120 protein-coding genes, 1 tRNA gene and 9 pseudogenes (2 of these 130 running past the window's edge) are annotated in these 115343 nt (G+C 44.6%); 113 read left to right on the top strand and 17 right to left on the bottom strand.

Features of this window, described 5'->3' with window-relative positions:
- The 7 genes from DW996_RS04175 to rpsR all read left to right on the top strand — a co-directional run.
- On the top strand, positions 1 to 200 hold the end of the coding sequence (locus DW996_RS04175; protein WP_118534956.1) for a spore maturation protein. 325 nt of this gene lie to the left of the window's left edge; 200 of the gene's 525 nt are visible here — the last part of the coding sequence; its start codon lies beyond the left edge, outside the window; its stop codon occupies positions 198 to 200.
- A 79-nt stretch (positions 201 to 279) separates the two neighbouring features.
- Positions 280 to 753 (top strand): divergent PAP2 family protein, encoded by a 474-nt coding sequence (locus DW996_RS04180; protein WP_118280598.1) that lies wholly within the window; start codon positions 280 to 282, stop codon positions 751 to 753.
- A 67-nt stretch (positions 754 to 820) separates the two neighbouring features.
- Positions 821 to 894: transfer RNA gene (locus tag DW996_RS04185), tRNA-Met, on the top strand.
- A gap of 60 nt (positions 895 to 954) precedes the next feature.
- Entirely contained in the window at positions 955 to 1161 is a 207-nt protein-coding gene (locus DW996_RS04190) for a DUF951 domain-containing protein (RefSeq protein WP_118280597.1), read from the top strand.
- 103 nt (positions 1162 to 1264) lie between these two features.
- Positions 1265 to 1555: a 30S ribosomal protein S6 gene (rpsF, locus tag DW996_RS04195; protein WP_118280596.1), complete on the top strand. Its 291-nt coding sequence runs from the start codon at positions 1265 to 1267 to the stop codon at positions 1553 to 1555.
- Positions 1556 to 1575: 20 nt separating this feature from the next.
- Positions 1576 to 2010 carry a single-stranded DNA-binding protein gene (locus DW996_RS04200; RefSeq protein WP_118280595.1) on the top strand — a complete coding sequence of 145 codons (435 nt, stop codon included), beginning with the start codon at positions 1576 to 1578 and terminating at the stop codon, positions 2008 to 2010.
- 21 nt (positions 2011 to 2031) lie between these two features.
- A complete protein-coding gene (gene rpsR, locus DW996_RS04205) occupies positions 2032 to 2283 on the top strand; it encodes a 30S ribosomal protein S18 (protein WP_118280594.1) in 252 nt (83 codons plus the stop codon).
- An 89-nt stretch (positions 2284 to 2372) separates the two neighbouring features.
- Here the strand turns inward: rpsR and DW996_RS04210 are convergent, their stop codons facing one another.
- A complete protein-coding gene (locus DW996_RS04210) occupies positions 2373 to 2585 on the bottom strand; it encodes a winged helix-turn-helix transcriptional regulator (protein WP_118534957.1) in 213 nt (70 codons plus the stop codon).
- A gap of 80 nt (positions 2586 to 2665) precedes the next feature.
- Here DW996_RS04210 and DW996_RS04215 point away from each other — a divergent pair.
- From DW996_RS04215 to DW996_RS04225, 3 genes and pseudogenes are all read left to right on the top strand, one after another.
- Positions 2666 to 2899, top strand: a pseudogene (locus DW996_RS04215) (pyridoxamine 5'-phosphate oxidase family protein); the annotation flags it as partial.
- Between the two features lie 59 nt (positions 2900 to 2958).
- On the top strand, positions 2959 to 3705 hold the full coding sequence (locus DW996_RS04220; RefSeq protein ID WP_118534958.1) for a protein-ADP-ribose hydrolase: 747 nt from the start codon (positions 2959 to 2961) through the stop codon (positions 3703 to 3705).
- Positions 3706 to 3747: 42 nt separating this feature from the next.
- Positions 3748 to 4647: an SIR2 family NAD-dependent protein deacylase gene (locus DW996_RS04225; protein ID WP_118534959.1), complete on the top strand. Its 900-nt coding sequence runs from the start codon at positions 3748 to 3750 to the stop codon at positions 4645 to 4647.
- Between the two features lie 8 nt (positions 4648 to 4655).
- Here DW996_RS04225 and DW996_RS04230 read toward each other — a convergent pair.
- The 4 genes and pseudogenes from DW996_RS04230 to DW996_RS04245 all read right to left on the bottom strand — a co-directional run.
- Positions 4656 to 4997, bottom strand: a pseudogene (locus DW996_RS04230) (AAA family ATPase); the annotation flags it as partial.
- Positions 4988 to 5179, bottom strand: coding sequence for a cytidylate kinase-like family protein (locus DW996_RS15015; RefSeq protein WP_118535242.1), 192 nt, complete (start codon positions 5177 to 5179; stop codon positions 4988 to 4990). The gene DW996_RS15015 and the pseudogene DW996_RS04230, both read right to left, overlap by 10 nt.
- On the bottom strand, positions 5163 to 5411 hold the full coding sequence (locus tag DW996_RS04240; RefSeq protein WP_243098664.1) for a hypothetical protein: 249 nt from the start codon (positions 5409 to 5411) through the stop codon (positions 5163 to 5165). Before DW996_RS04240 ends, DW996_RS15015 begins: the two co-directional genes overlap by 17 nt.
- Positions 5408 to 5851, bottom strand: coding sequence for a MarR family winged helix-turn-helix transcriptional regulator (locus tag DW996_RS04245; RefSeq protein ID WP_118280590.1), 444 nt, complete (start codon positions 5849 to 5851; stop codon positions 5408 to 5410). Before DW996_RS04245 ends, DW996_RS04240 begins: the two co-directional genes overlap by 4 nt.
- A 145-nt stretch (positions 5852 to 5996) precedes the next feature.
- Here DW996_RS04245 and DW996_RS04250 point away from each other — a divergent pair, with 145 nt between their 5' ends.
- From DW996_RS04250 to DW996_RS04275, 5 genes and pseudogenes are all read left to right on the top strand, one after another.
- Complete coding sequence (locus tag DW996_RS04250; RefSeq protein WP_118534961.1) at positions 5997 to 6533, top strand: GNAT family N-acetyltransferase; 537 nt, start codon at positions 5997 to 5999, stop codon at positions 6531 to 6533.
- A gap of 265 nt (positions 6534 to 6798) precedes the next feature.
- On the top strand, positions 6799 to 7443 hold the full coding sequence (locus DW996_RS04255) for a DNA-3-methyladenine glycosylase family protein (RefSeq protein WP_118534962.1): 645 nt from the start codon (positions 6799 to 6801) through the stop codon (positions 7441 to 7443).
- 95 nt (positions 7444 to 7538) lie between these two features.
- A complete protein-coding gene (locus DW996_RS04260; protein ID WP_147403522.1) occupies positions 7539 to 8009 on the top strand; it encodes a carotenoid 1,2-hydratase in 471 nt (156 codons plus the stop codon).
- A gap of 24 nt (positions 8010 to 8033) precedes the next feature.
- Positions 8034 to 8189, top strand: a pseudogene (locus tag DW996_RS04265) (ATPase); the annotation flags it as partial.
- A 346-nt stretch (positions 8190 to 8535) separates the two neighbouring features.
- Positions 8536 to 9642, top strand: coding sequence for a Fic family protein (locus tag DW996_RS04275; protein ID WP_118534964.1), 1107 nt, complete (start codon positions 8536 to 8538; stop codon positions 9640 to 9642).
- Between the two features lie 108 nt (positions 9643 to 9750).
- Here DW996_RS04275 and DW996_RS04280 read toward each other — a convergent pair whose 3' ends face one another.
- Positions 9751 to 10908, bottom strand: a complete 1158-nt coding sequence (locus DW996_RS04280; protein WP_118534965.1) for a sensor histidine kinase — start codon at positions 10906 to 10908, stop codon at positions 9751 to 9753.
- A pseudogene (locus tag DW996_RS14765) lies at positions 10905 to 11542 on the bottom strand (response regulator transcription factor). Before DW996_RS14765 ends, DW996_RS04280 begins: the two are co-directional and overlap by 4 nt.
- A 135-nt stretch (positions 11543 to 11677) precedes the next feature.
- Between DW996_RS14765 and DW996_RS14770 the strand changes: the two are divergent.
- From DW996_RS14770 to DW996_RS04300, 3 genes are read left to right on the top strand one after another with little or no spacing between them, the layout of a single operon-like run.
- Positions 11678 to 11821 carry a CD1871A family CXXC motif-containing protein gene (locus tag DW996_RS14770; protein ID WP_009263530.1) on the top strand — a complete coding sequence of 48 codons (144 nt, stop codon included), beginning with the start codon at positions 11678 to 11680 and terminating at the stop codon, positions 11819 to 11821.
- Positions 11814 to 12683, top strand: a complete 870-nt coding sequence (locus DW996_RS04295) for a 4Fe-4S binding protein (protein WP_118534966.1) — start codon at positions 11814 to 11816, stop codon at positions 12681 to 12683. Before DW996_RS14770 ends, DW996_RS04295 begins: the two co-directional genes overlap by 8 nt.
- A 59-nt stretch (positions 12684 to 12742) precedes the next feature.
- A complete protein-coding gene (locus DW996_RS04300; RefSeq protein WP_118534967.1) occupies positions 12743 to 13645 on the top strand; it encodes a TlpA disulfide reductase family protein in 903 nt (300 codons plus the stop codon).
- Positions 13646 to 13701: 56 nt separating this feature from the next.
- On the opposite strand, the pseudogene DW996_RS04305 reads toward DW996_RS04300, so the two are convergent.
- Positions 13702 to 13845 (bottom strand): annotated as a pseudogene (locus tag DW996_RS04305) (DUF6061 family protein); the annotation flags it as partial.
- Positions 13846 to 14134: 289 nt separating this feature from the next.
- On the opposite strand from DW996_RS04305, the gene DW996_RS04315 reads away from it, so the two are divergent.
- On the top strand, positions 14135 to 14683 hold the full coding sequence (locus DW996_RS04315) for a hypothetical protein (protein WP_118534968.1): 549 nt from the start codon (positions 14135 to 14137) through the stop codon (positions 14681 to 14683).
- Positions 14684 to 14758: 75 nt separating this feature from the next.
- Here the strand turns inward: DW996_RS04315 and DW996_RS04320 are convergent, their stop codons facing one another.
- Positions 14759 to 15217, bottom strand: coding sequence for an Lrp/AsnC family transcriptional regulator (locus DW996_RS04320; protein WP_118534969.1), 459 nt, complete (start codon positions 15215 to 15217; stop codon positions 14759 to 14761).
- A gap of 218 nt (positions 15218 to 15435) precedes the next feature.
- Here DW996_RS04320 and DW996_RS14775 point away from each other — a divergent pair.
- From DW996_RS14775 to DW996_RS04340, 4 genes and pseudogenes are all read left to right on the top strand, one after another.
- A pseudogene (locus DW996_RS14775) lies at positions 15436 to 16778 on the top strand (MATE family efflux transporter).
- 370 nt (positions 16779 to 17148) lie between these two features.
- Complete coding sequence (gene mgtE / locus DW996_RS04330) at positions 17149 to 18543, top strand: magnesium transporter (protein ID WP_186854214.1); 1395 nt, start codon at positions 17149 to 17151, stop codon at positions 18541 to 18543.
- A gap of 13 nt (positions 18544 to 18556) precedes the next feature.
- Positions 18557 to 19399, top strand: coding sequence for an NAD(+) diphosphatase (gene nudC / locus DW996_RS04335; RefSeq protein WP_118280578.1), 843 nt, complete (start codon positions 18557 to 18559; stop codon positions 19397 to 19399).
- 1 nt (position 19400) lies between these two features.
- Positions 19401 to 19841, top strand: coding sequence for a GNAT family N-acetyltransferase (locus tag DW996_RS04340; RefSeq protein WP_243098665.1), 441 nt, complete (start codon positions 19401 to 19403; stop codon positions 19839 to 19841).
- Between the two features lie 80 nt (positions 19842 to 19921).
- Here the strand turns inward: DW996_RS04340 and DW996_RS04345 are convergent, their stop codons facing one another.
- Positions 19922 to 20407, bottom strand: coding sequence for a class I SAM-dependent methyltransferase (locus tag DW996_RS04345; protein ID WP_118534970.1), 486 nt, complete (start codon positions 20405 to 20407; stop codon positions 19922 to 19924).
- Positions 20408 to 20677: 270 nt separating this feature from the next.
- Between DW996_RS04345 and DW996_RS04350 the strand changes: the two genes are divergently transcribed.
- From DW996_RS04350 to DW996_RS04365, 4 genes are all read left to right on the top strand, one after another.
- Entirely contained in the window at positions 20678 to 21862 is a 1185-nt protein-coding gene (locus DW996_RS04350) for an MFS transporter (protein ID WP_118280575.1), read from the top strand.
- Between the two features lie 149 nt (positions 21863 to 22011).
- Positions 22012 to 23211: a hypothetical protein gene (locus tag DW996_RS04355; RefSeq protein WP_118534971.1), complete on the top strand. Its 1200-nt coding sequence runs from the start codon at positions 22012 to 22014 to the stop codon at positions 23209 to 23211.
- A 198-nt stretch (positions 23212 to 23409) separates the two neighbouring features.
- Positions 23410 to 25272, top strand: coding sequence for an AAA family ATPase (locus tag DW996_RS04360; RefSeq protein ID WP_118280573.1), 1863 nt, complete (start codon positions 23410 to 23412; stop codon positions 25270 to 25272).
- Positions 25273 to 25352: 80 nt separating this feature from the next.
- Complete coding sequence (locus DW996_RS04365; RefSeq protein ID WP_118280572.1) at positions 25353 to 25964, top strand: hypothetical protein; 612 nt, start codon at positions 25353 to 25355, stop codon at positions 25962 to 25964.
- A gap of 91 nt (positions 25965 to 26055) precedes the next feature.
- Here DW996_RS04365 and DW996_RS04370 read toward each other — a convergent pair whose 3' ends face one another.
- The gene (locus DW996_RS04370) at positions 26056 to 27252 is read right to left on the bottom strand and encodes a helix-turn-helix domain-containing protein (protein ID WP_158575192.1); all 1197 of its coding nucleotides are present in this window, start codon (positions 27250 to 27252) and stop codon (positions 26056 to 26058) included.
- A 153-nt stretch (positions 27253 to 27405) separates the two neighbouring features.
- Between DW996_RS04370 and DW996_RS04375 the strand changes: the two genes are divergently transcribed.
- From DW996_RS04375 to DW996_RS04405, 7 genes are all read left to right on the top strand, one after another.
- Entirely contained in the window at positions 27406 to 29457 is a 2052-nt protein-coding gene (locus tag DW996_RS04375) for a hypothetical protein (RefSeq protein ID WP_118280570.1), read from the top strand.
- Between the two features lie 29 nt (positions 29458 to 29486).
- Complete coding sequence (locus DW996_RS04380; protein WP_118280569.1) at positions 29487 to 30866, top strand: MFS transporter; 1380 nt, start codon at positions 29487 to 29489, stop codon at positions 30864 to 30866.
- A gap of 35 nt (positions 30867 to 30901) precedes the next feature.
- Positions 30902 to 31528: an MATE family efflux transporter gene (locus DW996_RS04385; protein ID WP_118280568.1), complete on the top strand. Its 627-nt coding sequence runs from the start codon at positions 30902 to 30904 to the stop codon at positions 31526 to 31528.
- Entirely contained in the window at positions 31474 to 32247 is a 774-nt protein-coding gene (locus tag DW996_RS04390; protein WP_118280567.1) for an MATE family efflux transporter, read from the top strand. The genes DW996_RS04385 and DW996_RS04390 overlap by 55 nt, the downstream gene beginning before the upstream one ends.
- A 113-nt stretch (positions 32248 to 32360) precedes the next feature.
- A complete protein-coding gene (locus DW996_RS04395; RefSeq protein ID WP_118534973.1) occupies positions 32361 to 34766 on the top strand; it encodes a glycoside hydrolase family 3 N-terminal domain-containing protein in 2406 nt (801 codons plus the stop codon).
- An 8-nt stretch (positions 34767 to 34774) separates the two neighbouring features.
- Positions 34775 to 35635: a hypothetical protein gene (locus DW996_RS04400; RefSeq protein WP_118534974.1), complete on the top strand. Its 861-nt coding sequence runs from the start codon at positions 34775 to 34777 to the stop codon at positions 35633 to 35635.
- A gap of 103 nt (positions 35636 to 35738) precedes the next feature.
- The gene (locus DW996_RS04405; protein ID WP_118534975.1) at positions 35739 to 38585 is read left to right on the top strand and encodes an alpha-L-rhamnosidase; all 2847 of its coding nucleotides are present in this window, start codon (positions 35739 to 35741) and stop codon (positions 38583 to 38585) included.
- Positions 38586 to 38686: 101 nt separating this feature from the next.
- Here the strand turns inward: DW996_RS04405 and DW996_RS04410 are convergent, their stop codons facing one another.
- Positions 38687 to 40528 carry a family 43 glycosylhydrolase gene (locus DW996_RS04410; protein ID WP_118535243.1) on the bottom strand — a complete coding sequence of 614 codons (1842 nt, stop codon included), beginning with the start codon at positions 40526 to 40528 and terminating at the stop codon, positions 38687 to 38689.
- Positions 40529 to 40667: 139 nt separating this feature from the next.
- On the opposite strand from DW996_RS04410, the gene DW996_RS04415 reads away from it, so the two are divergent.
- From DW996_RS04415 to DW996_RS04460, 11 genes and pseudogenes are all read left to right on the top strand, one after another.
- Positions 40668 to 41888, top strand: a complete 1221-nt coding sequence (locus tag DW996_RS04415) for a helix-turn-helix transcriptional regulator (protein WP_118534976.1) — start codon at positions 40668 to 40670, stop codon at positions 41886 to 41888.
- A gap of 60 nt (positions 41889 to 41948) precedes the next feature.
- Positions 41949 to 43004 carry a class II aldolase/adducin family protein gene (locus DW996_RS04420; RefSeq protein WP_118534977.1) on the top strand — a complete coding sequence of 352 codons (1056 nt, stop codon included), beginning with the start codon at positions 41949 to 41951 and terminating at the stop codon, positions 43002 to 43004.
- Between the two features lie 10 nt (positions 43005 to 43014).
- Entirely contained in the window at positions 43015 to 43950 is a 936-nt protein-coding gene (locus DW996_RS04425) for an AraC family transcriptional regulator (protein WP_118280562.1), read from the top strand.
- Between the two features lie 252 nt (positions 43951 to 44202).
- A complete protein-coding gene (locus DW996_RS04430; protein ID WP_118280561.1) occupies positions 44203 to 45555 on the top strand; it encodes an ABC transporter substrate-binding protein in 1353 nt (450 codons plus the stop codon).
- A 177-nt stretch (positions 45556 to 45732) separates the two neighbouring features.
- Entirely contained in the window at positions 45733 to 46554 is an 822-nt protein-coding gene (locus DW996_RS04435) for a carbohydrate ABC transporter permease (protein ID WP_118280702.1), read from the top strand.
- Positions 46547 to 47377: a carbohydrate ABC transporter permease gene (locus tag DW996_RS04440; protein ID WP_178010200.1), complete on the top strand. Its 831-nt coding sequence runs from the start codon at positions 46547 to 46549 to the stop codon at positions 47375 to 47377. Before DW996_RS04435 ends, DW996_RS04440 begins: the two co-directional genes overlap by 8 nt.
- Before the next feature lie 57 nt (positions 47378 to 47434).
- A pseudogene (locus tag DW996_RS14780) lies at positions 47435 to 50453 on the top strand (glycoside hydrolase family 2 TIM barrel-domain containing protein).
- 69 nt (positions 50454 to 50522) lie between these two features.
- On the top strand, positions 50523 to 52409 hold the full coding sequence (locus DW996_RS04450) for a beta-galactosidase (RefSeq protein ID WP_330428780.1): 1887 nt from the start codon (positions 50523 to 50525) through the stop codon (positions 52407 to 52409).
- The gene (locus DW996_RS14045) at positions 52406 to 52534 is read left to right on the top strand and encodes a hypothetical protein (RefSeq protein WP_330428781.1); all 129 of its coding nucleotides are present in this window, start codon (positions 52406 to 52408) and stop codon (positions 52532 to 52534) included. The genes DW996_RS04450 and DW996_RS14045 overlap by 4 nt, the downstream gene beginning before the upstream one ends.
- Positions 52531 to 53043 carry a hypothetical protein gene (locus DW996_RS04455; protein ID WP_118280558.1) on the top strand — a complete coding sequence of 171 codons (513 nt, stop codon included), beginning with the start codon at positions 52531 to 52533 and terminating at the stop codon, positions 53041 to 53043. The genes DW996_RS14045 and DW996_RS04455 overlap by 4 nt, the downstream gene beginning before the upstream one ends.
- Before the next feature lie 37 nt (positions 53044 to 53080).
- Positions 53081 to 54252 (top strand): annotated as a pseudogene (locus DW996_RS04460) (galactokinase).
- Positions 54253 to 54325: 73 nt separating this feature from the next.
- On the opposite strand, the gene DW996_RS04465 reads toward DW996_RS04460, so the two are convergent.
- On the bottom strand, positions 54326 to 55225 hold the full coding sequence (locus tag DW996_RS04465) for a PucR family transcriptional regulator (protein WP_118534978.1): 900 nt from the start codon (positions 55223 to 55225) through the stop codon (positions 54326 to 54328).
- Positions 55226 to 55423: 198 nt separating this feature from the next.
- On the opposite strand from DW996_RS04465, the gene DW996_RS04470 reads away from it, so the two are divergent.
- From DW996_RS04470 to DW996_RS04495, 6 genes are all read left to right on the top strand, one after another.
- Positions 55424 to 55657, top strand: coding sequence for an HPr family phosphocarrier protein (locus DW996_RS04470; protein WP_118280555.1), 234 nt, complete (start codon positions 55424 to 55426; stop codon positions 55655 to 55657).
- A gap of 38 nt (positions 55658 to 55695) precedes the next feature.
- A complete protein-coding gene (locus DW996_RS04475; RefSeq protein ID WP_118280554.1) occupies positions 55696 to 56808 on the top strand; it encodes an ABC transporter ATP-binding protein in 1113 nt (370 codons plus the stop codon).
- 151 nt (positions 56809 to 56959) lie between these two features.
- A complete protein-coding gene (locus DW996_RS04480; RefSeq protein ID WP_118534979.1) occupies positions 56960 to 59017 on the top strand; it encodes a DHH family phosphoesterase in 2058 nt (685 codons plus the stop codon).
- Positions 59014 to 59460, top strand: coding sequence for a 50S ribosomal protein L9 (gene rplI, locus DW996_RS04485; protein ID WP_118280552.1), 447 nt, complete (start codon positions 59014 to 59016; stop codon positions 59458 to 59460). Before DW996_RS04480 ends, rplI begins: the two co-directional genes overlap by 4 nt.
- A 1-nt stretch (position 59461) precedes the next feature.
- Positions 59462 to 60799, top strand: coding sequence for a replicative DNA helicase (gene dnaB / locus DW996_RS04490; RefSeq protein WP_118534980.1), 1338 nt, complete (start codon positions 59462 to 59464; stop codon positions 60797 to 60799).
- 106 nt (positions 60800 to 60905) lie between these two features.
- Entirely contained in the window at positions 60906 to 61580 is a 675-nt protein-coding gene (locus DW996_RS04495; protein ID WP_118534981.1) for a helix-turn-helix domain-containing protein, read from the top strand.
- A 56-nt stretch (positions 61581 to 61636) separates the two neighbouring features.
- Here DW996_RS04495 and DW996_RS04500 read toward each other — a convergent pair whose 3' ends face one another.
- Positions 61637 to 61843, bottom strand: a complete 207-nt coding sequence (locus DW996_RS04500) for a DUF1858 domain-containing protein (protein WP_118280549.1) — start codon at positions 61841 to 61843, stop codon at positions 61637 to 61639.
- Between the two features lie 168 nt (positions 61844 to 62011).
- Between DW996_RS04500 and DW996_RS04505 the strand changes: the two genes are divergently transcribed.
- Complete coding sequence (locus tag DW996_RS04505; protein WP_118280548.1) at positions 62012 to 62182, top strand: DUF362 domain-containing protein; 171 nt, start codon at positions 62012 to 62014, stop codon at positions 62180 to 62182.
- Positions 62183 to 62325: 143 nt separating this feature from the next.
- On the opposite strand, the gene DW996_RS04510 is transcribed toward DW996_RS04505, so the two are convergent.
- Positions 62326 to 63078 carry an adaptor protein MecA gene (locus DW996_RS04510; protein WP_118534982.1) on the bottom strand — a complete coding sequence of 251 codons (753 nt, stop codon included), beginning with the start codon at positions 63076 to 63078 and terminating at the stop codon, positions 62326 to 62328.
- Positions 63079 to 63287: 209 nt separating this feature from the next.
- Here DW996_RS04510 and DW996_RS04515 point away from each other — a divergent pair, with 209 nt between their 5' ends.
- From DW996_RS04515 to DW996_RS14055, 22 genes and pseudogenes are all read left to right on the top strand, one after another.
- Complete coding sequence (locus tag DW996_RS04515) at positions 63288 to 63971, top strand: serine/threonine protein kinase (protein ID WP_118534983.1); 684 nt, start codon at positions 63288 to 63290, stop codon at positions 63969 to 63971.
- On the top strand, positions 63932 to 64591 hold the full coding sequence (locus DW996_RS04520) for a hypothetical protein (protein ID WP_158575194.1): 660 nt from the start codon (positions 63932 to 63934) through the stop codon (positions 64589 to 64591). The genes DW996_RS04515 and DW996_RS04520 overlap by 40 nt, the downstream gene beginning before the upstream one ends.
- The gene (locus DW996_RS04525) at positions 64584 to 65159 is read left to right on the top strand and encodes a hypothetical protein (protein ID WP_118534985.1); all 576 of its coding nucleotides are present in this window, start codon (positions 64584 to 64586) and stop codon (positions 65157 to 65159) included. The genes DW996_RS04520 and DW996_RS04525 overlap by 8 nt, the downstream gene beginning before the upstream one ends.
- A gap of 238 nt (positions 65160 to 65397) precedes the next feature.
- Positions 65398 to 67155: a glycosyl hydrolase family 18 protein gene (locus DW996_RS04530; RefSeq protein ID WP_118280544.1), complete on the top strand. Its 1758-nt coding sequence runs from the start codon at positions 65398 to 65400 to the stop codon at positions 67153 to 67155.
- Between the two features lie 70 nt (positions 67156 to 67225).
- On the top strand, positions 67226 to 67918 hold the full coding sequence (locus DW996_RS04535; protein WP_118534986.1) for an N-acetylmuramoyl-L-alanine amidase: 693 nt from the start codon (positions 67226 to 67228) through the stop codon (positions 67916 to 67918).
- A 44-nt stretch (positions 67919 to 67962) separates the two neighbouring features.
- Positions 67963 to 69012 (top strand): L-threonylcarbamoyladenylate synthase, encoded by a 1050-nt coding sequence (locus tag DW996_RS04540; RefSeq protein WP_118534987.1) that lies wholly within the window; start codon positions 67963 to 67965, stop codon positions 69010 to 69012.
- 27 nt (positions 69013 to 69039) lie between these two features.
- Positions 69040 to 69513: an arsenate reductase/protein-tyrosine-phosphatase family protein gene (locus DW996_RS04545; RefSeq protein ID WP_118534988.1), complete on the top strand. Its 474-nt coding sequence runs from the start codon at positions 69040 to 69042 to the stop codon at positions 69511 to 69513.
- Positions 69510 to 69995, top strand: a complete 486-nt coding sequence (locus DW996_RS04550; protein WP_118280540.1) for a deoxycytidylate deaminase — start codon at positions 69510 to 69512, stop codon at positions 69993 to 69995. The genes DW996_RS04545 and DW996_RS04550 overlap by 4 nt, the downstream gene beginning before the upstream one ends.
- 15 nt (positions 69996 to 70010) lie before the next feature.
- Complete coding sequence (locus DW996_RS04555; protein WP_243069499.1) at positions 70011 to 70310, top strand: AtpZ/AtpI family protein; 300 nt, start codon at positions 70011 to 70013, stop codon at positions 70308 to 70310.
- Positions 70282 to 70719, top strand: coding sequence for a hypothetical protein (locus DW996_RS04560; protein ID WP_118280539.1), 438 nt, complete (start codon positions 70282 to 70284; stop codon positions 70717 to 70719). Before DW996_RS04555 ends, DW996_RS04560 begins: the two co-directional genes overlap by 29 nt.
- A gap of 14 nt (positions 70720 to 70733) precedes the next feature.
- Complete coding sequence (atpB, locus tag DW996_RS04565; protein ID WP_118280538.1) at positions 70734 to 71453, top strand: F0F1 ATP synthase subunit A; 720 nt, start codon at positions 70734 to 70736, stop codon at positions 71451 to 71453.
- A 29-nt stretch (positions 71454 to 71482) separates the two neighbouring features.
- Complete coding sequence (locus DW996_RS04570; RefSeq protein ID WP_118280537.1) at positions 71483 to 71740, top strand: ATP synthase Fo subunit C; 258 nt, start codon at positions 71483 to 71485, stop codon at positions 71738 to 71740.
- Between the two features lie 48 nt (positions 71741 to 71788).
- A complete protein-coding gene (gene atpF / locus DW996_RS04575; RefSeq protein WP_118280536.1) occupies positions 71789 to 72304 on the top strand; it encodes a F0F1 ATP synthase subunit B in 516 nt (171 codons plus the stop codon).
- Between the two features lie 38 nt (positions 72305 to 72342).
- Positions 72343 to 72857: pseudogene (gene atpH, locus DW996_RS04580) on the top strand (ATP synthase F1 subunit delta).
- Complete coding sequence (gene atpA / locus DW996_RS04585) at positions 72854 to 74359, top strand: F0F1 ATP synthase subunit alpha (protein WP_118280534.1); 1506 nt, start codon at positions 72854 to 72856, stop codon at positions 74357 to 74359. Before atpH ends, atpA begins: the two are co-directional and overlap by 4 nt.
- Positions 74360 to 74377: 18 nt before the next feature.
- Positions 74378 to 75235, top strand: a complete 858-nt coding sequence (gene atpG / locus DW996_RS04590) for an ATP synthase F1 subunit gamma (protein ID WP_118534989.1) — start codon at positions 74378 to 74380, stop codon at positions 75233 to 75235.
- A 55-nt stretch (positions 75236 to 75290) separates the two neighbouring features.
- Complete coding sequence (gene atpD, locus DW996_RS04595; protein WP_118280532.1) at positions 75291 to 76682, top strand: F0F1 ATP synthase subunit beta; 1392 nt, start codon at positions 75291 to 75293, stop codon at positions 76680 to 76682.
- An 11-nt stretch (positions 76683 to 76693) separates the two neighbouring features.
- Positions 76694 to 77095 carry an ATP synthase F1 subunit epsilon gene (atpC, locus tag DW996_RS04600; RefSeq protein WP_118534990.1) on the top strand — a complete coding sequence of 134 codons (402 nt, stop codon included), beginning with the start codon at positions 76694 to 76696 and terminating at the stop codon, positions 77093 to 77095.
- A gap of 163 nt (positions 77096 to 77258) precedes the next feature.
- Positions 77259 to 79244 (top strand): DUF6020 family protein, encoded by a 1986-nt coding sequence (locus DW996_RS04605; RefSeq protein WP_118534991.1) that lies wholly within the window; start codon positions 77259 to 77261, stop codon positions 79242 to 79244.
- A 23-nt stretch (positions 79245 to 79267) separates the two neighbouring features.
- Complete coding sequence (locus DW996_RS04610; protein ID WP_147403524.1) at positions 79268 to 79465, top strand: hypothetical protein; 198 nt, start codon at positions 79268 to 79270, stop codon at positions 79463 to 79465.
- Between the two features lie 49 nt (positions 79466 to 79514).
- A complete protein-coding gene (locus DW996_RS14050; RefSeq protein WP_330428784.1) occupies positions 79515 to 79883 on the top strand; it encodes an EamA family transporter in 369 nt (122 codons plus the stop codon).
- Positions 79884 to 80041: 158 nt separating this feature from the next.
- Positions 80042 to 80482, top strand: a complete 441-nt coding sequence (locus DW996_RS14055; RefSeq protein ID WP_334294518.1) for an EamA family transporter — start codon at positions 80042 to 80044, stop codon at positions 80480 to 80482.
- A gap of 38 nt (positions 80483 to 80520) precedes the next feature.
- Here the strand turns inward: DW996_RS14055 and greA are convergent, their stop codons facing one another.
- Positions 80521 to 81024 carry a transcription elongation factor GreA gene (greA, locus tag DW996_RS04620; protein WP_118280527.1) on the bottom strand — a complete coding sequence of 168 codons (504 nt, stop codon included), beginning with the start codon at positions 81022 to 81024 and terminating at the stop codon, positions 80521 to 80523.
- Positions 81025 to 81241: 217 nt separating this feature from the next.
- Here greA and DW996_RS04625 point away from each other — a divergent pair, with 217 nt between their 5' ends.
- The 15 genes from DW996_RS04625 to DW996_RS04695 all read left to right on the top strand — a co-directional run bounded on the left by DW996_RS04625 (position 81242) and on the right by DW996_RS04695 (position 93698).
- Positions 81242 to 81958: a glycosyltransferase gene (locus DW996_RS04625; RefSeq protein ID WP_118280526.1), complete on the top strand. Its 717-nt coding sequence runs from the start codon at positions 81242 to 81244 to the stop codon at positions 81956 to 81958.
- Positions 81959 to 82013: 55 nt separating this feature from the next.
- Positions 82014 to 82433 (top strand): GtrA family protein, encoded by a 420-nt coding sequence (locus tag DW996_RS04630; protein WP_199642622.1) that lies wholly within the window; start codon positions 82014 to 82016, stop codon positions 82431 to 82433.
- 53 nt (positions 82434 to 82486) lie between these two features.
- On the top strand, positions 82487 to 83449 hold the full coding sequence (locus DW996_RS04635) for a GDP-mannose 4,6-dehydratase (RefSeq protein WP_118534992.1): 963 nt from the start codon (positions 82487 to 82489) through the stop codon (positions 83447 to 83449).
- A 19-nt stretch (positions 83450 to 83468) separates the two neighbouring features.
- The gene (locus DW996_RS04640) at positions 83469 to 83855 is read left to right on the top strand and encodes a DUF6311 domain-containing protein (protein WP_118534993.1); all 387 of its coding nucleotides are present in this window, start codon (positions 83469 to 83471) and stop codon (positions 83853 to 83855) included.
- Between the two features lie 23 nt (positions 83856 to 83878).
- Positions 83879 to 85381, top strand: a complete 1503-nt coding sequence (locus DW996_RS04645; RefSeq protein WP_147403525.1) for a hypothetical protein — start codon at positions 83879 to 83881, stop codon at positions 85379 to 85381.
- 39 nt (positions 85382 to 85420) lie between these two features.
- On the top strand, positions 85421 to 86473 hold the full coding sequence (gene gmd, locus DW996_RS04650) for a GDP-mannose 4,6-dehydratase (RefSeq protein WP_118534995.1): 1053 nt from the start codon (positions 85421 to 85423) through the stop codon (positions 86471 to 86473).
- On the top strand, positions 86474 to 87541 hold the full coding sequence (locus tag DW996_RS04655; protein WP_118280521.1) for an acyltransferase family protein: 1068 nt from the start codon (positions 86474 to 86476) through the stop codon (positions 87539 to 87541).
- A gap of 34 nt (positions 87542 to 87575) precedes the next feature.
- On the top strand, positions 87576 to 88028 hold the full coding sequence (locus DW996_RS04660; protein WP_158575196.1) for an acyltransferase family protein: 453 nt from the start codon (positions 87576 to 87578) through the stop codon (positions 88026 to 88028).
- A 68-nt stretch (positions 88029 to 88096) separates the two neighbouring features.
- The gene (locus tag DW996_RS04665; RefSeq protein WP_118534997.1) at positions 88097 to 88675 is read left to right on the top strand and encodes a hypothetical protein; all 579 of its coding nucleotides are present in this window, start codon (positions 88097 to 88099) and stop codon (positions 88673 to 88675) included.
- Positions 88676 to 88743: 68 nt separating this feature from the next.
- Positions 88744 to 89427, top strand: a complete 684-nt coding sequence (locus DW996_RS04670; protein WP_118534998.1) for an acyltransferase family protein — start codon at positions 88744 to 88746, stop codon at positions 89425 to 89427.
- Positions 89428 to 89465: 38 nt separating this feature from the next.
- On the top strand, positions 89466 to 89819 hold the full coding sequence (locus tag DW996_RS04675) for a hypothetical protein (RefSeq protein ID WP_118534999.1): 354 nt from the start codon (positions 89466 to 89468) through the stop codon (positions 89817 to 89819).
- 68 nt (positions 89820 to 89887) lie between these two features.
- Positions 89888 to 90625, top strand: a complete 738-nt coding sequence (locus tag DW996_RS04680) for a hypothetical protein (protein ID WP_118535000.1) — start codon at positions 89888 to 89890, stop codon at positions 90623 to 90625.
- A complete protein-coding gene (locus tag DW996_RS04685) occupies positions 90592 to 91146 on the top strand; it encodes a hypothetical protein (RefSeq protein ID WP_118535001.1) in 555 nt (184 codons plus the stop codon). The genes DW996_RS04680 and DW996_RS04685 overlap by 34 nt, the downstream gene beginning before the upstream one ends.
- 16 nt (positions 91147 to 91162) lie before the next feature.
- A complete protein-coding gene (locus tag DW996_RS04690) occupies positions 91163 to 92410 on the top strand; it encodes a hypothetical protein (protein ID WP_118535002.1) in 1248 nt (415 codons plus the stop codon).
- 61 nt (positions 92411 to 92471) lie between these two features.
- A complete protein-coding gene (locus DW996_RS04695) occupies positions 92472 to 93698 on the top strand; it encodes a hypothetical protein (RefSeq protein WP_118535003.1) in 1227 nt (408 codons plus the stop codon).
- Positions 93699 to 93700: 2 nt separating this feature from the next.
- Here the strand turns inward: DW996_RS04695 and DW996_RS04700 are convergent, their stop codons facing one another.
- On the bottom strand, positions 93701 to 94810 hold the full coding sequence (locus DW996_RS04700; protein WP_158575198.1) for a glycosyltransferase family 2 protein: 1110 nt from the start codon (positions 94808 to 94810) through the stop codon (positions 93701 to 93703).
- A gap of 147 nt (positions 94811 to 94957) precedes the next feature.
- Here DW996_RS04700 and DW996_RS04705 point away from each other — a divergent pair, with 147 nt between their 5' ends.
- The 24 genes from DW996_RS04705 to DW996_RS04825 all read left to right on the top strand — a co-directional run.
- Positions 94958 to 95149, top strand: coding sequence for a hypothetical protein (locus tag DW996_RS04705; RefSeq protein ID WP_118535005.1), 192 nt, complete (start codon positions 94958 to 94960; stop codon positions 95147 to 95149).
- Positions 95146 to 96513, top strand: coding sequence for a lipopolysaccharide biosynthesis protein (locus DW996_RS04710; RefSeq protein WP_118535006.1), 1368 nt, complete (start codon positions 95146 to 95148; stop codon positions 96511 to 96513). Before DW996_RS04705 ends, DW996_RS04710 begins: the two co-directional genes overlap by 4 nt.
- A gap of 133 nt (positions 96514 to 96646) precedes the next feature.
- Positions 96647 to 97633, top strand: a complete 987-nt coding sequence (locus tag DW996_RS04715; RefSeq protein WP_243098666.1) for an acyltransferase family protein — start codon at positions 96647 to 96649, stop codon at positions 97631 to 97633.
- Between the two features lie 27 nt (positions 97634 to 97660).
- The gene (locus tag DW996_RS04720; protein WP_158575202.1) at positions 97661 to 98695 is read left to right on the top strand and encodes an acyltransferase; all 1035 of its coding nucleotides are present in this window, start codon (positions 97661 to 97663) and stop codon (positions 98693 to 98695) included.
- Positions 98696 to 99952: a hypothetical protein gene (locus DW996_RS04725; RefSeq protein WP_118535009.1), complete on the top strand. Its 1257-nt coding sequence runs from the start codon at positions 98696 to 98698 to the stop codon at positions 99950 to 99952.
- Between the two features lie 29 nt (positions 99953 to 99981).
- Positions 99982 to 101214, top strand: a complete 1233-nt coding sequence (locus tag DW996_RS04730; protein ID WP_118280510.1) for a hypothetical protein — start codon at positions 99982 to 99984, stop codon at positions 101212 to 101214.
- 17 nt (positions 101215 to 101231) lie between these two features.
- The gene (locus DW996_RS04735; protein ID WP_118535010.1) at positions 101232 to 102044 is read left to right on the top strand and encodes a hypothetical protein; all 813 of its coding nucleotides are present in this window, start codon (positions 101232 to 101234) and stop codon (positions 102042 to 102044) included.
- Between the two features lie 411 nt (positions 102045 to 102455).
- Positions 102456 to 103541 (top strand): hypothetical protein, encoded by a 1086-nt coding sequence (locus tag DW996_RS04745; protein ID WP_147403526.1) that lies wholly within the window; start codon positions 102456 to 102458, stop codon positions 103539 to 103541.
- A 1-nt stretch (position 103542) separates the two neighbouring features.
- Entirely contained in the window at positions 103543 to 104835 is a 1293-nt protein-coding gene (locus DW996_RS04750) for a hypothetical protein (protein WP_118535013.1), read from the top strand.
- 52 nt (positions 104836 to 104887) lie between these two features.
- Positions 104888 to 105232: a MaoC/PaaZ C-terminal domain-containing protein gene (locus DW996_RS04755; RefSeq protein ID WP_243098667.1), complete on the top strand. Its 345-nt coding sequence runs from the start codon at positions 104888 to 104890 to the stop codon at positions 105230 to 105232.
- Positions 105232 to 105696: an SDR family NAD(P)-dependent oxidoreductase gene (locus DW996_RS13570; protein ID WP_118535014.1), complete on the top strand. Its 465-nt coding sequence runs from the start codon at positions 105232 to 105234 to the stop codon at positions 105694 to 105696. The genes DW996_RS04755 and DW996_RS13570 overlap by 1 nt, the downstream gene beginning before the upstream one ends.
- Positions 105693 to 105968: an SDR family NAD(P)-dependent oxidoreductase gene (locus DW996_RS13575; RefSeq protein ID WP_118535015.1), complete on the top strand. Its 276-nt coding sequence runs from the start codon at positions 105693 to 105695 to the stop codon at positions 105966 to 105968. The genes DW996_RS13570 and DW996_RS13575 overlap by 4 nt, the downstream gene beginning before the upstream one ends.
- A gap of 19 nt (positions 105969 to 105987) precedes the next feature.
- Entirely contained in the window at positions 105988 to 106233 is a 246-nt protein-coding gene (locus DW996_RS04770) for an acyl carrier protein (protein WP_118280504.1), read from the top strand.
- 12 nt (positions 106234 to 106245) lie between these two features.
- Positions 106246 to 107766, top strand: coding sequence for an MBOAT family O-acyltransferase (locus DW996_RS04775; protein ID WP_118535016.1), 1521 nt, complete (start codon positions 106246 to 106248; stop codon positions 107764 to 107766).
- 9 nt (positions 107767 to 107775) lie between these two features.
- Positions 107776 to 108324, top strand: coding sequence for a hypothetical protein (locus DW996_RS04780; protein WP_118535017.1), 549 nt, complete (start codon positions 107776 to 107778; stop codon positions 108322 to 108324).
- Positions 108321 to 108833 (top strand): hypothetical protein, encoded by a 513-nt coding sequence (locus DW996_RS04785; RefSeq protein WP_118535018.1) that lies wholly within the window; start codon positions 108321 to 108323, stop codon positions 108831 to 108833. Before DW996_RS04780 ends, DW996_RS04785 begins: the two co-directional genes overlap by 4 nt.
- Positions 108826 to 109902: an acyltransferase family protein gene (locus DW996_RS04790; protein WP_158573002.1), complete on the top strand. Its 1077-nt coding sequence runs from the start codon at positions 108826 to 108828 to the stop codon at positions 109900 to 109902. The genes DW996_RS04785 and DW996_RS04790 overlap by 8 nt, the downstream gene beginning before the upstream one ends.
- Entirely contained in the window at positions 109899 to 110579 is a 681-nt protein-coding gene (locus tag DW996_RS04795) for an acyltransferase family protein (RefSeq protein WP_118535019.1), read from the top strand. Before DW996_RS04790 ends, DW996_RS04795 begins: the two co-directional genes overlap by 4 nt.
- A complete protein-coding gene (locus DW996_RS04800) occupies positions 110555 to 110953 on the top strand; it encodes a hypothetical protein (RefSeq protein WP_118535020.1) in 399 nt (132 codons plus the stop codon). The genes DW996_RS04795 and DW996_RS04800 overlap by 25 nt, the downstream gene beginning before the upstream one ends.
- Before the next feature lie 2 nt (positions 110954 to 110955).
- Positions 110956 to 112686, top strand: coding sequence for an HAD-IIIC family phosphatase (locus tag DW996_RS04805; RefSeq protein WP_118535021.1), 1731 nt, complete (start codon positions 110956 to 110958; stop codon positions 112684 to 112686).
- Between the two features lie 63 nt (positions 112687 to 112749).
- Positions 112750 to 113793, top strand: coding sequence for an acyltransferase (locus DW996_RS04810; protein ID WP_158575204.1), 1044 nt, complete (start codon positions 112750 to 112752; stop codon positions 113791 to 113793).
- A gap of 15 nt (positions 113794 to 113808) precedes the next feature.
- On the top strand, positions 113809 to 114006 hold the full coding sequence (locus DW996_RS04815; protein WP_118280497.1) for a hypothetical protein: 198 nt from the start codon (positions 113809 to 113811) through the stop codon (positions 114004 to 114006).
- A 47-nt stretch (positions 114007 to 114053) separates the two neighbouring features.
- Positions 114054 to 114311, top strand: coding sequence for a hypothetical protein (locus DW996_RS04820; RefSeq protein ID WP_118535023.1), 258 nt, complete (start codon positions 114054 to 114056; stop codon positions 114309 to 114311).
- A 53-nt stretch (positions 114312 to 114364) separates the two neighbouring features.
- Positions 114365 to 115343, top strand: partial view of a DUF6020 family protein gene (locus tag DW996_RS04825; protein ID WP_118535024.1) — the 5' portion only. It continues 659 nt past the right edge of the window; 979 of the gene's 1638 nt are visible here — the first part of the coding sequence; its start codon is at positions 114365 to 114367; the stop codon falls past the right edge of the window.

Consider the following 115343-nt stretch of genomic DNA (forward strand, 5'->3'; position numbering starts at 1 on the left):
TTTTTAAAGAATATGGACCGGACAGCAGCAATGGGCTGATTGTATCTTTGATGGGATCTTGCACGGAGACCATCTTTTATACCATGTCGGTCTATTTTATGAGTGTCGGCATCCGAAAGACCAGATGGACGCTGGCGGGCGCGCTGGTAGCGACTTTGGCGGGGCTGATCGCCAGTGTGATCCTGGGGCGGATGCTATAGGAACTGTACAAATTTTCAAATTCGTAGTAATATAGGGAAACTTGGTGACATATATTATAGAAGATAAGGAAGAAAACAAATGAACATGCTCATGGATCTCATCACAAACCGTATATTTGTGGCAACGGCGGCTGCCTGGCTGGTGGCGCAAGTCTTAAAGGTTATCATTGACGCGGCAAAAAATGGTTTTTCCGCGGAACGTCTCACGGGAAGCGGCGGTATGCCAAGTTCACATTCAGCCACAGTTACGGGCCTGGTCGTTTCGACTGCTATCGTGGAGGGACTGGGAGGATTTCCTTTTGTTATGGCTTTGTTTTTTGCTATTATCGTGATCTACGATGCAGCAGGCGTGCGCATGGAGACAGGGCGCGAGGCGCAGTTGCTCAACCGTCTTTTGGAGCGGGATAAAGCCGAGGGCAGAGAGCCTTTGTACGAAGGAAACTTAAGAGAAAAGATGGGGCATACCATACCGGAGATCATCGTCGGTATGATCTTAGGCGCGGTCGTGGCAGTCATTGTCTGTAGTATCATGCAGGGGCTGATCGCATACTGATGTCAGATCTTGTCGATGACAAAAATTTGACAATCCGGGATAAGAAGCCTATAATAAATAACGTTGACGCGGGATGGAGCAGTCTGGAAGCTCGCCGGGCTCATAACCCGGAGGTCATAGGTTCAAATCCTATTCCCGCAATTTTTTAGGAGATGTCCGATAGGATGTCTCTTTTTTACATCACAAACCAAAGGAAAGCGTATGGAGAACAAGTGGGATTTTCAGGTAAATGATATTGTAACCATGAAAAAGAAGCACCCTTGTGGGAGCGACCAGTTTCGCATCCTGCGTGTGGGAGCCGATTTTCGTCTGGCATGTCTGGGATGTGGGCATCAGATGATGCTGCCGCGCACAAAAGTGACCAAGGCATGCAAAAATGTTTTGCACGAAAATGTAAAAAAGGCTTGAAAAAGCGGGAAAATCATGGTATCATATCAACTCGTGGTATATTAAAATATCCTTGCTTTGCCGTATATTGCAAGGCCAAAAGACCAAAAGGAGGTAAAATCGCATGAACAAGTATGAATTAGCACTCGTTGTTAATGCTAAGATCGAAGATGATGCGAGAGCAGCAGTCGTTGAGAAGGCACAGGGTTACATTACCCGTTTCGGCGGCGTTGTCAGTGAAGTAGAAGATTGGGGTAAGAAGAAGTTAGCTTACGACATCCAGAAGATGAGCGAAGGTTACTACTACTTCATCCAGTTCGAAGCAGAAGCTGATGCACCTGCTCAGATCGAAGAAAACGTTCGTATTATGGATAATGTTCTTCGTTTCTTATGCGTCAGAAAAGACGAGGCATAGATAGTAGATAAGGAGTAGGAATGAATAGACTGATTATGATGGGTCGCTTGGTAGCAGATCCGGAAGTAAGATATGGGGCAGCCAATGGTTCTGCTGTAGCAAATTTTAGAATTGCTGTAGATAGAAGATTCAAGAGAGATGGAGATCCGGATGCAGATTTCTTCCGTATCACTGCTTTTGGACGTCAGGCAGAGTTTGCTGAGAAATATCTTAGAAAAGGTACCAAGATCTTATTGGAAGGTGAAATCAGAAACAACAATTACACCGGAAAAGATGGGAACATGGTATATTCCGATCAGATCATTGCGAATTCCATTGAGTTTGCAGAGAGCAAGAATGCTCAGTCAAACAATGGATTTGGCGGCGACATGGGAACTCCGGCACCGAATACAAACGCTGGAGACGGTTTTATGAACATTCCGGATGGTATTGAAGAAGAATTGCCATTCAATTAGCATTGATTAGGAGGTAGCGTCATGGCTTACAATAAGACAGCAGATGGTTCAAGAAGAAGACCAATGCACAGAAGAAAGAAAGTCTGTGTATTCTGTGGTAAGGACAACGTGATTGATTACAAGGATACAGCAAAGTTAAAGAGATACATCTCAGAGAGAGGTAAGATCCTTCCTCGTCGTATCACCGGTAACTGTGCAAAGCATCAGAGAGCTTTAACTGTAGCAATCAAGAGAGCTCGTCACGTAGCACTTATGCCATATGTTTGCGAATAAGATTCGTAGATAAGATATAGTATTCCAAAAGGAGCATTTCCGTAGAGATATGGGAATGCTCCTTTTTTGTATATAAGAAAATAGGTGGTTTATTCCCGTAAAAAGGACGCCTTGTAGGCGGTGCCCCATTCTGCCATTGCCGTGATGATGGGGCGCATGGATTCGCCCAGATCCCTTTTTAATTCATTGAAACGCCAAGGGCGTGACATGAGGTTTCGAATGATCAGTATCTTCCATTTACTTCCGATCAGTTGCAATGTGGTTGCAACCGGACAAGCCGGTAATTCTTCTTTGGTCAGCATAAAATCATAAGCAGGAACAGGAAATGTTCAAAAAAAGAAAAATGGAGGAAGATTTCATGGAAAAAGTAGTAGAATTTTTACAGGAAAATCCGCAGATTGAGATCTCCGTATCCAGCCCAACTTATGCATGGATCCGTCTGCATGGAAAAGCAGTTTTTGAGGACAACATGCAGGCAAAAGAAATGTGCATCGCCAATCCTATTGTCAAGAGCCAGTATAAGACCGCGGATAACCCAATTTTTGAAGTATTTTATTTGGAAGATGCGCATGGTGTGATCGCGGACTTTTCAGGAAATCCACCATATGAATTTTAAAACAGTGATGAGATAAACAGGAGGAGCAGCCATATGAACCAGAGTGAGCGACGTATGTATTGATCAAAGAATTGTTAAAAGAACAGCCGGGCTATAGAGATATGGAGATTCCGGCAAATGCTGACGCACAAAGGCGCTTGCTGCGTTCGCTTATGAATGTGCGTATGGCGGCGCCTGTGGATGATGGATTTTTGCAGATTCAGGATGCTTATCTGCAAGAGGAGAACAGGAAAAAGGGTTTTGTGACACTGGCGGATATGGAAGAACTGCAGGAAGATATCTATTTTTGGCGGGGAGATATCACAAGACTTGCGGTGGGAGCAATCGTCAATGCGGCAAATAGTGGCATGACGGGCTGTTATCAACCATGCCATAACTGCATTGATAATTGTATCCACACCTATGCGGGGATGCAGCTACGATCCTTTTGTAGTGAAATGATGGTAGAACAGGGCTACGCTGAACCGACCGGGCAGGCGAAGATCACACCTGCGTATAATCTGCCCTGCCAATACGTGATCCATACAGTTGGACCGATCGTGCAGGGAAAACTGACGCAGAAAGACCAGGATCTCTTGCGCTCCTGCTACCAGTCCTGTCTGGATCTGGCAGAGGAAAAGGGAATTGAAAGTATCGCCTTTTGTTGTATTTCGACCGGTGTTTTTTGTTTTCCGAATGCGCGTGCGGCAGAGATCGCTGTTGAGACTGTGAAAGAGCATAAGGCGCAGACCGGATCGGATATTAAGGTGGTTTTTAACGTCTTTAAAGAGGAAGACGAAGGGATTTACCGTAGATTATTAGGCTAGGTTTTTGGAATAAGGCATGAGATAGCAAGCAGAGAAAGAAGTATGGAACAGATGAAAGAGCAAGCGGACAAGATAGAACTTATCAGACATAAAATTGAGGATGCGGATGCTATTGTGATCGGTGCCGGTGCGGGACTTTCCACGGCGGCAGGCTTTACTTACAGTGGCGATCGCTTTGAAAAGTATTTTTCAGATTTTGGGAGCGCGTATGGCTTCTCCGATATGTATTCCGGTGGCTTTTATGATTACGCCACGCTTGAGGAATATTGGGCGTATTGGAGCCGCTATATTTATATCAACCGTTATCAGGATGTGGAGAATGGCACATATCGGAATTTATATGCGCTGGTAAAGGATAAGGACTACTTCGTGCTGACGACCAATGTGGATCATCAGTTCCAAAAGGCGGGATTTGCAAAGGAAAGACTCTTTTATACCCAGGGCGACTATGGACTTTTTCAGTGCGGCAGACCCTGTCATGCTAAGACATATGATAATGAAAAAACTGTGCGGGATATGGTTCTGGCGCAGGGGTATGCCATTGCGGAGGATGGGGCTTTGTATCTGCCGGAGGGCGTAATGCCTAAGATGAGCGTTCCCGCTGAACTTGTTCCGCGCTGTCCTAAGTGCGGCAGACCTATGAGCATGAACCTGCGCGCAGACAATACCTTTGTGGAAGATGCGGGCTGGAAAGCGGCGTCCGCATCTTATGTGCGCTTTATGGAAGAGCATATGCGAAAAAAGATCGTCTTTTTGGAACTCGGCGTAGGTTATAATACGCCAGGTATCATCAAGTATAATTTCTGGCAATATGCGGCAAACTGGCAGAATGCCTTTTATATCTGTATCAATCAGGGGCAGGCATACCTGCCGGAAGATATCGAGGACAAAGGGCTGGCGGTCAATGCGGATATTATGCAAATACTTGAGGGGCTATTATGATGCTACAATCATAGTCCCATTTTTTTCTGGAAAAGATCGCCGATGATCTGGCAGTTTCTGCCACACCAAAATCGTCGGATTTGATACAAAGATCGTAATTCTTTACATTGCCCCAATCTGTCTTGGTAAAGTGTCTGCAATGGATGGCACTCATGGTTGACCTTTTTCACCTTTGCAGCAGCAGATTGCGGAGAAATATTGTCACGTGCTGAGACTCTGGCAGCCTCGGCATCCAGATCTGCACTGATGAAAACATGGTAGGCTGTCGGCATATCTTTTAATATGTAGTTTGCCAAACGACCTACGATGATGCAGGAACCCTTCTGGGAAAGTTCGTGGATCAGAGCAGATTCTTTTGCAAAAGTTGGTCGACCATTGGCAGGTCAGTCTGCTCTACATATTCCGGTGAGAAACCACTTTTTTCTGCGGCAAGGCGGATCAGTTCGGAATCATAGTAATGAAAACCGAAACGCTCAGCCAGAAGTTTTCCGATCTCACGTCCGCCACTACCAAATTCACGAGAAATGGTGATGACATAATTGGAGGAAGTTTCTTCGCAATAAGAGGATCTGAATCAGAACCGGTACGATATGGAAAAGGATGGTTGCCTTGCCCATCTCAATGCCCCAGACGCAGGTCATGGTGTAAGGGATGGAACTGACGGGTGATACACCCAGATTTGATTTTACGGAAAGCGCAATGCCGATGGTCATTACGAAAAGTCCGATAAAATACATAGGGATTCTAGTTTTTAAATGTTTCATTTATTTGTGCCTTCTTTCTTATAAGTAGTTACCATGTTGTCATATACGCGACTGAGCAAGTCCTGTAATTGTTGCTTTTCTGCCGGGGTAAAGCCCTCTAAAGCCTGGGATTCGATCCGGGCAAATTCCAGATTGAGACGGTCAGCATACTTTTTTCCGCTTTCCGTGAGATAGACATGGAGAGAGCGGCGATTGCTGTCGGCAGTCTTTCGTTTGATATAACCTTTGTTTTCCATGCCATTTAAGATGGCGGTCAAAGACGCCGGCTCAATGTGGCAGAATATGGCGATTTCTTTTTGGATTGCCCCATCATGGCGGAGCAGATAATCGAGAACTTTTGGTTGTCCTGAGGTCAATCCGGTATCTTTGACACTGGAGATCAGGGCTTTTTGTATCATCAGATGATCAGACATCAAAAGATAATGGAATGTTTCCTGCATGATTGCCTCCTTAGTTAGATTTCTAATTGTTAGAAACCTAACCAAATATATACGAAGGAAGGGAGATTGTCAAATGAAATGGAAAAAACATTGGAAATATAGTAATATGGGGAAAAGAAATTTTCCAAAAGTGTAAGGGGTAAAAATGCTGGAGACAGAAAGATTATTATTGCGAAAATGGACAGAGGCAGACGCGGACAGTTTATATACATATGCAAAAGATCCGGAGGTGGGTCCGGTTGCGGGATGGCCGCCACATAAAAACGTGGAGGAAAGTAAAGAGGTGATCCGAAATGTCTTTAACGGACCGGAGTGCTACGCGATCTGTGAAAAGGAAAACAACATTGCGATCGGGGCTGTCGAACTGAAACTGAAGGGACATACAGACATGACAGACCGGGACGATGAATGTGAACTGGGATACTGGCTGGGACAAAAATTCTGGGGCAGGGGTTATATGCCGGAAGCCGCAAGAGAACTTTTGCGCCATGGATTTGAAGATCTTGGAATGAAAAAGATCTGGTGTGGCTATTATGACGGCAACGATAAGTCCAAACGTGTGCAGGAAAAATTGGGCTTTGTTTATCATCATACCTGCGAGGATATGCCGGTGCCTCTTTTACATGAGGTTCGCATTGGGCATACAAATCTAATGACAAAAGAGCATTGGGATGCTTTGTGATTTGGGGTTTAGAAATGAAGAAAGTCGTTATTTTTGGAGCAACAGGAATACAAGGATGTTTCCTGGGATTTCCATATTGATGATACAAAGCATCAAGAGGGATTTTACTATCATTTCACGCAATGTCCGCTCAATAAATACAAAGTCTTAAAGCAGAGAATAAAAGAAATGCAATGAGGGTGACTGGGGAAAGCAGTATGCTGTTTGTAAGTTGGTAGGATGTCGGTGTGGAAAGAAAGTACAACAAAAAGCACGGAGGTGGGATATGTATTTTGCATATGGAGAAAATGAAATTTCATATCTCAAAAGTAAGGATGAAAAACTTGCGGAAGTGATTGAGAAGATTGGTATGATCGAAAGAGAAACGGATACAGACCTGTTTTCTTCGGTCATTCATCATATTATCGGGCAGCAGATATCCACAAAAGCACAGGCAACCATCTGGCAGCGGATGCAGGAAGGTCTGGGAGAAGTAAATGCGGAAACGATTCTGGCGACGGATATTTCCAAATTGCAGTCTTATGGCATGACCTTCCGAAAAGCGGAGTATATCACGGATTTTGCAGAAAAAGTTCATAATGGGACTTGCAATCTGGATGCAGTCTGGCAAATGTCGGATGAGGAGGCTATCCGGGAATTGAGCGGTTTAAAAGGCATTGGTGTCTGGACCGCGGAGATGATCTTGCTCTTTTGTATGCAGCGTCCAGATATTTTTAGTTATGATGATCTTGCGATCCAGCGTGGATTGCGGATGGTCTACCATCATCGTAAGATTGACCGCAAATTATTTGAGAAATATCGTCGGCGTTTTAGTCCCTATTGCAGCGTTGCAAGCCTGTATTTGTGGGCGGTGTCAGGTGGGGCGATTCCAGAGATGAAGGATTATAAACCGAAAACAAGCAAAAAATGAAAGTAATATTTGTAGGATAAGAAGTAAATCAGAGTTTGATGGTAAAATGATAGCACGCTCTGTGCACCAGTTTTCTGTTTGGTGTATTCTATGTCTTGATAACTTACCGACCTGGAACTTCGTATTTTCAATTCGGTACTCCCGACAAATACTATACCTGGCTTTGTGTTGTTCCGAGGGGCAAAGTAAGCGGAACGGTTACTGTTGAGGGCAAAACAAAAAGTATTACCGGAATGGGCTATCATGACCATCAGTGGGGCAGCATTAATTTTCATAAATATTGGAATCATTGGATATGGGCAAGACAAAGCTATGATGACTGCTCGCTTCTTTTGTTTGATTTCTTTACAAACGAGGAATACGGCACAAAAAGATTCCCGATTATTTTCATTCAGGATAATAACGGAAATTTCATTTTTGAAAGTCACAATAATGTTGAGTGTAAAGTTGAAAAACAATATACCGACAAGGCAAGTGGAAAGCAGTATCCGTCAATCCTTGATTACACGTTCAAACAGGATGATACTTTTGTGGATACTCGCTACCTGAAAATGAATATTTTTTAAAAAGTGGGAATAGGAGATGGCGCCATGCAACTTATCGTAAGAAAAAAGTATTTAGAAGAGTTGATCGAATTGTATGGAACACCAGACATAAAAGTTATCACGGGTATCAGACGAAGCGGTAAATCAGTCATGCTGCAAGAGTTTGTTGCCTACTTGCAGTCATTAGAGGAGCCACTAAATGATGATCATTGCAAGAACACATCATGAAACTTATGACTATCAGGGGGTGCAAGTCGTTGATATTTGCAGATGGTTACGAGAGTAGTACGATTGTGGCGGGAGTTAGGGGTATAAATCGGGATTTAATGAGGTAAGTGATATGTGGAACGAATTATATAATGCAGCGGTTAAGGTGCAAAACGGTCGAACAATTTCCCCATTTATAGAGGCAGGTGGTGTCGCAGCAGCTATTCTTATTGTATATGAGATTTACAGATAGTGAAAAATAGTGTAAAAATAGTGAAATAATAATGGAAAAAAGTTTTTCTTTTGAATATAATAATATTGAAAAGGAGGACTTTTTTTCATGATAAAGGTAACTTTAACGAACGAAATATTAAAGTATATTACGGAAATCGAGCAAAACCGATATAAAGTATCTTCGATCAAGCTGTCCCAAACCGTTATGAATAAGCTGCGTAAGAACTCAAAGAAAAAAAGTACTTATGCTTCAAATAAGATAGAAGGCAATCCTTTATCAGAAAAACAGGTGGATGAGGTGATTGAGAATGATGAAAGAAAGCATTATTTGAAACCGGAGCAGGAAGTCCGGAATTACTTTCTCGCATTGAATTTTCTGGAACAAAAGATAACTAGAAAAGAGAAATTCTCTAAAAAACTTATTTTAGATGTACAGAAATTGGTAGAAAAAGGGGCATCCAAGGAAAAAATCGGTCTTAGAGGACCTATGCCGCCGGGAGTGTTATTTGCCGTATATGACTCTAAGACAGGACGGCCGGATTATATTCCCCCGGAATATTGTGATATTCCAGATCTGCTGGACGAATTGGTAACGTATGTAAATACGACAGACGATCATCCACTAATCGTAGCTGCAGTGGTACATTACCAATTGGTAACCATACATCCTTTTGAAGACGGCAATGGCAGAACCGCAAGATTACTTTCCGGTTACATTATGGATTTAAACGGATACGGATTTAACGGAATCGGGTCGTTGGAAGAATATTTTGCCTATGATATCGATGAATATTACGAAGCCATCCAGATGGGACTTCCTGCATTATATTATTCCGGAAGAGATAACCCGCCCCATCCGGAAATCTGGATCAACTATTTTCTGAGGATGGTAAAGTTATACTCTGGAAAGGTTTGTGATCTGCAGATGGCTTCCAATGAGGAAGATGTTGCTGCAAGTTTATCGTTCCTGAAAGGAAAGGAAAAGGAACTTTTGAGACTTTTGATCACGGATTATAAAGGGGAATTTACACCGATTGAAGTCAGCAGGAAACTGTCAGTCACGAACAAAACAATTATTAACAGATTAGTTGTTTTGGTGAAAAATGGTTTTGTAGTTCCCATACTGGTCAACCAGAGGATCCGATCTTATGAATTAAGCAAATTTACCAGAGACAATGAAGAAGAAATCATGAAAGTTATTTTTTGCAACTGAAATAAATCGGAATTTGTGGAGAGATTTCCTGAACTTTCCTCCTGCCATTCATATGTTGTCGTGAACATAGGTGGAAAAATATTAGTTGTAAATGGGGAAAATGGAACGCTACATTGAATGCTGTGCAAAAGTCACCTCGAAAATCGTTCCCCCAGTCTTGCCTGATTTGATACAAATACTGCCATCATGTACTCTAACGATTTCACGGACAAAAGCAAGACCTAGCCCTACGCCACCCAGCTCCCGGCTTCTGGATTTATCCACACGGAAGAATGGTTCGAACACTCTCTCCATAAACTCCTTTGGTATTCCGCTTCCCGTATCTTCTACAGACAGACAAACATGCTTGTTTCTCTGATATGCGGTTACTGTAACCTGTCCGAGCGGATGATTATATTTGATGGCATTCTCAACCAGATTGTATACAAGCCTGTAAATAAGGATATCACTGCCTATCATAGTGGCATCCTCACATTTTCCAATCAGTTTTATATTCTTTTCCACGGCAAGAGGCTCAAGGTCTGCCAAAACCTCTTCAACAATGGCATCCAATATAATTTTATCATCCCTTCCCACCGTCTGAAGTTCACTCATGTCAAGAAGAGTCTTTACCATCCTGTTTAATTTATCATTTTGTTCCGTAACCATTTTTATGGTCTGCAAAGTGTCTGCATCATTTCCCGGGTGAGAGGCAGCATTATATGAATCAAGCTGTACCTGCATTAACGCTAATGGAGTACGCAGCTCATGTGCTGCATTTGCAGTAAACTGTCTCTGTATCTCAAATGCTTCCGACAGACGCTCAAGCATCTTATTATAAGAAATACCCAGCTGGTTCAGTTCCTTAACATTGTTTTCCTCTATTCTTGAATCAGACAGATTCTGAGCCTGTACCTCTTCAATTTTATCTGAAAACTCCCTGATTGGTCTGAGTGCATGCCCGCTTATAAAATAAGTGACGACACCTCCCAAAAGCGCCAGCAAAACCGTGATTATCAGACTGTTTCTTTTATAGTCGGCCTTATTATTGTACACCTGAAACGAAAATTCATCCGCAAACTCATCCCACTTATCGTCCGGTATGTTGATATATATTTCATCTGATTTGTTTCCTTTTTCATCCCCCTGTGACTCTACCACATCCTGCAGAGAATCAATGTAATGCACACCATTTTTATAGACAAACATAGTCAGGCAGCCACATATAATAGCAATACACAATGTAGTAATGCACGTAAGTCTCCACTGTAGCGACATTCTTTTCATCTGTCGGACTCCTCCCGTATTTTATAGCCTTCACCTACCTTGTTCTGAATGGGATCATATCCCAACTTCGCCTTAAGCTTTTTTCTAAGTGAAGACATATGTACCCTGATTGCTCCGCTAAAGCTGTCTGCCGTGGCATCCCACACATGCTCTATCAGCTCCTCCTGACTCACCGGCCTGCCTATATTGATAAGTAAATATTCCAAAATACCATTCTCTTTTCTTGTCAGTGGAACCGGCTCTTCCTTTGCATATGCCTCGCGTTTAATCGTATCAAACTTTATTTCTCCGCATTTAAGACATATATCATTCTGTACAAATTTTCTTCTTGTCAGGCTTCTGATACGTGCCTCAAGCTCCTGCAGATGGAATGGTTTTTCCATGTAATCATTTGCTCCTGCATCCAGTCCCTCTACCTTATCAGCAATCTGACCTCTTGCAGATAATATCAAAACCTTAGTTCATCATTGTATTTTCTAAGCTCCTTAAGAAGCTCCATGCCATCCATCCCCGGCAGATTCAAATCCAAAACTATCAGATCATAATTCTCCGACAGTATACATTCAAGAGCCTCTTTCCCATCATAACAGGTATCCACCTCATAACCGGCAGCATACAGACTCTTTGCAACCATATCACATATTTGTTTCTCATCCTCAACAATTAATAATCTCAAAATGTTCGCCTGCTTCTTAACAATAATTTTACAACCTATATTGTATAATACCAAAGTCAGCTGGTCAACAATACAACAAAAAGGAGCAACATTATGTTGAAATACCAAAAAACATGTCAAATCATTCTGCTTATCCTTGGTGTATCCATGATAAGCTATGGTGCAGTCAGAGGTGAGGCGGCTACAGTGCTTGGTAAAGCAATAAAACTATGTCTGGAGTGTGTCGGAATTGGATAAGGAAAAGAAATTACTATCAAGAAAACTGGCAAAAATACGTGGCTGGATACAGGCCGTAGCAACGCTGCTGACCAATATTCATATTCCAAATTTATTTAAGGGTAAAATATATCAGGGCAATGCAAAAACCGTATGCGTACCCGGATTAAACTGCTACTCCTGCCCTGCCGCGACAGGAGCCTGTCCAATAGGGGCATTTCAGGCAGTTGTCGGATCATCAAAATTTAAGTTTTCATACTACATAACCGGATTTTTTATTTTACTCGGTGTAACTCTCGGCAGATTTATATGTGGTTTTTTGTGCCCATTTGGATGGTTTCAGGATTTACTTCATAAAATCCCCGGGAAGAAATTATCCACAGCCAAACTAAAGCCTCTTAGGTACCTAAAATATGTCATTCTTATTGTTTTCGTTATACTTCTTCCGATGCTTGTAACGAACTCTATAGGAATGGGAGACCCGTTCTTCTGCAAATATATCTGTCCTCAGGGTGTTTTAGAGGGTGCTATACCGTTATCTATTGGAAATGCTGCTATCCGTTCTGCGCTGGGAAAGCTTTTTTCTTTCAAGTGTATGATTTTAATTGCAGTGATTGTACTAAGTATCTTATTTTACAGGCCCTTCTGTAAATGGATTTGTCCGCTTGGAGCAATCTACTCATTATTTAATAAGGTCAGCCTGCTCAAAATCACCGTTGATAGCAGTAAATGTGTCGGATGCGGTCAATGCTCAAAGGCATGTAAGATGGATGTGGATGTGTGTAAGACACCGGATCACCCCGAGTGCATACGCTGCGGTGCCTGCATAAAGGCCTGTCCGAAGGACGCCATCTGCTACCGGTTTATGGGAAAATCATGTTAAAAAAATGACAACAGATAACTATTAAACATTTTACTATTATTTTAAAGGAGAAATTACTCATGAAAAACAAATTATCATTTATTTCTATTTTTACACTCTGCATAGCATTATCACTTACAGCATGTGGCGTAAAGCAAGCTTCCACAACAGATTCTAAGAACACTCAGACTGAAGCCGGCTCAGAAGCATCCGGCAAATCAGATTCCAAGCTTGATGATTTATATCAGCAGGAAAATCAGCTTTTTGCAGATCATGCTGATGTGTGGAACAAGGTATTTGGCATGATGAACAAAAGTGACGCCGACCCAAACGGAAATTATGCTGATTATCTTGCCGGTACCGTAGAATCAAACAAGAATTCATTCACAGACGATGAACTTAAAACACTTAATGAGGATATTGAAACCATACGAAAAATCGAGGAACAGATAGCAGAGCTTGAAAACAAAAATACATCATCAGACGATAACAAGAAGGACAGCTCTAAAGCCACATCTGTATTCAGTGATTTTTCCGGTGAGGATTTTGATGGCAATAAGGTTGATGACAGCCTGTTTTCTGGTAATGCAGTAACAGTCGTCAATTTCTGGTTTACCGGCTGCAAACCATGTGTCGCTGAATTATCCAAGCTTAACGAATTAAATGATGCTATCAAATCAATGGGCGGAGAAGTTGTTGGCATCAACACTGAGACCTTCGATGGCAATAAAAAAGCTATCAAAGAGGCTGCCTCTGTTCTTGAAAGCCAGGGTGTCAAATATCGTAATCTGTCAATTGACTCCTCTAGTGCTGCCGGTAAATATGCCTCAGAAATCATGGCCTTTCCAACAACTATACTTGTTGACAGAAATGGCAATATTGTAGGCGAACCAATGCTCGGCGGAATTGATAACAAGGACAACTATGATGCCCTTATGAAGCAGATTCAGTCTGTAATTGATGCAGACAGCACAAATAAATAGAGGTCTACATATAAAAAGCTCCTGTGCATTGCACAGAGAGCTTTTTTTGAACATTACTATAATGTCAAGGAATCTTCTGCATCTACCCACATCTGTAAATTCCCATCAAGATACAGTCTCGCATATTCTAGTGGTTCATCAATGGCAAGTGTGTTTAATGCACAATCTGATCCGGGTGTGGTTCTCAAATTCTTTTCTGCAAATATTGTTCTCATCGTATCTTATCTCCTTATCGTTCAATCAATTATTTGCTACAAAAATCAGAAGCATTTCAATCAGTTCACCATGTCACTTTTATTTTGTGTTATACTGTTTTATAGATTTTTCTTGGTCTCCGCTGCCGCTTCGGTCGGCACAGAGCAGATGTCCACCGGACATCTTGTGCCCTTGTATTTTCCCTTATCAGAGTTCGTAAACACTGGTGGGACGATATAACACAAGGGAAACAATAAGGGAAAGCTCAATCGGTATTTATGGAGGTAAAATAAAATGATGAAACTTGATAATTTTATTGGTATGATGACGGGACATTTTGATAATAAAGAGCAGTTTAGTATGATGCAGGCAACAGGAAAAATATATCCTTATGCTAAGCATGTAAATACAGTCTGCAATGACAAAATAAATAATATTCCTCAAGATTTCAATGGAAAATTTATTGTTGAAGAAAGTTATTATGAGACAAATGGTAACCGTCATGCATCACCGCACCTTTTCCTTATTACAGAAAATGAAGATGGAATTTTACTTTCCTCCTATGAGATTCCGGAAGGAGAAGACAAAAATACATTTTCATATGATTCTATGAAAAATGTTGATTATAGTGAACTGAAAAAATCTAAAAAGTTTAAGCCGGCACTTTATCATGAAAATGATGGCATCTGGGAGGGAGGTAGCACAAGTCAGTTTTCACCAGTAATGACATTTAAGCTTTGGGAAAAGTTTTCTGATAGTTGTTTGGAAGTATCTGAAATTATGGAAGTTAATGGAAAGCGGACTTTTGGATACGATGATCCCATTATTTACAAACGTGTATAAGTTAAGGCGGAATTTCAGCATTAACGTATGAGTTGATTAAGTATTTGCAGCTAAATAGGTGTCTTGTTCTGACTTCTATAGCCGCAACCCTTTAATATCTTTAATACGTGATAAGATCGTATTGCAGCTGCAGCTGATAACGCCGGGTAGTGTATCAATGACTGTGTGCAGGAAGTGTTCCATTTCATCACTTGATGAAGCAATGGCATGTACATGCAGCTGGTCTCTTCCTGTGACACGGTAAATCTGCGTGACGATATCATTGTTATGTAATATATCTGTCACCTGAGACAGATAATCTGGTTTTGTCTCGATTTCAAAATAGCATGAAACAGCACCGCTGATCTTTTGAGGGTTTATTATAGTTGTATATTCTTCAATTATGCCTTTTTTCTCCAGAGCCTGAATCCGGGCTTTTACTGCTACTCTGGAAATACTGGTTTCTTTACCGATATCAGAGTAAGATATACGTGCATTTTCTATAAGTAACTGGATAATCTTCTGATCCAGTTCATCTAAACCGTCCAGGTACATAAGTGTCCCTCCTGTAAAATAATATCCTCCGAATAGTGATTTTTCTTAAATATCATATCATCTATGTTACTGAAAGTAAACGTTGGCTTGACTTAGCTGCTGTAACTACATATAATTATTTCGCAACGTAATTTAAAACTTGCATTTTGAAAACATAGAATAAATTCTGATGAAGGAAAGAATAAGTGAAATTATAAAGGCTGTGGAGGAATATGATAATGTCAAAAGATGAATATTTGATCACAGATATGCCTCTGAAAGCGTTGACGGTTTTTGCAATGCCAATGATTTTGGGCAGTTTTTTTCAGCAAATATACAATATGGCTGACTCTATCATCGTCGGCCAATTTGTTGGATCCTCTGCACTTGCAGCTGTCGGAGCCTGTGCAGCACTGACCAATGTTTTCATTTGTATAGCACTGGGGGCAGGTGTCGGTGCCGGTGTGCTCGTGAGCCGTTATTTCGGTGCCAGGGAGTATGGAAAAATGAAGACTATCGTGTCAACGTCCTTGTTTAGCTTTTTAATTCTAAGCATAGTCCTTGGTGTTTTTGGTTTTTGCTTTTCCCACTCGATGATGAGGGTATTACAAACCCCTGGCGATATACTGAATGAGGCAGTGTTATATCTGCGGGTCTATTTTGTGGGCTTTCCGTTCCTGTTTATGTATAACATTCTTTCCAACATGTTTACTTCCATTGGTGAATCAAAAATTCCACTGGGACTTCTGGTATTCTCGTCAATCTTAAATATTTTTATGGATCTTTGGATGGTGGCCGGACTTGGTCTCGGTGTGTTTGGTGCAGCCCTTGCAACTCTTATAGCACAGGGGATTTCGGCGGTGTTTTCACTATTCCTTTTCCTTAGCCGGATGCATCGATATAAAAGTTGCTTTGATTGGTTCGACAGGCGGGAACTACATTCCATGCTTCAAATTGCTGTACCTTCGGTTCTTCAGCAGTCTACCGTGTCCATCGGTATGATGATCGTACAGGCTGTCGTAAATCCTTTCGGTACACAGCACTTGCGGGGTATGCGGCGACGATGCGGGTAGAGAATGTTTTTTCATTGATATTTGTATCCATTGGCAATGCGGTTTCCCCATATGTTTCCCAGAATCTTGGTGCAAAGAAAATGGAACGGATCAAAAAAGGATATCACGCTGCACTGGTGTTAGATGTATGTTTTGCAGTTCTTGCTTTTATAGTCATTGAAACATTGCATACGCAGATTTCCTCGCTATTCCTTGGTAAAGATGGAACTGCCCTGGCTTATCAGGTGTCTGAGGGTTATATGAGATGGCTCGGTTACTTCTTCATCTTTATGGGAATCAAAATGGCAACCGATGGGGTTCTTCGTGGTCTTGGAATCATGCGCCCGTTCCTTATTGCAAATATGGTGAACCTGGCAATCCGCTTGTCGGTTGCTTTGATTTGTGCACCTCGTTTTGGTATTGTATTTGTCTGGCTTGCTGTACCAGCAGGTTGGTTTGCAAATTTTTTGATATCCTATGTGGCTCTTCGGAGAGCATGGCCAAATGATAAAGAAGTGCAATCCCGATAGCCTAAAGTAATTTAAAATCGGAACTTGGAGGAGATTCTTATTTATGAAAAAAGGAATAAACAAATCAATCTTATTCATCTAAAGGAAAAATAACTTGAACTGGGTCCGGGATGGTGCTATAATCAGCGCGGAAAAGTTTATGAGTTAAAGGAGGCGAAACATATGGACAGTTGTGATAGTCGAAGTTCAAGTACATATAATGATGGATCTGGACTTACACGCTATTTCAAATGTCTGTAGGTGCGCCATTTTTGAAATACAAGATAAGCCTTGATCCATCGTCAGAACGAAATCACAACTTTAGTTTGTGTAACGTCTGAGTTACGATGGATTTTTTATGCCCTTTTTTAGGGGAAGAAGGAGGCTTATGATGAGAAAAGAAGTATTAAAAGAACCAACTTTTGAAAAAGAGATTGCCGTTATGATCCGGGTATCCAAGTCTATGGATGAAATGCGGGAACAACTCAGGGCTTATCATGATAATGATATAGCGCAGAGTCTGAAATACCTAAACCGCGCAGAGCGCAATCTTTTATACAGCGGGCTGGATGCCAAGTGGCTGGCAGAGATCATGTCCTATGTGGATGATCCGGCACCTTATATCGAGGAGATCGGCATAGACAAACTGGCGGAGATCATCAATGAGATGGAGGCGGATGATGCCGTTGATCTCTGGGAAGACATTGACGAGAGCGTAAAGGTCAAACTCCGTCCTATGCTGGATGATGAGAAGACAATGGATATCCTTCTCATCAATTCCTATGATGAGGATGAGATCGGAAGCCTGATCACGACCAATTATATCCGCATCAAACAAAATCTCAGTATCCGTCAGGCTATGCACGAATTGGTGCAGCAGGCAGGGGAAAATGATAATATCACGACCCTTTATGTGGTAGATGACCGGGGGCGTTTCTGTGGTGCGATCGACCTCAAAGACCTTATCGTTGCGCGGGAAAACGTGGCGCTGGATTCACTGATCAGTTATGCTTATCCCTATCTGCTGGACCATGAAAAGATCTCCGATAGTATCGAAAAGATCAAAGATTATGCGGAGGATTCCCTGCCGGTCTTAAATAAGGATAAGAAGATCATTGGTATCATCACGGCGCAGGATGTAGTCGAGGCTGTGGATGACGAGTTGGGCGAGGACTATGCAAAACTGGCTGGTCTGTCCGCAGAGGAAGACTTAAACGAGAGCACCAAAGAGAGTATTAAAAAACGTCTGCCATGGTTGATCATCCTTTTGTTTCTTGGTATGGGTGTATCCACAGTTGTCGGAGCCTTTGAGGGTGTCGTCGCCGTCCTGCCGGTCGTGATCTGCTTTCAGTCCCTGATCCTTGACATGGCGGGAAATGTCGGCACGCAGTCGCTTGCGGTTACGATTCGTGTCCTGATGGATGAACAGTTGAGCGGCAAAGATAAGATCCGCCTGATCGGCAAGGAAATGAAAGTTGGATTCTGCAATGGGTCTTTGCTGGGGATCATGGCTCTGGTTTGTCTGGGAATTTACATCAGCCTGTTTAAAGGCTATCCGTTTGCGATGGCAATGCTCATTTCCGGCTGTGTTGGTATCGCACTGATCGTAGCGATCGTGATTTCCAGTCTGGTGGGAACGCTGGTGCCGATCCTTTTTCACAAGATCAAAGTGGATCCGGCAGTGGCATCCGGTCCGCTCATCACGACGGTCAATGACCTGGTGGCAGTAGTGACTTACTATGGTTTGGCATGGCTTTTGCTCTTGCAGGTATTTAAAATAGCATAAGATCGGAGAATTTATGATACAGGATATTTACCCACATCAATTAAACAACCATTATGATCCGGGCGTACAGACGAAAAAGGAAGATACGCTGCTTTGCATTGTAAATGGCAGGATCTTAGTGGAGGAGACTTGTTTTGAGGAAAACGAGTTGCGGTTTCCAAGAGTCAAGGATCTGGCAGACGAGTATGTTGCTGACATTCGCTATCTCTTTGCCATAGATGATAGCAGGTATTTTCTGTGCGACCATCTTTTGGAGCAAAAAGACATACCGGAGGGCTATGCCTATGTGGATGAAAAGAGTCTGCGAAAAGAGGGCATAGGACCGGACGAGGCACTTTTTGCAGCAGTGACCGGCAAGCATCTGGCAGACTGGTATCGGGACACGAAATTTTGTGGAAGATGCGGGCATGAGATGCAACATTCCAAAACGGAGAGAGCCATGGTCTGTCCTGCCTGCCACTACACCGCCTATCCGCGCATTATGCCGGCGGTGATCGTTGGGGTGACCAATGGAGACAAATTGCTCATTACCCGCTACCGAACCGGCTTTCGCTACAATGCCCTGATCGCGGGCTTTACGGAGATCGGCGAGACCATGGAGGAAACCGTGCAAAGAGAAGTGATGGAAGAAGCAGGCATCCGGGTCAAAAATATCCGCTACTATAAGTCGCAGCCGTGGGGAACCGCCAATGATATCCTGCTTGGCTTTTACTGTGATGTGGACGGAGACGACAGAATCACCATGGATCCTGAGGAATTAAAGTACGCCGAGTGGGTGCAAAGAGAGGACATTGTCTTGCAGCCGGGCGAGTTCAGCCTGACTAATGAAATGATGAAGAGGTTTAAGGAGAATTAACATGAATGATACACTGGAAATCCGTGAAGCACGGGCGGATGAGATCGCTCTGGTGCAGGAACTGATCCGGGAGATGGCAAAATATGAAAAGCGCCCGGAAGATATGACGGGGACACAGGAATCCTTGTCTTACTGGCTTTTTGAGCGAAAGATCGCGACGATCCTGCTCTTGGAATATGAGAAAAAGGTCATCGGCTATGCCATCTATTATCCGGTCTTTGGATCCTTTGCTGCCTGTGGCGGCATACATTTAGAAGATCTTTATATCAAGGCAGAATACCGTAAGCATGGATTTGGCAGATACTTTTTTGATGCGGTCGCAAAGAGAGCAAAGGCGGAGGCTATAGCAGGATGGAGTGGTCCTGTCTGGATTGGAATACGCCATCGCTCGCTTTTTATGAGAAACTGGGGGCAGCCTATGATAGCGGAAGAAAGTATTTAGAACTGCCTTTGTGATTTTTCCATCTTTTTGAGTTCCGGTAACACGGTACAGAGCATGGTGATAAAGCCCGCGGTTCCTAGTTATGGTTCCGTTTCAAAGTCAATGCGTTTCATTTTGCGTGCGACTAAGTGAGCGCGGAAGCCTTTTTGTTTTTCCATGGTAAGAACCGTAAAACCGGCGTTTTCAGCCATAGCGGTAAATTCGGTAGCCTTGAGGATTTTCACATCGCCATGTCCGCACAGATTTGCCAAAGGCATTTCGATATGGTTCATGAGCCAGACCACAAAATCAGAGGAAGTATAGTCCCGCAAGATCAGGCGACCGTCCCTGCGCAGGACGCGGTAGGCGCTGCTGAAAAAGTTCTGCGGGTTCGGGTAATGATGGAAGCTATTGGAGCAGATGATCGCATCAAAAGTTCCTTCATCAAAAGGCAGATTTTCACTGTCGCCGACCAGAAACTCCGTGTTGGAGAGATTTTTTGCCTGTGCGACATGGATCATCTCAGGCGTAAGATCCAGTCCGACATAGTGTTTGTCCGGGTATTTGTCATGGAGCAGTTCGAGCATGGGACCGGTGCCGCAACCGCAATCGAGGACATCTCCTTATGCATTCTTTTGGTTAGTCATTACTAACTAAAAGTAGCATAGTTTTTCCCAAATGTCAAAAAATGCTTATATTATATAGGGAATATCTGCCGGATGGAGTCCAGTGGGTGTTCCGGGTCGCTGGAAAGGGCAGCGCGCATACATGAACGGACTGACGACAGATTCTGTTGTTAATTTTAAATTGCGGTTCTTATTTTAAAATGATAGGATGTTTGCGAGGAGAAAACAGAAATGAAAGACAAATATCAAAATACAATGTATGCCTGCTTTGTGGGATATATCGTGCAGGCGATCGTAAATAACTTCGTTCCCCTATTATTTTTAACTTTTGAAAGTTCTTATGGAATACCTTTGAGCCAGATTACTATGCTGATCACCTTCAATTTCGGTATCCAACTCTTGGTGGATCTTTTATCGGCAAAGTTTGTCGACAAGATAGGATATCGGGTGTCGATCGTAATGGCTCATATTTTTGCTGCGCTTGGTCTGGCAGGACTGGTGGTATTGCCGGATCTTTTGCCAAATGCCTTTGCCGGGCTTTTGATCGCCGTGGTCATTTATGCGATCGGCGGCGGTCTGATCGAGGTTCTGATCAGCCCGATCATGGAGTCCTGTCCGAGTGAAAATAAGGAAAAGGCAATGAGTCTTTTACATTCCTTTTATTGCTGGGGGCATGTCGGCGTGGTACTGCTATCCACCCTCTTTTTCTGGTTTTTCGGCATTGCAGACTGGAAGATCTTAGCCCTTTTATGGGTCATTATTCCGGTCTGCAATGGCATCCTTTTTTGCAAGGTGCCGATCGCGCCATTGATCGAAGAAGGGGAAATAGGTATGTCCCTGTGGGAACTGTGTAAAAATCGTATCTTCTGGATCTTGATGCTTATGATGATGTGTGCCGGGGCCAGTGAGCAGGCGGTCAGTCAGTGGGCATCCACCTTTGCGGAGCAGGGCTTGGGCGTGAGCAAGGCGATCGGAGATCTGGCAGGTCCGATGTCATTTGCCATCCTGATGGGAAGTGCCAGAGCATTTTACGGCAAGTTTGGTGACCGGATCGATCTGGATAAATTTATGCAGGCGAGCAGTCTGCTTTGCATTGTTTCCTACTTGTGCATTTCGCTCTCACCGTCGCCACTCTTTTCTCTGATCGGCTGTTCCTTGTGTGGACTGTCTGTCGGTATCATGTGGCCGGGGACTTTCAGCAAGGCATCCGCGGCATTGCGAAATGGCGGAACTGCCATGTTTGCCCTACTGGCGTTAGCGGGTGATGTCGGCTGCTCCGGTGGTCCGACACTCGTCGGTTTTGTCACAGGTCTGGCTTCGGATGATCTGAAAAAAGGAATTCTGGCGGGGATCATCTTCCCGATCCTGCTCATTGTGGGGATTGTTTCCTTGAAGAAGGCGAAACGCTATGCTTAAGCATTTAGGATAAAAAGGACATAGACAACATGCCATGGTTGGGATAGAAGCAGACGGAAAGAACTTGCAAGGATCCCGGGTTAATGAAATCGCACCATCCGCCGATATGTATGTTACAGAGAGAGGGAGCGGAAAGGCGGTGCGAAAATATGAGGATAGCAAGCAGCAATGTGGCGATGGCATCCAGCCATCAGGAAACAAAATTTTCCTACAAACAGTCTATGACCATGGAGGCGGCAGCATCCAAAAATCTTGCAGGGGCAATTTTTACAAAATCCGAGGAAATGGACGGGGCAGATTACCGGACCAGTATGCTGGAATATAAAAAGCAGCAGGAGCAGGAAGCCGCGCAAAAGCGCAAAGAAAATGAAGAACGTTCCGCAAAGGAGATGCTGGAGCGGACCAAGAGCACAAATAGGACCAACGGAAGCGGACGCTTGGAAATGTCTGATCAGTACAAGATCAAACTGGAGATGATCAAGCGGATGTTTGAACTTTTGCGTCAGGGCAAGAGCCTTATGGATTCCGGGCTTGCCACTTCGGATTCCAACAATGTATTGGATCTGCGTTCTCCATTTTACCGCAATCAGGATATGGAAAGTTCCTGGAGTTCAAGCGGCAGTGATGGTAGCAGTATGGGATCAGAACTTCCGGTGATCGGGACGACGGGCAGCGGCACCATCTGGCAGAGGGTGACGGCGACTTCCGGTTTCTATACCGAGGCAGAGTCTACGACCTTTGCAACCAGCGGAATCGTGCGTACAGTAGACGGCAGGGACATCAATTTTAATATGGAGGTCTCCATGTCGCGGGCATTTACGGCAAGTATCAACAGTCTGGAAGTGGAGTCTTACATCAAGACAGATCCTCTGATGATCAATCTGGATACGGATATCGGCAGTGTGTCCGATCAGAAATTCTTCTTTGATCTGGATACGGATGGCAAAGAAGAAGAGATTTCTTTTGCGGGCAAGGGCAGCGGATTTCTGGCATTGGACCGCAATGGCGATGGAAAGATCAATGATGGATCCGAATTATTCGGAACCAAGAGCGGAGACGGCTTTAAGGATCTGGCAGCCTATGATGCGGATGGCAATGGCTGGATCGATGAAAATGATGCCATTTTCTCCCAGTTAAAGATCTGGACAAAAGATGAGGACGGCAAGGACAAACTGATCAGTTTAAAGGATGCAGATGTTGGTGCCATATATCTTGGAAATGCGGATACACAGTTTTCTTTAAAGGATGACGACCATAAGTTAAATGGCGAGATCAAAAAGACAGGAATTTACCTCCACGAAAGCAGTGGCGAGGTAGGCACCGTTAATCACGTAGATTTGATTGTATAACGTATTCCAAAATGGAATGAGAGGAGGGCAAAGAGAATTGCTCTCCTTTTTTGGCGATCATGATGTTATATTTCGCAAACCGCAAACTATAATGATTATTCCGCAAACTGTAAATTGATATATTGCGGAAAGTGAGGTATAATTTGCGATATAAGGATATAAACTAGTGTTATATAAGATTGAGACGGAGTGAGCATTATGAAAACCTGCAAGGAAATTGCAAAAGAATGGAAGATGTCGGAGCGTAGCATAGCAAATTTATGTAAACAGGGACGTATTGCTGGTGCTGCAAAAGTCGGTAAAAGTTGGCAGATTCCAGATGATGTGGTTCGACCTGTAGACTTGCGTCGAAGGGAAACAACAGTAGAAAATAATGGCAAATCTTACAGGAAGAAACCTCTTCCTATCGGCATTTCTGATTATGTAAGAGCACAGGCAGAATATTATTATGTCGATAAGACCATGCTGATTAAAGAATTTATTGATCGTAAGCCACTTGTTTCGTTGTTTACCAGACCAAGGAGATTCGGAAAGACCTTGAATATGGATATGCTTCGTGTTTTCTTTGAAATATCAGAGGAGGATACAAGCATTTATTTCAGGGACAAGGAAATCTGGCAGGCAGGAGAAGATTATACCAAGTATCAAGGGAAATATCCGGTGATTTTTCTGACCTTTAAAGATGTTAAATTTGATTCATGGGATGCCACGATGGATAAGATCCGCGGACTTTTACAGGATGAGTTTGGAAGACATAGTCAACTTCTGACAAGTGAAAAACTAGAGGAATATGAACGTGATTATTTTCGGGCAGTTTTACAGGGGACAGCAGGAAGCGTGGAATTGACCGCAGCATTGGAGAATCTTTCCAGAATGTTGCATAAGCATTATGGCATTGCCCCAATCATTATTATTGACGAATATGATATCCCGATCCAAGAGGGCTATGCTAAGGATTTTTATGAAGATATTGTTGGCTTTATGCGCAATTTCTTCTCTGGGGCTTTTAAGGACAACAGGAATCTTTCATACGGATTTTTGACAGGAATTTTACGGATTGCGCAGGAGAGTATCTTTAGCGGACTCAATAATCTGACAGTCAATTCTGTGATGGATACAGAATATGATAGGTTCTTCGGCTTTACGGAAAGTGAGGTTGACAAGATGCTGTCATATTATGATGTGGCGGAGAAAAAGACTGAGTTACAGGAATGGTATGACGGCTATCTGTTTGGTGATACAGAAATCTACAATCCATGGTCGGTCATTAATTATATTGCAAAGGGATGCAGACCACAGGCATATTGGGCAAATACAGGTAAGAATGAGATACTTGCGGATGTTTTGCGGGAAGCAACAGATGATATTACGGAAAGATTGTTTGCACTTTTGCAAGGAGAAACGGTATTGGCATGTATCAATCAAAATGTTGTCTATCGTTCACTAACGGAAGAGCCGGCGAATGTCTATAGCCTGTTGATGGTTGCCGGATATTTAAAGGCGGTCAAAAAGGAATTACAACCGGACGGAGCATTTATGTGTCAGATTTCGATTCCCAATAAGGAAATTGCAGCGGTATATAAAGGAGAGGTTCTTTCACATTTGCTACAAGTGGGACTTATTACACAGTCTACAGCAAATAAAATCGCAGAAAGTCTGTATGTAAATGATATGGCGAAACTGCAAACCGCAATTATGGAATACATGAAAAAAACGATCAGTTTCTATGATGCAGGGGCAGAAGGGTTCTATCATGGCTTATTATTAGGCTTGATGGCTTTATTAGACAATCAATACAAGATACGTTCCAACCGGGAAGCGGGTGAAGGTCGTTATGACATCGGGTTGATTCCAAAAGAGAAAAAGTATCCGGGCATTATCATGGAACTCAAATGGGCAAGAGATCTTTCAGAGAGGGAATTACAAAGTCTTTCGGAAAAGGCATTAGTACAGATTGATTCGAAACATTATGCGGATGAAATGAGAAATGAGGGAACGAAGGAACTGATGAAATTAGGAATTGCTTTTTCTGGGAAGAAAGTTATAGTAACTGCAGGGTAAAACGGACGGTAAACTACATTTTTCATGCTTTCTGCCGATATAAAAGGTAATGACACTATAATCGGCAAAAAGGAGAAGGTATGGAATTAGGAATCAACGACATCAGAAATACGCAAAACATTCAAAATTTAAAGAGCGCAAAGCGGCAGGACGACAGTTTCGCAGATACGATCCAGTTGCCGAACCGCGATATGAGCGGCGGACATGCGCCATATGATTATCTGGCAAAAGATGGAGAAATCAATTACAATGGCGTTATCTTCCGTCTGGATACGAAGCAGAACCAGTTGCATCTGGGAGATACGTCGGATAAGTCTAAGTGTTTAAATATCCAATTATCTGGTGGGGGATATTTGGTTGTTAATAAAGATAATTTAGGGCAGTTGTCTGATGTGATCGGCATGTTTAATGCCAAAGACCAGTTCCTGATCTTAAATGCCCTTATGATGGAAAGAAAGATTAAGGAAACCAAGGGTGAGATCGAAGAAGCAGACTCCATCATGATCGGTGGAAAGGCTTATACGCAAAAAGAGTGGGATCAGACCATCGACCGTTTTGATGAAGCCGAGGAGAATTTGCAAGAGCAAGTAGATCAGGCGGAGGAAGAAGCCGCACAAAAGGCAATGTCCGAAAGTGATATCCATATCGCCTATGAGCGCATGAGAAAACCGAGAAGGGATAAGACAGCATAGAAATCTATATAACAGTAAAAAATTATAATCTTCCATAAAAAAGTGCATCCATATCAGGGTGCACTTTTTGTATCCAGTAAAAATGAGTTTCTTAGATAGCCTCCTGCTTATTCTTCCACTCCAAGGGTGTCATGCCACTGTATTTTTTAAAAGTATTACAAAAATAGGTAACGGATGAAAACTGTAGCATATCCGAAATCTCCGTTGCAGAGTATTCTCCGCGTTCCAAGAGATATTTAGCTTCATTTATCTTGCAAGCGGTCAGATGCTTGGTAATGGTGGTGCCGGTGGCTTTTTTGAATTCGCTGCAGACATAAGAATTACTAAAGCCAAGGGCATCTGCAATTCGCGTGGTGGACAGTTTTTCGTAAATATGTGATTGGATATAGGCGTTGACCTGATTGGCGATCATGGAATTGGTGTGCAGGGTCTTTAATTTACGTACTTCTTCCGTGTAGTGAGTGGAAAACTGGTAAAAGAGATAGTTCAACTCATTGACATTCTTTGCGTGAAGCAGTTGATCAATATAGTAGTCGGATATGGTATTGACAGTTGCAAGATCTGATCCCTCAGCGCGGGCAACGCGGGATAACATGGTGTTGGCACCAAAGATGTAACCCCGGCGGAGTTCCAGGTCAAAGTTATCCGGTTCATTGCCGGAGGAGTCCAACAGGATAGCATTAAAAAAACCAACCAGTTCATCTGTCTTGCCATGTCTTACACAATCTACAATATGGTCTTCTACATAGGCAGATTGTGCTGCATTTTTGTCTTGATCTTCGTCGTTTAAAATTACCGGGAGTTGTGCTGGGACGAGATGTTCCCAAGTAAAAGAAATGCTGGAAATTTCCGGCGCAGTACAATGGTTTAGCAGCAAATACAAAAGAGATACATGGTGCCGCAGTTGTGGCACGTCAATATGTTGGATCAAGTTCAATTGCTGACGGAAGTCCATGGCATCTCTTTTTTCTTGTCCTAAGCGCGCCAAGATGGCTTTTGCCTGTTTTAGGGTGCAATCTGTAAGCAGGAAGGGACCAAAAAGTAGAATTTCACCGGTTTCTTGAATTCGCAGTCCTCCAAAATAAAGATTTTCTCTTGTTGTAGTAATCCAGGTATCCGGGAGTTCCTTTGGCAGACTGGACAAAAGATAGAGAGGAAGATTATATAACTGGATCTGTGCGGCAATATTGGAACTGTAGCGGATCTCCTGCTCATAAAAGATATGGATGGGGATGCCGGTGGCAAGCGTATATTCATCTAATTCCTGTCTGGTCAAATTTTCTAACATATGGGTGCCTTCTTTCCATAGCGCTTTTTCTTGGAATATATCATAAAAAATTATCAACAACAAGAAAAAAATGACATAATCAAAAATTTTCATATGCTATCTTTTTTTTACAAGATAACGTTATTGAAAACCATTTCAAAGGAGTGAAGAAAGATGGAAGATAAATTATATGTACCGGCAGAAGATCCGTATTTCAGAGATCCATACATTGATGTTGAGGAATGGCGCGATACGCCAGTTCGTCATTATTATGTGCATGGTGGATTCCATGGTACGGATATCAATGGCGAAAGTGAGGCGCGATTTGCCTTATATTTCCCGGAAAAAGAGAAATATGAGGGTAGATTTTTCCAGTATTTGTCTCCGGCACCGGAAAGTGAAAATGCGACAGAAAGTCAGACGGGCGAGGATAATAAAATTGCCTTTGCACTCACACATGGAGCATATTTTGTGGTTTCCAATCAGGGCGGATTTATGTTAGGAGGAGACTCCAGCCGCCTTTATAAGGTCAGTGCAAATACGGCAGAGTTTTCGCGAAAAGTTGCAAAACGCATTTATGAGGCAGAGGAGAGACCTTATGGTTATGTCTTTGGCGGCAGTGGCGGGTCTTTCAAGGTTATGGGCTGTATTGAGGGAACGGATGGCGTTTGGGATGGAGCGGTTCCTTATGTGATGGCAAATCCAATGGCAGCACCAAATGTCTTTGCACCGCGTATGCGTGCAGTACGTCTGCTCGGCGAAGAAGGTATGCAAAAAGTCGTTACAGCGCAGGAGCCCGGCGGGAGCGGTGACATCTATGAGGGCTTAAACGAAGACCAGAAGCAGGCGTTAAAAGAGGCGACCAGCATGGGATTTCCACCCAAAGCATGGTTTGATTATCCATATATGGGAGACGGTGCACTCATGGTACTGGTTCCGGCAGTTTATCAGATGTTTCCTACTTACTTTAAGGATTTCTGGGAAAAGGAAGGCTATGAAGGGGCAGACCCTGAGAGTAATGAGGCTAGAGCCCATATGAAACTTGTGACGACAGTGGAGCATTTGGACTATGACTATGCGGAACCGGAATTATCAGAAGAAGAAAAAAATACGGTGGATACCAGTTGGCTTAATACAATCCTTGGTGGAGAAAAATTACCGCATATATATTTGAAGGATGCAATACCGGCAGATACCTATACCTATCATTGTCGTTTTAAAGTCTTAGATGGTGCATGTGCAGGAAAGGAAATCAATATTAGCAGTATAGATGGGAATATGCTGGAACTCCATCCGGAGAACGACGGCAAGCATGAAAATCCTTTCAAAGAGTTGAAGCCGGGAGATCAGGTTATGATTGACAATGGCGATGCTATTGCCATGCAGTGTTTCCACAGACATCAGTTGCCGGACGAGACTTATGATGTGTATGATCAGTTTCGCAATGAGGACGGCAGTCCGAAATACACACAACTGCCTATGCTGGTGGCACCAATGACAGCCATCAGTGGTGCAGGACTGATGCCGACGGGAAATATCCATGGCAAGGTAATCGGCATATGTTCCATGATGGACGAAAGTGCCTGCCCATGGCATGGAGACTGGTATCGCAAGGCGATCGGACGCTGTGGTATTGATGAGCAGGACCATTTCCGCCTCTACTATCATGACAATAGTATCCATGACGATCGTGCGGGTTATCTGGACGATCCGCAAAATCAGGTAGATTATTTAGGAACTCTGCATCAGGCACTCTTGGATGTGGCTGCATGGTGTGAAAAGGGGATCGAGCCGTTTGATACCATGAATTATACCTATGCAGACGGACAGATTACTTTGCCAAAGGGGGCAAAAGAGCGTGGCGGCATGCAGCCGGTTGTATCAGCAGTAGTAGAAAATGCAGCAGGACAAAGCGACTATGACGGCAAGGTGACCAGAGCAAAAGTCGGTGAAAACATATGCTTCAAGGCAGTGATCGAAGTTCCGCCCAAGGCTGGAAAAGTAACACATGCAGCATGGGATTATGAAAAGACAAATGACTGGTCCAATGATGAGGTCATCGAGGCAGTGGATGATACTACATACAAGATTGAAGCAGACCATGTATTCACCAAGCCGGGTATCTATTATCCGGTTATCAAGGTGGCAAGCAACCGTCATGGCGATGCCGGCGACATCTTCACCCAGTGCAAGAACTTAGATCGTGTGAAGGTCATTGTAGAGTAGATTTACCATAAGAGAAGGAAGGGTTAAGAATGGGAACAGAAATGAAAGAAGAGAAAAAGGGAAAAGTTGGAATATTAAAATTCTGGACATGGAACTTTAGAACTATGTCCGCCGGTATTCAGGCAGTGCTGATCGGTTATATCGTATTTTATTGCACGGATGTTTTAGAATTAAATGCAGCCTTAGTTGCAACACTGCTCATGGCATCCAAGATCTTTGACGGTGTGACCGATATTTTGGCAGGTTATCTTGTTGATAAGACACATACCAGGTTGGGCAAGGCAAGACCTTACGAATTTGCTATTATTGGTCTTTGGGTCGCAACATGGGCGGTATTTTCTGTGCCAACATCTTTGTCAACGGTGGCAAAGTGTGTTTGGGTCGTTGTGGCATATACTATGGCACAGTCAGTATTTAATACTTTACTAAATGCAAATAACACAGCCTATATGGTAAGAGCATTTAATAGTCAGCAGACCTATGTCAAATTGAGTTCCATCGGAGGTTTGGTAACGGTCGCTGGTGTTGCAGTCTTTAATGTGGTATTCCCGACTATGATGGCAAATGCAGGTACAGATGCCGGAAAATGGAGCCATATGATTCTTATGCTTGCAGCACCACTTGCTATTATTGGAATCCTCCGCTTCTTCTTTGTACCGGAGAAATATGATGTGGATGCCGGAAGTGCAAGTGTTAATTTCAAAGAAGTTATTACTCTTTTAAAAACGAATAAGTACATCTATTTTGTAGCGCTGGTTACTTTGGTGGCACAGATTATATCTGGTTTTGGTGTATCGGTTTACTATTTTACCTATATTGTAAAGAACTTAAGCCTGATGGGAATTATGTCACTCTTTACGGTTGTTGCCATGCTTACCATGATTGCATATCCGGCTATGTTGAAGAAAATGAGTGTAAAAAACCTGATTCAGTTAGGATGTGTTTTCTATATCGTAGCGGGTCTTGTTTTATTCCTTGCAAAGGATAATATGGCGTTGTTGGCAACCGGTAATATTTTGATGGGAATGGGAACTTTACCGATTTCTATGATGGGACCGCTTCTGATCATTGAGTGTGCAGATTACAATGAATGGTGTGGCAGACCTCGTATGGAAGGAACACTGGGAAGTATAAATGGTTTTGCCAATAAGATCGGTTCTGCTATCGGAACCTTCCTTTGTGGGGTACTTATGGCTGCATCCGGTTACGTCGGAAGTGCTGGAGATACAGCAGTTTTACCGGATTCTGCCCTTATGATGATCCGTTTGCTTTACAGTTTGATTCCTGCGGCTTTCTTTGCCGTGGTTCTTTTCTGCTTGAAGTTCTATACTCTGGATAAAAAGATTGATGGTATGCGAAAAGAAAATGAGGAACGCAGACAAAATGCAGAAGTAATGGAAGAAGCATAAAAACATATAAATACACAGAATGAGGAGGCTATAGAGTGAAATCAAGCAAGACCATACATATGACCGAGGGCAATGAGGTGATGCAGATTCTGCGATTTATGCTTCCCATGCTGGTCGGTGCGGCCTTTCAACAATTATATACTTTTGTCGATTCCATCGTGGTCGGACGCTATGTTGGCCCTGTAGCCCTCGGTTCTGTGGGAGCCGCGGCAGGTATTGTCAATCTCTTTATGGCACTTTGCGTCGGATTGTCCGGCGGTGTCAATATCTGCGCTGCCCAGTCCTTCGGTGCCGGGGACGAAAAGAAATTAAAGCAGGTGGTTGCAAATTCGGTTTATGTGACATTGGCATCCGGGCTTGTTATGGGACTGATTGGCTTGATCCTAGCCCGTCCTATCCTGCTTCTTATGGGAACACCGGCAGAAAATCTGACCTACGCATTGGTTTATATGCGACTGGTCTGTGGGGCTATGGTGATTACAGCCGCCTATAACACGATTTCCCAGATTCTGCGTGCTCTGGGAGATTCGGTCACACCCCTGATCTATATTGTCATATCCAGCCTGATCAATGTAGGGATGGATATTGTGCTGGTCTATATTTTTCTATGGGCGTCGCAGGTGTGGCGATCGCGACTGTTGTGGCACAAGGTGTATCTGTGATTGGTCTTTGGCTGCACGGCAGGAAACATCTTGCCTGTATGCAGTTACAGGGGCAGGATATGCAACCGGACTGGCATCTGATCCAGAAAATTTGTGAATTAGGGATCCCCTTGGCATTGCAAAACGCCATGGCATCCATTTCGGGAGTGGTATGTCAGGGAATTGTCAATTCCTTTGGCAGTCAGGTCATGTCAGCCTATACGATTGTATGTCGTTTGAATGAATTTTTTATGCTGCCATTTGGCTATTACGGCATGGCGATGGCTAATTTTGCCGGGCAGAATACCGGCGCAGGAAAATACGATCGTATTTACCGGGGCTGTCGGCGTAGTTTATACATCACAAGTATATATTCCCTTGTCTGCATGGCTATCATTCTTGCCGGCAGACAGATTTTGGTAGCGATGTTTGTGGGTGATGCGATGATTGCTGGATTGGCAATCCCGGGATTGCTGATCAATGGCGCATGTATGTTGATCCGTCAGATTATCTATATTTTTAAGGCGACGCTCAATGGAGCAGGCGATGCCTTTTTTACCTTGTGGAATGGAGTGGTTGAGGTTGTTGCCAATATCCTCTTTATGTTTGCCTGTACAAGTTGGCTTTCTTTGGGGCATATGGGTATCTGGTATAGCATGATTCCGGCAGCGGTTTTGTCAGCCATGTTGTCGGCGGGGCGTTTTTACAGTGGAAAGTGGAAGCAGAAGCGGATTTTTTAAGTTAGATTCTGCCTATCGGATTTCGGATAAAAAGTATCGGAATGCTGGATAGAGTGATTTAAAGTAAGCAGATAAGATAAAGATATCATGATGAAATGAGTGAGGTTATGTATATGAGTGAAAAATATTTAGATTCATCCCTGACACCGGAAGAAAGGGCAGAGGATCTGCTTGGGCGTTTGTCAGTAGAGGAAAAAGTGTATCAGGTTTCCGGTATTTGGGCACAACAGGTGGATGAACCGGGACAGATTGACTATGGTATCGGACAGGTATCAACACTTGAGATGCGCCAGAAAAAGACCATGCGTGAGTGTGTGGACTGGCAGATAGAAATACAAAAGAAAGTCATGGAAAAAAGTCCACATCATATCCCTGCAACTTTTCATATGGAGGGGCTTTGCGGAGCCTTTATTCAGGATGCCATGAGTTTTCCATCAGGCATTGGCAGAGGTTCCTCTTTTGATGTGGAATTGGAAGAAAAAATCGGGAAAATCGTCAGTCGTCAGGAACAGGCAGTTGGAATCACACAGGTTTTGGCACCGGTTCTGGATGTCACACAGGATCCGAGAATGGGACGCGAGGGCGAGACTTATGGTGAAGACCCGACGCTAAATGGCATTATGGGGGCATCCTATACCAGGGGCATACAGGATCATGTAGACGCGGACAATGGCAGACGTTGTGATGCCTGTGCCAAGCATTTTATGGGATTTCACAAGTCGACTGGCGGTATCCATGGTGCAGATGTATCTGTGAGTGACCGGGAAATGATCGAAAAGTTTGGAAAGCCATTTCAGATTGCCATCAAAGACGGTAATCTGCGTGGTGTCATGCCTTGCTATTGCACTTCGGGTGGCAGTGCATCTTCTTCCAATAAAAAGATGCTGACACAGGTCTTGCGTGAGGAGATGGGTTTTGACGGGGAAGTTCTGGCAGATTACGGTGCAATCGGAAATCAGCATCGTTTTCAGGGACTTTATGAGACCATGGATCAGGCAGGTTATGCATCTATCCGTGCCGGCATGGATGTAGAATTGCCGATGCGAGAGGCATACAATGATGACTTTATCGCCAAGTTCAAGTCTGGGGAATACGATATGCAGTATCTGGATCGGGCGGTAAAACAGGCTTTGACCGCCAAATTCCGTCAGGGGCTTTTTGAACATCCTTTTGCCTACACCGGTCAGGAATTAGAGAAAAAATTTTATGGCAATACAGAAGAAGATAAAAAGATTTCCCTACAGTCTGCCAGAGAGTCTATGGTACTTTTGAAAAATGATGGCACATTGCCGGTCAAGAATCATACAAAGAAGATCGTGCTAGTTGGTCCGCAGGCAAAAAATGCCCGCTTTTTCTTTGGAGGATATACCCATCTTTCCATGGCTGAGGCACCATTTGCGGCATACAATGCCATGGCGGGCGTGGATATTGAAACAGCAATTACAAATGCCGGATATCAGTTGATCCCGGGAACCAATATCCAGAGTGATGATATTGAGGAAATGGACAATCTGCTTCGTTTGCAGAAACCGGATTGTAGGAGTCTGTTAGAAGAAATGCAGGAAATGATGCCGGAGACAGAAGTCGTATGGACCTATGGCTATCCGATAGCCGGGGATGACTGCTCCCATCATGCGGAGGCGTTAAAGGCTATGGAAGGAGCAGATCTGGTCATCTTTATGCTGGGCGGCAAGCATGGCTCCTGCTCGGTATCTTCTATGGGCGAGGGCGTGGATGGAACAAATATCAATCTGCCGATCTGTCAGGATGTTCTGATCCAAAAAGCGGCAGAATTAAAGATTCCTATGGTCGGCGTGCATATGAATGGACGACCGATCTCCAGCGATATTGCAGACAAATACTTAAATGCCATCATTGAGGCTTGGAATCCATCGGAGATGGGGGCACAGGCGATTGCGGAGACTTTGCTTGGTATCAACAATCCAAGTGGAAAGATGCCGGTAACAACAGCAATTCACGCCGGACAGTTGCCGCTACAGTATAATCTGTACAATGGCTCTGCCTGGAGTCAGGGGGATAGTATCGGATTTAAGAATTATGTAGACTGTTCCCACAGACCACGTTATGCGTTTGGCAGAGGGCTATCCTATACGACCTTTGAATATTCCAATCTTTCCTGCAATAAGGAAGAAGTCGCACCGGATGAGACAGTGCAACTATCTTTTACCCTTACCAATACAGGAAATCTTGCAGGAACCGAGATTGTACAGATCTATGGCAAGGATGTCTATGCATCACTGGCAAGACCAATGCAGGAATTGATCGGTTTTGCCCGTGTGACATTGCAGCCACAGGAAACTAAGAAGATTCAGGTGGAGGTTTCTCCGTCCCAGATGGCATTCTTAGACGAGGATATGCAGTGGAAGATAGAAAAGGGCGAGATCAGACTACGGATCGGATCATCTTCTGAGGATATCCGCCTGGAAAGTAGTTTTTCTGTGACAGAAGATGCATTTATAAAGAGCAGAGATAGAGTTTTTGTGGCTCGCGTTGAGTAGGAGGGAATATGTACGATTCTTTTAGACCGGGACAAGTATGGCTGGATACCGAGGGAAAACGCATTCAGGCTCACGGCGGTTCTGTCATTTATGTTGATGGCATTTATTATTGGTACGGAGAAAACAAGGAATTTACGGATGGAACAAATGATGTCTGGACCTATGGTATCCGTTTTTACAGGTCAAATGACTTATATAACTGGGAGGATCTTGGCTTAGTGATTCCTCCGGATACGGAAGATGAGAACTCGCCTTTAAATCCCACGAATTGTATGTTGGATCGACCGCATATTATCTATAACGAAAGAACAGAAAAATACGTTTGTTGGGTAAAGATCATGCACAAAGAGGGACATCAGGATGAAGCCGTATTAACGGCAGACAAGATTACTGGTCCCTATACGCTCGTGAATCAGGGGATTCGTCCACTTGGTATGAGTGCGGGGGATTTTGATCTGGCTGTGGCTGATACCTGGCACGGCCCATATAGAGTGTTGGGGAATCCACATCCTGAGGATGCCTCGCATACATCCTTTCATTCTCAGATTTCCTGTATTTTCAAGGTGGAAGGAACAAAAGATTTATATATTGCGGCGGCAGACCGTTGGTGTCCGGATTGCATGGATTTAGACTACGAATTCTATGCAAAAGTTTACGATAAATTATTTTCCGGGACCGAGGAAGAAAAAAGCCGCATACGTCAGATGCCGGAATTTTCGCGAATAGATGATATGGGAAGAAATACTTCCATTGCTGATTATGTCTGGCTGCCAATTCGATTTGTAGAGGCGTGTGAGGAATACCCACAGGGGATGGTTTTTATCGACTGGAAGGATGAATGGCGTTGGCAGGATTATGTGGGAAAATAAGAGGTTTTATATCACCATATTTTTCCGACTGTATTAAAGATAGTATGGGTAGTGTCTTCTGTGCTATATTAAAAGAAAAGTAGGACAATTGAGGAGGTAAGCCATGGAAATTTATGCATTACAGGTCAATCACCTGAGTAATCCATTGGGGTATGCATTGGGAAAAGGGAAACTGTCCTTTTCGTGGAAAGTAAAAGAGGCCAAAGGAAAGGCACAAAAGTATGCCAGGCTGCGCATTGCGGCAGATGAGGTCATGCAGGAGATTTTGTTTGATTCGGGGGAAGACAGGGAGGCAAATAGTCTGGGTTACAAGATCGATTTTAAGACAGAGCCGCGGACGCGCTACTACTGGACTCTTGAGTTGGCATCTGATGCGGATGAAGTGACTGTTAGTGCGCCGCAATTTTTTGAGACAGCAAAAATGGACGAGGCATGGATCGGAAGATGGATCACTTGTGCCGCTGAACAGGCCAGACATCCTTATTTTGTACAAGACATTGCTGCCAAAGAAGAGGTCGCAAAAGCGAGACTCTATGTGTGTGGTCTGGGACTTTATGAGGCGTATTGGAATGACGAAAAGATTGGCAACGAATATTTAACACCATATCAGAATAACTATAACCGCTGGGTTCAGTATCAGACTTATGATGTGACTGAGCAGGTAAAAGATGGAGGAAAACTGCGTATTCTTTTGGGAAACGGCTGGTATGGCGGACGTTTTGGCTTTAGCGCACATGAGGAAAAAGGTTATTTTGGAAACGCTAAAAAGTTAATAGCGGAAGTGGTAGTTACCTATGCGGATGGTACAGAGGAGATCATTGGAACGGATGAGACCTGGCAGATCGAAAGAAGCCGGATCACATATGCATCTATCTATGATGGTGAACAGGTGGATCAGACACTGGAAGATCTTGCAGTAGAGCCGGTTATCCTTTGTCGTACTTTTGAAGAACTTGCCGCAGCAGGAAAGACGGACGGACAGATGGTAGATGATATCAGTCAGCCGGAGAAAGATGAGCAGATTCCAAGAGGGCATCTGACTGCCCGGTATAGTCTTCCGGTTGTGGTTCATGAGCAGATGCAGCCGCAAGAATTGATTCACACACCAAAGGGCGAAGAGGTCTTTGACATGGGACAGAACTTTGCAGGTATCTTTACCTTGCGTGTTCATGAAGCCCGGGGAACCAAGATTCATATCCAGACAGGTGAGGTTCTGCAGGATGGATGCTTTTATAATGAGAATCTTAGAACCGCAAAGTCGGAATATATTTATATCTGCGGTGGCGGCGAGAAAGTCATACAGCCGCATTTTACTTTTTATGGCTATCGCTATGTCAAGGTCACAGGAGTCAGCAATCTGAAAACAGAGGATTTTACAGGGCTGGCACTCTATAGTGATGTGGCTTATACGGGTGACATCACAACCGGGCACAAACTTGTCAACCAATTGATTTCAAATGTTCGCTGGGGAATGAAAGGAAATTTTGTGGATGTGCCTACGGATTGTCCGCAGAGAGATGAGCGTATGGGTTGGACCGGAGACACACAGGTCTTTTCGCCGACAGCGACATTTTATGGAGATACCTATGCATTTTACCGCAAGTATCTGCATGATATGTATACGGAGCAAATAGATCTGGAGGGCATGGTGCCAGATGTGGTGCCATCGGTCGGTGTGCATACCTGTGCCTGCGTCTGGGGAGATGCAGCATGTATCATTCCATGGAATATGTATAAGTTTTATGGGGATGAGCAGATCCTTGCAGATCAGTATGAAAGCATGAAGGCCTGGGTCGAATATATCCGACGCCTTGACGGTGATGATCACGGATGGCGCCATGTATTCCACTATGGCGACTGGCTGGCACTGGATAATCCGTCAGGCAAGGCAGATGAGGTCATGGGCGGTACGGAAGAAGGCTATATCGCAAATATCTACTATGCTGCGAGTGCTGAAATTGTAGCAAAAGCCGCAGAAGTTCTTGGAAAAGAAGATGATGCAAAAGAATACAATGAACTTGCAAAACGTGAGTTTGCTGAAGTGAAAAAAGAGTACTTCTCACAGACGGGCAGATGCTGTATCAAGACGCAGACAGGTCTTCTGCTGGCATTGAAATATGGGCTTTCCGATAATGTCGCGTTGACGCGTGATATGTTGAAAAAATTATTTACTGCAAACGATAATAAATTACAGACCGGATTTACAGGTATGCCGATCATGTGTCCGACACTATCAGATAATGGCATGAATGATCTGGCTTACACTCTCCTATTAAATGAGGAATATCCGGGCTGGTTACATGAGATCTTACTGGGAGCAACAACCGTATGGGAACGTTGGAACAGTCTGGATGAAGAAGGGCATATCTCAAGTACGGGAATGAATAGTTTGAACCATTATTCCTATGGATCTGTAGTGGAGTGGGTCTACCGCTATGTGTTGGGATTTCGTGTGGATGAAGCAGATCCTGGTGCAAAACATTTGAACATCGCTCCATCCTATAACTGGAATCTGAAGGAAGCGGCAGGAAATTTTGACAGTGCAGCAGGTAATTATAAAGTGGCATGGAAGATTGTTGATCCGACGCAGGTAAGCCTTTCTGTGCAAGTGCCATTTGATGCAAGTGCTGACATTGTACTTGCGGATGCGGTAGAAGACACTTATGCGGATAAGGAAAATCCTTTATTTGCAGATGTATGTGATGGTGTATGCCATGTGGGCTCTGGTACGTATGAGATAACGTATCAGGTAAAGACAGCGCTTAAGAAGTCTTATAGCACCTATTCCACAGTGCGTGAATTGAGATCGAATGCAGCGATTGTTAAAGATTTGGGTGAGAAAATGGGATTGGATCGTATGCCAACGCAGATGATGGATATGAGCCTGCGCGATATAATGGAAAAATATGCGGCGCTGCCGGAATGGGAACAGAAATGCTGGATCAGTTAGATCAGGTGTTGGCACGGTTCTAGAAAGACAGATATTGCTATTGGCGGTTTTAAAGTTTTGTAGGCCTCACTTGCGTGAAGCCTACATTTGCCAGTATGAATTTAACGAACCTTTAAGATGTCGCCTCTTGTGATGCCGCTTTCGTTAAAGGCATCCACGCGCAGGAAGAGTGACTGGTCTTTGATAAGTCCTCCGATTTCTACGGAGTCATCAAAGGTCATATAAGAGTGGTAGAGTTTATCCGGCGCATAGCCCCAGTTGATGACATGTCCTGTGGCATCATCCGATGCAGCCCAATTTACCAGAAGATCAAGAGCCGTCGTAAGTTCAAAAGTAACTTCGGCGGTTTTTTGCGGTTTTGGGCTATCTCCAAGGCCGAAGATGCGGAGACCGCTGATGGCAGGAGTCTGATCGTATGGCAGTTTTGTGACGGTCAGACGGATAAAACGCGCCTCTATGCCATCCTCGGAAACGATCAGATCATGCGGTAGGTCTGTATTTGCATTTCGTTTGTCTGTGATGGTGAAAAAGTGCGTGCCGTCCACAGAGCCTTCCAACAACCAGCGGGTCTTTTGCGGATCGGTATCAATCCAACGCTGCTGCATAAGTGCCTCATTCAAATGGAAGTCGTCCGGCAAAGGATCCGGGGTAAAGGCATCATCTGCAAAGTTGATCTGGATGGCATGGATATCATAAGTCTTTCCAAGATCGATCTGCAGCCAAGGTTTTTCATCCTCTGATGCGGCTTTCCACCAGGTTTGGACATTTTCATCCGTGGCATTTGCCGGAGCATAATCTGTGACGATCTCAACCGTCTTTCCCATTCTTTGTGCCGTAGGATCCAGTTTGATCTTTTTCTCTGAAACAGAAGAAGCAGAGGCTGAAGTCCCATAGGATAAGAGCATCCACTTTGGATCTGCCCAAGGATCCGCTTTCAAGGCATCCATATCCTGTGGCCAGTCACCATATCTCTGGTTACAGAAAAGTTCGCCATCGGCATCGTATCCGGCAGACCATAGACCGATACGGCGTTCAAAGTTATGGTTTTTGCAGATACGCATAGTAGAGGTGTGCCAGATTCGACCTGCCTCGTCTTCCATGGTAGAGCCGTGTCCGGCACCCGGTAAAAATCCGCCCGGCTTGTAGGAGTAAGGATTGTTCTGTGCCAACACATAAGGTCCGAGTGGCGCGTCACTGATATAGACAGCGTCGTTATAAATATTATGACCGGAAGAAGGCGTAGCATATTGTAAATAATACTTTCCAGCATGCTTATTGACCCAGACGCCTTCCATATAAGGCAGTTCCAGCAAGTAGTTCTTTGCGGCTTCCTTCATGCTTTCCGGCATAGGCTGGCTTTCTATCATGGCAAGGATGCCTGCCTGCTCCTCCGGTGTATGGCTTGGCTTGTGGTTTTCTCCGTTTCTCTCAAAGCCTTTGATCTCGGTATCAATCTCACAGAGTGCCTGTTTTTTCCCGATCGGCTGCATGCTGGCAGGATCCAGTTCTACCCCATACAAAGGCTCCGAGGTCGAAGATCCCCAGAAAAAGTAGAATCTGCCGTCATCATCTACAAAGAGATTGGGATCCCAGAAAGGAAAGGCTCCGTCAAATGTCTCATAAGTATCAGAAAAAGGATCGGTGGTGCGATAGTAGATACCCTTGTCGTGGCTGGATGCGCAGAAATAAAGATAATCGCCACAAACGCGGACATCCGGTGCATAGTCGTAGATCGGCAGATGGGTCGTTGTAAATAATTCCCAGTTTACCATATCTTTGCTATGCAAAAAGCCGGCGGTCATGGAAGGGAAGATATAGTAGGTTCCCTTAAAATAGACCATGGATGGATCCGCAGCCTCACGCGAAGCAGTCACGCCATCCTTCTGTGTGTCGTTGAACTGATAGCGGTATCCGAAATTGATAGGATTACAATAAATGTTCATGTGTAAATACCCCACTTTCTTATCATTCTTACCCTTATCATAGATGCAAAATACATAGTCGTACATTCGTATTTTTGCGTTTGCTATCATATTTTGGTAAAATATATCATATTCTGTGAAAGGAAAGAGAGGAGCCGGCATGGCAATGACAACAAAAGATTTTCAGGAACTTCTTTGGGCGGTGGAGCATTTATATTATTGGCAATGTGACGCGAACGGAAATATACTTGAGACCAACGCGCCCCGGAATATCCGGCAAGGGATCCATTCTCTTTTTATACAAAGTGATTTTCCGCAAAAGGTAGAGATTTATAGCAAGGATGCAGATACACCCTATGCCCTTGGTATGTATATGGGCTTGGAATGGTTTGTTGTTATCGAAAAGAAAAATGGTAACTTAGAGCAGATGCACCTGCTCGGACCGGTCTTTTTTTCGCCGGTCGATGAGGAACAACTGGAGGACTTTTTGCGGGAGTATGAAGGGCAGGGGATGGCTTTCCACAGCAGACATCTTTTGATCCGCAGCCTAAAAGAACTTCCGGTCATCTTTCAGAAATATTTCACCCAGTACGCCCTCATGCTGGATTTTGTGATAAATCACCGGCATCTGTCCTATGAAGATGTCAATTTTCATGTCAAAGATCCGGTGGATGAAAATAAGGAGACAAGACCTAGACTTTATCGGGAGAGTCGTATCTTTCTTGCAGAGATGCTGGGACGGCTTGCGATGGGAGATTTGTCTGTCTTGCAGGATAAAAAGATGAAACAAGGTATGAACTATGCCATGCTTCCGACAAATGCGGCGGCGATCACGAAACCCGGTCGCACCTTAAAAGATGCGGCTTTGATTTTTACAGCAAAATGTGCTGATGCTGCTGTCTCAGGTGGTATGAGCCCGGAGATTGCCGATGCCCTGGCAGACTCTTATATGGGACAGATCGAAAAAGACCTATCCGGGGTGGAAGTCATGCGTCTGATGGGAAGGATCTACGAGGACTATCTGCGGCGCATGCATGCGATCAAGGAGGAGGCAGGAAAATATTCGGAAAAGACGCAGGCGTGTATGGATTATATTGATCTGCATATCAAAGAAAAGATCAATGTGACGAACATAGCCCAGACCAGTGGCTATTCTGTCTATTATCTGTCACGTCAATTTTACCGGGAGACAGGGGAACACCTGCCGGCATATATACGGCGGAAAAAGATAGAATATGCCGCAATGTTATTGCGTACGACAGACTTAGAAGTTGCCCAGATCGCGGAGGATCTGTCCTTTTGTTCGGCAAGTCATTTTTCGGACTGCTTTCATAAGACTATGGGATGTTCGCCCAGCGCATACCGGGCGCGCATAGAGTAGCCAGTTTGCGGAAAACCTGTTATACTTTGAAACAGAAAACGTTTTGACAAGGGGGAGCGTATGGCATATAGCAGAGAAGAAGCGGCAGAACTTATCATAAAAGCCGGCTATGCCTTAGTGGAAAAGGGGCTGATTGCCCGTACCTGGGGCAATATCAGTGCCCGGCTTTCGGATACAGAATTTCTGGTCACGCCAAGCGGCATGGGCTATGACCGCCTGACACCGGACAAACTTGTGGTCTGCAAGATCAGTGACTGTTCGTATGAGGGGGAGATTAAGCCGTCCAGTGAAAAGGGTGTCCACGGTGAGGCATACAAATACCGACCGGATGTGAATTTTGTCATCCATACTCACCAGTTATATGCGACTGCGGTCGGTACGACGGGAAAGAGCCTGTCGGCAAGGACTGCGGAGGAAGAAAAGATCCTGGGGGCGGATGTCATCAGTGCAAAATATGCGATCTCATCCACCAAGCATTTGATGCGCAATGTTTCGGATGCCATTCAGAAAAATACCGCAAGCAATGCCTTTTTTATGCGTTATCATGGGGTGCTTTGTCTGGGAAGGGACTATGACCATGCTTTCGCTGTCAGCGAGACCTTGGAAGATATCTGCAAGGACATTATTTGCAGGAAAGACCAGTTGATCGTGGACGAAATACGCATGACAGATCCGGGGACCATCGCACAAAGTCTGGGGATAAGTCTTGACGACTTACAGGCTTTGGTGGATAAGACCGGAAAGAAAAGCCTGCTCTTAGATACTTCAAAAGTGGTAGAGGACATAGCGGGAACCGAGACAAAGATCTATCCTATGATCGATGACATGGCGCAGATCGCAGGCGTGCGTTTCTTATGTCTGGCTCCTGCGGATGGGACATTCCTTACAAAGGCAGAAAGCCAGTTGCAAAAGAAGACCTGTGTCTTTATCCGGGGGATCGGCGCACTCTGTCTGGCATCGGATCCGGAAGAAGCAGAAGCGGTTGCTATGGTCTTGGAGAAAAATTGTCTGGCATATGCCTATGGGCGCAGACAGGGAGAGTACGCGCATCTGGGACTTTTGGATGCAGCCTTACAGCGCAACACCTATGTGAAGAAATATTCCAAATTGAAATAGAGGGACGGACATGGCAAAGAAGAAAAAGCGGATGGAGTACCGCTACTATGAGATCCCGGCAGACACCTATGTACTTCCCCTGCTCGGAAAAGGCTGGGAGCAGGAGTACGGCGTAGGCATTCGGGATATGCTTCATTTTCATAATTATATGGAGATCGGCTATTGCTATCATGGGGACGGGGAACTGATCATTGAGGACAGGACCTATCATTATTCGGGCAAGCAGTTTACTATCATTCCTGCCAATATCCCCCATACGACCAACAGTTCACCGGGGCATATCTGTAAGTGGGAGTATCTTTTTGTGGATATTGACCGCTTTGTAAGGACGGAAATGCATCTGGATGCCTTGTTAGAAGACCGTGTGCTTAGTGTTATTAACCGGCGGGGTACGATGAAAAGCGAGCAAAATCACGGCATCATGGCACGCCTGATCCTAAATATCATCCGGGAATACCGGGATAAGACCATCTATTATGAGGAGAGCGTGCGCGGTTATCTCTATGCCCTCGTGGTCGAAATGATGCGGCTTGCAGAGGAGCGCGACCGTTCCATGCATACGCATCGTGTCAACGAATACATCCGCGATGCCTTAGAATATGTAAATACGCATTACATGGAGCAGGTGCGTGTGGAGGATATTGCCGAGGCGAGTGGACTGAGCGAGAGTCATTTCCGCCGTGTCTTTGAGGATGCCATGCATATGAAGCCGTTGGATTATGTGAATCTGGTGCGCGTAGATAAGGCGTGCGGGCTGATGGCAAGGCAGGACATTTCCATGGAGGAAGTTAGTTTTCGCGTGGGCTACCAGACCCAGTCGACCTTCAACCGCAACTTTAAGCGTTTGACGGGCTATAGTCCAAACCAATGGAAGCATAAAGAAAATTATCAAGAGGGTATTCTGAAAAATTATCAAATCAGTGCATTAAAGGGCTGGGAAGCATGACTTCCCGGCTTTTTCTTATTTTGTGCAATATGTTCAAAATTTGGGAGTAAAGTTCCTGCAAATTGTTCAAAGAGGGAAACGAGAAATGCGGAAATCGTTTCTGAATGGTTGATTTTGCAAAAAAGAGGCGCGTTTTTAATCACAAATAATCAAATGGCTAGGTATAATAGATTTATATTCAAGCAAAGGAAATCTCAAAGACATTCACTCACACGGATTTCCAAATAAGCGATGTTTAAAGGAGGATTTTTAATGAAGAAGAAAGTCGTTTCTTTATTGCTGGTTGGGGTACTGGCAATGTCTACATTCGTAGGATGTGGAAGTAAGGGAAGCAGTGATGCAACGTCAGATGACTCAAGTTCAGATGACAGCAGTGCAGCAGCAATGTACACCTCAGATGATGAGAACACATTGACCGTTGCAGCATGGGATGCAAGTTTCAACATCCCGGCAATCGAGGCAGCAGCAGAGGCATACAAGGAAAAGAATCCGGATGCCAAGATCGAGATCATCGAGCAGTCTCAGTCAAAGGATATTGAGAATGCAGTCACAACAGCAGCAGAGGCTGGAGACTACAGCAACTTACCGGATATCGTATTATTCCAGGATCATTACATTCAACAGTATCAGGCAAACTACCCGGATGCATGGCAGGATGTAGATGACGCAGACATCGATTGGAGCGATTTCGGATCAGAGAAATTATCATTCTCTACCATCGATGGCAAGCACTATGGTGTTCCTGTAGATAACGGTACAGTCGTATTTGCATACAGAGTTGATCTTTTACAGGAATGTGGCTACACATTAGATGATGTTACCGGAATCACATGGGACAAATTCATCGAGATCGGTGAGCAGGTTTACAACAAGACAGGCAAGTATCTTCTTTCAATGGACGGTAGTGGAAATGACCTTCCTTACATGATGCTTCAGGCAGAAGGCGTTTCACAGTTCAAGGATGGCAAGGCTAACTTAGTTGGCAATGAGACATTAGAGAAGATCTTAGACGTGATCGAGAGAATGCAGGAAAAGAACGTATTACTTCTTGAGAACGACTGGGATGGTTACACCAACGATATCCAGAAGGATAAGGTTGCAGGTGTTATGAATGGTAACTGGATCATTCCTACCATTGAGAAGGTTGATGAGAACTCTGGTAAGTGGGAGATCACTTCTATGCCTACACTGAGCGGCGAAGAAGGATATGCTTCTAACGGTGGTTCTTCACTTTACATCACAGCAAACTGCAAGGGTGACAAGGTTGATCTTGCAAAAGACTTCTTAGCATACACCTTTGGTGGTGGTGAAGGCGCAATCGATACATACGACAATGCACTTCGTAACGGTGGTGTTATCACAACATGTATCTCAGCTGGTAAGTCTGATGTTTACCAGGAAGGCGTTGCTTACTTCAACGATCAGCCAATCTACGCTAAGATCGTAGAAATGGGAGCAAACGTTAAGACTGTTGAGCAGAGTGATTACCACTACACACTTCGTGAGAAGTTGTCAGCAGCAATCACAAACATCCACAATGGAACATCTATTAAGGATGCAATTCAGCAGACACAGGATGATATCGACTTTGCAATGGAAGAGTAATTCCATACATTATATTTAAAAAAGCGGGGAATCGGATCTTCCGACTCCCCGTTTTCCATAAAGAAACCTCAATGAAATCGAAAAGGGGGGCTTAACTTGAGCAAGCAGCATAAGAGTTTGAACATACAGGGTAAACAACAAAGAGCAGGCTGGTTCTTCTTGGCGCCTGCAGCGATCATGATCGCAGTCTTTAGTTTTTGGCCGATGGTTCAGGCTTTCATTACATCATTTACAACAGGAACCGGTGTCAACCAAAAGATGGCGGATCCTATATTTTACAACTACACACGTATGTTTGCCGACAGGACATTCCTTCGTTCTGTAGGTAATACATTCCTTTATTTGGCGATCGAAGTGCCGGTCATGTTAGTTCTGGCAATTCTTTTGGCACAGTTACTGAACAACCGAGACCTCAAATGTCGTGGACTTTTCCGTACCATGGTATTCTTACCATGTGCGACATCACTCGTATCTTATGCATTGATCTTCAAATCACTCTTTGCATTAGATGGACTGATCAACACGATCTTTGTCAATCTTGGTATCCTTGAGACCAACTACAACTTCCTTGGAAATACCGGAAGTGCAAGAGCCATCATCATTATCGCACTGATCTGGAGATGGACGGGTTACAACATGGTATTCTATCTGGCAGGACTTCAGAATATCGAATATTCCGTATACGAGGCAGCCAAGATTGACGGTGCCAACGGATGGAAGACTTTCTGGAAGATCACAGTTCCGCTTTTGATGCCGACCATCGTTATGACCGTTATCATGTCAATCAATGGTACCTTACAGTTGTTTGATGAATCTGTAAACTTGACACAGGGTGGACCTGCATATTCAACCATGACCATGTCACATTACATTTACAACAATGCATTTGGTCAGGGTGTTGGTAAGTTTGGATATGCATCAGCAATGTCCTTCTTCATCTTTATTTTGGTTGCTATCCTATCTGCAATCAGTATGAAAGTAGGTGATAATCGTGACTAATAAAAAGAACTCTTCCGCTATCCAGCGTAGATTGATACCAACTTATATTTTTCTGATTATCGTATCCTTTATTTCGGTATTCCCGTTATACTGGATGATCGCAGCAGCAACCAACCGTTCTGTCGATGTTGCAAGAGGTAAGATCACTTTTGGCTCTTATGCCTTAGAGAACTTCCAAAATCTGACATCCCAGACAGATCTGTGGGGAGCACTTGGAAACTCTTTCCTTTATGCGATCGTACAGACAGTCGTAGCACTTTTTATCTGCTCTTTGGCAGGATTTGGTTTTGAATTGTACCACGACAAAGGTAAGGATAAAGTATTTTCTATCCTGCTTCTTGCAATGATGATCCCACAGGTGGCAACCATGATCCCACTCTTTAAGATGATCTCATCTGCAGGACTTTTGAATACGGTATGGGCATTTATCTTACCAAGTATTTCCACACCGTTTTTGATTATGATGTTCCGCCAGAACTCACGTAACTTCCCGATTGATATCATGGAGGCAGCGCGACTGGACGGATTGTCAGAGTTTCAGATCTACTTCCGCATGTATATGCCGGTCATGAAGTCAACCTATGCAGCAGCAGCGGTTATCACCTTCATGAACGCATGGAACGCTTATCTTTGGCCAAAGGTTGTTATGGCTGATACCAGAGCACAGACCATGCCAATGTTGATCGCCAACCTGGCAAGTGGATACACAGTAGATTATGGAATGCTTATGATGGGCGTATTGTTCTGCTCCATCCCAACCATGATCATCTTCTTCGTATTGCAGAAGCAGTTCGCAGAAGGTATCACAGGTTCTGTAAAATAAGTTTGGCAAGTCATACTTGCTATGATGTTTGATTAAAGTTAAGTGAAGGTAATGAATATGGCAGAATTTCGATATAGTATCATAAAAAATCCTGAAATCTTTATGGAAAATCGTTTGCCGGCACATTCTGATCATGCATATTATCGCAGTGAGGAAAGTGCTTGGCAGGATGCTCTGATTTCAGGGAATCATTAAACGGTATCTGGAAATTCTCCTATGCAAAAAACATCTCATCTGCGATCGTAGGCTTTGAGAAAGAGGACTACGATTGCAGGACTTGGGATGATATCCGAGTGCCGGCACATATTCAGATGGAAGGATATGACACACCGCAATATGCCAACACCCAGTATCCATGGGATGGAAGACAGGCAGTTCTGCCGGGAGAGATTCCGGAGGAATTCAATCCGGTAGGGTCATATGTCAAATATTTTGAAGTGCCGAAGAGCATGGAGAATGGTCCGGTATATATTTCTTTCCAAGGTGTAGAAAGTGGTATGGCATTGTGGCTGAACGGCCATTATGTTGGATACAGTGAAGATTCTTTCACACCATCTGAATTTGAACTGACACCGTATCTTACAAAGGGCACCAACAAATTAGCCGTACAGGTCTACAAGTGGACGGCAGGTTCTTGGTGTGAGGATCAGGATTTCTTCCGATTCTCCGGTATTTATAGGGATGTTTATCTCTATACGATACCAAAAGTTCATATTCGCGATATGAAGTTAAAGACTGTCCTTGACAATGAGTACAAGGATGCTGTCTTACAATTAGATTTAGAGGCTACCGCAGATGGCAAGGCAGAGATCTGCCTGTCAGATGATGAGGTAGAAATGGTCATGACGGGGGACCTTACCAGGGGATCCAACCACATGGAAATGCCAGTTAAGAGCCCGTCTCTTTGGAGTGCAGAGGATCCTTATCTGTATGATCTGACCCTCCGTGTCACAGATCCGGCAGGAGCTTTAGAGGAAGTGGTAAAAGAACGGGTAGGCTTCCGCAAGTTTGAAATGAAGAACCGTATGATGCATATCAACGGCAAGCGTATCGCATTTTACGGTGTCAACCGTCATGAATTCAGTGCAGACCGTGGCAGAGCCATCACGGAGGATATCATCTTAAAAGATATCATCACCATGAAGCAGCACAATATCAATGCAGTCCGTACCTGCCACTATCCAAATCAAAGCGCATTGTATCGTCTTTGTGATGAATATGGATTGTATGTGATCGATGAGACCAATCTGGAAACGCATGGAACATGGAATGCACACCAGATGGGACTGGTTGACAGAGATTTTGTTGTACCGGGCGACAGACCGGAATATCAGGAGTTGATCTTAGATCGTGCCAGAAGTATGTTCGAGCGCGACAAAAATCATCCGTCTGTTGTGATCTGGTCTTGTGGTAATGAGTCCTTCGGTGGCAAGGATATCTTAGAAATGAGCAAGTCCTTCCACAAATGGGACGACACCAGACTGGTACATTATGAAGGTGTCTGGTGGGATCCGCGTTATCCGGAGACAACGGATATGGTAAGTTCCATGTACACACCGGCAGCAGAAATTCGGGAGTATTTAAAGAAGCATCGTGACAAGCCGTATATTCTTTGCGAATATACACACGCTATGGGCAATTCCTGTGGTGCGATGCACAAATATACAGATCTTATGGAAGAGGAGCCTCTTTTCCAAGGGGGATTTATCTGGGACTATATCGACCAGTCGCTGACAAAGAAAGACCGCTATGGCAATGAATTTCAGGCATACGGCGGTGACTTTGGCGAGCGCCCGTGTGATTACAATTTCAGTGGCAACGGCATCTGCTATGGCAAGGACAGAGATCCATCGCCAAAGATGCAGGAAGTCAAGTATAACTATCAGCCGATGGCGATCGAGATCCATGACCGGATCGCGACCATCCACAACAAAAATCTCTTTACCAACACGAATGTATATGATGCGATCGTGACGCTGGAAAAGAGGGGCAGTTTGTGGATCAGCAGGTCATGACCATTGATGTAGAGCCATTGGGAAAGAAGAAGATCGAATTGGACGTTTCGGTTCCGACAGACGGCGAATATGTATTGACCTTATCCTTTGTATTGCGCGAGGATACCCCTTGGGCAAAGAGAGGACATGAGGTGGCATACGGACAGGAAGTGCTCGGGCATATGCCGGAGGCAGTACCGTCCGACAGACCATATCAGGTGACAAGAGGCTGGCATAATGTTGGTGTTAAGGGACAGGATTTTGAAGTTCTATTCTCTATCTTACACGGAGGACTTGTTTCCTACCGTTATGGTGGCGTAGAGTTGTTCAAGTCCATTCCAAAGCCAAACTTCTGGCGTGCCCTGACTGATAATGATGTAGCAAATCTCCTGCCATTTCGGGCAGGACAGTGGAAGATTGCAAGTATGTATTCTTCCTTTAAATATGAACACGGACGTGCAGCAACCGACTGCACGATTGATGAGGCAGAGAATCATGTGACCATCACCTATACCTACCATTTGCCGGTCAAACCACAGATGGATTGTCAGGTGGCATACAGTGTCTATGGTGACGGCGAGGTCAAGGTTGCAATGACTATGGATCCATCCGCTGAAGTTGGCGAGTTGCCGGAGTACAGCATGCTCTTTACCATGGATGCAGATTATGACAATCTGACATGGTACGGCTTGGGACCGGAAGAGACCTATGTCGACAAGTGCCATGCAAAATTGGGACTTTATAGCAATAAAGTGGCTGACAATATGGCAAAATATCTGGTTCCGCAGGAATGTGGCAACAAAGTCGGTGTCCGCTATGCAAAGGTGACAGACGAAAAAGGCAGAGGACTTTTATTCCGGGGCGATAAGTTACATTTTTCAGCCCTGCCGTACTCGCCGCATGAGTTGGACAATGCCCTGCATGCGACAGAACTTCCACTGGTACATTACACCTTTATCCGTGTCGGCTTGGAGCAGATGGGTATTGCGGGAGACGATACCTGGGGCGCATTGACGCATCCGGAATATCTGATCGACAACAGCAAAAAATTAATATTGACATTCTCTTTCCGAGGCATATAGAAAAGAGAGTTTTCAGCAAATGCTCTCACGAAGGTGGGGGCATTTGTCTTTTGGGAGAAGGAGGAATTTATGGACTTGGACAAGGTTTTATACGGAGGAGATTACAATCCGGAGCAGTGGTTAGACCGACCGGATATCTTGGAAGAAGATATCGCCATGATGCAGGAGGCGCATATCAATACGGTAACGCTGGGAGTGTTCTCCTGGTCGACCTTAGAGCCGGAAGAAGGAAAATACAACTTTGGCTGGCTGGATACCATCATGGATCGTCTGGATCAGGCTGGCATATCGGTCATTTTGGCAACGCCATCCGGTGCCAGACCACAGTGGATGGCAGAGAAATACCCAGAGGTGCTCCGTGTGAATGAGAGGCGTGAGCGTGCTCATTACGGCTATCGCCACAATCACTGTTATACCTCCCCGATCTATCGTCAGAAAGTGCGTGCCATCAATATGGAACTGGCAAAGCGCTATGGCAAAAGAAAGCAGGTCATTCTCTGGCATATTTCCAATGAGTATGGTGGGGAGTGCCATTGCCCACTCTGTCAGGAGGCTTTTCGTAACTGGGTAAAGGACAAATATAAGACTGTGGAGGCACTCAATCAGGCATGGAGTACAACTTTTTGGAGTCACACTTACCAGTCTTTTGACCAGGTGGAGAGTCCGTCTCCACTGGGCGAGACTATGTTACACGGCTTAAATCTGGACTGGAAGCGCTTTGTCAGCGAACAGACCGGAGATTTTATTGCGGAGGAGATCAAGGCGATCCGTGATGCGGGATCGGATATTCCTACTACCATCAATATGATGCATGATTTTTATGGGCTCAACTATCACCAACTGGCAAAACTGATCGATGTAGTGTCCTGGGACACCTATCCGACCTGGCACAAAGAACTGGAGATCCTGACCGCTACGGACAATGGATTTTGGCATGATTTCATGCGTTCTTTGAAGAATCAGCCATACCTGATGATGGAATCCTGCCCGTCCAGCACCAACTGGCAGTCGGTCAGCAAACTGAAAAGACCGGGCATGCTGGATGCGCAATCCATGCAGGCGATCGCGCATGGATCTGACAGTGTGCTTTATTTCCAGATCCGCCAGAGCCGGGGAGCATCTGAGAAGTTCCATGGTGCTGTGATCGATCACTATGGCGGCAGGGATACCCGCGTCTTTAAAGAAGTGACCAAGGTGGGTGAGAAATTGGGAGCCATCCGCGAACTGGTCGGATCGACCACCCATGCGGATGTAGCCGTGATCTATGATATTGAGAACCGCTGGGCAATGGAAGATGCACAGGGACCTAGAAACAAGGGGCTCCACTATGTAGAAGCCGTGCAAAAGTCCTATTATGCTTTCCGCAAACTTGGCTTAAATGTAGATGTGATCAATATGGATCATGCCTTTAAGGGATACAAGATCTTAGCGGCACCAATGGCATATATGTTCCGCGAGGGCTTTGCTGAAAGAGTCCGTGATTTTGTGGCACAGGGAGGTATCTTCATTACGACTTATCATTCCGGCATTGTGGATGCGACCGACCGCTGCTATCTGGGAGCAACACCGGCAGGACTTACAGATTTGCTTGGACTGCGTCAGACCGAGATCGATGGCTTGTATGATGGAGAGACCAATCAACTGGTGCCGGAGGACCGCAGTATTTTTGCAAACCAGATCTCATACGAGAGCAAGTATCTGTGCCAGTTGATCGATGTGACCAGCGCGCGTGTGCTGATGACCTATGGCACGGATTTTTACCAGGGACAGCCGGCTGTGACTTTCCAGCCTTATGGCATGGGCTATGGCTACTATATTGGGGCGGATGTGGAGCAGTCATGCTACGACGATCTCTACAAGCGTATCGTGGAACTTTCCCGCGTGTGCAAGCCGTTTAACTACATCCCGGAGGGCGTGGAAGTGACAACGCGCAGCAGGAAGGATGCGATTATGTGATCCTGCAGAACTTTTCTGCCATGAATCAACATGTGGAACTTGGCGAGGGCGAGTTGCTTTTGGGTAGTCGGAGTGGTAAAATATCACCTTACGAGACTATTATCTTACGGAGGGATAAAAAGTGATCTACCAGGATGTATATATAGAAAAATCTGTCCATAGAAAGGCACCGGCGGTTACCAAGATCTACAATGTGCTTATGATCATGATCACGATCTTTATGGCACTCAATTTTGTTTTTGTAGATTACAGGGTGTTTGGTATTCCCTTGATCGTTATGATCATCGCCTGCTATTTTGTGACGCAGAATACCAAGATAGATTTTGACTATACCTATACCAATGGTATTTTGGAGATCACCAAGATCAAACGTAAGACCAAGCGACAGGAGTTGATCTCCTGCGAGATGAAGGACCTGGTTGTGGTTGCCCGTTCCAAGACAGAGCCGGTACAGCCATACATCGGACGAAATATGAAGACTTACGATTGTCTTTCCCATGACCCGGCGGTTACTTATTATACGATGATCATCCGGGATCCGGATATGGGAAATGAGATCAAGGTCTTGTTTGAGCCGGGAGAGGATCTGCTGGAAGCAATGCAGCGGATCTCACCGGACAAGGTACATATATAGGCATATGAAATAAAAGCAAATGGAAGGAGAAAAAGGCATGGACGCAAAGGATTTGCGAGCAAAATTTGTAGAGATCTACGGAGACGGTGGAGATATCCGCGAGTATTTTGCACCGGGACGTGTAAATCTGATCGGAGAGCATACAGACTATAATGGAGGTCACGTTTTTCCATGTGCCCTTACCATCGGTACTTATGGTGTAGCAAGAAAGAGAGAGGACGATAAGATCCACTTCTTCTCAGCAAATCTGGAGGATTGCGAGGTTGTGGAAGTATCTTTGTCAGACCTTAGTTACCAGAAAAGTTACAGTTGGGCAAACTATCCGCTGGGCGTTGTCTGGGCATTTGACGGCAAGGGCAAGAAGATGACACAAGGCTTTGATATGGCGATCTGGGGCAATATCCCAAACGGATCCGGACTTTCTTCTTCTGCATCCTTAGAGGTATTGACCGGAACCATCCTGCGTGATCTTTATGGATTTGCTGATCTTTCTATGACAGATCTGGCTTTGATCGGTCAGTATTCTGAGAATAATTTCAATGGTTGTAACTGCGGTATCATGGATCAGTTTGCCGTTGCCATGGGCAAAAAGGATTGTGCGATCTTCCTTGATACGAGCGACCTTTCCTATGAATATGCCAAGATCGCATTGCCGGATGCCAAGATCGTCATTACCAACAGCAAGGTAAAGCATAGTCTGGTGGACGGGCAGTACAATAAGCGCCGTGAGGAATGTGCAGAAGCCTTGGCACAGTTGCAGACGGTCGTTGACATCCAGAGTCTAGGCGAATTGGATAACGAAGGCTTTGAAAAATACAAGGAAGTTATCACTGATGAAGAATGTAAAAAGCGTGCCCGCCATGCGGTTGCAGAGAACCAGCGTACCATTGAGGCAGTTGCTGCTTTAAAAGATAACGACGTAGAAAAGTTCGGCAAACTTATGAATGCATCCCATGTATCTCTGCGCGATGATTACAAGGTATCCTGCGAGGAGATCGATATCTTGGTAGATCTGGCATGGTCTATCGACGGTGTGGTTGGATCCCGTATCACCGGAGGTGGCTTTGGTGGCTGTACCGTCAGCATTGTCAAGAATGATGCAGTAGACGCTTTATGGAAAAAGTTGGTGCCGGATACAAGGAAAAGACCGGTATTGATGCAGAATTTTATGTGGTAGACATCGGCGACGGTGCCAGAAGAACCGTATAAAAAATTACATAGAAACTATAGAAATCCCGGACAGGTTCTTTGCCTTGTCCGGGATTTTTTAACTATGTGTTTACTAATCGCTCTTATGTATGAGATAGGTGGAGATCATGAGCGCCATTTTACAGATGACGGCATCATCAAACTTGCGGATATCCAGCCCGGTCAATTGCTCGATCTTGTCCAGGCGGTAGATCAGGGTATTGCGGTGGAGATAGAGATTTCTGGCGCACTCTGCAATGCTAAGACCCGAGTCCAGAAAGGTATGGATGGTGTGCAGGGTCTCATCATCAATATCCGTCAGGTGGAGCCCGTGGAAATGATCGTGCAGATATTCTTCACAGGTCTCGACCGGCAGTTGATAGACCAGTTTGCCAAGCCCCAGATCCTGCGCCCAGTGGATGTGCTCCGTATCGGAGAAAATATTGCCGATCTCCATAGCGGAGGAGATATTGAGAAAAATACCCGGCAACTGGTCTAAGGATGTGGCGATACGGTCATAGGCAAAATGCAGGGAGATCATGGCTTCTGCCTCCAGAGTGCCCTGCATATCAAAGAGCATCTGGCGCAGTGTCTCCTGGGAGGATTCCTGCGGTAACTGGCGGATGAGCGCTATATGACATTCATCGGTCTGGATCAGAGTATCCGCACCGGAGGAGAAGAACTGGGCAAAGATAGACTGCTCCATGGATGAGATCGGTTGTCTGGTCTCCATGAGGACCGGGAAAAAGTAGCCGTTCTTTTCCAGATGAAAGCGGTGGATCCCCTCAGCGATCTCCTGATCAGATAAAAGCCCCAGCAAAAGTCCGCGCAAAAAGCCCTCCTTGGATGTACTGCTGTGCCCGGCACGGAGCATATTTTTTAAGGTGATGAGCAATTCTTCATCATCGATCTGGCTATCCGTAATGGAAAAACGGATGCCTGTCTGATTTTGTATCTGGTCTAATAATTCCTCGATATTTTCTGCGCTTGTCATGATCTCTCCTCGTTCAAAATCCTCTGTATTTTTATAGATATTTTAACGTTTGTGCAAGCACTTCGTCAACCAAGTTAAAGTGACGAACATCCCTTGTTTATTTTGGTTAGTTTAACGATGACAGGTGGGAGGGGATTTCCTATAATAAGTTCATGAGTTGGCGAATAGTGCTTATACCAATCAGAAAGGAGATTTCGTATGACTTCAGTTACTGTTAATATCAATTCTATTGACAAGGTAAAGCGCTTTGTCAGTGCAATCACATCTTTTGACAATGATTTCGATCTGGTATGCGATCGTTATGTGATTGATGCAAAGTCTATCATGGGTATCTTCAGTTTGGATCTTTCCAAGAACCTGACACTGAATATCCAGAAGGATGACAATCTGGATGCTGTTTTGGCAGCCATCGATGAGTTCATCGTAAAATAATGACAGAAGATTTTTAGTATTGAAGAGAGGTTTTTATTATGGCAAGCATTTCATTAAAGAACATCAACAAAGTATATCCAAATGGATTCCATGCGGTTAAGGATTTCAACCTTGATATCGAGGACAAGGAATTTATCATTTTCGTAGGACCATCTGGATGTGGTAAGTCTACTACCCTTCGTATGGTAGCAGGTCTTGAGGATATTTCCAGCGGTGATCTTTTGATCGACGGCAAGCGTATGAATGACGTAGAGCCAAAGGATCGTGATATTGCAATGGTATTCCAGAACTACGCTTTGTATCCACATATGACCGTATATGACAACATGGCATTCGGCCTGAAACTTCGTAAATTACCAAAGGCTGAGATCGATCAAAAGGTTCGTGAAGCAGCCAAGATCCTGGATCTGGAAGGTCTCTTAGACCGTAAGCCAAAGGCTCTTTCCGGTGGACAGCGTCAGCGTGTTGCCATGGGTCGTGCGATCGTTCGTAATCCTAAGGTATTCCTTATGGATGAGCCACTCTCCAACCTGGATGCAAAACTGCGTGTGCAGATGAGAATTGAGATCTCTAAATTACATGAGAAATTAGGCGCAACCATCATCTACGTTACACATGATCAGACCGAGGCTATGACACTTGGTACCAGAATCGTTGTTATGAAGGATGGTGTTGTTCAACAGATCGATACACCACACAACTTATACAATAAGCCACAGAACTTGTTCGTTGCAGGATTTATCGGATCTCCACAGATGAACTTCATGGATGCTAAGATCGCTGTCAATGGTGAGACTGTTACAGCACAGGTGGGAGATGCTAACATCACAGTTCCGGCTGGAAAGGCAAAGGCTTTGATCGAAGGCGGATATGACGGCAAGACCGTAGTTCTCGGTATCCGTCCGGAGGATATCCATGATTCCCAGATGTTCATTGAAGCATCACCAAACAGCGTGATCGAAGCAAAGATCCGTGTATATGAATTACTTGGTGCAGAAGTTTTCCTGTATTTCGATTATGCAGGCACACAGGTTACAGCCCGTGTAGATCCAAGAACGACGGCAAAGCAGGGCGACCATATCAAGTTTGCGCTTGATATGGAGCATGCACATTTCTTTGATAAGGAAACAGAATTAGTGATTACTAACTAATCTTTTTCTTATATATCTTCCTATCTTATATGATGATACCCTCGGAGCGATCCGGGGGTATTATTATTCTACCCACAAACATAAAAAGTGTGTTATACTATAGGACAAAGCATCATGCCATAGGTGGCTGATACAGATAAGGGAGAATATTATGGAGACAATAAAATATACCGGCAAATTGCAGCGATACTTTCGGGCACCGATCTATATGATCATCTTGTTTGTTGCCGGGGATGTCCTGGTCTACCTGCAAAATATCAAGGCGGGGGCATTGGTTTCGGTCTGCATCATCATTTATGCAGCCATTGCCCTTTGGTACTACCGTACCTGTGCTGCGAGGCTGAATGAGGAGATTATCCATTTTGCGACGCATTATGGGACGGTGCAAAAGGAACTGCTGAACAAGTTTCAGATTCCTTATGCACTTATGGATTACACAGGCAAGGTCTTGTGGGTCAACGAAGAATTCGCGCGCGTGACCGGCAGGGACAAGCATTACAACAAGTCCATTACTTCTATCTTTAAGGAGATCACCCGTGAGGAGATCCAGAAAGCGGTCAATAACAATTTTTACGTGGAACTGGAATTTGGCGACCGCAAGTATGCGGCAGATATGCAGCGCCTGCAATTCCATGAAGACCAAGATGCGGATGCCATGGAGATCATGACAGAGGCAGACAATTTCAATTCTCTGATCGCACTTCTCCTGTTTGACCAGACAGAACTGGATTACTACAAAGAAGAAAACGAAAAGCAGAAATTGGTCGTCGCTTTAGTGCATATTGACAATTATGAGGAAGTCTTTGATTCGATCGAGGAAGTCAAGCGCTCTTTGCTCACGGCGATCATTGATCGAAAGGTCAATAAGTATTTCCAGAATGTAGATGCTATTGTCCGTAAACTTGACCGAGATAAGTTTATGGTACTCTTCCAGCAGCAGTATCTGGCAAAGTTGGAGGAGGACAAATTCTCCATTCTGGAGGATATCAAGTCGACCAAGGCAGGTAATGAACTGGAGATCACACTGAGTATGGGCTTTGGTATCGGTGGCAATTCCTATGTGCAGAATGCAGAGTTTGCCCGTGTAGCGATCGATCTTGCCTTAGGACGTGGCGGATCGCAGGCAGTTATCAAGAATAATGGCGATGTCTCATACTATGGTGTGCGTGGTAAGGAGATCGAGCGAAATACCCGTGTCAAGGCGCGTGTCAAAGCACAGGCTCTGCGTGAGATCATGGAGACCAGAGAGCAGATCATCATTATGGGGCATCCGATCGCTGATGTCGATTCCTTTGGTGCGGCAGTCGGTCTGTATTGCGCGGCGCGTGAAATCCGAAAGAATGCAAGGATCGTCTTAAATACCGTGACAAGTTCCCTGCGCCCACTGGTCGAGTCTTTCTCAGAGGAAGCAGGCTATCCGGCGGATATGTTTATCAATTCCGAGCAGGCAGAGGAAATGGCAGACGCACAGACGCTTGTGATCGTCGTTGATACCAATCGTCCGAGTTATACGGACTGTCCGCGTCTTTTGGAGATCAGCAAGTCCATCGTTGTATTTGACCACCATAGACAGGGAAGTGAACAGGTCGTCAATCCAATCCTTTCCTATATTGAGCCGTATGCATCTTCTGCATGTGAAATGATCGCGGAGGTTTTACAGTATTTTTCCGAAAAAGTACATTTGAAATCAAACGAGGCAGATTGTATCTATGCCGGTATTTTGATCGATACCAACAACTTTATGACAAAGACAGGTGTGCGTACCTTTGAGGCTGCGGCATATCTGCGTCGCTGCGGTGCCGAGGTTACCCGTGTGCGAAAACTTTTGCGTGAGGATATGGCAGCCTATAAGGCGAGAGCCGAGATCATCCGCCATGCCGAGGTTTACCGGGGGCTCTTTGCGATCTCCATCTGTGAATCGCAGGAGTTGGAAAGCCCTACCGTTGTAGGAGCCAAGGCAGCCAACGAACTTTTGAATATCGTAGGCATCAAGGCATCTTTTGTACTGACGGAGTTCCAGCACAAGATCTATGTGAGTTCCCGTTCGATCGATGAGATCGATGTGCAGCAGATCATGGAGCGTCTGGGCGGCGGCGGTCATCTGAATGTCGCAGGTGCACAGATCGAAAATGCCAGCGTGGAAGAAGTCAAACGCAGAATCGAAGATATTCTGGATATTATGATAGATGAAGGAGAGATCAAACTATGAAAGTGATTTTATTACAGGATGTTAAGTCTCTTGGAAAAAAGGGAGAGATCGTCAATGTAAGTGAGGGCTATGCCCGCAATATGCTTTTGCCGAAAAAGTTAGGCGTAGAAGCAAACAATAAAAATTTGAATGATCTGAAATTACAGAACCAGCATGCCGATAAAGTAGCACAGGAAAATCTGGAAGCGGCACAGGCAATGGCAAAGAAGATCGAGGACTGGCTGGTTGAGACCAAGATCAAGACAGGCGAAGGCGGAAGAACTTTTGGCTCCGTTTCTTCCAAGGAGATCTGCGCGGCAGTCAAGAGCCAGTACAATGAGACGATCGACAAGAAAAAGGTGCATTTGGAAGAACCGATCCGTGCGCAGGGCACCTATGAGGTCAAAGTAAAATTGCATCCACAGGTAACAGCAGTGATGCGCGTACACGTATCAGGAGAGTAGCATGGAAGAAGCACTGATCAAAAGAACAATGCCTAATAGTCTGGAGTCCGAACAGTCAGTTGTCGGTTCCATGATTATGGATCGTGATGCGATCCTGACGGCATCTGAAATTTTGACAAAGGATGATTTCTATCATCAGCAGTATGGCGTCTTGTTTGAAGCCATTGTAGAACTTTATAATAGCGGACAGCCGGTGGATCTGGTCACCCTGCAGAATAAGTTGCGGGAAAAGGATGTGCCGCCGGAAGTGGCCAGCCTGGAATATATCAGTGATCTGGTCGCAGCCGTGCCGGTGACGGTCAATGTGGCATCCTATGCCCAGATCGTCAAGGACAAAGCTCTGCTCCGTCAGATCATCAAGGTCAATCAGGAGATTGAAAACGATTGCTATAACGGCAAGGAGAGCGTGACGGAGATCTTGGAAAAGACAGAGCACGATATTTTTGCCTTAGTACAAAATCATGGAAATTCCGAGTATGTCCCGATCCGGCAGGTCGTTATGAATGCCATCCACAAGATCGAGCAGGCATCCAAGCAGAAGGGAACGGTTACCGGTATCCCGACCGGATTTATCGATCTGGATTATCAGACCGCCGGATTGCAGCCGTCCGATCTGATCTTGATCGCGGCGCGTCCTTCTATGGGTAAGACGGCGTTTGTTTTGAACCTGGCACAGTATGTTGCCTTTCACGAGGATCTGTGTACCGCCATATTTTCACTGGAAATGTCAAAGGAACAGTTGGTAAACCGTCTGTTCTCTTTGGAATCCCGCGTGGATGCACAGAAACTGCGTACCGGTAATCTGCAGGAGTCTGAGTGGGAAAAATTGATCGAGGGTGCTGGTATCATCGGTAATTCCCATTTGATCATTGATGACACGCCTGGTATCAGCATTTCGGAACTCCGCAGTAAGTGCCGTAAATACAAGATGGATCAGGATCTGCGTCTGATCATCATTGATTACCTGCAGTTGATGAGCGGTTCCGGTCGTTCGGAATCCAGACAGCAGGAGATTTCTGAGATTTCAAGATCCTTAAAGGCGCTTGCCAGAGAACTGAATGTGCCGGTCATTGCCCTGTCGCAGTTATCCCGTGCGGTGGAACAGCGTCCGGATCACAGACCTATGCTTTCGGATCTGCGTGAATCCGGAGCTATCGAGCAGGATGCCGATGTGGTAATGTTCATTTATCGTGATGATTATTATAATAAGGATACCGAACTCAAAAACATTTCAGAGATCATTGTAGCCAAGCAAAGAAACGGCCCGATCGGTACGATCAATCTGGCATGGTTGCCGGAATACACGAAGTTTGGCAATTTAGATCATACCCAGCAGTAAGATGTCGAAATCTTACGATTAGATTTGCTTGTCCGCCTTTCTGTAAGCGTTTATACTGGAATTATACATAGAAGAGAGCAGTATACATACAGGAAGGACTGGTTTTTTGGAAAAGGCACGTTATATGATCTCGGATGCGGCGCGCATGGTGGCATTGGAACAACATGTGCTGCGCTACTGGGAAGATGAACTGCAGTTGGATATCCCGCGCAATGAGATGGGGCATCGTTACTATACAGATGAGAACATCAAGGAAATTCTTCGTATCAAAGACCTGCGGGAAAAGGGCTATCAACTCAAAGCCATTCGCATGTATCTGAAAAAGGAAAAGCGCAACGAGGAAAAGGAGCAGGAAGCCAGAAAGAACCACGTGGATATTGATGGATTTGTCACCTTGACCTCTTCTAAAGACCTGGGGCTGGGAGAAGATATGGATGCTGAGCCTGTCGCAGATGCGGCATCGGATCCGATACATCCGGTCAGCCGGCGGGAAGACAGTCAGGTGTCTGCAGAAGCGCAGCAACAGGCACGCATCAAGATCGAGCAGTTTCAAAAACTGATGACAGAGATCGTGGCAAATGCCATGCGTGAGAATAATGACGCGCTGACGACCCATGTGGAAGAGCGCATTTTAAAAGAAATGAATTATCTGATGCAGGAGCATTATCAGTTGGAAGAAGATCATTATAGGAAATTGGACGAAGTTATCCGCAGCAGCCTAAAGCGCAAGCGGAACCGTGGTGTTAAGTGGCTGCTTCCGACCAAGAAATCAGAAAAATAGAGAAATAAAAGGGCGGCGCATGAGAGATCATAGCGTCGCCTCTTTGTGCTTACTGATTAGCCCTGTGCTTCTAAGAAGTTGTTGATCTCGTCTACCAACATATCAGGGTCAATACCGTGTACCATAGCAGCCTGCTCGATAGTCTCCATCTGAGATGATGGGCATCCCAAACAGTGCATGCCGATATTTAATAAAATTGGTGCTACATTTTCATCGATCTGTAACAATTCACCAATCATAGTTGACTTATTTACTCTAGCCATGATCCTTATCCTCCTTATTTTTGATGGTGTTATTATAATGCCTTTTTTTGCCTTTTGCAATTCCTAATCTTGTTTTTAAATAAGAACTTGTCTTTTTAAAATAATTGATTTATTATGTGGTTACAGCAGAGAGCTGAATAAACAACAAGGTGATTGGAGGAATTTATAATGGCATACGTAATTTCTGATTCATGTGTAAGTTGTGGAACATGCGAACCTGAATGTCCAGTAGGTGCTATCTCTCAGGGAGACAGCCAGTTCGAAATCGATGGATCTGCTTGTGTTGAATGTGGCACATGCGCAGGTGTTTGTCCTACAGGTGCTATCTCTCAGGAGTAATCCTTAGATAGTTACATAACACAGACAAAGCAAAGCAAAAGGCGTCCGCGTAAGCGGGCGTCTTTTTTGGGTTCTATGAAGCAGTCTACGCAACGTAGATAAAAAGAAAAGGTGGTGAATCAAAGATCCATCACCTTTTGCATTTACAGTTTCGCTAACATACCAAGAGCATCGTCCGGGATGATCAAGGTGTAGTGTTCTTTGAAGTAAGCATCCTGTCCGACAGAAAAATCTGCCTGTGAACCATACTCGGTCAGGATATTGCAGGCCTTGTTGAAATCTTCCGGTGTGTGATCGCTCTTGCTGATGATCAGATAGAAAACATCATCCGAAGGACTCTTGTATAAGGAGTTGCGTCCATGGTAAAAATCACCAAGGACATGTGACAGGCGGATCATATCATCAAGGGATGAGAATACAAACAACTTGGTGATGTCGACCGGTACGGAGATCTGGCTGGCATCCGGCAGACTGGCATCTGCGGACTTGCCGATACGGGCTGCGGCTTCTTTTGCCTTGGAAAAGAGGGACAAAATATCGTCTGCCGCGGTTGGCGGATGTGGCATGGCGTCATCATAAGAATCCATGTCAAAATCATCCGGATCCATATCCTCTGAAAAATGAGAGAACCGGGTATCCAGTTCCTCAGGGTATTCCACCTTGGTCACTATCAATAAAATGGAGTCAGCGGTAAGTGGAACGGCCTCGATCATCAGAGGAATGTCCTCCGCATCAAAGCCGAATTCGTAAGAGGCTTTCTCCATCATCTCGCGAAAAAGAGATTTGGCTTTCTCTGTGCCATAAGCGAGTTCACTTAATTTTAAGTGCCTGCTATCGAGATCTTCTCTGGTAAGGGTGCAGCGAATCTGGTTATCGTTTACTTTTTCAATTTTCATAAGATCACATCCTTTACAGAAAATTAGGTAAACTTATACCTATACACATTATAAACAATGAAAAATACAAAGTAAAGAAAGCAAAGTATTAAAAATGTCTAAAAATGTTAAAAAAGTATAAACAATGTAGAAATGTCTTGCGTTTCAAAAAGGAATTTGCTATAAAATATGCAAGAGATGCTTTTCCGGTTCTAGGGAGGAGCATATGAATGTCATATTTTCTATCTGATCGCTACGAGACGCAGGACGTTTTGTATGAGACGTCGCATACGCGGGTAGTGCTTGTCAGAGCATTAGATACCGGTGATTTACATGTTATCAAGGGTATTAGAAAGGACCCGACTACACCGGAACATTTTTTTCTTGAAGCAAGTCTGCTACAGGATCTGAGTCATCCTGGAATTCCCATTCTACTTGAAACAGAAGAAGATGAATCATATTTCTATATCGTAGAAGAATATATTTATGGAGATTCCTTAGATCAGTATTTGCTTTATCATCAAAACATTTCCCAGGATACATTTTTACAATTTGCCATGCAGTTATGTGAGATCATAAGATATCTGCATACGCATGATCCATATCCTATTTTACATTTGGATCTGAAGCCGGATCATATTATAGTATGTGGCAATCAGTTGAAATTAATCGACTTTGGCAATGCAAAGATTCTTACCAGTTCGGGAAATGATTTCCAAAATTTTGGAACAAAAAATATGCTGCACCGGAGCAAAAGCATGGTGGTGCGGTGGATCAAAGAACCGATATATACGGTCTGGGCAAAATCTTTTCTTATATGCTTTTATTTTTGCCAATGCAAAAACGTTTGCGGTTCCTTGGACTTGTCACCCGGATGCTTCGTTATGACAAAGGCAGGCGCATCACAGACATAAGTCGCGTGCAGGATCATCTGCAAAGGGTGTGGCAGAAAAACAAAAAAGAAAAGAAGAACAAAAAGCATCTCTTAAATCGTATCGCTGTTGTAGGAAGTGAGAGTGGTGTGGGGGCGACACACGTGGCTGTGGCACTGGTCTGTTATTTGAACCGGGCGGGGTTTTACGCGTATTATAGGAATGAAACAGAAGCGCCGACACTCGAACGCATGCTGCAATACAATATGGCTTGTATAGGACAGGATGGAATGATATATCACGAATTTTTCCGGGGCTATCTGGATGATGGACCGGCACTCGCCAAGGGCGAACCTCCCTATGGGATACAGGTCATAGACTGTGGATGCAGGACAGACGTCACGGCAGGTGCGACTATCTATGTCTGTAGTGGCAGAGTCTGGCAGAGACAAGAAAAGGTATTGGCGGAAAACATGATCCTCGTGGGAAATCATTTCTCACGGCAGGAAGCCGGGCAGTATGCAAGGGTGCAAAAGAAACGTATGTATTTGTTTCCATGGCAGAAAAATCCGTTTCATACGACACTGGCGGTACAAAGACTTTTTTCAAAAATGATAGAGAGGGAGTTGTTATGTGAAAAAAAGAAGCAGGCAGATGCCTAAAAAAGTAATGGGGTTCTTTGGCACAAGGGAGGGAGCGGGCTGTACGCATATGGCGCTGAGCGTAGCAAATTATCTGCACTCAGTGGAAAAGTGGGAGGTAATGTACTTGGAATTGGGGGATTTCAGTCATTTATATCCCATGTTTTCGGACCGAGTCGTAGAGAAAAGCGGCGATATCCTCTATGCCTATCAAGGGGTATTCTATCTGATCTGTCCCAAGGAGAAAGAGGCTTTACGCCTATTGGATGCTTTCGACGGGATGATGGTCATTGACTTTGGCAGATTCGCAAAGGAAAATCCACTTTTGGAAAGCAGATGTCAGCGCAGAGTTCTTATGGGCGGCTTACAGCCATGGGAACGCGAGGCTTATGCGACATGTATTGAAAAAAATAAAAAGAAAAGCGACATGGCGCAAATGGAATACTATAGCAGGCATGTAAATAGAAAGTCGCAGGTCTCATTTGCAAAAGAAAACGGCGTGTGGGTCAGACCCATGCCGGACATAGCAGATCCTTTTTCGTTGGAGGAAAAAGATATTTACTATTTGAAACAGTGGTTACAGAAGTGATCACACAAGAAGGAGGAGGTAAAGCACCGAACGAATAAGCAAATGACAAAATGTTGTTATCCTTATATTTGAAAGGAAACAAGAATGCTAATACAGTAAACACGAAAAAAGATGAGGGCGTATCTGATAAAGAGGTGCGCCCTATTTGTTATGTGGCTTTTCTTGGCAGATGACATAGCACGACAAGATGTGCTATAATGAATGCAAATTTGCACACAAATGACCATTGGAGGGTAGAATGGACAAAAGAGATAGAAGAAAAGTGGGCGGCGGCAGCCGGAAACATGAGCGAAAGAACCAACAGATACCGAATCATATTTATCTGCTCGCAATCGCCTTTCTACTTTTGGTCGTCGTGGGGATGATCTTTGTTATCCGCAGATACACGCCGACCAAGGAGCATATGAGTCTGAGCGATTACTTTACTTTGACCGAGGAAAATCAGGCAGCCGTTATCTTAAATGGCGAATATAAAGAAGTCTCGGACAGCGATGATGCGATCTATGCCATTGCGACAGACCAGGGCATTTATCTGGAGATCAGTTTCTTAAAATCCAATCTGGATGACGGCTATGTTTACGATACGACGGAGGGAGTCCTGCGTTATGTGACAGATCAGGATGTGGTCTCTGCTTCCTTAAACAGTGATGCCTACACGGTAGGAAAGTCCAGAGAATCTCTGGGCAAAGACGTTGTTGTTTCACAAAATGGCGCTTACTTTGTGTCAGCGGATTTTGTCAAATTATATACCGATATGTCCTTTGAACTTTTTGACAGTCCAAACCGCGTCGTGATCGAGACGGCAGGCTATGAGAAAAAGGTTGCAAGCCTCAAACGTGATGCAGCACTGCGCCGTTTCGGCGGAGTCAAGAGCAAGATCTTAAAGGATGCGAAAAAGGGCGATCAGTTGACGATCTTGGAAAACTATGGCAAATGGAGCCATGTGCTGACAGAGGATGGTGTTCTGGCTTGTGTCCAGAACAGGCGCTTATCCAAGTCGGAAAAGCAGACGGTAGAGGCGACGCTGCCGGAGCGTACTTACAATCATATCACCGTCAAGGATCCGATCGTTATGGGCTGGCATCAGGTGACATCCCAGTCTGCCAACAGCGGCGTGTCACAGGTGGTGGCGGGCACAGGCCTCAATGTCATTTCACCGACCTGGTTCTCGCTCAGCGACAATCTGGGCAATATCAAGAGTCTTGCCAGCAGCGATTATGTGACTTATTGCCACCAGAACAACATTCAGGTATGGGGCTTAGTCAGCAATCTGGAAAATAAAAATGTCGACACGACAACGGTACTGAATACGACTTCCTACCGGGATAGTCTGGTCAACAACCTGATCACACAGGCGATTTCCTATGATCTGGACGGTATCAATGTCGATATGGAGGCGCTCAGTGTTTCTGCCAAGGATGGCTATATTGAGTTTATCAAGGAATTGTCCATCAAGTGCGAAAAGAATGACATTATCTTATCGGTAGACAACTACGTGCCTTCCGCATCCACTGCTTTTTATAATAGAAGCGTGCAGGCAGACTATGCAGATTATATTGCGGTCATGGCATATGATGAGCATTATGTCGGTGGTGATGAGGCGGGATCCGTCGCATCCATCGGTTTTGTGGAAAAAGGTGTAGCGGATACTCTGGAAGAAGTACCGGCAGATCAGATCATCTTAGGCATGCCTTTCTATGCCAGAGTGTGGGCGCAGTCCGATAGCGGTCTGACCAGTTCGGCATACGGTATGGAAGATATGCAGTCTTTCCTCAATCGCAATCAGGCAACGAGCACCTGGTCAGAGGAAGCAGGTCAGTATTATGCCGAATTTACGGAAGGTGACACGACCTATATGGCATGGATCGAGGATGCGACTTCACTTTCCAAGAAGTTAGACGTCATGAAAGAAAATAAACTGGCAGGTGCATCCTTCTGGAAACTTGGCTTCGAGACAAAGGATACCTGGCAGACAATAAAGACTTACTTTAAATAAAGCCAAACAGACTGTCATTACATATTTCTATTTTTGACACCATATATTATAAAAAACACGTGGTGATCTTATGAAACGAAAAATAGAAATGGTGATGGCAGTCTTTTTTATTGCGATCAGTCTCTTAGCAAGTGTCTGGGGCGTGTCGGTCGTTTCTGCAAAAAAGACGGCAAGCCACCTGAAAGTAGTGATCGACCCGGGGCATGGCGGCAGTGATCCGGGTAAAGTGGCGGTGGACGGATCTCTGGAAAAAGACATCAATCTGGCGATCGCACAGAAACTGGGGGCATATCTGGAAAAGCAGGGCGTGGAGGTCTATTACACAAGGGAGAGTGACTGCGAACTCTGCACCGAGTCCGGGGGCAGCAAAAAGGCAAAAGATTTACAAAAGCGCTGTCAGATCGTAGAAAATGTAGACCCGGATGTGACCATCAGCATCCACCAGAATTCTTATAGCGATGCCGGGATCTCCGGCGCGCAGGTCTTTTATTACAGTACCTCAGAAAAGAGCAGGCTCTTGGCGGAGCAGTTACAGGAGAAACTGATATCCATGGTCGATCCGACCAACCACAGGGCAGCCAAGGCAAACGATTCCTATTATATGCTGCGTAAGACCGTCAGTCCGACCGTGATCGTGGAATGTGGTTTTTTAAGCAATGAGAAGGAGTGTAAGAAACTACAGGAAGAAAAGTATCAGGACAAGATCGTGGAGGCGATCTATCAGGGAATTGTGACATTTGCACAGATGCAGGAGAGCAACTAGCGTTTTTAGTTGTGTAATTTACGAAAAGTGTTATAATGAGGACTATGAAAACGAAAGTATTTGTGGCTAGAGACAATCAGATAGAAGAAGCGGAACTCAAGGAAGCCTCTGCGGTCATTCGTAGCGGCGGCTTAGTCGCCTTTCCTACGGAAACGGTGTATGGATTGGGCGGTGATGCGACAAATCCGGAGGCTTCCCGCAAGATATATGCAGCAAAGGGTCGTCCGTCGGATAACCCTTTGATTGTTCATATAGCAGATTTTTCACAGTTGGAGGATATCGTGGCAGAGGTGCCACAGGAGGCGAGAGACTTAGCGGAGGCTTTTTGGCCGGGACCGCTTACCATGATCCTGCGCAAGAATGAGGTCATTCCTTATGAGACGACAGGAGGTCTGGATACGGTTGCCATCCGTATGCCGTCCCATCCGGTCGCCCGCAGGTTTTTACAAGACAGCGGTTGTATGATCGCAGCGCCGAGCGCCAACACATCCGGTCGCCCGAGTCCGACAACGGCACAGCATGTGTGGGAGGACTTACAGGGCAAGATCGAAGTCCTTTTGGATGGTGGACCGGTCGGTATCGGCATTGAGTCTACTATCGTGGATCTTTCCGAGGACCAGCCCATGATCTTACGACCGGGCTTTATTACCCAGGAGATGTTATCTCAGGTCTTGGGGCAGGTCGGTATGGATCCGGGCATTGCATCGGAAAACAGCAAGAAGCCGCCAAAGGCACCGGGCATGCGTTACCGCCATTATGCACCAAAGGCAGACCTTACCTTGGTCGAGGGACATATGGATCAGGTGATCGCAAAGATCAACGCACTGACCGAGGAGGCCCAGGTCAAGGGACAGTCCGTTGGCGTATTGGCAACAGCGGAAAATCAGGATGCTTATATAGCGGATCATGTGATCGTGATCGGACAGCGGGAGGATGAAGCGGAGATCGCAAGACACCTCTTTGATGTCTTACGTCAGTTTGATACGCTTGGTGTAGATGTTATATATTCAGAGAGTTTTGCGGCTGCCGGAGTGGGACAGGCGATCATGAACCGATTGCTGAAAGCGGCAGGGCATAAACGGATTTTTGTATAAGGGAACTTTTTGGGAGAAGAAGTAACTATGGAAGAAATAAAACGTGTGATCTTTGCCGCGGGCAGTGGAACATCCCGCGCACCCATGGCGGCAGCGATCATGAAGCAGATGACGGAGGGAAAAGATATCGATGTCTTAGCAAGAGGAGATGTCGTTTTATTCCCGGAACCGATGAATCAAAAGACGGAGGCAGTGCTGATCAGCAATGGCATTGCACCGGATAATTTTGCGGCAGAGCAGTTGACAGCGGCAGACATCGTGCCGGGCACACTGATCCTGACCATGGATGAGGCACAGCGCGTCAAGGTGATCGAGGAGATCGAGGGGGCAGATGAGGATAATACCTTTGTCTTATCGACCTATGTGGGAGATGAGATCGAGGTCGTCGATCCTTATGGGGCATCCTTACAGACCTATGGCTTATGCTTTGAAGTGCTGAAAAAGTCCATCGAAAAGTTATTGGCAAAGTTAGAGACAGATGATAAAGGGGGAGCATCATGAGTGACAAAAGACAGGATTATATCAGTTGGGACGAATATTTTATGGGCGTAGCCATGTTATCGGCTATGCGGTCCAAGGATCCGCACACGCAGGTGGGAGCCTGCATTGTCAGCGACGATCATAAGATCCTATCTATGGGGTACAATGGATTTCCTATGGGATGTTCGGATGACGATTTTCCTTGGTGTCGTGAGGGAGAGCCTTACGATAACAAGTATTTTTATACGACACACAGTGAACTGAATGCCATTCTAAACTATCGTGGGGGCAGTTTGGAAGGGGCTACTTTATATGTATCACTGTTTCCTTGTAATGAGTGTGCCAAAGCCATCATACAGTCCGGCATCCGCCGCATTGTCTATGATCAGGACAAATATGAGCACACGCCTGCCGTCATGGCATCCAAGCGTATGCTGCGTGCCGCAGGGGTAGAGTTCTATAAGTATGAACATACAGGACGCGAGATCACGATCTCGTTATAGTTTTTAGGAGAAGATTTGAGAAAAAAAGAAAGCAATGAGGTGGCAAATGCTCTGGTTCTGATCGTCCAGATCGGCGTGACTATGTTAGTACCTATTTTGTTGTGTGCGATCGGTGGCGCATGGCTGGATCATAAGTTGGGAACCAGATGGATTAGTGTATTGGGGTTTGTTCTAGGGGCGATAGCTGGTTTTCAGAATGTCTATCGTCTGGTCAAGAAATATCTAAAAGACACAAAATCCCCGGGTCAATTGCAAAGAGAAAAAGAAGAACAGGAAAAGGCATCATATGATCAAAGCATTAAAGAGACTGAATGAGGCTCTGCCGGGACTGCTCCTTGGCATTGCCATATATGGACTGATCGTAGAATTTGCCGGTGTGTGGTTTGTTTCCGACAAGCTGCGCTATACATCGGGCTTGTGGATCGGCATCGCCTGCGCTATGGGCATGGGAATCCATCTGGCCATGGTGATCGAGGAAGCGGTGCGCATGGGAGATACTGGAACCAAGCGCTTATCCTTTAAGTCTGTTCTGCGCTATCTGGTTGTGGTATTTGTATTTTTTATCATGATGTATTTTCACCTGGGTAATCTGGTGAGTGCATTTATAGGAGTTTTGGGGCTAAAGGTGAGTGCATATGTACAACCTTTTATGCATAAAATGATTTTTAAGGACATTGCGCCGGAAGAATCAACGAATGAACAGGAAGAGGAGGTGAAATTGTGAATGAAGCAATTCTAATGTCGGCTTCTGCTGATAACATTGACTTTATGATACATGGCTTGTTCTCATTTCAGTTATTTGGACAAGAAGTATGGATCACCACATCCCATGTATGTATTGCCATTGTTATGCTTGTGCTTGTGATCTTTTCTATTGTAGCCAATCGAAAAATAGCACATGCTACAGAAGTGCCTGATACCTTTCAGAACGTTCTGGAACTGATGGTAGAAAAATTGTCCGGTATCGTGGAAAACAACATGGGTTCCCACGCACCAAAGTTTACGAATTATATCTGTACGATCTTCGTATTTATATTGTTCAGTAACATATCCGGACTGTTTGGACTCAGACCGCCAACCGCGGACTATGGAACCACATTTGCCCTTGGTATCATTACGTTTGCACTGATTCACATCACAAAATGGAGACACCAGTCCTTCAAGAGGATCTGGGTTGACATGTGTTCTCCATTACCGCCGTGGTTTCCACTATGGCTGCCGATCAACTTGATCAGCGAGATCGCAGTGCCGATTTCCTTATCACTGCGTTTGTTTGCGAATGTATTGTCAGGAACCGTAATGATGGCCCTGGTTTACGGTCTGTTGGCGAAGATTGCATATGTCTGGCCTGCTGTATTACATGTCTATTTTGACCTGTTTTCCGGAGCCATTCAGACATACGTTTTCTGTATGCTTACCATGACATACATCACACAGTCCTATGGGGACGAAGAATAATTTATATTTCATATTAGGAGGAAAGAATTATGAATATCACAGGAGAAGATTTGATTTTAGCATGTTCCGCAATTGGTGCAGGTCTGGCAGTTATCGCCGGTATCGGACCTGGTATTGGACAGGGTATTGCAGCAGGTTACGGTGCAGCAGCCGTGGGTAGAAACCCGGGCGCACAGGGAAAGATCATGTCAACCATGTTACTTGGACAAGCAGTTGCCGAGACAACAGGTCTGTATGGACTTCTTGTTGCCATGCTCTTACTTTTCGTAAAACCATTAGTAGGCTAATGCGTGTAGTTTGGAATTTCCCGGGAAAGGAGGAACTACAGGAAAGTTATGACAAGATTATTTGACTTAGATTTTCAGTTGCTGTTTGACTCTGTTTCACTCGGCATTTCTGTCTTCTTTCTATTCCTGATCATGTCGTATTTTCTGTTCAATCCGGTAAGAAAACTCTTGCAGGATCGACAGGAAAAGATCCGTCAGGATATTGCCAGTGCGGCGCAGGATAAAGAAGACTCCGCCAAAGTCAAAGCAGAGTACGAAAAGCGTTTAAAGGATGTTGATAAAGAGGCTGAGACAATTCTTTCAGAAGCCAGACAAAAGGCGCTAAAGAACGAAGCCAAGATCATAGCGGATGCCAAAGAGGAAGCGGCACGTATTATTGCAAGAGCCGGAGAAGAAGCGGCTCTGGAGAAGAAGCGTGCAGCGGATGAGATGAAGCAGGAGATGATCTCCATCGCTTCTGTCATGGCTGGCAAGGTCGTGGCTGCCAATATAGACACCACGATTCAGAATGAATTGGTGGAAGAAACGCTAAAGGAAATGGGTGATGCTACATGGCAAAGTTAGTTTCAAATGTGTATGGTGAAGCATTGTTTGAACTGGCAATGGAGCAGGACCGTCTGGATGCCTATCTGGAGGAGAGCCAGGGAGTTCTTGATGTCCTTAGGGACAATCAGGAATTTAGTCAGATGATGACTCATCCCAACATCATAAAAGAAGAAAAATTGCAGATGGTAGAGACTGTTTTAAGGGCAGGATTTCCGATGAGATGGTCGGGCTGATGCGGATGATCGTGGAGAAGGATCATTTTGCAAAGATGCCGGAGGTATTGACCTTCTTTATCGACAAGGCATTGGAAGAAAAGAAAATCGGGATCGCCTATGTAACGACACCGATGGAAGTTACCGATGCCCAGAAAAAGCAGATCGAGGACCGTTTGCTAGAGACCACTGCATACCAGTCATTTCGTATGCATTATGCGGTGGATGCCGACCTGATCGGCGGGATGGTAATCCGTATTGGGGATCGCGTTGTGGACAGCAGTGTGCGCACCAAGATCTCAGAACTATCGAGAGAATTATCCAAAATACAGTTGAAAGTAGGTGAAAGCGCTTCATGAATTTAAAACCAGAAGAAATCAGCTCTGTGATCAAGGAGCAAATGAAAAGATATGCAGCGCAGCTTCAAGTGGCAGACGTCGGCACCGTTATACAGGTGGCAGACGGTATTGCACGTATACATGGATTGGAAAATGCCATGCAGGGAGAACTTTTAGAGTTCCCTGGAGAAGTGTATGGTATGGTACTCAACCTCGAGGAAGACAATGTCGGTGCGGTTCTGCTTGGCAATAACCGCAATATCAATGAGGGAGATACCGTAAAGACAACAGGACGTGTAGTAGAAGTGCCGGTTGGAGATGCAATGTTAGGACGTGTCGTCAATGCGCTGGGACAGCCAATCGATGGCAAGGGACCGATCGAGACAGACAAGTTCCGACAGATCGAACGTGTGGCATCCGGCGTTATTTCCAGAAAGTCCGTTGATACCCCATTACAGACAGGTATCAAGGCGATCGATTCCATGATCCCGATCGGACGTGGACAGAGAGAGTTGATCATTGGTGACCGTCAGACAGGTAAGACCGCCATCGCGATCGATACGATCATCAACCAAAAGGGACAGAACGTCAAATGTATTTATGTAGCCATCGGGCAAAAGGCATCTACCGTTGCTACGATCGTAAATACCCTGGAAGAATTCGGTGCTATGTCTTATACCACGGTAGTTGCGTCTACCGCCAGTGAGTTGGCACCGCTACAGTATATTGCTCCGTACGCAGGATGTGCGATCGGAGAAGAATGGATGGAAAACGGAGAGGATGTGCTTGTTGTTTATGATGATTTGAGCAAGCATGCAACGGCATACCGTACCCTTTCTTTGCTGCTCCGTCGTCCACCAGGACGTGAGGCTTATCCGGGAGACGTATTCTATCTGCATTCCAGACTTTTGGAGCGTGCAGCACGTTTGAATGATTCTCTTGGCGGCGGATCACTGACAGCCCTGCCGATCATTGAGACGCAGGCGGGCGATGTATCTGCTTATATTCCGACCAATGTTATCTCGATCACAGATGGTCAGATCTATCTGGAGACCGAAGCCTTCAACGCAGGTTTCAGACCGGCGATCAATGCCGGACTTTCCGTATCCCGTGTTGGTGGTTCCGCACAGATCAAGGCGATGAAAAAGATCGCAGCCCCGATCCGTGTGGAGTTGGCACAGTACAGAGAACTGGCGTCTTTTGCACAGTTTGGTTCGGAACTCGATGCAGACACGACAGAGAAGCTGGCACAGGGTGAGCGTATTCAGGAAATGTTAAAGCAGCCGCAATACAAGCCGATGCCGGTAGAATATCAGATCATGATCATATATGCGGCAACCAAGAAATATCTTTTGGATATTCCGGTCGAGGATGTACTGCCGTTTGAGGCAGCCCTCTTTGCGTATGTGGATACCAAATATCCGGAGATACCGGAATCCATCCGCACCGAAAAAGTGCTGACAGAGGATACCGAAAAGGCGCTTATTCAGGCGATTGAGGAATGTAAGAAAAGCTATAAATAGCAAAGGCGGTGAGATGAAATGGCCTCAATGAGGGACATTAAAAGAAGAAAAACAAGTATTTCAAGTACGCAACAGATCACAAAAGCCATGAAACTTGTATCTACCGTAAAACTCCAAAAAGCCAAGAATAAGGCAGAAGAAACGACACCTTACTTCCGGTATATGTATCAGACAGTGTGTTCCATGCTGGCAAAGGCAGGGAATATCGATCATCCCTATTTGCGGGAGAGCGCGTCGGATCAAAAGGGAATCATTGTGATCACATCCAACCGTGGTCTTGCAGGCGGCTACAATTCCAATATCATCCGTCTGATCACGGGCAGTGACATCCCGCTGGAGAGCGCAAAGATCTACACAGTGGGGCGCAAGGGGCAGGAGGCTCTGGCGCGCAAAGGCTATCACATGGAGTCCGACTATTCGGATGTCATGGAGGCTCCTACTTATGAGGATGCGCAGGCGATCAGTAAGGAAGTCTTAAGTGCCTATGCAAAAGGCGAGATCGGTGAGATCTACTTAGCATATACACATTTCAAGAATACAGTCAGCCATGAGCCGACCCTGCTTCGTTTGTTACCGGTACAGGTAAAGGAAGAAGATCTTGCAGCAAATGACGCGGACCTTCTCATGAATTTTGAACCAAATGAAGAAGAGGCTCTGGATATGATCATTCCAAAGTACATTACCAGTCTGATCTACGGCGCGCTGGTTGAGGCGGTAGCCAGTGAGAACGGTGCGCGTATGCAGGCGATGGACTCAGCGACCAGCAATGCTGAGGATATGATCAACGACTTATCACTGAAATATAACCGTGCAAGACAGGGTTCCATCACACAGGAACTGACAGAGATCATTGCCGGTGCGGAAGCCATTTCCTAATCTTTACCAAGGGAGAAGGCAAAAACAAAGTTTTGATGAATTAGGAGTGACAAATATGGCGAAAGAAAATATAGGAAAGATCACTCAGATCATTGGTGCGGTACTTGATATCAAGTTCTCCGAAGGCGAACTGCCGGAGATCAATGATGCTATCAATATCCCAACAAAAGATGGCGGGAAATTGGTAGTCGAAGTAGCCCAGCATCTGGGAGACGATACTGTGCGTTGTATTGCCATGGGAACGACCGACGGATTGGTACGTGGAATGGAGGCACACGCTACGGGGGCACCGATCAGTGTTCCGGTTGGCGAGCAGACCTTAGGACGTATCTTTAACGTATTGGGCGAGCCTATCGACGAGATTGATGCACCGCAGGACGTGGAATATATGCCGATCCACAGAAAGGCACCTGCTTTTGAGGAGCAGGCAACTTCCACAGAAATGTTGGAGACCGGTATCAAGGTCGTAGATCTGCTCTGTCCTTATCAAAAGGGTGGAAAGATCGGACTCTTTGGTGGTGCCGGTGTAGGAAAGACGGTACTTATCCAGGAGTTGATTCATAATATCGCTACCGAGCACGGTGGATATTCTGTATTTACCGGTGTAGGAGAGCGTACCAGAGAGGGAAATGACCTCTACTATGAAATGAAAGAATCCGGGGTTATCGACAAGACCTGCATGGTCTTTGGACAGATGAATGAGCCACCTGGAGCAAGAATGCGTGTCGGTCTGACCGGTCTTACCATGGCAGAATATTTCCGTGATAAGGGTGGCAAGGATGTATTGCTCTTTATTGACAATATCTTCCGTTTCACCCAGGCTGGTTCTGAGGTGTCCGCCCTTTTGGGACGTATGCCGTCAGCCGTAGGTTACCAGCCGACCCTGCAGACAGAAATGGGCGCTTTACAGGAGCGTATTACATCAACCAAGAGCGGATCCATCACATCTGTGCAGGCAGTATATGTGCCGGCGGATGACTTGACAGACCCGGCTCCGGCAACCACGTTTGCCCATCTGGATGCCACCACGGTATTGGAGAGATCCATTGCCGAACTTGGTATTTATCCGGCAGTAGACCCATTGGCATCTACTTCCCGTATTCTGGATCCTCGTATCGTAGGACAGGAGCATTTTGAGGTAGCGCGTGGCGTGCAGGAGATCTTACAGAAGTACAAGGAATTACAGGATATCATCGCGATCCTTGGTATGGATGAATTGTCAGAAGATGACAAGTTGGTTGTCAGCCGTGCCAGAAAGATCCAGAGATTCCTGTCACAGCCATTCTTCGTAGCGGGACAGTTTACCGGATTGGAAGGAAAATACGTGCCGATTGCAGAAACCATCCGCGGATTTAGAGAGATCCTGGAAGGCAAGCATGATGATGTGCCGGAAGGACATTTCCTGAATGCAGGAACCATTGATGAAGTACGCGCCCGGATGCAGTAAGGGAGGCGACTATGGCAGATAATTTGTTTCAAGTCGAGATCATAACGCCTGACCGCATTTTTTATAGGGGGCAGGCAAGCATGATCGAGTTTACAACGACCGAGGGAGAAATCGGTGTTTTTAAGGATCACATTCCGCTGACGACAGTTCTGGCACCGGGGATCGTGACGATCACGGAGGCAGACGGCGCAAAGAAGGCCGTGGTGCATGCCGGATTTGCGGAGATCTTGGGGGAGAAGGTAACACTTCTTGCCGAGGTGGCTGAATGGCCGGAAGAGATTGATCTGGAACGTGCGAGAAAGGCGGAAGACCGGGCAAGGGAACGTCTGAATCGCAAGGATGCTGATCTGGATGTCGCGCGGGCAGAACTGGCATTAAAGCGGGCGCTGGCGCGCCAGGATATTTTGGCATAAGAATTGACCCACCATGGAGTCGCGATCTCATGCGGCTTTCTATTGGTGGGTTTATTTTTGACAAGAATTACGCTATACTAATACACTGAATGTAGACTTTTGTTGCGCAGAAGAAAAGTCACATAGAAAACCTGGTGGATATATAAGAAAAGATAGGAAGATAATGAAAGAAATTACAATAAAACTGAAAGGGAGAGATTCCTGGATCTCCGTGATCCTGGGAATCTATGGTGCCCTAGGTGCCTTTATTTCTCTTTCGCGGGAAGCAACCATAGACAACAGCCCGGATATTGATCTGGAGAGTCAGATCATGTTATATACGCGGACCATGTACCGGTCTTTTTCGTCCAATCGTCTGCGGACTTTTTTATTTGCACTTGTGATCGGCATACTGGTCTATATGGTCCTGCAATTCAGCCGAACTTATAAAGAACGTCTGGCAGATCTCTTATTCAGTCTTCTGTTTGCGTCAGGGCAGTTGGTTGCCATGATCTTTAAGAAGTGGGGCGGCTGGTACGCCATGATGGATGCCATGGAGGAGAGCGGCGTGGCAGAGATCCAGATGTACCGCATTTTCTTGAAGTGGTCTGCCTACGTTCTGATCTCCTATTTTATCGTGGCTGCCATGATGCATTTCTTCCGAAATTTTGCGGAGCAACAGGAGATCAGAGGACAAGCGGGACGAAAGATCCCACCGGTATTGCAGATTCTTTTGATGGCAGTCTGTATGTTTGTGGCGTGGCTTCCGTATTTTATTTATTTCTACCCGGGAACCAGCAACGAAGATACGGTCATTATGATCATGGAGTATAACGAGATCCCGTCTTATATCCAGACCATGTCAGCGGTGCAGGCGGATGATATCTTCATCACAAATCATCATCCTTATATCCTGACGCTGGTGTTTTCTTGGTTTATTAAATTAGGATTGCATTTTGGAGACATCTGTATTGGCGTGGCAGCCTATGTTATCTTGCAGATGATTGCGCTGTCACTGGTATTTGCCGGATGTCTGTATTATATCCGCACTTGTGGCGTGACGACAAAGCGCATGATCGGAGCCCTGCTGATACTGATTTTCTTACCGATCTTTCCTATGTATGCCATCTGTATGCTAAAGGATACGGTCTATGCCACCTTTTGTCTGATCTTTATTATGATGATGCACTATGTGGCAAGGACAAAGGGACAGGCTTTCCGCAAGGTCTGGTTTGATCTGGCAATGTTTGCCGTAGCCTGTATGATGGTTTTGACCAAGGTATATGCAATGTACATTTTGCTGATCGTTGGCGTGGTATATCTGGTCAAATATCGACGGACTTTTGCCCAGATCATCGCGTCGGTTATCCTGCCGGTTATCTTATATAAGGTGGTATTCTGCGGCATCCTGCTTCCGGCACTGAATGTAGCACCGGGAGGCATCCAGGAGGCGCTGTCCGTGCCGTTTCAGCAGACGGCGCGCTATGTCACGGAATACGGCGACCAGGTGACAGCGGCAGAAAAGAAAGCCATCAATAAGGTGCTCCCTTACAAAAAACTGGCAAAGAAGTACAACCCGGAACTTTCGGATCCGGTCAAGAAATATTACAATCAGGAAGCGACAAAGCAGGATCTTAAGAATTATTTTAAGGTCTGGTGGCAGATGTTCCTAAAGCACCCGGAAGTCTATGTGGAGTCCGTGTTGCATAATACCTATCAGTATTATGACATCAATAAGATTTCCAGCCTGGTGTATTATAAGTTTAATGATTATCTGCAATTGCACGATAAAGAAGGGCAATATACCTATCTTTATGTGGAGAACACAGAAGAGTATCTGGAACAGCGCTACGCGATCAACCAATTGGTTCTTTTTTCGGAAAAAGTGCCAATCGTGAATATCTTTGCCTCGATCGGATTGTGGCCGTGGCTGTTTTTGTTTGCCCTGCTCTACAATCTGAAATGGAAGAAAAAAGAAGTGCAGGCGCTGCTTCTGGTGCCACTGATTACGATCGCAGTCTGTATGGTGTCGCCGGACAATGGAAATACACGTTATGTGATGCCGCTTTTATATACACTGCCGTTTTTGATCCCTTTGGAACTTCTGCCGGCAAAGGCAGATGATAAAAAGGGCATGGAAACAGCGGAAATAGCAGAAGATCAGGCATAGCCTGGGAGGAAAATACAATGGATATGGAGAGACGACTTGAGGTGGAAAGCCTCACGAGAGAATTACAGGTCTTAGAACGGGAAGAACAAGAGTTAAGAGAAAAGATCGACATGATCGCGATCAAGAAGGGCGATCTGCTCAAAAGGATTGCAGATTATTCGGATGAAAAATACGAGCAGGATGCACTGACACGCTTGTATGAGCAGAGAAGGGGCAAGTAATGCAACAAAAGACAGAGAGAAAACTTGTCTGGACTAATACAGCCGTAGTATGTCTGGTCGCCCTTTTGTGTTGCTTTTGTGGGGCAGTGCTTTTCCGGGCATCAAGATCGGTTATGGGATTTTTGACATTTCGGGGGAGCAGACCGGATTACAGATCATTTTTGCCGGAACTAGATTTTTCCTGGCAGGAATCATGGCGGTGGTGATCGGAAGTTTTGCCCATAAACGTCCGCTTTTCCCAAAGAAAACGTCCTGGTTGCCGATCCTGCATCTGAGCCTTTTACAGACGACTCTGCAATATTTTTTCTTTTATATCGGCCTGGGAAAGACCAGTGGCGTCAAGGCATCCATTATCGAGGCTTTGAATGTCTTTGTGGCATTGTTTGTGGCATGCCTTCTTTTTAAACAGGAAAAATAAACAAAATAAAATTAATTGGATCTATCCTTGGATTTGCAGGAGTCTTTCTTGTAGAGATCTGGGGAAGCCGGGGGACGGGAAGCAGTCTGGGTGGTATTGGCATAGGAGAGATCTGTGTCTTTATCTCCACGGTCGCTTATGCTTTTTCTTCGGTCTATCTGCGGAAGTATTCCGAACAGGAAGAACCTTTTGTATTAAGCGGATATCAATTTATCGTGGGCGGGATCACATTGATCCTTCTGGGATTTTTGATGTGCATCTTCCTGCCGGCGAGTCTGGGATCCGGCTATGCGGCTATGACGACAGGACAGGTGCTGGGAGCCGTTGCAAGCCATATGGCGGGCGGGTTTTTCAGTCTCAAAGGATGCGGTATCGTGCTCTATCTGGCAATGGTATCGGCGGTGGCATATTCGCTCTGGGGTGTCCTCTTAAAGTACAACCCGGTATCAAAAGTGGCGGTATTTGGCTTTACCACGCCGATCTTTGGCGTGCTCTTATCCGCGATTTTATTGCGGGAGGCGGACACCTTGCGCATAGGCGTTTTGGTGATCTCTTTGATCCTGGTATCCATAGGAACACTTATGGCGCAGAAAAACTGATTTCTGCGCCATTTTTATCTGTTTATCCATATAAGATTCTAGTATCTGCGGATCTGGTCATCCTCATCCCCGACATTGCGGTCGATCTTTTTGATGACAACATCATAGGAAAAGGACGGATCCACCTGTACGGTCGCGGTCTCGCCAACCTTTTTACCACGGATGGCTTTGCCCAGAGGTGATTCAATGCTTACCATATCACGCAGGGAAGAACTGCGGATGGAGGTGACCAGTTTGTAAGTCTCCTCGCAGTCTTCATCCGGGATGTAGAGGGTCACGATCGTATTGATACCCACCTCGTCCTCGGAAGTATGGTCCTCAATGATGGTCGCATTCTTTAACATGCGCTCCAGATAACGGATGCGGCTTTCGTTCTGGTTCTTGTCCTTTTTTGCGGCATAATATTCAAAATTCTCGCTGAGGTCGCCCTGTGCCCGCGCTTCCTTTACGGCTTCAATGGCTGCCTTTCTGACAACCAGTTTGCGGTGGTCGATCTCTTTTTGTATCTTTTCTACATCTGACGGTGTTAAACGTTCTCCCATAGTTATACTCCTTATTCTGCCTGAATTTAAAATGTAAGACGCGGTCTTTCTTTCAAGTCTGACCGCATATATTAGTATAGCACAGGGCGTCAAAGAGAGAAAGTCAGACGGCATCAGAAAAAGATATAGCAAAAATCGGGCATTGATGGTAAAATATAGCAGTATATGTGTAAAAACTGTCTTTGGACAGTAGGAATCAAGGAAGGAAATCGGCATTATGGGAATTAGCCTTGTGTTGTTGGCATATAAGGAAGAAGATAATTTACGTGTTCTTTTGCCACAGATCATTGAAGAAGTAGAAAAGTGTAATGAGGAATATGAGATCCTTGTTGTAGATACAGCCAAGCCTTTGGATAACACCAAGGGTGTTTGTCAGGAATATGGCGCAAGATACATCAATCAGGAAGAACCGGGATTCGGAGGGGCTTTCCGTACTGCGATCAAGTATGCGAACAAGAGCAAGTTTTTGATCATGGACAGTGATGGCTCCCATCCGCCGAAGAGCATTCCGGCAATCCACAAGATGTTTGTCGAGGAAAAATGCGATGTTGTTATCGGATCACGTTATGTCAAAGGCGGTGTGACCAATGATGCCAAGTCGTCACAGATCATGTCGCATATGCTCAATTTTGCATTCCGCGTCTGTCTGGGACTGCATGCCAATGACCTGTCTACAGACTATCGCATGTATCACACAAAACAGTTGAAAAAGGTCAAACTGACCTGTGAAAACTATGATGTTCTGGAAGAAGTTTTGCTCCGCTTAAAACTCAACAAGCGTGACAAGAAGTTAAAGATCGGGGAAGTGCCGATCAATTTCCAGAAGCGTATGTACGGCGAGTCCAAGCGCCAACTTTTGAAATTTATCATCAGTTATATCAAGACACTTTTCCGTCTTATGGGCGTGCGTATCCAAGATGCACTGCATAAATAAGAGACCGATAGAAAGATGAAATGTGATCGGAGAGATCACAGGAAGGTAGTATTAGATGAAAAAGTTAATTGACCAGATCTTAAAATTTGGTGTGGTAGGAATCATTTCTTTTATTGTGGACTTTGTCATTACCATGGCAGTATCGACCGGACTTCGTCAGGGCGCGGGCATGGGGACATCACAGGCGGCGTTGATCGGTGCCTTTTTCGGTTTTGTCGTATCGGTCATTGTCAATTACATCCTTTCTATGAAGTATGTGTTTGAGCGCAGGGATGATCTGGATCGTAAAAAAGAATTCATCATCTTTGTTGTGCTCAGTGTATTCGGTCTGGGCATCAACGAACTCATCATTCTTTTCTGCATTGATATTGTCTATGCAACTGGGCATGGCTTCATGCACTGGTTGGTGCTACCCTTGCAACAGCGGGCGCTAAGATCGTGGCAACGGCAGTTGTTATGGTCTACAATTTCGTGACCAGAAAGATCTTCTTAGAAAACAAAAAGACGGAAACTGAGGGAGAATAGGATATGAAAAGAATGCTTATCACCGGATTTTCCGGTTTCGTCAGCCGTCATTTTTTAAATTATCTTGTAGAAAATAATCTGTCCTATGAGGTGCTTGGCGTAGATGTCAATCTGCCGAAATTTGCCATGGAGGACTATGCGCCAACACTGGCTATGTCCTTTGAGCAGGTAAATCTCCTTGATAAAGAGGCAGTGGAAGATATGATCGCAACTTTCCGACCGGACTATATCCTGCATCTGGCATCTTTTTCCAGTGTTGCCTATAGTTGGCAGCATCCGGCAGACTGCTTTATGAACAATACCAGCATCTTTTTGAATGTGACAGAGGCATTGCGCAAGCATGACTTGTGTGACTGCCGTCTTTTGTCGGTGGGATCTTCGGAGGAATACGGCGATGTCAAAAAAGAGGAACTGCCGCTGCAGGAGGATATGCCTTTAGTTCCGGTCAATCCTTATGCGGTTGCCAGAGTTTCCCAGGAAATGATGGCAAAGGTATTGGCAGACAGTTTTGGCATGCAGATCATGCTGACCCGGTCTTTTAACCATATGGGACCTTTTCAGGATGAACGCTTTGTGATCCCGAGTTTTGTGCGCAGGATCTTAGATATTGCAGAAAGCGGTGCAAAAAGCGGCGAGATCGAGACCGGAGATACTTCCATTGTGCGTGACTTTGTGGATGTACGCGATGTCGTGCGTGCTTACTACCGTCTGCTTTTGGACGGAAAAGCGGGAGAAGTCTATAACATCTGTGGCGAAAAGGGCGTGTCTCTGGCAGAAGTCGTGGATCAGATCGCAGATATCGTGGGCGTTTCCGTGACAACCCGCGTCAATCCGGACTTTGTGAGACCGGGCGACAATCAGGTTGTGATCGGCTCGGCAGAAAAAATCCGACAGGATATCGGCTGGACAGCGGAGATCCCACTGCGTCAGACGCTTATGGATATGATAGGACACATGTGTGCATAGAGCGGTGCCGGAGAATTAGATGGAAAAATACTACAGGATGAAAATAAGAAAAAGATTACAAAATCCATACCTGATTTTTGTACTAGGTTGTCTGCTGGGCAGCCTAGTTTTTGTATGTATCTATGGTCTGGCTGTGGTAAATGTCACAAATGTGGCATGGCTGACGGACTCCTCACAGGCAGAAGGGCTATGGGATCTGACCCAGCATTATCTGGGCTGGGTCTTCTACCGGAAAAGTCCATGGCACTTTCCACTGGGGCTGGTCGAGGGGATTTACAGCCAGCCGGTGTCTATCGTCTATACAGACTCCATCCCTCTCTTTGCCCTACTTTTTAAAATACTATCGCCCCTGCTCCCGGCAAATTTTCAGTATTTTGGCTTGTTTGAACTCTTGTCCTATGCCTGATGGGGGGCTTTGGGGCGCTGTTTGTGCGGGCATTTTCAAAAAGAAGCCAGATCTGTCTGCTTTCTTCTCTCTTTTTTGTCCTGTCACCGGTCATGTTGAAACGGACTTTTTATCATACGGCGTTGTCTGCCCACTTTTTGATTCTGGCGGCATTTTGTCTCTGGGTCTGGAGAGGTAGCCTTTTGCCGGAGTATGCGTCGACAGAGAGGGAAACAACGGGACAGATCATCAGAAGGCGCTGGCGTTATGCCGGGCGTTGGATCATCCTTTTATGTCTGTCGGCTCTGACCAATGCCTATTTTACGCCTATGATCCTTGGCATCTGGCTCTGTAGTGATCTGCAGGAGTATCTGGCGAAAGCGGGAAAGAAAGACAAGGGGCTGCTTGTAATCTATCTGGTGGAAGTGCTCGTTGCCGGACTGATCCTTTTTGGGATCTGTTATATCATGGGCTATTTTTATGGGGAGGTGTCTGTCTCTACGACAGGGCTGGAAGAATTGTCTTTTAATCTGTTACAGTTTTTTGATCCGAGCAATGATCTTTGCGTCATTGATCACAGGAACTATATTTTCAGTAAACAGAATTATTCCTCACTTTTGCCGGCCCTTCCGACTGTATCCGGTTGGCAGGAAGAAGGCTTTGCTTATCTTGGCTTTGGCATGATCTTTCTCCTTGCCTGCCTTGTGGTCTATGGCAGCATCCGCTGGATCGCAGGTAAATATAGAAAAAGACATGAGGGGGAGAAGGCGCAGATAGGGCAGGCGCAAAAAACCAACCGGCGATCTTGGATCATCAGTATTCTGGTCGGTTTTTTGGTTTTTACCTTTCTTGCCCTGTCACCGCGGGCGAGTCTTGGCAGCAGGATCCTGTATCAGATCTCCTATCCGCAGGTCATCTATCAGGCGCTCAGTGTCTTTCGGTCGACGGGGCGCCTGATCTGGCCGGTCTACTATGGACTGCTGGCATTGGGGATCTATGGCATGGTTTTCCTCTTGGAAAGATCCAGGGGCAGGTTTTCTCTGGGATTTTTGATCGGTCTTTTAGTATTACAGGTCTATGATCTCTATCCGGGTGTTTCCTACAAACATCAGGCATATACCTATGCGGCAGAGACCGGCGGCGAAAGGGATGCGTCTCAAAGCCGGGATACCATGACAGCGGCATACAAAAAGTATTTGTCGTCGGATGTCTGGGATATGCTGGGAGACCAGATGGATGAGATTGTCTTTTATCCGCCGACCCAGTTTGGGATCGAGTGTGATCCAAAGACATCCTGTATTTTTGAGGAATATGCGCTTGCCCATGCTATGTCTTTGAATGTGACCTACATGAGCCGGGATATGAGCAGGACAGCGGATCAAAAGACCTATGCGCATTTTGAAAAGCGAAAAGAGGGAGAGAAATTTACGCATACCCTCTATATCTTTTTTGATATTTCAGATATACCACCGTCTGAGGAGACGCACTTGCAGTATTATCAGGTGGACGGCTATGTGATAGGGGTAGAGAAATCCCTGATTTTATGATATGATACAAGTATTTTATGAGGACAAAGGAGACAAGCAATGAGCAAAAATGTAGCACTTATTACAGGCATCACCGGACAGGACGGTAGTTACTTAGCAGAGTTTTTATTGGAAAAGGGATATGAGGTGCACGGTATCATCCGTCGTTCTTCCGTATCGACCACAGAGCGTATCGATCATCTGATCGCTGAGAATGCCATTACCTTACATGATGGAGACCTTTCGGATTCTTCTTCCATCATCCGTGTGGTAAATGAAGTCCGCCCGACAGAGATCTACAATCTGGCAGCACAGAGCCATGTAGGCGTGTCTTTTGATGCAGCAGAATATACAGGAGACGTGGACGCGCTTGGCGTTCTTCGTATCCTTGAGGCAGTACATATGCTTGGCATGGATAAGACCTGCCGTATTTACCAGGCTTCTACTTCTGAGTTGTACGGAAAGGTTGAGGAAGTTCCGCAGAACGAAAACACACCGTTCCACCCATTCAGCCCATATGCGGTTGCAAAGCAGTATGGCTTCTGGATGATGAAGGAATACAGAGAGGCTTACGGCATGTTTGCCTGCAACGGTATCCTCTTCAATCATGAATCTGAGAGACGTGGTGAGACCTTTGTTACCAGAAAGATCACCCTTGCAGCAGGACGTATTGCCTGCGGATTACAGGATCATCTGGAACTCGGCAATCTGGATTCTCTGCGTGACTGGGGCTATGCCAAGGATTATGTAGAATGTATGTGGCTGATCTTACAGCAGGACCAGCCGGACGACTATGTTATCGCAACCGGTGTTCAGCATACCGTCCGTGAATTTACAACACTTGCCTTTGCCAATGACGGTATCGAACTAGAATGGCGTGGTGAAGGCATGGAAGAAAAGGGTTATGACAAGGCAACCGGCAAGATGCTGGTATGTGTCAACCCACAGTGGTTCCGTCCGACAGACGTTGTCAACCTCTGGGGAGATCCGACCAAGGCAAAGACCAAACTCGGCTGGAATCCACAGAAGACCAGTTATGAAGAATTATGCCGCATCATGGCACAGCATGACTTAGAACTTGCCAAGAGAGAGGCAAAGTTAAAGGCAGAATAAATGACGCAGGAGAAAAAAGAACGGCAATCCAACTTTGAACTGCTCCGTATTCTTTTGATGCTGACGATCCCGGTTTACCATCTGATGCTCTATAATGGTGTTTTCTATATGGACTATCATAAGAATGTGGCACCGGGATTGTTCCTCTCCAGTGGGGGAGCGATCACGGCGGATTATGCCTTTATCGCTCTGACATCTTATTTTCTGCTGGAAAGCAAAGACCGCCCAGTAATCCGGCGGTTTTTGACGTTTGGCGCACAGGTGCTGACGCTTTATGTCATCCGTTTTATTGTCATTCGCGGGCTTTGGGGATTCCATTCAGGAAACTGGTTTGTAGAAGACTATATTTTGGGTGGAGCATGGTGGTTCGTAGCACCTTATATGGTCCTGCTCCTGGTCTATCCGTGGCTGAACCGGCTGATGGAGAGGCTGTCCCGCGGCTGGCATGGGATGCTTTGTCTGGGCTTGGCTATCTGGTTTGTCATCAATGGCATGACCCTACAGATGAATTTTGTCAATGATCTGGTCGCTTTTCTGCTTACCTATTTTGTCATGGGTTATCTGCGCAGGGACGATTACAGGCGCTGGATCTTTCCGACAGGGAAGAAATGGATGGCTGGCATTTATATGACAGGCTTTCTGTTTACGTTTTTTTACGCCTGGTATGTCAAGATGCCGGGAGTCATGGCAAATGACGATGCCGCCAATCTGGTCGTAAAGCATCTGATCGGCAAATATGCGCCTTTGCAATTTGTCATGGGACTTGCCGTGTTCTTTTTCTTCCGGGCATTGCGGCTCCGCCAGTCGCCGCTTATCAATCGTATGGCAAAGAGTGTATTCTTTGTATTCCTTTTGCATGAGACAGTCATGGGCGTCTATTGGTATTTTGGCAAGATCAATGGGCAGTATCCTTACTATTCGGTGGCAGGATTTTGGGGCTGGCTGGTCGTCTATGCGGCAACCTGTCTGCTTGTAGGAATAGTGGCGCAGAAGTTATACACCGGATTTCTGGCACCGCTCTGGAAGCGGGGCATTGATGCCTTTTGCAAAAAATGCGGATTTCAGTAGTGTTAGGAAAGCCGATGGATCGAGAGATAAGAAAATGACCAATACAAGAGCAGAAAGAAAACAGTATCGCGCGATCGATATCGCAAAATTTGTCATGGCAATTCTTGTCGTGGCGATTCATGTGCGTCCTTTTACAGGACAGACAGCCTTTGTCTATGATGACATTATAGCGCGTATCGCAGACCCTCTCTTTTTTCAGATTACAGCATTTTTATTTTTTGAAAAGATATTTGCACAAATATCCGGCGATCTGAGACAGGGGATGTCCTGGTGCATGCTGGGACATTACATGAAGCGTATTTTGGCTTTATATACCGCATGGTTTGTTATTTATGCGCCTGTCGTTTTGCCGCGGACATGGCAGGAGTGCGGAAATATCCGCGGGATGCTTTTGGCACTGCTTAAAAAATACTGGCTGAGCGGTTATTATGGGGCAATGTGGTTTATGACAGCCCTCCTGCTGGCTATGCCTCTGTCTTTATCCTGACAAAATATTTAGGATCGCGACTGTGTCTTCTCTTATCGGCACCATGGTTTTTGCTTACGGTGGCAAGGATGGAATATTGCAGTATCACCGATGGCTGGCAGGTGGCGGGTTATTTTGACTCTGCCATCTACGGTATTTTTGGCTGGTATGGAAATGGTCTGACTTACGGATTTTTCTTTTGCGCTCTGGGCATGTGGATCGCTTATAAACGGACACTGGGAGGACAAAAAAACGACAGCAGGGATTTTGCCCTGCCGAGTCTGATCAGTTTTTTACTCCTGATCATTGAATCCTATGTCATCCGTGACAAGGGACTGGGACAGAGTTTTGGGGCTATGTTCTTTTTGATTCCAACATCCTATTTTCTTCTGCAATGGCTTTTGAACGTGGATTTTTGGGAAAAACCGGGAGAAAAAGCCCGGATATGGACGGATCAGATCTGTGCGCATATGCGCAGGCTTAGTATTTTGATCTTTACCATACACTATGGTGTCATGGAAGGGCTGCAGTATTTGCTCGGAAAATATACCGGGGCTGTCTGGAATATGACGGGCTTGTATTTGTCGGTATTGCTTGTGACCATAGGGCTGGCAGAACTTATCCTGCTGGCACAAAAGAAGATAAAATGGCTGCATATCCTGTACTGACGATGGCAAGAGGCTGTTTGCAGAAAATCTGACAGAAAACATAGATCAAATGAAATGAGTTATAAGAGATGACACAGAAAAGACGAAATGAGATTACAGGCTTGCGGGGCTTGAGTGCCTGCGCGATCGCCTATATCTTTCACTATACAGAATTGTTTCATACCATGCCGGAACGTTTCCCCATACAGGCGGCAGTCATGGGATTTTTGGCACGCTATGGTGTCTGCATGTCTGAGATCTTTTTTATGCTCAGTGGTCTGCTTTTGTACTGGTCCTATCAGAAACGTCTGTCCGAGGGCGAATTGCGGCTGGGTAATTTTATCCTGCCAAAGATGAAAAAGATCTATCCTATGATGATGGCATCTGCTTTGGTAACTTGGCTTTTGCAGAAAGTCGGCTATGCTATCTATGGTGTCTATATCCTGCATCCGGATGGAGCCGGGGTGCGAAATTCCCTCAAGGCACTCCTGGTATCGCTGCTGGGTTTGCAGACAGGATGGATTTCTGACAATGATACGCTGGCGGTCAACGGACCGAGTTGGTTTGTCAGTGTTTTCTTTGTCTGCTATGCCATTTACTATCTGCTGACGCGCTATGTCAGAGGACGTTTGTGGCAGAATGTATCCTATATGGGTATGATGGCATTGGGGATTTTCCTCATGATTCATCCCTTGGGACTGCCTCTTTATACTGTACCAGTGGCAGAGGTTATTTTAGTTTTTTTGCCGGCATTATACTGGCACAGATCATAGAAAAGACCAAGGAGCGGGGCAAGACGTTTTCTTGTATATTGGCAAGTGTGGTATTGATCGGCAGTCTGGTTCTGGCAGAAAGACACGAGAGCCTGCGGACTTTGTGGTATGTCAGCGCTTTTGTGTGGACAAGTCTGATCTATCTGGCATGTCAGGTGGATATCCTGCGAAAGATCTTTGGGGCAAAACCTTTTGTCTGGCTGGGAAATGTCTGTATGCCGATCTTTTTGTGGAACATGGCGACTGATCTTGGGATGGAACTCATCAACCGTCTGTGTCATCTGGACTTAAATTACAGCAGTCTGACGGTATGGAGCATGCACCTTGTCATTTCTCTGTTGGTCGTATGGATCATGAATGAGGGAGATTGCCTGTTCCATCAAAGGCACTAAGGTGTTCGTGATGGCAGGGGTAGAAGTGTGAAAGATATGAAAAAGTATGCGTGTATGGAGTTTGTAGCATGGGAATAGAAAAAACAATGAGCCAAATGCCAAAAAAGAAGCAGATCAGCCGTTTTATGTGGCTTTTGATCTTGTTGTCATGCGCCATTTTCTTTTTGGACTATGACGAGAGAGTGCTGCCTTACAATTCGACGATTCTGGCATTTTCTTACAAATATGGTTTTATATCGCGAGGTCTTGCGGGAACGATCTATCAGTGGATAGACCATATCCTGCCGGTCAATATGATTGATTATGCTATGGTGCTCCGCTTTACGCTGATCGTGACGCTTGCTTTTTATGTGCTTTTCTTTGCTTTTTGCTATCAGTGCATGAAGCGGTGTCAGGAAGAGTATCTGGGCAGGTTTTTGTATCTGATCCTCTTTTACGCTGTTTTTGTTGTTTCCATGTTTGCCTACAAGCGCAATTTCGGAAGACTGGATCTCTATCTGATGGCGCTGACCGTCATCGGGACCATGTGTCTGATCGCAAAAAAGGCAGAATGGCTGATCGTGCCGCTTTCCATGATCAGTGTTATGTACCATCAGGGCTATGTCTTTATGTTTTACAATATCCTGCTTGCCCTTTTGGTTTATCGGCTTTTGTCGGAAAAGGAAAAAAAGGCACGCATTTATTATGGCGTCATTCTTCTGGTCAGCCTGATCGGATGTTCTGCCTCTTTTTGTGGTTCGAGTTCTTCAGCCATACGGATGGAGTGCGTTATGTGGATGAGATCATCGCTAATGCTAAGGCGATGACAAAGCCTTTTAACGGCATGACCTATCATGATACCCTGATCGACCATGAGATTCTGGGGATCGATCTGTCCGATGTGGAATATCCTTACCGCGTGATGAACTGGATCGAGATCCCGTTTTTTATAGCCATCATCTCGCCTTATATTGTTCTGGCGGTGAAACTATTCCGGCGGATCCTGGCGCGGGCTCAAGGAAAAACAGAACGGCTTAAATACGGCTTTCTTGCCATTGCCGCAGGAACGCTTTTGCCCCTGTTTTTGATGAAATGCGATTATGCGCGCTGGGTATTTGCCCTGATCTCCTATTACTGTATGATCTTTCTGGCACTGGTTGCCATGGGAGACCGGATCGTGGCGGAGGAGTTGACCGGCATTTTTACAGAGATCAAAGAAAAATATCCTTTTGCCATCCTTTTGCTTTTGCTGCCGGCGCTTTTGACACCGTTTTGGGATGTGCATATCAATGGGCTGCTGCGAGGAATCAGCAACCCGATCAATGAGACATTTTTGAATTTATGGTAGATAGACTGAGGTAGAAATGACAGAGCAATTTGATAAAGTTGAGAAAAAAAGATACAGGCAGTTTATCGGAGCCATGCTGGCATTTGCGGTATTCTATTATCTGCGTTATTTTAAGCACACCATGACAGAGTACAATACGACGCTCTTTGCCATGTCCTATAAGTATGGCTTCATTTCCCGCGGTATGTTGGGGACGATCTGGGCAGGCTTGGATAAGATCCTGCCACTGGATCTGATGACCTATGAGGCGGTCTACTGGTTCAACTGGGGAATTACCTGGCTCTTTAGCCTTCTGGTAATCGTCTTTTTGGGAAAATGCATTCGAAAAGTCAAAGCTGAACATCGTCATAACATGTATTATATGGCAATTGCCTGTGCCATTTACTTTTTCCCTATGTTCTGGTCGGAAGAAATGTTTGGCAGACTGGATGTATATCTCTATATCCTGACCTTTATCTGTCTTTTTGCCCTGCTTGATGAAAAAGCCGAGTGGATCATCATTCCTATTGGCATCCTTTGCATGTGTATTCATCAGGGCTTTGTTTTTACCAATGCTAATCTGATTCTGGTGCCGCTCTTTTATAAGATCATGACGGAAGAAGGAAAAAGGCGGAAAAAATATATCCTTCTTTTTGCAGGATTTTTCCTGACCATTTCTGCCCTGTTTTTATACTTTGAGTTTTTCAGCCATGGCAATGGGGCATCCATCTATAAAGAGGTCGTAGCCGCTGCAAAGGCACTTTCGGAAAACGGAAAAGGCTACAATAAATCCGTGATCCAGCATGAGATCCTGGGAAAAGATGTTTATGACTCAGAGGCGCGTTATCATGCACTGAACCGGACGGAGTTCCCGGCATTTTTGGTTTTGTATGCGCCATATCTGCCGATCGTTATTCATTTCTTCAAAGGTCTGTTTAAACGAAGTGAGAGTGGGCAGAGCAAATGGGCGCACGCGGCATTTTTGCTGGGCGCATGTACGATCCTGCCGCAATACCTCCTAAAAGTAGATTTCGGCCGCTATGCCTTTACGACTTTTACCTATTATATTGTTATGGTCATGACCCTGATGGTCATGCAGGATAAGGCTGTCGCAGACCAGTTGGAGACGACCAAGGAAAAGATTAAGGCGACGATTCCGGTGCCTTGGATCGTTCTTTTGTACCCTATGTTTTTGATGCCTTTTTATGATGTGATCATTTCCGGGGCGACATCCAAGTTGCGGACGCTGGTGATGGAAGTGCTGGGTATGCAACTGCCGGGCTAGGGAAGAATCTGAAAATGGAAACGGGCTTACTTTTAAACCGAAGAAAACGGATGGATAGAAAATGGAAGAAAAGAATCGAAAAATAAAAGAATTTGTTCTGGTGGAGATCTTATTAGGGGCACTTTTGTTCCTGCGTTATTATGAGGCGTGGGTACACCGAATCAACGGGACCATGATGGCATTTTCCTATAAATACGGCTTTATTTCCAGAGGTCTGATCGGAACCATCTATCAGGGACTGGATAAAATATTGCCGGTCAACATGATGACCTATCAGGCTTGTGTGGGCTATACGCTTGTTATCACGTTGCTTTTTTATGCAACGGTGCTGGGGCTCTTTGTCCTGTGTTTAAAAAGAGCCAGGGCAGAATATCTGGATGTCATGCGCTATCTGATGCTCTTTTTGACGATCTTTACCGTGCCTATGTTTGCCAGTCATTACAATTTTGGCAGACTGGATATTTATTGCGTATTCTTAAGTCTTCTTGGGGCTATGCTTTTGATCCAAGGTAAGGCAGAGTGGCTTCTGATCCCGATCTCAGCCCTTGGCGTTATGGTGCATCAGGGATATGTCTTTATGTTTTTTAACATCATTTTAGTCCTGCTCATGTATAAGATACTGTCGACAGAGGGCAAAGAACGCAAAAAATACATTACTATCTTTGCTTTGTCCCTGCTGGTGGCATGTATTCTTTTTTTCTGGTTTGAACTTTTTGCTCATGCCAATGGCAATGGTATCTATGAGGAGATTGTGGCAAGTGCCAAGAAATTGTGTAAAAACGGGAAAATCCATCAGGACGTTGTGGATAAAGAGATTTTAGGGATCGATCTAACAGGTCGTGAGGTAAAATACCACCGTATGAATGCGGTGCAGTTTCCGATATTTATTCTTTTGATGCTGCCTTATATCCTGCTTATGGTGCGCTTTTTTAAAGGATTGATCGCACAGGCGGCAGAGAAAAAAAATAAGATAAAATATATCTTTGTTGCCATCGGGGCAGGAACCATCCTGCCAGACCTGCTCTTAAAGGTGGATTTCGGACGCTGGATGTATGCGATCATCGCCTATTATTGCGTTGTTTTGCTGGCACTGTTTGCCATGGGGGATGAGGCTGTCGGCAGGCAGTTTGTCCTAGCGGTGGAGCGCATCAAAAAACACGGATTTGCGGCTCTTGTCATGCTCTTGTATCCGCTGATCTTCCAGCCGCTTTGGGATGTGGCAATCTGCAGCGTCGTTGCCAAACTTGCCGGTTATATCAATACCGGGCTGGGCTTGGGTTGGTGGTAGGCTTAGGGAAGGGTGCGTTCCTTCAGCCAACTGCAAAACTGCGGTGACCGGACCGGATAATATAAGGTACGAGGGGCTATGCGTTTGCATAGCCTTTTATAAGTTGCCATGGTCTCGGTGTATTGCTTCTGATAATGATCGCGATGTCTGGCATCTTTTAAGACATGGATGTCATCAAAGATCACATCAAAATAGAAGTTGTAGGCTCTGATATAGGCTTCCGGAAAATCCTTTTCCAGAAAATCCAGGATCTTGTCGTATGCTTTGTATGCCAGTGGCTGCCGGTCGATGATGTCCGTGTCCTTGTGGGTCAGACTGCCAGGCAAAAACATATAATGATACAGGATATGAGGCATGATAAGGGCAGAGGAAATCCGTGCACCGGCTTCCAGTACCCAGAGTTTGTCCTCGTAGATGGTAAGTGACTCATCATAAAGAGGCAGGGAACCGTCCGCATCCCGCAGGGCAGAGGTACGCCAGATCTTATTCCAAGGATAGCCGCCGCCATAATGGATATTGTCAGAGGCGATTTCGGTCAGAAGTGTTTCACGGTCACAGACAAGAGGCTGATTGCTTTCTTTCGAGCGAGGGAGTGATACACGCTTTTGACCGGAAGCAAGTGTTTCTTCTATTGGCGTTATGTGTCTCATGGCTTCTAAATGTTTGGCAATAGTGGACATAGAATAGTCTTGCGTAATGCAGTGGTCGACCAGAGTGCCATCGGCAAGATGATCCTGCCAGCCAAAGCAGACCAGATCGGAGTCGTGGCTTTGCATGGATTCTATACAGAGCGACCAGGCGTGAGAGTCTAAATAGTCATCAGAATCCATGAAAGTCAAAAATTCTCCTGTTACTTTGCTAAGTCCCAAATTTCGGGCAGAACTTACGCCTCCGTTTTCCTTATGAAATAAGTGGATGCGGTTATCACGAGTAGCAATTTGTTCCAGAACAGCGCAGCAATCTCTGCTAGACCCGTCATCCACCAAAATGATCTCGGTGTTTGTATAGTCCTGCTGCAGCAGGCTGTCAATGCAGCGGTTCAGGTGTAAGGTCGGTGTGTTATAGACCGGCACAATGACACTGATTTTTGCGTTTTTTACGTTTGTTTCCATAAAACCCCTCATTTTCCGGCAGAAATCTGCCATATTTCCCATATATACATAGGATAATCATACCCAATGTTGAATTTTACATCAAGATAAAATATAATTTAATAATATGCTAGGAGCATTGCGTCCGGGCATACAAGGATAGGTGAAATGAGAACAAAGAATACTTTTTTAAATGCTCTGGCAAATTCGGGCTCTTATATTGTGAATTTGATACTTTCTTTTGTGGCACGTACGATCTTTATCCGCGTCCTGTCACAGGAGTATTTGGGCGTGCAGGGATTGTTTGGCAATATCCTTTCCGTGCTTTCTCTGGCAGAACTCGGTATCGGAACAGCATGATCTACCATATGTATGGCCCGATCGCGCGCGAAGATGAAAAAGAGATCACGGAACTGATGAACCTCTACCGCAAACTCTACTCTTATGTAGCAGGCTTTATCACGGTAGCAGGACTTTGCCTGGTTCCTTTCTTAAAATATTTTATTGCAGACGATCCCGGGATCAGCGGGCTGACAGGGATTTATCTGCTCTATCTGTTGAATACGGTCGTGTCCTATTTATGGGGCTATAAGAGAGCGCTGATCGACGGACATCAAAAAGGCTATATCAGTACGCTTTATGTGACAGCCTTTATGACCATCCAGTTCATTGCGCAGATCATTGTTCTTTTGGTATTTGAAAATTTCATCATATATCTTTTGATGCAGATCATATGCAATATCCTGACCAATCTTTCAATCGCCTGGAAATGCGACCGGATGTATCCGTATCTGAAAAAGGATCGCAAGTCTCTGCCATCCAAGGAAACACAGAAGAGCATCTTTAAGAATGTCAGTGCCATGTTCATGCACAAGTTGGGTGATGTCATGGTCAACAATACGGACAGTCTGATCATTTCTGCCTTTGTCGGTCTGGTGACCGTGGGTATTTTTGACAATTACCGTATGCTTCTGGGAAGTGTCAATACAGCCATCAATGGCATTTTGGGTTCCTTTGTCGCAAGTATCGGAAACCTTAGCGTCACGGATGACAAAGAACGCGTTTTTCATATCTATAAGACCTTGAATTTTATCGGCTTTTGGATCCATTCCTATGCGGCAGTGACCTTTCTTGTCATGTTCAATCCGTTTATCGAGGTCTGGGCGGGCAAAGATTATCTTTTCCCGATGAGTGTTGTGTTTTTGATTGTACTGAACTTTTATATGAGCGGTATGCGCAAGGTGACACTGAATTTCCGTGATGCGATGGGACTGTATTGGTACGATCGTTACAAGCCGATCTTTGAAGTGATCGTAAACCTTGTGGTTTCTATTGTTCTGGTCATCAAGTATGGTCTGGTCGGTGTTTTGATCGGTACTTTTGTATCGACGGCTGGTGTCTGCTTCTGGGTGGAGGCACTGGTCACCTACAAGCACGGTTTTGAAAAGAGCGTCAGCCATTACTTCAAGATGTTTTCTATCTATACGGCATCTGCGGTGGCAGTCGGTGGATTTACTTATTTTGTCTGTAGTTTTATTGTCATGGGCGGATTGCTGGAGATCTTCTTAAAACTTGTCGTTTGTACGGCTATGTATAATATCCTGCTGATGCTGCTTTATGGCAGAACGGTAGAGTATAAGGAGTTCATGGAAAAGCTGATCGGTCTGATCGAGGGCAGGATGGGACGCGAACTGACAGGGCTGCGCAAGGTATTGATGCGGTAGAGGTTATGGAAAAAGTTATGCAACAAAAGACGAGTCGAATTGTATATTTGGATGTGTTAAAAGGTGTCAGTATGCTCCTGGTGATCTATTGTCATGGCGTTTTGCTGCCTATCATTCTGTGGTAGGAAATTTGATGATGACTTTAGCCTGGGGAGCCGTTCCCTGTTTCGTTATGGCATCGGGGGCAGTACTGCATCAGAGCCGACATTTTACATGGCAAAAACACGGGAAACGCCTTGGATCTATGTATATGACTTTGGTCTGCTGGCGTTTGCTGTATTTGGTGGTTTATAGGATTGCAGGAAAGATCACCGGGATTTCCCTTTGGACATGCATCAAGTATCTGTTCTTTTTACAGGATTACGAGGGCGTGGATACAGGTCTTATGTGGTATATGATCGCCTATTTGGGGCTTATGATCGTATATCCTATTACCTATTTCCTGTTTACCGGCGGTACACTGGGAAGGCAGATTACATTCTTTATCATGATCCTATCCGGTCTGACAGGTATCCTTTTTCCATCTGTGAATTGGCTGGTTGGACAGATCATACATGGAAGGGAACTGCCATTGCAGGCATGGAATAGCATATTGACTTTTGGCAACAATAATAATTTGCTGTTTTATTTCCTGTTGGGAGCATTTTTACTGGAATATCAGCAAGGCGTTGATCGAAAAGAATGTGGGCGGATCTATAGATGGCGATTGCCTTTATCGGGGATATGTCTGGTAATCGGACTTATGGGGCTTATGTTTATCAAATACCGTGAGACCGGCTTACTGATATGGGGAGACACTTATCTGAGTTTTGGCTATGTCAGATTATCTACCGCCCTGATTGCAATAGGGCTGTATGGGGTATGTGAGAGCCTATTTTCCGACCGCGAGAACTTGGCAAGCAAAATCATAGGAGAATACATAGGACAAAATACACTGGGAATTTATTATCTGCATTACATATTACTGGCGGTATTTTCATGGACAACTTGTTTTTCATGGTTGCAATTCCATTATTTTATAGGGATGAATTTGATAAAAACGTTCGCAGTAGCGTTTGTATGTTACGTTGTGGTTGGTCTGGTGAGCAGGGTACCGCTGATTCGGAAAATGGCTTCATAAATGTGGCTAATATGGATGAAAGATAAAATGAAACAGAGAAGAGTTATATTTATTGATTATATTCGTGCTTTGGCAATCCTGATGGTTATCATGTGCCATGTGATTGATGTCAACTGCATGTTCTGGCTGGGATATCAGGACATGTCCGGGGCAAGACAGATCATCCTATATACTTTGCTGATCTTTGGCAGATGCGGCGTGCCGCTCTTTCTTATGATTACAGGTTATCTGCTGCTAGATCGAGACTATAGCGATGGAAAATGGAAAAGTTTTTATTTACATAAATGGTTATATTTGTTGCTGGTAACAGAAATATGGTTTGCCATTTACGAAGTATTTGCTGTTTGCGTGCAAGGGAAACCTTTTGTATGGAAAGATTTTGTTCTTAGATTATTATTTATAGAGGAACCAGTCTTGTCACATGCCTGGTATCTGCCGGTTATATTGGGTTTATATTTGCTCTTGCCTGTTTTTGCACTGGTTTGGAAAAAACTTTCCAATCGGGGATGCCTCATTACCGTCATTTTGCTATGGGCACTTGTATTGTTGCTGCAGAATTTTGCCCAAGAGAGTATGGCGCAACATATAACCTATGCCATGTATATGCTGATTGGCGGAGCATACAAGAGGTGGCATACAGCGTTGGTAGAACACAAAAAAGCTGCTTACACCATATACAGTCTGGCAGGCATTTTCGCTTTGGCTGGATGTGAGGGCTATTTATGGCTCCAGCACAGAAGGGGAGAAAACGTGAGTCTTTGGTATGACCACGCGGGGATTGTTTTGCTCAGTCTGGCACTGTTTGGTTTTGCGATGTTTCTTGTGCAAAAGAATTGTTCCTTCGTGGAGCGTCTGTCACAGGATTCTTTTGGTATTTACCTTATACATAATATGATCGCACTCATGATGATGCCGTGGCTTAGTCAGTGGAACAGCAATCTATATTTGAAAATGATTCTTACCTATCTGTTGGTTTGGGGAATTGCCTGGGGGCTGGTCCGTCTGATCGGGAAAATACCATACGTTGGAGACTGGATTCTTTATAAGAGGAGATTGAAATAGATGAAGATAAAAGAAAATAAATTTACATGGGCAATGATCCTCTTTACCTTTGTACTATTCTGGAATAATTTTGCGGGAACGACAAGCAATATCAATACGACTATGCTTGCTTTTCATTATGGGTATGGCTTTATTTCCCGTGGGCTACTAGGGACGATTTATGGTGTTTTAAACCGGATCCTGCCTTGGGATTTATATACTTTCGGCTGGGCAATGCTCTTTTTTGAAGGATGTTTTCTGGTCTTTGTTGTATTACTTTTCCTCTTTTGTATGAAGTGTCTGAGAATGAGCGACGAAAAGGTAAAGCAGAGTGCCCGGTATTTTATCATCTTATATTTTATTGCAGCGATCCCTATGTTTTCCAGTGAGTATAATCTGGGAAGATTGGACATGTATTGTCTCATGTGCAGTATGCTATCTGTGCTTCTTATGGTCTATGGAAAGGCAGAATGGCTGGCGGTGCCGCTCTCTGCCATTGGCGTGATGTTCCATCAGGGACATGTTTTCATGTATATGGGAATGGTGCTGGCGATGCAATTATATAAAGCACTGGATGCGGTCAAGGGACAGGAAGACTTGAGGGTTATCTTTTCAAATAAGACCAGCCGGAAATATCTGGGCATGTTTTTGGCGACCATGCTTACGGTGTCTGCTTTATTTATCTGGTTTGAGGGTTTTTCACATATTGATGGAGAAAAATTCGCGGATCAGTTGATCGATACGGCATGCAGTATGGGACCGGATGCTGATTATCATATTGAAGTTGTGGATCATGAGATCCTGGGTGTGGACCTATCAGCCAAGGAATGGGAGTATCACAAGCAAAATTTTGTGGAATTTCCATTATACTGCCTGTTTATGCTGCCTTATATTTTGATCGCGCTAGGCTTTGCGCGGGAACTGCTTGGCTTGGCAAAAACAAAGATTGACAAGGTAAAGTATATCATTGTGCTTGCCGGTGTCCTGACGATTTTACCGGATATGATACTAAAAGTAGATTATGGCCGCTGGATCTTTTCCATCATCAGTTATTATGCCGTCGTATTATTGGCACTGCTTGCAATGCGCGATACGGCAGTGACAGAGGTGAGCCGGCAGACAGTAGACAGGCTAAGAAGCAAATATCCATATGCGGTCTTATTGTTGATATACCCGCTTTTGTTCCAGCCGCTCATGCATATTAGCATCTGTCCGCTGACAGAGAGGATCGTTAATATCCTGAATATGCATCTGCATATATGGATTCCGTGGCAATAAAAATAGGAAACGCAGGAGAAAAGAGGAAAATGAAAGAGAAACTTGTAAAGGCAAATTACAATATCAGACAGTTTATCATGATGCTGGCTTTTGTGGATTTGGCAACCTTTGTTACAAATTACAGAGGCTGGGTCAGATCCTACAATACGACCATGCTTGCGCTGTCCTATGAATATGGATTTACATCAAGATCCCTGCTTGGAACCATCTACCATATTCTGGATGCGGTGATACCGGTAGATATGATGCAATATCAGAATGCCTTGGTATTTGCCAATGTGGTAACGGTCCTGTTTATCGTATTCCTTTTATTTTTTTCCTATCATGTTTTAAAGAAGAGTGATATGGAAAATGGCATGGTGACAAAGGCAGAGCAATACATCTTGCTGACCTTTCATATTGCCATGGTAGCAACCTTTACCTATGCATACAATTTCTTGCGTGTAGATTTTTGCATGGTATGGATGATGTTATTGGGCTTTATGGCATTGATGAATGAAAAGACAGAATGGTTGTCCCTGCCATTTGCGGCATTGGGTATCATGTTCCATCAGGGCTTCGTCCTCATGTATTTTAATGTGATCCTGGTGATCCAGTTTTATTATATGATGACACGAAAGAATAAGAAAAATACCATTTTGTTTTTCCTGACCTTTCTGATAGGATCCGGTATGTTTTTGTGGTTTGAGTTGTTCAGCCGCACCAATGGCAATGACATTTTTGAGACTGTTTTGCGGGATGCGACCAATGTCTCCTATCAGGGAATCTATCATACAACCCTCTTGTACCATGAGGTCTTAGGCATTGATGTTTCCGGTGCGGAGACGGATTTTGTATATATGAACCATGTGCAATTAGTCCTTTATCTGCTGATACTTTTGCCGGCAATCGTTGTTCTGGCAAGGGCTTTTGTAAGGATCATCAAGAAAGCGGACGACCTGTTTGCCAAGTTAAAATATCTTGCGGTAGCGGTCGGTTCCCTGACTATTTTACCGGATATGCTCTTGAAGGTAGATTATGGTCGCTGGATTCTGGCAGTGGTTACTTACTATCTGCTTATTATTCTGGCAATGTTGATCTTGCGGGATCCACTGGTTACGGAAGAAACAAAAGTTGTCGTAGATAGAGTAAAAAAACATCCTGCATGGTTGGTATATTTTACCCTGGTAGTATTGACTGTCCCTTATATGGATGTGGATATTGACATGTTAGTCAAGGGCTTACAGCGCTTTATGCAAAGTAAGGGCATATTGTTCTACTAGAGGATGAGGTGATTTGGATGAAAGATAAATTACAAAAAAAAGATATGACCTTTCTGCTTGCTTTGGCAGGTTTTGGTTTTCTGTGTGTCTTGCGTTATTACAATGAAAATATGATGCAGCACCTGTGGGCACTATCCATTCTGGGGAACCGACGTATCATACAGGGGATGACGGCAGTATTTTTCCTTATTTTGATCGGAGTGGCTGGGCAGGCGCTGCGCAAGGTCAGTAAAGAAAATAGAAGCGGGATCTATTATATGGCAACGCTACTTGCCGTATGCCTGATGCCGATGTTTATCTGCGACAGTTATATGGGATCACCGGATCTGTACGCGTGGGTCATCATACTCTTATGCATTGTGGCACTTTTGAACGGAAGATGTGATGGTATTGTCCTGCCGGGCATCCTGCTTGCCGCATATATCTGTCCGATGATCGTATTTTCCGGTGGAGCATTATTGTTCGCGGCAGTATTGGCAAAGGGCATGTGTGAGGATAACAAGAGAAATATGGTGCAGGCGGCAGGGATGGTCGTTATGGCTTTCGTGGCATTTGTTCTGGCAAAGGAAACTTATGGATTTGCAGCAGATGTGCAGGGGCGTATTTCAGGGAAACGCTTCCTGGTCATTGTTCTTTTGTTTCTGCCATATACTTATGCCATCTTTCAATTTTTGGCCTCTCTGATAAAAGAACAGACAGATGGACGGCACAGACTTGCTTATCTTTTGTGTGGTCTTGGCTCCGTTCCGGGCTTTTTGCTGTGGGCTTATCTGGCGATTATTGCCGGGCGGTCATATATGCTTTTGTATATTACCTGTTACTGCTGTTGATCCTGTATTGTCAGGACCTGGCATTTCAGACATCATGGAATACATTTCGACTGTGGATCAAAGAAAAGGTGGTTTTAGAGCCGGTTGTTGTGATCTATCCATTGATCATTCTGACATTCTGGATGGTATCCAATGACTTCATCGATGCAGAGTCGATCATAGAATTTACGAGGTAAAGAAATTGAAAGAGTGGATCAAAGATTATGTCAAATCAATAGGGCTTGTGATAGGGTGTGCCATCGCAGCAATACTCTTGCTGACGCTTGCGTATATGATACCGCGCGATCTTTTTGTAAAACATATAGAGGAGTCAGAAAATCTTTTATATGCCTGTGCGATGACAATAATATCAACGCGAATATAGACGGGTATGTATATGATACCAAGACCAATATCATTACCTTAGAAGAGGTGATCGCGCCGAGAGAACGCACGGCTTTCCAGGATGCCTTGCTGGCACCGAGTTCCAATTATATCCGGGATTTCTTTGGAGACTGGGTCAATACTCTGCAAAATGATGCACATGCGAAAGCCTATAGTGAGGATAATAAATTGACCTATCCGCGTTATTGGCACGGTTTTGTACTGTTCTTGAAACCCATGTTTGTTTTCTTTAACCTGAATGAGATTTATCAGATCAATACCTTGATCTTATGTGGCTTGTGTTTTGCCACTCTGCTTTTGACCTATAAAAAAGAAAAAGCATACGTTGGACCGTTTCTTGTCCTGCTTGCGCTTTTTAATCCGCCTTATATTGCGAGGTCATTTCAACTTTCGAGTGTCTTCTATGCGATGATCCTTACATGTATAATGGTACTTTGCTGGGATGACAAGGAAAAAAGGGAACATCTTTTCCTGTATGCCTTTGTGATCGATGGTATTATTCTGGCATTTTTGGATTTCCTTACTTATCCGCCGGTGGCATTCGTGGTTCCTCTTTGTTTTGTGCTGGTATTCTCAGAACAAGACCTGTTACATAATCTGCTTGCGAGTATCCGTTATGGTATAGCCTTTTTATTAGGCTACGCCGGAATGTGGGTAAGCAAGTGGATCCTGGCATCTTTGTTTACGGATGAGAACGTGATCGCCGAGGGCATTGAAAGTGTCCTGCACCGAACAGGAAAAGGCGCGATGTCGGATGTGGATAGCGCTTTTAACGTGGAGATCAGTCCGGCAGCCGCCATGCGTGAAAATTTACATGCCTTTGGCACAAGACCGGTCAGGATCATGGTTTTCCTGCTCCTATGTGCTGCGGTTGTTCTGGTCATTTATATGATCCGGCATAAGGCTGGTTTTACGAAGCGAGCAGCGGGAATGTTTGTGATCTTTGCATTACTGACAATCATTCCGATTGTGTGGATCGTGGCATTGAATAACCATTGCTCCCTGCATCCACATCTGGAATGGAGAGAATGGCTGGTGGCAGTTTTTGCACCATTAATGTGGCTGGCATGGTTCTGGACAGATAGAAGAAAGAAAGCAGTGGAGTGCAGATAAGATGAAAGTGAAGCAAAACATCCAAGTATTGATTAAAATGATAGGGATTGTAGTCATTAGCAGTATAGTATTGGTGGGGCTTTTATGCCTTGTCTATAAATTGCCAAGAAATCGCATGGTAGAGCATGTTATCGAATCAGACAATACGATCCGTTTGCAAAATGATGATTACAATATGAGTATTTCCAATTTTTATGATACCTACGATACAGACACCAACATTATCATGTTATTAGAAGCCATCGCACCGGATTTCAACGGTTCATTGCAGGATGCCCTGCTGTGTCCGTCCGGGGCATATCTGGAAAATCAGTGGGGAGATTGGGCAGATACCTTGATGAACTATGCAAATGATGCGCAAGGCGATCTGTCTTATGTCAACTATGCCAGATATTGGCATGGCTATCTGGTATTTTTGAAACCGCTTCTGATGTTTATGAATGTGCAGGACATCTATTATCTGCATGCTATGCTTATGGTCTTTTTGACAGGATGGATCTTCTGCCTGCTCTATAAGAGATTGGGAAAATATTGTATTGCGTATGCGGTAACTATCATTGCCATGAATCCGGTTGCGATTGCGCAGTCCTTTCAGTTGTCTACCATCTATTATGCCATGCAGTTGACCCTGCTCTTACTTTTGTATTGCAAAAAGGAAAAACAGATCCCTTACATATTCCTGATCGATGGTATGCTGGTGGCATTCTTTGACTTTTTGACCTATCCGCTGGTTGCCTTTGCCATTCCGGTTCTGACTTACTATCTATTATATCGTGAGGACGGATTTTTACAGAATGTAAAGAAGATCGTGGGCAAGGGCGTTTCCTTTCTGATCGGCTATGCCGGATTGTGGTTTATGAAGTGGATCTGGGCAACTGCCTTTACCCATGAAAATATTTTAAGAGATGGCTGGATCAATGTACTGCGAAGAACAGGAACCGGTGACAACTTTGGAGACAATCAGTATGGGATGGCGATTGGCCCTATGGCGGCACTCCGCATTAATTTTCATGCTTTTGTCGGATGGACGACAGTCCTGCTTGGAGTGATCTTCCTGGTCGGTGTGATCGCCTATATGTTGTATAAAAAGCAAAAACCGATCTTTCAAAAGATAACAGTCCTTATTTCATTTCTCGTAGCATGTTCGCCGATCCTCTGGTATGTGGTTGTCAATAATCATGCATCTTTGCATCCACATCTGGAGTGGAGAGAATGGGTAGTCAGTGTGTTTGCCGCATGTGTTTTGGTCTTGAGTTTACTAAGGGAGAAAACAGATGAAAGAATATCGGTTTGAAGAAATAAGTCTGGGTCTGAGTGAATCTTTTCAAGTTGAGATCACCCGGTAAATGATGGAAAAGTTCCGGGATATATCCGGTGATGTCAATCCTTTACATAACGATACAGAATTTGCCAAAGCCAGAGGATATGAAGATCGTGTGGTTTATGGCATGTTGATCGCATCGCAGATATCTACGCTGGGAGGTGTCTACCTGCCGGGGAAATACTGCCTGATCCATGGCGTGGAGATTGATTTCGCACGTCCGGTCTACATAGGAGATAAGCTGACTATTAGTGGCACAGTGAAGGAAATACATGAATCTGTCAGACGTCTGACGATCAAGTTTGTGATTAGGAACCAGACAGGTAAGACAGTTTCGAAAGGTATTTTGAAAGCGGGGTGCATGCTATAATGAGCAGAGAGAAAAAAGTCTTATTTGTCACGGGGGCATCATCCGATGTCGGGCAGGCATTGATCCTGCAAATAGCAGATCAGTATGACACGATCGTAGCACATTATTGTCATAGTCATGAGAGTATCGACGCTCTTGCGCAAAAGTTCCCGGGCAAGATCCAAAAGGTCAAAGCAGATCTGGCAGATCCCAAAGAAGTACAGGCGATGATCGATGGGATGATAAAAGAACAGTGGCTGCCGGACCATATCGTGCATCTGGCAGCGCCAAAGACTACGAATGAGCGGTTTCACAAGATGGATTCGGTCAGATTAGATCAGGCATTTGAAGTTTCGGTCAGATCTATTTTTCATATACTACAGAGTTTTGTGCCACATATGAGTAAACAAAAGTATGGCAGGGTTGTATTCATGCTGACATCCTATTGTCTGGGACTGCCACCTAGTATCAGAGTGCTTATGTGACATCCAAGTATGCCCTGTTGGGTCTGATGAAAGCTCTGGCAACAGAATATGATAGCAAGGGGATCACAGTCAATGGCATTTCCCCGGAGATGATCGACACCAAATTCCTCAGTGATCTGCCGGATTTGATCGTGGAAGAAAATGCAGCCAAAAGTCCCTTGAAACGCAATCTGCAAGTGGATGATGTGGTGCCGATGCTGGCATATCTCTTGTCTGATGCAGCAGAGGCGATTACCGGACAAAATATTGCCATTACCGGTGGCATGAGATAAAGAAAAGGAGAACAAACAGATGAGTAGAGAAGAAGTGTTTGAAAGATTACATGAGATTTTTTGGGATGTTTTTGATGATGAAGATATTCGATTGACCGATGCGACCACATCGGATGATATTGAAGATTGGGATTCCCTGGAGCATATCAATCTGGTAGTTGAGATTGAAAATCAGTTTGGCATGAAGTTTACCATGGGTGAAGTACATGAAATGAAAAATGTAGGTGAGATGGTAGATATTATCATCGAGAGAGCGACTAAGTAGGCGGGGAAGGACATGGCAATCACGTCACTTAAATTTTTTGCCTTTTTGGCAGTCATATATTTGCTGTATTGTCTGGTGCCGCGGCAAAAACGCTGGTTTGTCTTGCTTGGGGCGAGTCTGTTCTTTTATGTGGTCTGTGGATCACTCCGTTTGTTTGTCGTCACACTCTTACAGATCCTCGTGGCATATGGCGCGGCAATCCGGACGGACAAGCAGCAGAGGGAGGGTGTTTCTACAAAGATAAATACCGCAGGGATCCTTACCTGTCTGGCAGTGCTTTTTCAGATAGGCGCTTTGCTTTATTACAAAGAGATGAACTTCTTTGTGACCAATGGCAATATCCTGCTTCATCTGCTGGGAAAGGAAAGTACCTTGTTCCTTTGGCAGATAGTAGCACCGCTGGGGATTTCTTATTATACATTAAGTTATATCGCATACATTTTGGATGTCTATTGGGGCGTTGTCAGCCCGCAGAGGAATTTTTTGAAGTTTTGCCTTTTTGGCATTTACTTTCCGATCATGATCTCTGGTCCGATCACACGGTATCAGGAGATCGAACAGGATTTGTATGCGGGAAACAGAGCTGACTATCAGGGCTTTTGTTTTGGATTGCAGCGCATTCTGTGGGGACTTTTCAAGAAACTGGTGATCGCGGATCGTATGGCGCCGATCATACAGGAGATCTGGTCGGGAGACTTTTATGGATGGTGTGTGTTGATCGGGGTACTCGGTTACGCATGGCAGTTATACATGGATTTCTCCGGATGTATGGATATTGTGTTAGGGGCATCGGAATTGTTTGGCATACGACTTCCGGAGAACTTTAATACACCATTATATGCGACCTCACTATCCGAATATTGGAGAAGATGGCATATTACCTTGGGAGCTTGGGTAAAAGACTATGTCATGTATCCAATCCTGAAAACAAAAGGCTTGCAGACGCGGGCTAAAAAGTGGAAAAAGAAATTCGGCAAGAAAATGGGAAAGAAGATGACGACATGGATCGGTCTGTTTTTTACTTGGCTGGTTGTAGGTCTGTGGCACGGCGGAGCATGGACCTTTGTTTTCGGATCCGGTTTGTTTTTCTTTCTTATGATCATTGGTGGGCAGATTTTAGAGCCGATTGGTAAATGGTGTATAGAGAAGATGCATATCCCGACACAGAGTTTTGGATGGAAACTCTGGCAGCGGATCCGTACCTTTGTATTGTTTTCTGCCAGCATATCGTTTAGTTGGTCTGCCAGCATGAAAGATGGTTTTCGTATGTGGGCAAGATGTTTTAAACCGACAAATCTTTCATCCCTTTTGCCACTGGCATCGCGTGCAGACTGGTTCCTTCTTGTTATCGGAGCTGTCATCGTATGGCTGATCTCCTATGGTAAGCAAAAAGAGGATGTGCGGATGTATGTGGCAAAGAAGGCATTGCCGGTCCGCTGGATCCTTTATCTTGTATTGTTATTTGCAGTCTTGATCTGTGGTGTTTACGGTCCGGGTTACGATGCATCATCCTTTATATATGGACAGTTCTAGGAGTACATATTGAAAACGAAACAAAGACACATAACAAAAATCATTGCATTTCTTCTGGTGGTGGCGCTTCTCTTTGGGGGAGCGGTGCAGGTGCTTAGGATATCTGACGATACACATTCCAGAGCAGAATTTGATACATTTTACAGGCTGGATAAAAATAGTCTGGATGCCGTATGGATTGGTGCCAGTGCGGTACAGTCGTCCTTTATACCGTCAGAAGCCTGCGCGCATAATGGCGTGCAGATGTATGGGCTTGGAACGGCAAGCCAACCGGTTGCACTGACGAAATATCTCTTGCAGGAGGTGCAAAAGACACAGGATCCCAAGGTCTATCTGATCGATATCCGGATGTTGGCATATGATTATGATGTGATGGGAAATGAGATCTTCTGTGATAACTATATTCGGCGTGTAACGGATTCTATGCGGTTTTCGCATAATCGGACACAAGCCATAAAGGATATGGTGGAGCGTTTGGAGAAAAAACGGGCAGCCGTGTCAATGCGTTTGATTACTACTTTAGTTTCACGCTCTATCATAATCGCTGGAGTCAGTTGACGGCGGCAGATTTTGGACCGGATGCGGATAGTTTTATGGGCTACTATATCTATGATGATACAGAAAGTTTTGATAAACAGGAAACACTGGCAAGAAGAAGCGCAAAGCCACTGGAAGTTTCAAGTGACAACCAGCAGTATTTAGAGGAGCTGCTGGATTATCTGGATACTTTCGATGGAAACATTCTCTTTACAAATACCCCGAATAATCTGGAAGAGGACAAATTTGCCAACTACAATTATATCAAGAAGAAGATTGAGGACCGAGGCTATGAAGTGTTGGATCTGAACGATCGTGTAGATGAGATCGGCTTGGACTATGAAACGGATTTCAACGAGAATATGCATGTGAATTATCGTGGTGCATTTAAGATCACAGACTATATGGCAGACTATCTGAAAGAAAAGTACGAACTGCCGGAACATGAAAAAGAAACAGACAGCATTTATGAAAAAACGCAGGAAAGATTATTGTCTCGTACCGAAGAAATGGAAAAACGCAATGAATAATGTAATGACGGATGAAAATGGAAAATTGCAAAGGGATTACTGGAATATTTTAAAGGGAATCGGCGCTTTTTGCGTTGTGCTCGGACATTGTGCCATGCCGGTGCAGAACTTTGTCTATCTGTTTCATGTGCCGCTTTTCTTTTTTATCTCAGGTTATATGTATAATGAGCAAAAATACGGGGATGCCCCATATGATAATCTCAAAGGGCGTATGAAGTCCTGGGTAAAATATGTTGCTTTATATATCGTTTATATTTTACTTCATAATGTCTTGGGGTATTATGATATGCTGCGCATAGATGAGCCGCTTTATACAAAAGCACAGATGGTGGAACAAATGGCGTACGCTGTCATCGGAGACGGAAATGAACTTCTGGCAGGTCCGCTGTGGTTTGTTCCGGTGCTTGTGATCGGCTCTGCCTTCATGGGCTTTGTTATCTATTACAGCCGTATGCTGGAAGATCGGTTTAAAAGTAAAAAGATCAAATTCCTCTTTCAGGGAATTGTCATAGGATGTAGCAGTATCGTGGGCTATCTTATGATCGCCTATGGCTGGGATCTGCCTGCACATATGCAGATCGCCTTTGCGGTACAACCATATTTCTGGGCTGGCTATCTTTTACGCAATTATATGTCCGATCTGGAAAAGTACATAAAATACTGGGTGGGTATCATCCTGTTTCTGCTTCTTGCGATCTATAGTAGAGATCATTTGTATAGCCTGGTGGATGGATACGTCAGTCCGATCATGTATCTGACTGCATTTATGGGATTTTACGTCTGTATGTGTCTGGCAAAGGGAATCTGTGTTTTGCAAAAAAGCAATTATCTGCGCAGTTTATTCGTCAAAATGGGACAGGCATCCTTCCTTTTGATGGGAACACATTTTATGATTATCCGCGGCATTGATCGTATCTATGCAGGATATCATCAGGATATTTCTATGATGTATGAACATTATTTAGGAAATCACAATATGCTGATCCCTTTGTATTTAGTATTGGGTATTGGCTTGCCATTACTGTTACAGGCATTTTGGAATAGACTGTCGAAAGGAGTTGCCAAATGATAGAGCAGAATCCGATCATGCCGGATCGACGATATTGGAATGTGTTAAAAGGGATAGGAATCCTTTGTGTTGTTTTGGGACATGCATGTAGTTGGGCACATGATTTTGTCTATGAATTTCATATTCCCTTATTCTTTTTTATCTCCGGGTTTATGTATAGCGAAAAAAAATATGGGGATGATCCGTACTTAAATGTGATCAACCGCTTCAAGTCTTCCTGGATCAAATACGTTATTGTTTATTGGATCATTATGTTATTACATAATTCCCTGATCCGCTGGGGCTTTATGCCGATCGGAACAGAATATTTTAGTTTGCGGACCTTAGCGGAAGCCTGTGCTTTTGTGCTTTTGGGTACAGCCAATGAATTGATGGGAGGAACCTTGTGGTTTGTTCCGGCACTTTGTATGGCATCTGTATTCCTGAGCTTTCTGGTTACGATCAGCAGAAAAATAGAAAAGAAAACAGGAAATTCCTATCTGAAATTTGCATTTCAGTTTGTAGTCATCCTGGTATGTTCCATCGTCGGCTGTATCGTTATATCTATTTTAATGCCTGCCAATATCCAGGTATCGCTTACGGTCATGCCATTTTTGTGGATAGGATACCTGCTCAGAAATTACGGAAAAGGACTGGAGCAATATCTGTCTGTATGTGCAGCAGCCATCCTGCACTAGCCGTTTATTTTATCAGTTTTCATCATAGTCTGGATCTGATCATCGGTATTTTATATCCGGGAATGTATCTGGTGGCATTTTCCGGTATTTATGTATGTATGGCTCTGGCAAAATATATCAGCCGGTTGAACAGGCTCGGTTCTTTGATAGCATCCTGCGGAAAGGCTTCTTTCTGGATTATGGCGGTGCATTTTCCGCTCATAAAGATCATTGATCGAATCTGGGCGGCGCACATAGGAGATCCGGACCGGGTATTGTATCTGACGCTGCCACATTCTTTCGACTATATGTGGCCGGTCTATTTACTGCTGGGCATTGGCGTGCCGTTATTGGGATATCAGTTGGTGCAAAAGATAAAAAATAGAGGGAAATGATCATGAAAAAAGAATTACTGTATCCGTTTGATGCAAACTATATTTTAGCAAAAAAGAAAAGGATCAAAAGAGAACTGTTGGCAGAGGGCGAACGTTTTGTCGATAAAAAGATTGCTATTTTAGGAGGATCTACGACAAATGATATTAAACTGATTCTGGAATTATTTTTATTAAATCAAGGAATCCGTCCAAGTTTTTATGAGTCCGAATATAACAAGTATTATGAGGATGCAGTATTTGATAATGCAGAGTTAGAGGCATTTGCACCGGATCTGATCTATATCCACACCAGTAATCGCAATATTACATGTTATCCACAAATGAGTGATTCCAAAAGTCGGATTACAGACTTATTGGAGGCGGAATATCAGAAATATTGCACGATCTGGGAAAGTATTGCTGACCGATATCATTGCCCGATCATACAGAATAATTTTGAAATGCCTATGTATCGGCTTATGGGCAATCGGGATGCCAGTGATAGACATGGAAAGGTCAATTTTTTGACCAGACTCAATATGATGTTCTACGATTATGCGGACAACCATGAGGATTTTTATATCTGTGATATCAATTATATTTCCGCTGATTATGGGCTGGCAGAATGGTCTGATCCATTTTTCTACCACATGTATAAATATGCCTTAAATGTCAATGCCATTCCGTATCTGGCATTTAATGTGGCGAATATCATTAAATCCGTATTTGGCAAAAACAAGAAGGGTCTTGTGCTTGATCTGGATAATACCTTATGGGGCGGTGTTATCGGTGATGATGGTGTGGAAAACATTGCACTGGGGCAGGAAGTCGCAGAGGGACAGATCTATTCCGAATTTCAAAATTATGTGAAAGAGCAGACGCAATTGGGTGTAATTTTAAATATTGATTCTAAGAATGATTTTGAAAATGCCAAGGCGGGTATAGAACACCCGGATAGTGCTTTTTGTATGCAGGACTTCATTGAGGTAAAAGCGAATTGGGAACCAAAAGATCAGAATTTCAGGGAAATTGCAGAAGATCTAAATTTGTTACCAGAAAGCCTGGTATTTGTAGATGACAATCCGGCAGAGCGCAGCATTGTGGCGCAAAATTTAGATGGGGTATGCGCGCCGGAGATCGGGGATGCAAGAGATTATATCCGTATTTTAGACCGCAATGGATTTTTTGAGACAACGATCTTGTCCGAAGATGATCAGAAACGTAATGAGATGTATCGTGCCAATGCAGATCGAAAGAAAAGCCTACATGCCTTTACAGACTACCATGCATATCTGGAATCTTTGCAGATGAAAGGGACGATCCTGCCATTTGATGAGATGTCTTTGAATCGTGTGGCGCAGTTGTCGAACAAGAGCAACCAGTTTAATCTGACGACGAAGCGCTATACGCGTGATGAGATGGAAATGCGGGCGAAAGATGAGAACTATATTACCTTATACGGGAAATTAGAGGACAAATTTGGCGATAACGGCATTGTATCTGTAGTCATCGGCAAGAGGGTTAAAGAAGAATGTCACATTGAATTGTGGATCATGAGTTGCCGTGTTTTAAAAAGGGATATGGAATACGCTATGCTGGATACCCTGATAGAGACCTGTCAAAATAAGGGAATCAAAAAGATCCGCGGCTTCTATTATCCGACTGCAAAAAATGCGATGGTAAAGGATTTCTACGGCAAGATGGGATTTTCACAGGTGGCATGTGATGCAGCCGGAAATAGCGAATGGGAATAGAGATCACATTGGTCTGGGAAAAGAAAAACAATGTGATCTGTGTCAATGGGGAGTAGAAAATCAATGAAGAGACTAGAGTATATAGATATATTAAGGGGTATATCCATTATTGGTGTTGTGTTGATACACGTTATCAGCATTTTGGGAGGTGTTGAAACGGGAGTATGGCATATTGTTTATCTTGGACTAACTCGTTTTTGTGTCCCTATGTTCTTCGTTTGTATGGGAGCAATTCTGTTGCAGAAAGACAGAGAACTGAATATCCATAAATTATATACGAAAAACATTCCAAGATTTTTAATTGCTATTTTTCTTTATGGGCTCTTACATAAGATCACACGCTTTTTCTTGGGACAGTATGGGCAACTCAGTTTTGGAGAACTGTTGCTCGCATATCCTAAAAAATTTATCACGGGAGAGTTGGAATTTTCCTTTTGGTTTATGTATGCGCTGATCCCTATTTATTTCATGCTACCTATTTTAAAAGCGATTGTGGTGCAGGATCATTCCCTAAAAGTTGTAAAAATATTTTTGGGACTATGGATGATGGCGAGTCTGATCAATGGACTTTCTTATTTAGAACCGTTTTCCTTTTTAAACACATGGACAAATGGAAATCAAAATCTTTGCACAGTATATGGATATCCTGGGTATGTGGTGCTGGGAGCCTATTTGGGAGAAAAGAAATTTACCAAAGGCCAGAGATATGTGCTATATAGCATAGGGGGATTCGCATGTATTGTATCTATTGTCGAGCAGACGATACGAGTGGATAGAGGCTACGGACTGGAATATACATTGTTTGATTATTACTCTCCGACAACTATATGGCTGACTATTGCAGTATTCGTTTTTATAAAATATATATGGAGAGAACGTCAAATCAGAAAATGGTATAGCAGAGTTCTACTCTTTGCAGGATGCTATTCTATGGGAATCTACTTTCTACATACGATTGCGCTTCTGTTATTGCAGCATTGGTTGACAATCCGGTATGTTAGTTGGAGACCGATTAGGAGTTTGGTGGATGTGATCTTAGTTTTTGCTGTTACTCTTTTGGTCGTGTGGAGCATGTCGAAAAATAAATACAGCAGAAAGTGGATATAGTTAGGAAATGGTATTGTGGCGCAAAATTTAGATGGGGTATGCGCGCCGGAGATCGGGGATGCAAGAGATTATATCCGTATTTTAGACCGCAATGGATTTTTTGAGACAACGATTTTGTCCGAAGATGATCAGAAACGTAATGACATGTACCGTGCTAATGCGAATCGAAAGAAAAGTCAGCATGCTTTTACAGATTATCATGCATATCTGTAGTCATCGGCAAGAGGGTTAAAGAAGAATGTCACATTGAATTGTGGATCATGAGTTGCCGTGTTTTAAAAAGGGATATGGAATACGCTATGCTGGATACCCTGATAGAGACCTGTCAAAATAAGGGAATCAAAAAGATCCGCGGCTTCTATTATCCAACTGCGAAAAATGCGATGGTAAAGGATTTTTACGGTAAGATGGGATTTTCACAGGTGGCATGTGATGCAGCCGGAAACAGCGAATGGGAATTAGAGATTTCATCATCCTGGAAAAGAATGAACGATGTAATTAGTATAAATAGAAAGTAGAAATAAGGTAGAGAGGAGAACATATAGATGTTAGTGAAGGAGAGAAAAGAATAATGTTAAGAAATATAAAAAACATAGGGCGACGAAATATCGAATGTCAACTAATATACCTATTATTCTCTTTTTCAGTAGGTATTGCAGGTATGTGTACTTATCAATTGAATCCGGTAGCAGTAGATAAAGGAGGATTTTTGAGGTATGACATTGACTTAGTTAATGAAAGAGGACTTTTAGTGTGTGCCATACTTTCCATTATGGCGTATCTGTTGATTACCGTTGTTGATAAAGGAGCGCATCAAACTAATGTCGCCACAATGAAACCATATAATGAAAACAGAGTATTTTGGAGTACATTTATTATATACTCGTTTTTATTAGGAATATTGTTGGCATTATATTTTCCTGGAACAGGGATGAACGATACAATCAACTGTTTGATGGGATTTTGGCAGAATACGCTTCAACCAGCGATGTTTCAGATGATTATATATGGTATTTTTCAGGGCATCTTTTTTATGTGTAAAAATGCAACCATAGCATATGCTATCATTGTCATTTTGCAAATTTTTGCAGCATCCTATATTGTTGCCAACTATTTGCGGTGGATTGCGAGGAAAGGCATAGCCAAGTGGTTGCTTATCTTGAATATGATATATATTATGGCTATGCCATTGATAGGGAATTATACGATTGCTTTATTGAAGGATACATGGTTTACATATGCGTTTTTTCTGTTGTTACCGAACATTTACGATTTGATACACGGAGAAAAAGCATGCTGGTGGCAGATTGTTGTGGCAGTTTTCGTTGTTTGGTTTTCTCGTTCTAATGGTAAATTGGTATTAGTGCCGATTATGATATTGTTGTTTATTTTTTGTAAAAGCCAAAGAAAACATTTGGCGATACTTCTAATCACATTAGTAGTATTGAATAGTGGCTTGGATTATGCAAAGAATGTTCGATTTGGAGGATATGATGAGTCGTTTAGAGAGTCTATGAGTGTACCATTAGTCCAAATGGCTGCAACTGTTG

The sequence above is a fragment of the Roseburia sp. AM51-8 genome (assembly GCF_003478275.1).
GTDB lineage: Bacteria > Bacillota > Clostridia > Lachnospirales > Lachnospiraceae > Pararoseburia > Pararoseburia lenta.

Excerpts from the sequence above, each read along its gene's own strand:
- DW996_RS04180 (WP_118280598.1), top strand. The coding sequence starts at position 280 with ATGAACATGCTCATGGATCTCATCACAAACCGTATATTTGTGGCAACG.
- DW996_RS04190 (WP_118280597.1), top strand. The coding sequence starts at position 955 with ATGGAGAACAAGTGGGATTTTCAGGTAAATGATATTGTAACCATGAAA.
- rpsF (WP_118280596.1), top strand. The coding sequence starts at position 1,265 with ATGAACAAGTATGAATTAGCACTCGTTGTTAATGCTAAGATCGAAGAT.
- DW996_RS04200 (WP_118280595.1), top strand. The coding sequence starts at position 1,576 with ATGAATAGACTGATTATGATGGGTCGCTTGGTAGCAGATCCGGAAGTA.
- rpsR (WP_118280594.1), top strand. The coding sequence starts at position 2,032 with ATGGCTTACAATAAGACAGCAGATGGTTCAAGAAGAAGACCAATGCAC.
- DW996_RS04210 (WP_118534957.1), bottom strand. The coding sequence starts at position 2,585 with ATGCTGACCAAAGAAGAATTACCGGCTTGTCCGGTTGCAACCACATTG.
- DW996_RS04225 (WP_118534959.1), top strand. The coding sequence starts at position 3,748 with ATGGAACAGATGAAAGAGCAAGCGGACAAGATAGAACTTATCAGACAT.
- DW996_RS04240 (WP_243098664.1), bottom strand. The coding sequence starts at position 5,411 with ATGAAACATTTAAAAACTAGAATCCCTATGTATTTTATCGGACTTTTC.
- DW996_RS04245 (WP_118280590.1), bottom strand. The coding sequence starts at position 5,851 with ATGCAGGAAACATTCCATTATCTTTTGATGTCTGATCATCTGATGATA.
- DW996_RS04250 (WP_118534961.1), top strand. The coding sequence starts at position 5,997 with ATGCTGGAGACAGAAAGATTATTATTGCGAAAATGGACAGAGGCAGAC.
- DW996_RS04255 (WP_118534962.1), top strand. The coding sequence starts at position 6,799 with ATGTATTTTGCATATGGAGAAAATGAAATTTCATATCTCAAAAGTAAG.
- DW996_RS04275 (WP_118534964.1), top strand. The coding sequence starts at position 8,536 with ATGATAAAGGTAACTTTAACGAACGAAATATTAAAGTATATTACGGAA.
- DW996_RS04280 (WP_118534965.1), bottom strand. The coding sequence starts at position 10,908 with ATGAAAAGAATGTCGCTACAGTGGAGACTTACGTGCATTACTACATTG.
- DW996_RS14770 (WP_009263530.1), top strand. The coding sequence starts at position 11,678 with ATGTTGAAATACCAAAAAACATGTCAAATCATTCTGCTTATCCTTGGT.
- DW996_RS04300 (WP_118534967.1), top strand. The coding sequence starts at position 12,743 with ATGAAAAACAAATTATCATTTATTTCTATTTTTACACTCTGCATAGCA.
- DW996_RS04315 (WP_118534968.1), top strand. The coding sequence starts at position 14,135 with ATGATGAAACTTGATAATTTTATTGGTATGATGACGGGACATTTTGAT.
- DW996_RS04320 (WP_118534969.1), bottom strand. The coding sequence starts at position 15,217 with ATGTACCTGGACGGTTTAGATGAACTGGATCAGAAGATTATCCAGTTA.
- mgtE (WP_186854214.1), top strand. The coding sequence starts at position 17,149 with ATGAGAAAAGAAGTATTAAAAGAACCAACTTTTGAAAAAGAGATTGCC.
- nudC (WP_118280578.1), top strand. The coding sequence starts at position 18,557 with ATGATACAGGATATTTACCCACATCAATTAAACAACCATTATGATCCG.
- DW996_RS04340 (WP_243098665.1), top strand. The coding sequence starts at position 19,401 with ATGAATGATACACTGGAAATCCGTGAAGCACGGGCGGATGAGATCGCT.
- DW996_RS04345 (WP_118534970.1), bottom strand. The coding sequence starts at position 20,407 with ATGCTCGAACTGCTCCATGACAAATACCCGGACAAACACTATGTCGGA.
- DW996_RS04350 (WP_118280575.1), top strand. The coding sequence starts at position 20,678 with ATGAAAGACAAATATCAAAATACAATGTATGCCTGCTTTGTGGGATAT.
- DW996_RS04355 (WP_118534971.1), top strand. The coding sequence starts at position 22,012 with ATGAGGATAGCAAGCAGCAATGTGGCGATGGCATCCAGCCATCAGGAA.
- DW996_RS04360 (WP_118280573.1), top strand. The coding sequence starts at position 23,410 with ATGAAAACCTGCAAGGAAATTGCAAAAGAATGGAAGATGTCGGAGCGT.
- DW996_RS04365 (WP_118280572.1), top strand. The coding sequence starts at position 25,353 with ATGGAATTAGGAATCAACGACATCAGAAATACGCAAAACATTCAAAAT.
- DW996_RS04370 (WP_158575192.1), bottom strand. The coding sequence starts at position 27,252 with ATGTTAGAAAATTTGACCAGACAGGAATTAGATGAATATACGCTTGCC.
- DW996_RS04375 (WP_118280570.1), top strand. The coding sequence starts at position 27,406 with ATGGAAGATAAATTATATGTACCGGCAGAAGATCCGTATTTCAGAGAT.
- DW996_RS04380 (WP_118280569.1), top strand. The coding sequence starts at position 29,487 with ATGGGAACAGAAATGAAAGAAGAGAAAAAGGGAAAAGTTGGAATATTA.
- DW996_RS04390 (WP_118280567.1), top strand. The coding sequence starts at position 31,474 with ATGGGCGTCGCAGGTGTGGCGATCGCGACTGTTGTGGCACAAGGTGTA.
- DW996_RS04395 (WP_118534973.1), top strand. The coding sequence starts at position 32,361 with ATGAGTGAAAAATATTTAGATTCATCCCTGACACCGGAAGAAAGGGCA.
- DW996_RS04400 (WP_118534974.1), top strand. The coding sequence starts at position 34,775 with ATGTACGATTCTTTTAGACCGGGACAAGTATGGCTGGATACCGAGGGA.
- DW996_RS04405 (WP_118534975.1), top strand. The coding sequence starts at position 35,739 with ATGGAAATTTATGCATTACAGGTCAATCACCTGAGTAATCCATTGGGG.
- DW996_RS04410 (WP_118535243.1), bottom strand. The coding sequence starts at position 40,528 with ATGAACATTTATTGTAATCCTATCAATTTCGGATACCGCTATCAGTTC.
- DW996_RS04415 (WP_118534976.1), top strand. The coding sequence starts at position 40,668 with ATGGCAATGACAACAAAAGATTTTCAGGAACTTCTTTGGGCGGTGGAG.
- DW996_RS04420 (WP_118534977.1), top strand. The coding sequence starts at position 41,949 with ATGGCATATAGCAGAGAAGAAGCGGCAGAACTTATCATAAAAGCCGGC.
- DW996_RS04425 (WP_118280562.1), top strand. The coding sequence starts at position 43,015 with ATGGCAAAGAAGAAAAAGCGGATGGAGTACCGCTACTATGAGATCCCG.
- DW996_RS04430 (WP_118280561.1), top strand. The coding sequence starts at position 44,203 with ATGAAGAAGAAAGTCGTTTCTTTATTGCTGGTTGGGGTACTGGCAATG.
- DW996_RS04435 (WP_118280702.1), top strand. The coding sequence starts at position 45,733 with ATGATCGCAGTCTTTAGTTTTTGGCCGATGGTTCAGGCTTTCATTACA.
- DW996_RS04450 (WP_330428780.1), top strand. The coding sequence starts at position 50,523 with ATGGACTTGGACAAGGTTTTATACGGAGGAGATTACAATCCGGAGCAG.
- DW996_RS04465 (WP_118534978.1), bottom strand. The coding sequence starts at position 55,225 with ATGACAAGCGCAGAAAATATCGAGGAATTATTAGACCAGATACAAAAT.
- DW996_RS04470 (WP_118280555.1), top strand. The coding sequence starts at position 55,424 with ATGACTTCAGTTACTGTTAATATCAATTCTATTGACAAGGTAAAGCGC.
- DW996_RS04475 (WP_118280554.1), top strand. The coding sequence starts at position 55,696 with ATGGCAAGCATTTCATTAAAGAACATCAACAAAGTATATCCAAATGGA.
- DW996_RS04480 (WP_118534979.1), top strand. The coding sequence starts at position 56,960 with ATGGAGACAATAAAATATACCGGCAAATTGCAGCGATACTTTCGGGCA.
- rplI (WP_118280552.1), top strand. The coding sequence starts at position 59,014 with ATGAAAGTGATTTTATTACAGGATGTTAAGTCTCTTGGAAAAAAGGGA.
- dnaB (WP_118534980.1), top strand. The coding sequence starts at position 59,462 with ATGGAAGAAGCACTGATCAAAAGAACAATGCCTAATAGTCTGGAGTCC.
- DW996_RS04500 (WP_118280549.1), bottom strand. The coding sequence starts at position 61,843 with ATGGCTAGAGTAAATAAGTCAACTATGATTGGTGAATTGTTACAGATC.
- DW996_RS04505 (WP_118280548.1), top strand. The coding sequence starts at position 62,012 with ATGGCATACGTAATTTCTGATTCATGTGTAAGTTGTGGAACATGCGAA.
- DW996_RS04510 (WP_118534982.1), bottom strand. The coding sequence starts at position 63,078 with ATGAAAATTGAAAAAGTAAACGATAACCAGATTCGCTGCACCCTTACC.
- DW996_RS04515 (WP_118534983.1), top strand. The coding sequence starts at position 63,288 with ATGTCATATTTTCTATCTGATCGCTACGAGACGCAGGACGTTTTGTAT.
- DW996_RS04520 (WP_158575194.1), top strand. The coding sequence starts at position 63,932 with ATGCTTCGTTATGACAAAGGCAGGCGCATCACAGACATAAGTCGCGTG.
- DW996_RS04525 (WP_118534985.1), top strand. The coding sequence starts at position 64,584 with ATGCCTAAAAAAGTAATGGGGTTCTTTGGCACAAGGGAGGGAGCGGGC.
- DW996_RS04530 (WP_118280544.1), top strand. The coding sequence starts at position 65,398 with ATGGACAAAAGAGATAGAAGAAAAGTGGGCGGCGGCAGCCGGAAACAT.
- DW996_RS04535 (WP_118534986.1), top strand. The coding sequence starts at position 67,226 with ATGAAACGAAAAATAGAAATGGTGATGGCAGTCTTTTTTATTGCGATC.
- DW996_RS04540 (WP_118534987.1), top strand. The coding sequence starts at position 67,963 with ATGAAAACGAAAGTATTTGTGGCTAGAGACAATCAGATAGAAGAAGCG.
- DW996_RS04545 (WP_118534988.1), top strand. The coding sequence starts at position 69,040 with ATGGAAGAAATAAAACGTGTGATCTTTGCCGCGGGCAGTGGAACATCC.
- DW996_RS04550 (WP_118280540.1), top strand. The coding sequence starts at position 69,510 with ATGAGTGACAAAAGACAGGATTATATCAGTTGGGACGAATATTTTATG.
- DW996_RS04560 (WP_118280539.1), top strand. The coding sequence starts at position 70,282 with ATGATCAAAGCATTAAAGAGACTGAATGAGGCTCTGCCGGGACTGCTC.
- atpB (WP_118280538.1), top strand. The coding sequence starts at position 70,734 with ATGTCGGCTTCTGCTGATAACATTGACTTTATGATACATGGCTTGTTC.
- DW996_RS04570 (WP_118280537.1), top strand. The coding sequence starts at position 71,483 with ATGAATATCACAGGAGAAGATTTGATTTTAGCATGTTCCGCAATTGGT.
- atpF (WP_118280536.1), top strand. The coding sequence starts at position 71,789 with ATGACAAGATTATTTGACTTAGATTTTCAGTTGCTGTTTGACTCTGTT.
- atpA (WP_118280534.1), top strand. The coding sequence starts at position 72,854 with ATGAATTTAAAACCAGAAGAAATCAGCTCTGTGATCAAGGAGCAAATG.
- atpG (WP_118534989.1), top strand. The coding sequence starts at position 74,378 with ATGGCCTCAATGAGGGACATTAAAAGAAGAAAAACAAGTATTTCAAGT.
- atpD (WP_118280532.1), top strand. The coding sequence starts at position 75,291 with ATGGCGAAAGAAAATATAGGAAAGATCACTCAGATCATTGGTGCGGTA.
- atpC (WP_118534990.1), top strand. The coding sequence starts at position 76,694 with ATGGCAGATAATTTGTTTCAAGTCGAGATCATAACGCCTGACCGCATT.
- DW996_RS04605 (WP_118534991.1), top strand. The coding sequence starts at position 77,259 with ATGAAAGAAATTACAATAAAACTGAAAGGGAGAGATTCCTGGATCTCC.
- DW996_RS04610 (WP_147403524.1), top strand. The coding sequence starts at position 79,268 with ATGGAGAGACGACTTGAGGTGGAAAGCCTCACGAGAGAATTACAGGTC.
- DW996_RS14050 (WP_330428784.1), top strand. The coding sequence starts at position 79,515 with ATGTCTGGTCGCCCTTTTGTGTTGCTTTTGTGGGGCAGTGCTTTTCCG.
- greA (WP_118280527.1), bottom strand. The coding sequence starts at position 81,024 with ATGGGAGAACGTTTAACACCGTCAGATGTAGAAAAGATACAAAAAGAG.
- DW996_RS04625 (WP_118280526.1), top strand. The coding sequence starts at position 81,242 with ATGGGAATTAGCCTTGTGTTGTTGGCATATAAGGAAGAAGATAATTTA.
- DW996_RS04630 (WP_199642622.1), top strand. The coding sequence starts at position 82,014 with ATGAAAAAGTTAATTGACCAGATCTTAAAATTTGGTGTGGTAGGAATC.
- DW996_RS04635 (WP_118534992.1), top strand. The coding sequence starts at position 82,487 with ATGAAAAGAATGCTTATCACCGGATTTTCCGGTTTCGTCAGCCGTCAT.
- DW996_RS04640 (WP_118534993.1), top strand. The coding sequence starts at position 83,469 with ATGGAAAAATACTACAGGATGAAAATAAGAAAAAGATTACAAAATCCA.
- gmd (WP_118534995.1), top strand. The coding sequence starts at position 85,421 with ATGAGCAAAAATGTAGCACTTATTACAGGCATCACCGGACAGGACGGT.
- DW996_RS04655 (WP_118280521.1), top strand. The coding sequence starts at position 86,474 with ATGACGCAGGAGAAAAAAGAACGGCAATCCAACTTTGAACTGCTCCGT.
- DW996_RS04660 (WP_158575196.1), top strand. The coding sequence starts at position 87,576 with ATGACCAATACAAGAGCAGAAAGAAAACAGTATCGCGCGATCGATATC.
- DW996_RS04665 (WP_118534997.1), top strand. The coding sequence starts at position 88,097 with ATGGAATATTGCAGTATCACCGATGGCTGGCAGGTGGCGGGTTATTTT.
- DW996_RS04670 (WP_118534998.1), top strand. The coding sequence starts at position 88,744 with ATGACACAGAAAAGACGAAATGAGATTACAGGCTTGCGGGGCTTGAGT.
- DW996_RS04680 (WP_118535000.1), top strand. The coding sequence starts at position 89,888 with ATGGGAATAGAAAAAACAATGAGCCAAATGCCAAAAAAGAAGCAGATC.
- DW996_RS04690 (WP_118535002.1), top strand. The coding sequence starts at position 91,163 with ATGACAGAGCAATTTGATAAAGTTGAGAAAAAAAGATACAGGCAGTTT.
- DW996_RS04695 (WP_118535003.1), top strand. The coding sequence starts at position 92,472 with ATGGAAGAAAAGAATCGAAAAATAAAAGAATTTGTTCTGGTGGAGATC.
- DW996_RS04700 (WP_158575198.1), bottom strand. The coding sequence starts at position 94,810 with ATGGAAACAAACGTAAAAAACGCAAAAATCAGTGTCATTGTGCCGGTC.
- DW996_RS04705 (WP_118535005.1), top strand. The coding sequence starts at position 94,958 with ATGAGAACAAAGAATACTTTTTTAAATGCTCTGGCAAATTCGGGCTCT.
- DW996_RS04710 (WP_118535006.1), top strand. The coding sequence starts at position 95,146 with ATGATCTACCATATGTATGGCCCGATCGCGCGCGAAGATGAAAAAGAG.
- DW996_RS04715 (WP_243098666.1), top strand. The coding sequence starts at position 96,647 with ATGATGACTTTAGCCTGGGGAGCCGTTCCCTGTTTCGTTATGGCATCG.
- DW996_RS04720 (WP_158575202.1), top strand. The coding sequence starts at position 97,661 with ATGAAACAGAGAAGAGTTATATTTATTGATTATATTCGTGCTTTGGCA.
- DW996_RS04725 (WP_118535009.1), top strand. The coding sequence starts at position 98,696 with ATGAAGATAAAAGAAAATAAATTTACATGGGCAATGATCCTCTTTACC.
- DW996_RS04730 (WP_118280510.1), top strand. The coding sequence starts at position 99,982 with ATGAAAGAGAAACTTGTAAAGGCAAATTACAATATCAGACAGTTTATC.
- DW996_RS04735 (WP_118535010.1), top strand. The coding sequence starts at position 101,232 with ATGAAAGATAAATTACAAAAAAAAGATATGACCTTTCTGCTTGCTTTG.
- DW996_RS04750 (WP_118535013.1), top strand. The coding sequence starts at position 103,543 with ATGAAAGTGAAGCAAAACATCCAAGTATTGATTAAAATGATAGGGATT.
- DW996_RS04755 (WP_243098667.1), top strand. The coding sequence starts at position 104,888 with ATGATGGAAAAGTTCCGGGATATATCCGGTGATGTCAATCCTTTACAT.
- DW996_RS13570 (WP_118535014.1), top strand. The coding sequence starts at position 105,232 with ATGAGCAGAGAGAAAAAAGTCTTATTTGTCACGGGGGCATCATCCGAT.
- DW996_RS04770 (WP_118280504.1), top strand. The coding sequence starts at position 105,988 with ATGAGTAGAGAAGAAGTGTTTGAAAGATTACATGAGATTTTTTGGGAT.
- DW996_RS04775 (WP_118535016.1), top strand. The coding sequence starts at position 106,246 with ATGGCAATCACGTCACTTAAATTTTTTGCCTTTTTGGCAGTCATATAT.
- DW996_RS04790 (WP_158573002.1), top strand. The coding sequence starts at position 108,826 with ATGAATAATGTAATGACGGATGAAAATGGAAAATTGCAAAGGGATTAC.
- DW996_RS04795 (WP_118535019.1), top strand. The coding sequence starts at position 109,899 with ATGATAGAGCAGAATCCGATCATGCCGGATCGACGATATTGGAATGTG.
- DW996_RS04800 (WP_118535020.1), top strand. The coding sequence starts at position 110,555 with ATGTGCAGCAGCCATCCTGCACTAGCCGTTTATTTTATCAGTTTTCAT.
- DW996_RS04805 (WP_118535021.1), top strand. The coding sequence starts at position 110,956 with ATGAAAAAAGAATTACTGTATCCGTTTGATGCAAACTATATTTTAGCA.
- DW996_RS04810 (WP_158575204.1), top strand. The coding sequence starts at position 112,750 with ATGAAGAGACTAGAGTATATAGATATATTAAGGGGTATATCCATTATT.
- DW996_RS04820 (WP_118535023.1), top strand. The coding sequence starts at position 114,054 with ATGAGTTGCCGTGTTTTAAAAAGGGATATGGAATACGCTATGCTGGAT.